Annotated in this window: 101 protein-coding genes, 1 tRNA gene and 1 pseudogene (1 of these 103 running past the window's edge); 59 read left to right on the top strand and 44 right to left on the bottom strand. The window is 68.1% G+C overall.

Annotation, left to right across the window (positions count from 1 at the left end; genetic code table 11):
* The first annotated feature begins 155 nt into the window (after nt 1-155).
* Nucleotides 156-887 carry a class I SAM-dependent methyltransferase gene (locus ACIP5Y_RS45775; RefSeq protein WP_400360099.1) on the top strand — a complete coding sequence of 244 codons (732 nt, stop codon included), beginning with the start codon at nt 156-158 and terminating at the stop codon, nt 885-887.
* On the opposite strand, the gene ACIP5Y_RS45780 is transcribed toward ACIP5Y_RS45775, so the two are convergent.
* Nucleotides 884-1,486 carry an alpha/beta family hydrolase gene (locus ACIP5Y_RS45780; protein WP_400360100.1) on the bottom strand — a complete coding sequence of 201 codons (603 nt, stop codon included), beginning with the start codon at nt 1,484-1,486 and terminating at the stop codon, nt 884-886. The two genes, ACIP5Y_RS45775 and ACIP5Y_RS45780, sit on opposite strands and share 4 nt — an antisense overlap.
* A 250-nt stretch (nt 1,487-1,736) precedes the next feature.
* Between ACIP5Y_RS45780 and ACIP5Y_RS45785 the strand changes: the two genes are divergently transcribed.
* Nucleotides 1,737-3,563 (top strand): acyl-CoA dehydrogenase, encoded by a 1,827-nt coding sequence (locus ACIP5Y_RS45785; RefSeq protein ID WP_400360288.1) that lies wholly within the window; start codon nt 1,737-1,739, stop codon nt 3,561-3,563.
* 87 nt (nt 3,564-3,650) lie between these two features.
* Here the strand turns inward: ACIP5Y_RS45785 and ACIP5Y_RS45790 are convergent, their stop codons facing one another.
* Together ACIP5Y_RS45790 and ACIP5Y_RS45795 are read right to left on the bottom strand one after the other, a co-directional pair.
* Entirely contained in the window at nt 3,651-4,745 is a 1,095-nt protein-coding gene (locus tag ACIP5Y_RS45790) for a diguanylate cyclase (RefSeq protein WP_400360101.1), read from the bottom strand.
* Nucleotides 4,746-4,935: 190 nt separating this feature from the next.
* On the bottom strand, nt 4,936-6,627 hold the full coding sequence (locus tag ACIP5Y_RS45795; protein ID WP_400360102.1) for a VanW family protein: 1,692 nt from the start codon (nt 6,625-6,627) through the stop codon (nt 4,936-4,938).
* 275 nt (nt 6,628-6,902) lie between these two features.
* On the opposite strand from ACIP5Y_RS45795, the gene gnd reads away from it, so the two are divergent.
* The 5 genes from gnd (at nt 6,903) to ACIP5Y_RS45820 (ending at nt 13,418) form a co-directional block, all read left to right on the top strand.
* Nucleotides 6,903-7,931, top strand: a complete 1,029-nt coding sequence (gene gnd, locus ACIP5Y_RS45800; protein WP_400360103.1) for a phosphogluconate dehydrogenase (NAD(+)-dependent, decarboxylating) — start codon at nt 6,903-6,905, stop codon at nt 7,929-7,931.
* A gap of 101 nt (nt 7,932-8,032) precedes the next feature.
* Nucleotides 8,033-9,202: a glycoside hydrolase family 3 N-terminal domain-containing protein gene (locus tag ACIP5Y_RS45805; protein ID WP_400360104.1), complete on the top strand. Its 1,170-nt coding sequence runs from the start codon at nt 8,033-8,035 to the stop codon at nt 9,200-9,202.
* Between the two features lie 108 nt (nt 9,203-9,310).
* Complete coding sequence (locus ACIP5Y_RS45810) at nt 9,311-9,910, top strand: TetR/AcrR family transcriptional regulator (RefSeq protein ID WP_400360105.1); 600 nt, start codon at nt 9,311-9,313, stop codon at nt 9,908-9,910.
* 111 nt (nt 9,911-10,021) lie between these two features.
* Nucleotides 10,022-11,710, top strand: a complete 1,689-nt coding sequence (locus ACIP5Y_RS45815) for a DUF5685 family protein (RefSeq protein WP_400360106.1) — start codon at nt 10,022-10,024, stop codon at nt 11,708-11,710.
* Nucleotides 11,711-11,771: 61 nt separating this feature from the next.
* Nucleotides 11,772-13,418 carry an FAD-dependent monooxygenase gene (locus ACIP5Y_RS45820; RefSeq protein ID WP_400360107.1) on the top strand — a complete coding sequence of 549 codons (1,647 nt, stop codon included), beginning with the start codon at nt 11,772-11,774 and terminating at the stop codon, nt 13,416-13,418.
* 334 nt (nt 13,419-13,752) lie between these two features.
* Here ACIP5Y_RS45820 and ACIP5Y_RS45825 read toward each other — a convergent pair whose 3' ends face one another.
* Complete coding sequence (locus ACIP5Y_RS45825; protein ID WP_400360108.1) at nt 13,753-14,622, bottom strand: MaoC family dehydratase; 870 nt, start codon at nt 14,620-14,622, stop codon at nt 13,753-13,755.
* Complete coding sequence (locus tag ACIP5Y_RS45830; RefSeq protein WP_400360109.1) at nt 14,619-15,977, bottom strand: 3-oxoacyl-ACP reductase; 1,359 nt, start codon at nt 15,975-15,977, stop codon at nt 14,619-14,621. The genes ACIP5Y_RS45825 and ACIP5Y_RS45830 overlap by 4 nt, the downstream gene beginning before the upstream one ends.
* A gap of 188 nt (nt 15,978-16,165) precedes the next feature.
* Here ACIP5Y_RS45830 and ACIP5Y_RS45835 point away from each other — a divergent pair, with 188 nt between their 5' ends.
* Nucleotides 16,166-17,488 (top strand): acetyl-CoA C-acetyltransferase, encoded by a 1,323-nt coding sequence (locus ACIP5Y_RS45835; protein WP_400360110.1) that lies wholly within the window; start codon nt 16,166-16,168, stop codon nt 17,486-17,488.
* Nucleotides 17,489-17,602: 114 nt separating this feature from the next.
* Nucleotides 17,603-17,675 (top strand) — tRNA-Ala (locus tag ACIP5Y_RS45840).
* A 1-nt stretch (nt 17,676) separates the two neighbouring features.
* Here ACIP5Y_RS45840 and ACIP5Y_RS45845 read toward each other — a convergent pair.
* Complete coding sequence (locus ACIP5Y_RS45845) at nt 17,677-19,032, bottom strand: ADP-ribosylglycohydrolase family protein (RefSeq protein WP_400360289.1); 1,356 nt, start codon at nt 19,030-19,032, stop codon at nt 17,677-17,679.
* A 5-nt stretch (nt 19,033-19,037) separates the two neighbouring features.
* Nucleotides 19,038-19,484, bottom strand: coding sequence for a hypothetical protein (locus ACIP5Y_RS45850; RefSeq protein WP_400360111.1), 447 nt, complete (start codon nt 19,482-19,484; stop codon nt 19,038-19,040).
* A gap of 227 nt (nt 19,485-19,711) precedes the next feature.
* Between ACIP5Y_RS45850 and ACIP5Y_RS45855 the strand changes: the two genes are divergently transcribed.
* The 4 genes from ACIP5Y_RS45855 to ACIP5Y_RS45870 all read left to right on the top strand — a co-directional run bounded on the left by ACIP5Y_RS45855 (nt 19,712) and on the right by ACIP5Y_RS45870 (nt 26,407).
* Nucleotides 19,712-20,197 carry a universal stress protein gene (locus ACIP5Y_RS45855; protein WP_400360112.1) on the top strand — a complete coding sequence of 162 codons (486 nt, stop codon included), beginning with the start codon at nt 19,712-19,714 and terminating at the stop codon, nt 20,195-20,197.
* 82 nt (nt 20,198-20,279) lie between these two features.
* Nucleotides 20,280-21,371 carry an isochorismate synthase MenF gene (locus ACIP5Y_RS45860; RefSeq protein WP_400360113.1) on the top strand — a complete coding sequence of 364 codons (1,092 nt, stop codon included), beginning with the start codon at nt 20,280-20,282 and terminating at the stop codon, nt 21,369-21,371.
* Nucleotides 21,372-21,465: 94 nt separating this feature from the next.
* Nucleotides 21,466-21,636 carry a DUF2613 domain-containing protein gene (locus ACIP5Y_RS45865; RefSeq protein WP_400360114.1) on the top strand — a complete coding sequence of 57 codons (171 nt, stop codon included), beginning with the start codon at nt 21,466-21,468 and terminating at the stop codon, nt 21,634-21,636.
* Nucleotides 21,637-21,640: 4 nt separating this feature from the next.
* Nucleotides 21,641-26,407 (top strand): alpha-(1->3)-arabinofuranosyltransferase family protein, encoded by a 4,767-nt coding sequence (locus tag ACIP5Y_RS45870; protein WP_400360290.1) that lies wholly within the window; start codon nt 21,641-21,643, stop codon nt 26,405-26,407.
* Here the strand turns inward: ACIP5Y_RS45870 and ACIP5Y_RS45875 are convergent, their stop codons facing one another.
* Nucleotides 26,408-27,631 carry an acyltransferase family protein gene (locus tag ACIP5Y_RS45875; protein ID WP_400360115.1) on the bottom strand — a complete coding sequence of 408 codons (1,224 nt, stop codon included), beginning with the start codon at nt 27,629-27,631 and terminating at the stop codon, nt 26,408-26,410.
* A 188-nt stretch (nt 27,632-27,819) separates the two neighbouring features.
* Here ACIP5Y_RS45875 and ACIP5Y_RS45880 point away from each other — a divergent pair, with 188 nt between their 5' ends.
* The 3 genes from ACIP5Y_RS45880 to ACIP5Y_RS45890 all read left to right on the top strand — a co-directional run bounded on the left by ACIP5Y_RS45880 (nt 27,820) and on the right by ACIP5Y_RS45890 (nt 32,441).
* On the top strand, nt 27,820-28,980 hold the full coding sequence (locus ACIP5Y_RS45880) for a DUF3068 domain-containing protein (RefSeq protein ID WP_400360116.1): 1,161 nt from the start codon (nt 27,820-27,822) through the stop codon (nt 28,978-28,980).
* 128 nt (nt 28,981-29,108) lie between these two features.
* Nucleotides 29,109-30,560: a polysaccharide biosynthesis protein gene (locus tag ACIP5Y_RS45885; RefSeq protein WP_400360117.1), complete on the top strand. Its 1,452-nt coding sequence runs from the start codon at nt 29,109-29,111 to the stop codon at nt 30,558-30,560.
* Nucleotides 30,561-30,677: 117 nt separating this feature from the next.
* Entirely contained in the window at nt 30,678-32,441 is a 1,764-nt protein-coding gene (locus ACIP5Y_RS45890) for a hypothetical protein (protein ID WP_400360291.1), read from the top strand.
* A gap of 90 nt (nt 32,442-32,531) precedes the next feature.
* On the opposite strand, the gene ACIP5Y_RS45895 is transcribed toward ACIP5Y_RS45890, so the two are convergent.
* The gene (locus ACIP5Y_RS45895) at nt 32,532-33,710 is read right to left on the bottom strand and encodes a glycosyltransferase family 4 protein (protein WP_400360118.1); all 1,179 of its coding nucleotides are present in this window, start codon (nt 33,708-33,710) and stop codon (nt 32,532-32,534) included.
* Between the two features lie 181 nt (nt 33,711-33,891).
* Here ACIP5Y_RS45895 and ACIP5Y_RS45900 point away from each other — a divergent pair, with 181 nt between their 5' ends.
* A complete protein-coding gene (locus ACIP5Y_RS45900) occupies nt 33,892-34,797 on the top strand; it encodes a methyltransferase domain-containing protein (RefSeq protein WP_400360119.1) in 906 nt (301 codons plus the stop codon).
* On the opposite strand, the gene ACIP5Y_RS45905 is transcribed toward ACIP5Y_RS45900, so the two are convergent.
* Nucleotides 34,741-35,043 carry a hypothetical protein gene (locus tag ACIP5Y_RS45905; protein WP_397007532.1) on the bottom strand — a complete coding sequence of 101 codons (303 nt, stop codon included), beginning with the start codon at nt 35,041-35,043 and terminating at the stop codon, nt 34,741-34,743. The genes ACIP5Y_RS45900 and ACIP5Y_RS45905 overlap by 57 nt on opposite strands.
* Nucleotides 35,044-35,244: 201 nt before the next feature.
* Complete coding sequence (locus ACIP5Y_RS45910) at nt 35,245-35,448, bottom strand: hypothetical protein (protein ID WP_400360120.1); 204 nt, start codon at nt 35,446-35,448, stop codon at nt 35,245-35,247.
* A gap of 239 nt (nt 35,449-35,687) precedes the next feature.
* Between ACIP5Y_RS45910 and ACIP5Y_RS45915 the strand changes: the two genes are divergently transcribed.
* The gene (locus ACIP5Y_RS45915) at nt 35,688-37,121 is read left to right on the top strand and encodes an aldehyde dehydrogenase (protein ID WP_400360121.1); all 1,434 of its coding nucleotides are present in this window, start codon (nt 35,688-35,690) and stop codon (nt 37,119-37,121) included.
* A gap of 118 nt (nt 37,122-37,239) precedes the next feature.
* Here ACIP5Y_RS45915 and ACIP5Y_RS45920 read toward each other — a convergent pair whose 3' ends face one another.
* From ACIP5Y_RS45920 to ACIP5Y_RS45935, 4 genes are all read right to left on the bottom strand, one after another.
* Nucleotides 37,240-37,857 (bottom strand): methyltransferase family protein, encoded by a 618-nt coding sequence (locus ACIP5Y_RS45920; RefSeq protein ID WP_400360122.1) that lies wholly within the window; start codon nt 37,855-37,857, stop codon nt 37,240-37,242.
* 205 nt (nt 37,858-38,062) lie between these two features.
* A complete protein-coding gene (locus ACIP5Y_RS45925) occupies nt 38,063-39,889 on the bottom strand; it encodes a phosphoenolpyruvate carboxykinase (GTP) (protein WP_400360123.1) in 1,827 nt (608 codons plus the stop codon).
* A gap of 243 nt (nt 39,890-40,132) precedes the next feature.
* Nucleotides 40,133-41,635: a hypothetical protein gene (locus ACIP5Y_RS45930; RefSeq protein ID WP_400360124.1), complete on the bottom strand. Its 1,503-nt coding sequence runs from the start codon at nt 41,633-41,635 to the stop codon at nt 40,133-40,135.
* A gap of 700 nt (nt 41,636-42,335) precedes the next feature.
* Nucleotides 42,336-43,004: a hypothetical protein gene (locus tag ACIP5Y_RS45935; protein WP_400360125.1), complete on the bottom strand. Its 669-nt coding sequence runs from the start codon at nt 43,002-43,004 to the stop codon at nt 42,336-42,338.
* A 251-nt stretch (nt 43,005-43,255) separates the two neighbouring features.
* Between ACIP5Y_RS45935 and ACIP5Y_RS45940 the strand changes: the two genes are divergently transcribed.
* Genes ACIP5Y_RS45940 through ACIP5Y_RS45955 form a run of 4 tightly spaced genes read left to right on the top strand, consistent with a single transcriptional unit; the run spans nt 43,256 to nt 49,738 of the window.
* Nucleotides 43,256-44,593, top strand: coding sequence for a lipase family protein (locus tag ACIP5Y_RS45940; RefSeq protein ID WP_400360126.1), 1,338 nt, complete (start codon nt 43,256-43,258; stop codon nt 44,591-44,593).
* A gap of 59 nt (nt 44,594-44,652) precedes the next feature.
* Nucleotides 44,653-45,486: a tRNA (guanosine(46)-N7)-methyltransferase TrmB gene (trmB, locus tag ACIP5Y_RS45945; RefSeq protein WP_400360127.1), complete on the top strand. Its 834-nt coding sequence runs from the start codon at nt 44,653-44,655 to the stop codon at nt 45,484-45,486.
* Complete coding sequence (locus tag ACIP5Y_RS45950) at nt 45,483-46,229, top strand: NYN domain-containing protein (protein WP_400360128.1); 747 nt, start codon at nt 45,483-45,485, stop codon at nt 46,227-46,229. Before trmB ends, ACIP5Y_RS45950 begins: the two co-directional genes overlap by 4 nt.
* Nucleotides 46,229-49,738, top strand: a complete 3,510-nt coding sequence (locus ACIP5Y_RS45955; protein ID WP_400360129.1) for an MMPL family transporter — start codon at nt 46,229-46,231, stop codon at nt 49,736-49,738. Before ACIP5Y_RS45950 ends, ACIP5Y_RS45955 begins: the two co-directional genes overlap by 1 nt.
* A gap of 142 nt (nt 49,739-49,880) precedes the next feature.
* On the opposite strand, the gene ACIP5Y_RS45960 is transcribed toward ACIP5Y_RS45955, so the two are convergent.
* The 6 genes from ACIP5Y_RS45960 to ACIP5Y_RS45985 form a co-directional block, all read right to left on the bottom strand.
* Entirely contained in the window at nt 49,881-51,506 is a 1,626-nt protein-coding gene (locus ACIP5Y_RS45960) for a DUF2339 domain-containing protein (protein WP_400360130.1), read from the bottom strand.
* 731 nt (nt 51,507-52,237) lie between these two features.
* Nucleotides 52,238-53,059: an alpha/beta fold hydrolase gene (locus ACIP5Y_RS45965; RefSeq protein ID WP_400360131.1), complete on the bottom strand. Its 822-nt coding sequence runs from the start codon at nt 53,057-53,059 to the stop codon at nt 52,238-52,240.
* Between the two features lie 59 nt (nt 53,060-53,118).
* The gene (locus ACIP5Y_RS45970) at nt 53,119-53,742 is read right to left on the bottom strand and encodes a DUF1707 domain-containing protein (protein WP_400360292.1); all 624 of its coding nucleotides are present in this window, start codon (nt 53,740-53,742) and stop codon (nt 53,119-53,121) included.
* Between the two features lie 124 nt (nt 53,743-53,866).
* Nucleotides 53,867-54,535 (bottom strand): response regulator, encoded by a 669-nt coding sequence (locus ACIP5Y_RS45975; RefSeq protein ID WP_397007560.1) that lies wholly within the window; start codon nt 54,533-54,535, stop codon nt 53,867-53,869.
* Between the two features lie 51 nt (nt 54,536-54,586).
* Nucleotides 54,587-55,795, bottom strand: coding sequence for a MacS family sensor histidine kinase (gene macS / locus ACIP5Y_RS45980; RefSeq protein ID WP_400360132.1), 1,209 nt, complete (start codon nt 55,793-55,795; stop codon nt 54,587-54,589).
* The gene (locus ACIP5Y_RS45985) at nt 55,779-56,993 is read right to left on the bottom strand and encodes an AI-2E family transporter (protein WP_400360293.1); all 1,215 of its coding nucleotides are present in this window, start codon (nt 56,991-56,993) and stop codon (nt 55,779-55,781) included. Before ACIP5Y_RS45985 ends, macS begins: the two co-directional genes overlap by 17 nt.
* A 222-nt stretch (nt 56,994-57,215) precedes the next feature.
* Between ACIP5Y_RS45985 and ACIP5Y_RS45990 the strand changes: the two genes are divergently transcribed.
* Nucleotides 57,216-58,733 (top strand): adenylate/guanylate cyclase domain-containing protein, encoded by a 1,518-nt coding sequence (locus ACIP5Y_RS45990; protein WP_400360294.1) that lies wholly within the window; start codon nt 57,216-57,218, stop codon nt 58,731-58,733.
* Between the two features lie 4 nt (nt 58,734-58,737).
* A complete protein-coding gene (locus ACIP5Y_RS45995) occupies nt 58,738-59,880 on the top strand; it encodes a YbhN family protein (protein WP_400360133.1) in 1,143 nt (380 codons plus the stop codon).
* Nucleotides 59,881-59,884: 4 nt separating this feature from the next.
* Here the strand turns inward: ACIP5Y_RS45995 and ACIP5Y_RS46000 are convergent, their stop codons facing one another.
* Together ACIP5Y_RS46000 and ACIP5Y_RS46005 are read right to left on the bottom strand one after the other, a co-directional pair.
* Complete coding sequence (locus ACIP5Y_RS46000; protein WP_397007566.1) at nt 59,885-60,262, bottom strand: DUF3054 domain-containing protein; 378 nt, start codon at nt 60,260-60,262, stop codon at nt 59,885-59,887.
* 244 nt (nt 60,263-60,506) lie between these two features.
* Nucleotides 60,507-62,192, bottom strand: coding sequence for an NTF2-like N-terminal transpeptidase domain-containing protein (locus tag ACIP5Y_RS46005; RefSeq protein ID WP_400360134.1), 1,686 nt, complete (start codon nt 62,190-62,192; stop codon nt 60,507-60,509).
* A gap of 338 nt (nt 62,193-62,530) precedes the next feature.
* Here ACIP5Y_RS46005 and ACIP5Y_RS46010 point away from each other — a divergent pair, with 338 nt between their 5' ends.
* The 5 genes from ACIP5Y_RS46010 (at nt 62,531) to ACIP5Y_RS46030 (ending at nt 65,770) form a co-directional block, all read left to right on the top strand.
* Complete coding sequence (locus ACIP5Y_RS46010; protein WP_400360135.1) at nt 62,531-63,139, top strand: hypothetical protein; 609 nt, start codon at nt 62,531-62,533, stop codon at nt 63,137-63,139.
* Nucleotides 63,140-63,155: 16 nt separating this feature from the next.
* Nucleotides 63,156-63,593 carry a type II 3-dehydroquinate dehydratase gene (gene aroQ / locus ACIP5Y_RS46015; protein ID WP_400360136.1) on the top strand — a complete coding sequence of 146 codons (438 nt, stop codon included), beginning with the start codon at nt 63,156-63,158 and terminating at the stop codon, nt 63,591-63,593.
* Nucleotides 63,594-63,721: 128 nt separating this feature from the next.
* Entirely contained in the window at nt 63,722-64,648 is a 927-nt protein-coding gene (locus ACIP5Y_RS46020) for an ABC transporter ATP-binding protein (protein WP_400360137.1), read from the top strand.
* A complete protein-coding gene (locus ACIP5Y_RS46025) occupies nt 64,645-65,520 on the top strand; it encodes an ABC transporter permease (protein WP_400360138.1) in 876 nt (291 codons plus the stop codon). The genes ACIP5Y_RS46020 and ACIP5Y_RS46025 overlap by 4 nt, the downstream gene beginning before the upstream one ends.
* Nucleotides 65,510-65,770, top strand: coding sequence for a helix-turn-helix transcriptional regulator (locus tag ACIP5Y_RS46030; RefSeq protein ID WP_400360139.1), 261 nt, complete (start codon nt 65,510-65,512; stop codon nt 65,768-65,770). The genes ACIP5Y_RS46025 and ACIP5Y_RS46030 overlap by 11 nt, the downstream gene beginning before the upstream one ends.
* Here ACIP5Y_RS46030 and ACIP5Y_RS46035 read toward each other — a convergent pair.
* Entirely contained in the window at nt 65,767-66,633 is an 867-nt protein-coding gene (locus ACIP5Y_RS46035) for an NAD(P)-dependent oxidoreductase (protein WP_400360140.1), read from the bottom strand. The genes ACIP5Y_RS46030 and ACIP5Y_RS46035 overlap by 4 nt on opposite strands.
* A 96-nt stretch (nt 66,634-66,729) precedes the next feature.
* Here ACIP5Y_RS46035 and ACIP5Y_RS46040 point away from each other — a divergent pair, with 96 nt between their 5' ends.
* Nucleotides 66,730-67,086 (top strand): winged helix-turn-helix transcriptional regulator, encoded by a 357-nt coding sequence (locus ACIP5Y_RS46040; protein WP_400360141.1) that lies wholly within the window; start codon nt 66,730-66,732, stop codon nt 67,084-67,086.
* Here the strand turns inward: ACIP5Y_RS46040 and ACIP5Y_RS46045 are convergent.
* Entirely contained in the window at nt 67,070-68,209 is a 1,140-nt protein-coding gene (locus ACIP5Y_RS46045) for a glycerate kinase (RefSeq protein WP_400360142.1), read from the bottom strand. The genes ACIP5Y_RS46040 and ACIP5Y_RS46045 overlap by 17 nt on opposite strands.
* 98 nt (nt 68,210-68,307) lie before the next feature.
* Here ACIP5Y_RS46045 and ACIP5Y_RS46050 point away from each other — a divergent pair, with 98 nt between their 5' ends.
* Entirely contained in the window at nt 68,308-68,640 is a 333-nt protein-coding gene (locus ACIP5Y_RS46050; RefSeq protein WP_400360143.1) for a GNAT family N-acetyltransferase, read from the top strand.
* An 11-nt stretch (nt 68,641-68,651) separates the two neighbouring features.
* On the opposite strand, the gene ACIP5Y_RS46055 is transcribed toward ACIP5Y_RS46050, so the two are convergent.
* On the bottom strand, nt 68,652-69,413 hold the full coding sequence (locus tag ACIP5Y_RS46055) for a lysophospholipid acyltransferase family protein (protein ID WP_400360144.1): 762 nt from the start codon (nt 69,411-69,413) through the stop codon (nt 68,652-68,654).
* 127 nt (nt 69,414-69,540) lie between these two features.
* On the opposite strand from ACIP5Y_RS46055, the gene ACIP5Y_RS46060 reads away from it, so the two are divergent.
* From ACIP5Y_RS46060 to ACIP5Y_RS46070, 3 genes are read left to right on the top strand one after another with little or no spacing between them, the layout of a single operon-like run.
* Nucleotides 69,541-70,155, top strand: a complete 615-nt coding sequence (locus tag ACIP5Y_RS46060; RefSeq protein WP_397007590.1) for a YqgE/AlgH family protein — start codon at nt 69,541-69,543, stop codon at nt 70,153-70,155.
* Nucleotides 70,156-70,198: 43 nt separating this feature from the next.
* Nucleotides 70,199-70,705 carry a sigma-70 family RNA polymerase sigma factor gene (locus tag ACIP5Y_RS46065; protein ID WP_400360145.1) on the top strand — a complete coding sequence of 169 codons (507 nt, stop codon included), beginning with the start codon at nt 70,199-70,201 and terminating at the stop codon, nt 70,703-70,705.
* Nucleotides 70,702-71,421, top strand: a complete 720-nt coding sequence (locus ACIP5Y_RS46070) for a zf-HC2 domain-containing protein (protein ID WP_400360146.1) — start codon at nt 70,702-70,704, stop codon at nt 71,419-71,421. The genes ACIP5Y_RS46065 and ACIP5Y_RS46070 overlap by 4 nt, the downstream gene beginning before the upstream one ends.
* Before the next feature lie 58 nt (nt 71,422-71,479).
* Here ACIP5Y_RS46070 and ACIP5Y_RS46075 read toward each other — a convergent pair whose 3' ends face one another.
* The 3 genes from ACIP5Y_RS46075 to ACIP5Y_RS46085 form a co-directional block, all read right to left on the bottom strand.
* Nucleotides 71,480-72,280, bottom strand: a complete 801-nt coding sequence (locus tag ACIP5Y_RS46075) for an ABC transporter permease (RefSeq protein WP_400360147.1) — start codon at nt 72,278-72,280, stop codon at nt 71,480-71,482.
* Nucleotides 72,277-73,233, bottom strand: coding sequence for an ATP-binding cassette domain-containing protein (locus tag ACIP5Y_RS46080; RefSeq protein WP_400360148.1), 957 nt, complete (start codon nt 73,231-73,233; stop codon nt 72,277-72,279). The genes ACIP5Y_RS46075 and ACIP5Y_RS46080 overlap by 4 nt, the downstream gene beginning before the upstream one ends.
* Before the next feature lie 117 nt (nt 73,234-73,350).
* Complete coding sequence (locus tag ACIP5Y_RS46085) at nt 73,351-73,866, bottom strand: EXLDI protein (RefSeq protein WP_400360149.1); 516 nt, start codon at nt 73,864-73,866, stop codon at nt 73,351-73,353.
* 170 nt (nt 73,867-74,036) lie between these two features.
* Between ACIP5Y_RS46085 and ACIP5Y_RS46090 the strand changes: the two genes are divergently transcribed.
* Genes ACIP5Y_RS46090 through ACIP5Y_RS46105 form a run of 4 tightly spaced genes read left to right on the top strand, consistent with a single transcriptional unit; the run spans nt 74,037 to nt 78,600 of the window.
* Nucleotides 74,037-75,737: a thiamine pyrophosphate-binding protein gene (locus ACIP5Y_RS46090; protein ID WP_400360150.1), complete on the top strand. Its 1,701-nt coding sequence runs from the start codon at nt 74,037-74,039 to the stop codon at nt 75,735-75,737.
* A gap of 4 nt (nt 75,738-75,741) precedes the next feature.
* The gene (locus ACIP5Y_RS46095; protein WP_400360151.1) at nt 75,742-76,401 is read left to right on the top strand and encodes an SRPBCC family protein; all 660 of its coding nucleotides are present in this window, start codon (nt 75,742-75,744) and stop codon (nt 76,399-76,401) included.
* A 37-nt stretch (nt 76,402-76,438) separates the two neighbouring features.
* Nucleotides 76,439-77,452, top strand: a complete 1,014-nt coding sequence (locus tag ACIP5Y_RS46100; protein ID WP_400360295.1) for a 3-oxoacyl-ACP synthase III family protein — start codon at nt 76,439-76,441, stop codon at nt 77,450-77,452.
* Complete coding sequence (locus tag ACIP5Y_RS46105; RefSeq protein WP_400360152.1) at nt 77,449-78,600, top strand: aminotransferase class I/II-fold pyridoxal phosphate-dependent enzyme; 1,152 nt, start codon at nt 77,449-77,451, stop codon at nt 78,598-78,600. The genes ACIP5Y_RS46100 and ACIP5Y_RS46105 overlap by 4 nt, the downstream gene beginning before the upstream one ends.
* Here the strand turns inward: ACIP5Y_RS46105 and ACIP5Y_RS46110 are convergent.
* On the bottom strand, nt 78,587-79,576 hold the full coding sequence (locus ACIP5Y_RS46110; RefSeq protein ID WP_400360153.1) for a bile acid:sodium symporter family protein: 990 nt from the start codon (nt 79,574-79,576) through the stop codon (nt 78,587-78,589). The two genes, ACIP5Y_RS46105 and ACIP5Y_RS46110, sit on opposite strands and share 14 nt — an antisense overlap.
* A 123-nt stretch (nt 79,577-79,699) precedes the next feature.
* On the opposite strand from ACIP5Y_RS46110, the gene ACIP5Y_RS46115 reads away from it, so the two are divergent.
* From ACIP5Y_RS46115 to ACIP5Y_RS46135, 5 genes and pseudogenes are all read left to right on the top strand, one after another.
* Nucleotides 79,700-80,653 (top strand): TIGR04222 domain-containing membrane protein, encoded by a 954-nt coding sequence (locus ACIP5Y_RS46115; RefSeq protein WP_400360154.1) that lies wholly within the window; start codon nt 79,700-79,702, stop codon nt 80,651-80,653.
* Nucleotides 80,650-81,510, top strand: a pseudogene (locus tag ACIP5Y_RS46120) (DUF692 domain-containing protein); the annotation flags it as partial. The gene ACIP5Y_RS46115 and the pseudogene ACIP5Y_RS46120, both read left to right, overlap by 4 nt.
* 428 nt (nt 81,511-81,938) lie before the next feature.
* Entirely contained in the window at nt 81,939-82,235 is a 297-nt protein-coding gene (locus ACIP5Y_RS46125; RefSeq protein WP_400360155.1) for a hypothetical protein, read from the top strand.
* Nucleotides 82,236-82,257: 22 nt separating this feature from the next.
* Nucleotides 82,258-82,665 carry a hypothetical protein gene (locus ACIP5Y_RS46130; protein WP_400360156.1) on the top strand — a complete coding sequence of 136 codons (408 nt, stop codon included), beginning with the start codon at nt 82,258-82,260 and terminating at the stop codon, nt 82,663-82,665.
* Nucleotides 82,666-82,725: 60 nt separating this feature from the next.
* Nucleotides 82,726-83,157, top strand: a complete 432-nt coding sequence (locus ACIP5Y_RS46135) for a GNAT family N-acetyltransferase (protein WP_400360157.1) — start codon at nt 82,726-82,728, stop codon at nt 83,155-83,157.
* A 1-nt stretch (nt 83,158) separates the two neighbouring features.
* Here ACIP5Y_RS46135 and ACIP5Y_RS46140 read toward each other — a convergent pair whose 3' ends face one another.
* Complete coding sequence (locus tag ACIP5Y_RS46140) at nt 83,159-83,587, bottom strand: SdpI family protein (protein WP_400360158.1); 429 nt, start codon at nt 83,585-83,587, stop codon at nt 83,159-83,161.
* 152 nt (nt 83,588-83,739) lie between these two features.
* Here ACIP5Y_RS46140 and leuS point away from each other — a divergent pair, with 152 nt between their 5' ends.
* Complete coding sequence (gene leuS, locus ACIP5Y_RS46145) at nt 83,740-86,613, top strand: leucine--tRNA ligase (protein WP_400360159.1); 2,874 nt, start codon at nt 83,740-83,742, stop codon at nt 86,611-86,613.
* Between the two features lie 98 nt (nt 86,614-86,711).
* Here leuS and ACIP5Y_RS46150 read toward each other — a convergent pair whose 3' ends face one another.
* The 4 genes from ACIP5Y_RS46150 to ACIP5Y_RS46165 all read right to left on the bottom strand — a co-directional run bounded on the left by ACIP5Y_RS46150 (nt 86,712) and on the right by ACIP5Y_RS46165 (nt 89,620).
* The gene (locus ACIP5Y_RS46150; protein WP_400360160.1) at nt 86,712-87,056 is read right to left on the bottom strand and encodes a hypothetical protein; all 345 of its coding nucleotides are present in this window, start codon (nt 87,054-87,056) and stop codon (nt 86,712-86,714) included.
* A gap of 135 nt (nt 87,057-87,191) precedes the next feature.
* Nucleotides 87,192-87,965, bottom strand: a complete 774-nt coding sequence (locus ACIP5Y_RS46155) for a polysaccharide deacetylase family protein (RefSeq protein ID WP_400360161.1) — start codon at nt 87,963-87,965, stop codon at nt 87,192-87,194.
* 23 nt (nt 87,966-87,988) lie between these two features.
* Nucleotides 87,989-88,783: a polysaccharide deacetylase family protein gene (locus ACIP5Y_RS46160; RefSeq protein WP_400360162.1), complete on the bottom strand. Its 795-nt coding sequence runs from the start codon at nt 88,781-88,783 to the stop codon at nt 87,989-87,991.
* A 132-nt stretch (nt 88,784-88,915) separates the two neighbouring features.
* Nucleotides 88,916-89,620 carry an SDR family oxidoreductase gene (locus ACIP5Y_RS46165; protein WP_400360163.1) on the bottom strand — a complete coding sequence of 235 codons (705 nt, stop codon included), beginning with the start codon at nt 89,618-89,620 and terminating at the stop codon, nt 88,916-88,918.
* Between the two features lie 176 nt (nt 89,621-89,796).
* Between ACIP5Y_RS46165 and ACIP5Y_RS46170 the strand changes: the two genes are divergently transcribed.
* Nucleotides 89,797-91,137, top strand: a complete 1,341-nt coding sequence (locus ACIP5Y_RS46170; RefSeq protein ID WP_400360164.1) for an MGH1-like glycoside hydrolase domain-containing protein — start codon at nt 89,797-89,799, stop codon at nt 91,135-91,137.
* 237 nt (nt 91,138-91,374) lie between these two features.
* Nucleotides 91,375-92,109 (top strand): glycoside hydrolase family 25 protein, encoded by a 735-nt coding sequence (locus tag ACIP5Y_RS46175; RefSeq protein ID WP_400360165.1) that lies wholly within the window; start codon nt 91,375-91,377, stop codon nt 92,107-92,109.
* Between the two features lie 29 nt (nt 92,110-92,138).
* Here ACIP5Y_RS46175 and ACIP5Y_RS46180 read toward each other — a convergent pair whose 3' ends face one another.
* The 3 genes from ACIP5Y_RS46180 to ACIP5Y_RS46190 form a co-directional block, all read right to left on the bottom strand.
* On the bottom strand, nt 92,139-92,864 hold the full coding sequence (locus tag ACIP5Y_RS46180) for an amino acid ABC transporter ATP-binding protein (protein ID WP_400360166.1): 726 nt from the start codon (nt 92,862-92,864) through the stop codon (nt 92,139-92,141).
* Nucleotides 92,861-94,615 carry an ABC transporter substrate-binding protein/permease gene (locus tag ACIP5Y_RS46185; protein WP_400360296.1) on the bottom strand — a complete coding sequence of 585 codons (1,755 nt, stop codon included), beginning with the start codon at nt 94,613-94,615 and terminating at the stop codon, nt 92,861-92,863. The genes ACIP5Y_RS46180 and ACIP5Y_RS46185 overlap by 4 nt, the downstream gene beginning before the upstream one ends.
* A gap of 152 nt (nt 94,616-94,767) precedes the next feature.
* Complete coding sequence (locus tag ACIP5Y_RS46190; protein WP_400360167.1) at nt 94,768-95,562, bottom strand: LLM class F420-dependent oxidoreductase; 795 nt, start codon at nt 95,560-95,562, stop codon at nt 94,768-94,770.
* Nucleotides 95,563-95,682: 120 nt separating this feature from the next.
* Here ACIP5Y_RS46190 and ACIP5Y_RS46195 point away from each other — a divergent pair, with 120 nt between their 5' ends.
* Nucleotides 95,683-96,756, top strand: coding sequence for an ABC transporter ATP-binding protein (locus ACIP5Y_RS46195; RefSeq protein WP_400360168.1), 1,074 nt, complete (start codon nt 95,683-95,685; stop codon nt 96,754-96,756).
* Nucleotides 96,757-96,780: 24 nt separating this feature from the next.
* Here the strand turns inward: ACIP5Y_RS46195 and ACIP5Y_RS46200 are convergent, their stop codons facing one another.
* A complete protein-coding gene (locus ACIP5Y_RS46200; protein ID WP_400360169.1) occupies nt 96,781-97,272 on the bottom strand; it encodes a winged helix-turn-helix transcriptional regulator in 492 nt (163 codons plus the stop codon).
* Between the two features lie 159 nt (nt 97,273-97,431).
* Between ACIP5Y_RS46200 and ACIP5Y_RS46205 the strand changes: the two genes are divergently transcribed.
* The 5 genes from ACIP5Y_RS46205 (at nt 97,432) to ACIP5Y_RS46225 (ending at nt 102,608) form a co-directional block, all read left to right on the top strand.
* The gene (locus ACIP5Y_RS46205) at nt 97,432-98,601 is read left to right on the top strand and encodes a thiolase family protein (protein WP_400360170.1); all 1,170 of its coding nucleotides are present in this window, start codon (nt 97,432-97,434) and stop codon (nt 98,599-98,601) included.
* Between the two features lie 81 nt (nt 98,602-98,682).
* Nucleotides 98,683-99,258, top strand: coding sequence for a TetR/AcrR family transcriptional regulator (locus tag ACIP5Y_RS46210; protein WP_400360171.1), 576 nt, complete (start codon nt 98,683-98,685; stop codon nt 99,256-99,258).
* Nucleotides 99,255-100,289 carry an FAD-dependent monooxygenase gene (locus tag ACIP5Y_RS46215; RefSeq protein WP_400360172.1) on the top strand — a complete coding sequence of 345 codons (1,035 nt, stop codon included), beginning with the start codon at nt 99,255-99,257 and terminating at the stop codon, nt 100,287-100,289. Before ACIP5Y_RS46210 ends, ACIP5Y_RS46215 begins: the two co-directional genes overlap by 4 nt.
* Before the next feature lie 2 nt (nt 100,290-100,291).
* Complete coding sequence (locus ACIP5Y_RS46220) at nt 100,292-101,113, top strand: alpha/beta fold hydrolase (protein WP_400360173.1); 822 nt, start codon at nt 100,292-100,294, stop codon at nt 101,111-101,113.
* A gap of 70 nt (nt 101,114-101,183) precedes the next feature.
* Nucleotides 101,184-102,608: an MFS transporter gene (locus ACIP5Y_RS46225; RefSeq protein ID WP_400360174.1), complete on the top strand. Its 1,425-nt coding sequence runs from the start codon at nt 101,184-101,186 to the stop codon at nt 102,606-102,608.
* Here ACIP5Y_RS46225 and ACIP5Y_RS46230 read toward each other — a convergent pair.
* Together ACIP5Y_RS46230 and ACIP5Y_RS46235 are read right to left on the bottom strand one after the other, a co-directional pair.
* A complete protein-coding gene (locus tag ACIP5Y_RS46230; RefSeq protein WP_400360175.1) occupies nt 102,592-102,933 on the bottom strand; it encodes a hypothetical protein in 342 nt (113 codons plus the stop codon). The two genes, ACIP5Y_RS46225 and ACIP5Y_RS46230, sit on opposite strands and share 17 nt — an antisense overlap.
* A gap of 90 nt (nt 102,934-103,023) precedes the next feature.
* Entirely contained in the window at nt 103,024-103,416 is a 393-nt protein-coding gene (locus ACIP5Y_RS46235; RefSeq protein WP_400360176.1) for a hypothetical protein, read from the bottom strand.
* Nucleotides 103,417-104,514: 1,098 nt separating this feature from the next.
* Between ACIP5Y_RS46235 and ACIP5Y_RS46240 the strand changes: the two genes are divergently transcribed.
* On the top strand, nt 104,515-105,495 hold the full coding sequence (locus ACIP5Y_RS46240) for an o-succinylbenzoate synthase (protein WP_400360177.1): 981 nt from the start codon (nt 104,515-104,517) through the stop codon (nt 105,493-105,495).
* A gap of 7 nt (nt 105,496-105,502) precedes the next feature.
* Here ACIP5Y_RS46240 and ACIP5Y_RS46245 read toward each other — a convergent pair whose 3' ends face one another.
* Together ACIP5Y_RS46245 and ACIP5Y_RS46250 are read right to left on the bottom strand one after the other, a co-directional pair.
* Nucleotides 105,503-106,015: a TIGR04338 family metallohydrolase gene (locus ACIP5Y_RS46245; protein WP_400360178.1), complete on the bottom strand. Its 513-nt coding sequence runs from the start codon at nt 106,013-106,015 to the stop codon at nt 105,503-105,505.
* A 17-nt stretch (nt 106,016-106,032) separates the two neighbouring features.
* Nucleotides 106,033-106,872, bottom strand: coding sequence for a DUF2786 domain-containing protein (locus ACIP5Y_RS46250; RefSeq protein WP_400360179.1), 840 nt, complete (start codon nt 106,870-106,872; stop codon nt 106,033-106,035).
* Nucleotides 106,873-107,019: 147 nt separating this feature from the next.
* On the opposite strand from ACIP5Y_RS46250, the gene ACIP5Y_RS46255 reads away from it, so the two are divergent.
* From ACIP5Y_RS46255 to ACIP5Y_RS46280, 6 genes are all read left to right on the top strand, one after another.
* A complete protein-coding gene (locus ACIP5Y_RS46255; protein WP_400360180.1) occupies nt 107,020-108,324 on the top strand; it encodes an ABC transporter substrate-binding protein in 1,305 nt (434 codons plus the stop codon).
* Nucleotides 108,325-108,421: 97 nt separating this feature from the next.
* Nucleotides 108,422-109,399 carry a carbohydrate ABC transporter permease gene (locus ACIP5Y_RS46260; protein WP_400360297.1) on the top strand — a complete coding sequence of 326 codons (978 nt, stop codon included), beginning with the start codon at nt 108,422-108,424 and terminating at the stop codon, nt 109,397-109,399.
* Nucleotides 109,399-110,289, top strand: a complete 891-nt coding sequence (locus tag ACIP5Y_RS46265; RefSeq protein ID WP_400360181.1) for a carbohydrate ABC transporter permease — start codon at nt 109,399-109,401, stop codon at nt 110,287-110,289. The genes ACIP5Y_RS46260 and ACIP5Y_RS46265 overlap by 1 nt, the downstream gene beginning before the upstream one ends.
* A gap of 150 nt (nt 110,290-110,439) precedes the next feature.
* Entirely contained in the window at nt 110,440-112,659 is a 2,220-nt protein-coding gene (locus ACIP5Y_RS46270; protein WP_400360182.1) for a transglycosylase domain-containing protein, read from the top strand.
* Between the two features lie 277 nt (nt 112,660-112,936).
* Nucleotides 112,937-113,392 carry a GyrI-like domain-containing protein gene (locus ACIP5Y_RS46275; protein WP_397007660.1) on the top strand — a complete coding sequence of 152 codons (456 nt, stop codon included), beginning with the start codon at nt 112,937-112,939 and terminating at the stop codon, nt 113,390-113,392.
* Nucleotides 113,393-113,397: 5 nt separating this feature from the next.
* Nucleotides 113,398-113,823, top strand: a complete 426-nt coding sequence (locus ACIP5Y_RS46280; protein WP_400360183.1) for a GyrI-like domain-containing protein — start codon at nt 113,398-113,400, stop codon at nt 113,821-113,823.
* A gap of 98 nt (nt 113,824-113,921) precedes the next feature.
* On the opposite strand, the gene ACIP5Y_RS46285 is transcribed toward ACIP5Y_RS46280, so the two are convergent.
* A protein-coding gene (locus ACIP5Y_RS46285) for an inositol-3-phosphate synthase (protein ID WP_400360184.1) crosses the window boundary here: on the bottom strand, nt 113,922-114,421 show its 3' portion. The gene runs 610 nt beyond the window's last position; 500 of the gene's 1,110 nt are visible here — the last part of the coding sequence; its start codon lies beyond the right edge, outside the window; the stop codon is at nt 113,922-113,924.

Consider the following 114,421-nt stretch of genomic DNA (forward strand, 5'->3'; position numbering starts at 1 on the left):
GAACAAGTGTATCCCCACCCACACCACGCTCTATCGATCCCCAACCCGGGGGGCCTCGCCGGGCCAAGCCCCGAACCCCCCTCAAGGGCGGGCCACAACAGCGGGGGGTTTTCGCGCCCGTCCCTTTTCCGGGCCGGATCAATAGACTCTGCCGTATGGATGCCGAGGCTTGGGACGAGTACTACACCAGCACCGATCTGGTCTTCGGAGCACCGCCCAGCGACACCGTCGTCGAACTGGTATTCGGCCTCGAACGGCGAGTGCCGCTGGGCCCCTTCGCGGTTGGCGAGCCGCGGCCGGAGCTGCCACGCGTGCTCGATCTCGGTTGCGGAGAAGGCCGTAATGCGCTGTGGCTCGCCACCCACGGCTGGCAGGTGGACGCGGTCGACTTCTCACAGACCGGCATCGACAAGGGGCGCACCGTGGCCTCGCGGCTGTCGCGGTCGGTGCGCAGCCGGATCGATTGGCACCACGCCGAAGTCACCGAACTGGCTACGGCGGGGCTGAACGGTCCCTACGAGCTCGTGCTCATGGCCTTCCTGCACCTGGTTCCCGAGGATCGGAAAGCCTTGCTGCTGAAGGCGGTCGAGCTGTTGTCGCCCGAGGGGACGCTGATCGTGCTCGGCAACGACACCCTGAACATCACGGAAGGATATGGCGGCGAGACGAATCCGCTGCTCACCTTCACGCCGAATGACATCGTCACCGAGCTGGGCCCGGCCGGGGAAGAGATCCGCATCCGCATCGCGGACCGCATCCAGCGGCCCACCGAGGAGCGCGACGCCATCGACGCCCTGGTGGTCGCCACCAAACCGGCCCCGGCGGTACCCGAGCCGGACCCGCTCGCGCTGGAGATCCCGCAGCCGCCCGCGCTGGACTCGCTCTAGCTCGCCCACCGTTCCAGCCACGGCAGCACGGCCGCCACGATCTCGTCGAATCCGGCCCGGTAGGAATGCGCCTGCCCGGGGATCACCCGTACCTCGGCGGCGTCGGCGGCGTCCGGAATCCCGAACGGGTCGCGCGCGCCGTTGACCACCACCACCGGAATATCGCCCGCCGCCAGCAGCTCCTCGCGCCGCGATTTCTCCGGCTTCCCCGGCGGATGCAGCGGGAACGACAGCGCCAGCACCCCGCGCGCCCCGGCCTCCTGCGCGGTCCGGCACGCGACCCGCGCGCCATTGCTGCGCCCGCCCTGGATCAGCGGTACGCCCTTCACCTTCTTCCGCAGCGCGGCGATGATCTCCAGCCACGCCGCGTCCTGCACGTCGGCCTTGCCCGGCGCCCGGCGCCCGGCGACCCGGTACGGCTGGGTCACCAGCGCGACCGCGCCACCCAGCTGCACCGCCGAATCCCGTACCGCGAGAATATCTTTCGCATCCACCCCGCCCCCGGATCCGTGCGTCAGCACCAGCAGGAACGCGGGCTTCGCCTGCCCGGGCCTGTCGATCTCCACCTCCGCCGGACCGGCACTCGTCTCGATGCGCATACCCGCACGTTATATCGCTCTACCTGGGATTACGGGATCCCCTCGGGCTCAAGGGATCACCGGCGCGGCGGAACGCGCGTGCTTTCGATCACATTCGGCCCGGATCACCTTGGCGGGGTCACTACCGGTCGGTAACATGGCACGTAAGTTACCCGTCAGTAGCGCGGCTTTACAGTGTCTACCTGGTGGACCTAACGGGCGGGAACGGCGAAAACCGAACCGCACCCCTCAATGGAGAGTGAGTACGACCATGGGTCACTACAAGTCGAACGTTCGCGACCTCGAGTTCAATCTCTTCGAGGTCCTCGGCATTCAGCAGCTCCTGGACAGCGGCGCCTACGGCGACCTGGACAGCGAGACCGCCAAGGAGATGCTGAACGAGGTCCGGCGCCTGGCCGAGGGCCCGCTGGCCGACTCGTTCGTCGACGGTGACCGCAACCCGCCGACCTTCGACCCGGAGACCCACTCCGTCACCCTCCCCGAATCCTTCAAGAAGTCCTACCGCGCCCTCGAAGACGCCGGCTGGGCCAAGGTCGGCGTCCGCGAGGAGCTCGGCGGCCTCGGCGCCCCCAGCGCCCTCACCTGGGCGCTCGGCGAGATGATCCTCGGCGCCAACCCGCCGGCCCAGATGTACGCCGCCGGTGCGGGTTTCGCACAGGTCTTCTACAACAACGGCACCGATGAGCAGAAGCAGTGGGCTCAGATCATCGCCGACCGCAACTGGGGCGCCACCATGGTGCTGACCGAGCCCGACGCGGGCTCCGACGTCGGCGCCGGCCGCACCAAGGCGATCCAGCAGGAAGACGGCACCTGGCACATCGAGGGTGTGAAGCGCTTCATCACCTCGGGTGACTCCGACGACCTGTTCGAGAACATCATGCACCTGGTGCTGGCCCGCCCCGAGGGCGCCGGACCGGGCACCAAGGGCCTGTCGCTGTTCTACGTGCCGAAGTTCCACTTCGACTTCGACACCCAGACCCTGGGTGAGCGCAACGGCGTGTTCGTCACCAATGTCGAGCACAAGATGGGCATCAAGGTCTCGGCCACCTGTGAGGTCACCTTCGGCGGCCACGGCGTGCCCGCCAAGGGCTGGCTGGTCGGCGAGGTGCACAACGGCATCGCGCAGATGTTCGACGTCATCGAGAACGCTCGAATGATGGTGGGCACCAAGGCCATCGCCACCCTGTCGACCGGTTACCTGAACGCGCTCGAGTACGCCAAGACTCGTGTGCAGGGCGCCGACCTGACCCAGATGACCGATAAGGCCGCCCCGCGCGTCACCATCACCCACCACCCGGACGTGCGGCGTTCGCTGGCCATGCAGAAGGCGTACGCCGAGGGCCTGCGCGCCGTGTACCTGTACACCGCCGCGCACCAGAACGCCGATGTGGCCGAACTGGTTTCGGGCGCCGACAAGGACACCGCGTTCCGCGTCAACGATCTGTTGCTGCCGATCGTCAAGGGTGTCGGTTCCGAGCGCGCCTACCAGTACCTGACCGAATCGCTGCAGACCTTCGGTGGGTCGGGCTTCCTGCAGGACTACCCGATCGAGCAGTACATCCGCGACGCCAAGATCGACTCCCTCTACGAGGGCACCACCGCCATCCAGGCACAGGACTTCTTCTTCCGCAAGATCGCCCGCGACCGCGGCGTGGCCCTGGCCCACGTGGCCGGCCAGATCCAGCAGTTCATCGAGCGGGAGGCCGGCAACGGCCGCCTGAAGGCCGAGCGCAAGCTGCTCGCCACCGCCCTCGAGGACGTGCAGGGCATGGCCGCCACCCTGACCGGGCATCTGATGGGCGCCCAGCAGGACCCGAAGGAGCTCTACAAGGTCGGCCTGGGTTCGGTCCGCTTCCTGCTCGCCGTCGGCGACCTGATCATCGGCTGGCAGCTGCTGCACCACGCCGAAATCGCCATCAATGCCCTGGACAACGGCTCGAACGAGGCGTTCTACCACGGCAAGGTGGCCACCGCGCAGTTCTTCGCCCGCAACGTGCTCCCCGAGCTGACCTCGGTCCGCACCGTCCTGTCGAACCTCGACAACGACATCATGGAGCTGGACGAAGCCGCGTTCTGATGAAGGTGAGGGGCTTCGGCTCCTCGACCGGCACCACCGAATAGCGATGCGGCCCGGAGCGATCCGGGCCGCATCGTCGTTTCCGGATCAGTTCGTGCCCGGTTCGATACGCACTCCCGCATCACGTCGCTCCGAGACGGTGGCCGCCAGCACGACCGTGTTGCCGCCCAGCTGCTTCGCGCGGTACATGGCCGAATCCGAGTTGTGCAGCAACCGCTCCGGGCAGCGGTCACCGGAATCGCCTTCCGCGACAGCCACTCCGATGCTCGCGGTCACCGGGGTGCTGGACTGCGCGGCCGCCTCGATGGCGTGGCACAGTCTTTCCGCCTCGGCTATCGCCTCGTGCGTGGTCAGATGCGCGATCACGACGAATTCCTCACCGCCGCTGCGGGCCACGATGGCCCCGGGCGCGACCGACGAGCGCAGGCAGGCCGCGATCTCGACCAGCACCTGATCCCCGGCGGAATGCCCGTAGGTATCGTTCACCGCCTTGAACCGGTCGAGGTCGACGGTCATCACACAGATGGGTGTGCCGTCCTCGGAGCGGAACCAGCCCGACAGGTAGTAGTCCAGCCCGCGCCGATTCAGCAGTGTGGTCAGCGGATCCGAGAGCGCGTCGACTCGCAGCACCCAGTAGCAGAAGTGCAGCGCCGGCAGCACGACCACGGTCGCCGCCGCCATGGTCAGGATGATGGCGATCGCCAGCGCGATATCACCGTCGTGGTCGGCGACCATCAGGGCCGACAGCGCCAGCACCGACAGCAGCGACCACACCGCGTGCAGGGCCAGGATCCGCGGACCGTGGAAGAAGGTCAGATAGCCGCCGGTGACGACCAGCAGCATGACGCCCAGCGACCCGTACACCCGATCGCTGTCGAAGGTGGAACCCAGCAGGACCAGCACGTCCGCGACCGCCATCAGGATCAGCGATCTGCGCTCGTCCGGCCATGGCGCGGTCCACCAGTACAGCGCCCACAGTATTCCGGCGATCACATTGACCGCGTCGACGATCACTCCCACTCCGGTCGGCCCGGCCGTCGAAGCCCAGGTCAGCGCCGTGATGACGGCCATCACCGCACCGCCGGCGCCCACCACGTTCTTGATGATGCCGAGCGCCCAGCGCGCCTCCAAGGTCCGCACCAGCCATCGATAGTCGACCGGGTCGCGCCACCAGGCCCGCACGACCGCGCGCCTGTCACTTCCGATTCGACCACGACCAGCACTCGACAAAAGCGGATCCTCTTTCAGTCTTGCGAACTGCTCGAACATCCGGAACGGGGATTGCGGTGTGAAAGAACCCAGTGTAGGCATTTCACGGTTTCGGGCGAATGACATCTTTCGCCAGGGCAGACGAACTCACGCCCGGCCAGGCTCATTCACATCGGACGATGGGGATCGGGTCGTATTTCACGGTGCGGGTGTGGCGCGAAAGTTCCTTGCCGGTCCTCGCGTCCCGGATGACCCGGGTATCCGAGGTGGTGAAGCCGGGCGCGCCGCCGGAGGCGATGCAGTTCTTGCCCTTCGGCAGGGTCACCGTGTTCGGCTGGGTGGTCTTGCCGCGATCGCCGGTGATCGACTCGACCTCGACGGTTTTCGTACTCCACATCCGCACCGTGACCTCGGAATCGTCGGCCAGCGCCTGGATCACCACACCGTAGGGGGTGTTGTTCTTGAACTTCAGATCGATGGCGCCGTCGAAGACGGTGGCCTCGCGGGCCGCCGGATAGCGCGAGATGTAGTAGCTGTGCTCGGTGTGGCCCGCGTCCTCGAGACCCGCGAAGTAGGCGGCGTTGTAGAGCGTGGTCGCGAACTGGGAGATGCCGCCGCCGACCGCGACCGCGGGGCGGCCGTTGTTGATGATGCCGGATTCGACGTAACCCTGTTCGACACCGCGGGTGCCGGTGAAGTCGTTGAGCGAGAACGTTTCTCCGGGCCGCACCACCGCACCGTTCACCTTGCGCGCTACCGTGCGGATGTTCACGCCGGACGGACCGCTGAAGCCGCCGGTGGTGAAGGAGGCGATCGGCTCGGCCACGCCGAGCTTGTCCGCGTCCGCGGTGCTCAGCGCGGGCTGCCGCTGCTGGTACACAACGGCCTGGGCACGTTCACCGCGCGAAACCAGTACGGCCGGAAGGCCATCCAGCGTCTTGGTCCAGTCGATGGTGTCCCCGACCACCGCCGGCACCACGGTGGGACGGCCGCTGCTCAGGTCGAAACTCGCGTCGCGCGGTTCCACCTCGGTGCCGCGCAGCTGCGGTTCCAGCGCGGTGACCAAGGCCTCGGTGTTGTACGAAAGGGCAAGTCCGCCACGGCCGTCCGGGTGGAAGGACAGCGCGTTCGCGAGTTGCGCGGGGTCCAGGGTGGCGGCGCCGTCCTTGCCGGTGAAGGTGACCGGCGCGGCGACGGCGGGTTCCGCGAGCGTCCGCAGCGCGGTGTCCACCGCGTCGGCCCGCACCTGCGGCTGGGTCTCGACCACCGGTAGTTCGAGGGTCCCGCCCATGGCCCAGTTGTCCGCGAGGGCGGTCCGCGCCGGGACCGCGTCGAGTACCCGGCCGGGCGCCGGGCGCACCGCCACCGGGCGGGCGTCCTCGAAAACGACACCCCCCTCGACAGGTTCGTGGTCGTGAGCGCTCAGCGTCCGCAGTTGCCGTTCCATGGCGGCGTCGTCGATGGTGGTGGCGGGTGCGACGTTCCGGGTGCCGGTGAACGACCGGAGCCGGGTGAAGGGGTTCACGGGCTGTCCGCCGACGCGGTCCCAGGTGCCGTCCCAGTCCACGGCGAGTCCGGCGTCACGGGCCACCACCTGTTCCGTGGCGTCACCGATGCGCACCGCGAACGGTTGCGTGACACGCCGGCCGAGCGCGGATTCCAGCCGGGCCCGGGCCGCTGTCCGATCCAGGCCACCGATATCGATGCCCGCGACCTGCACGCCACGCGCGATCTGCCCGGATGTCAAGGACAGATCCACCGCGTACGCCACCCCTCCGGCGGCAATCAGCACACCGGCAGCGATTGCGGTGCGACGGGCGGTCGCGGATCTCATCAAATGCATGCGCGAGGTCACGGGGCCACGATAGTGGCCGATATCGAAACCTTCTCAATGCGGAGCAATCACGAGGCTACCCACAAGTGATCGCCGTATTCGGAGACGAAAGAAGCTCCGTGCGGTTGCCGGGTCGGGGGTCTGGCAACAGCACGGAGCCACTCTCTTTATCGAGGACGATCACCGGGCGTTACACACTTGTGCCATCGGACCGGAAGAATTTTCCCGGACACTCGACTGGGACAATCGAGGCAGCTCGGAACCACCGGAGCGCAGGACGACCCGAGGAGACGGATATGCAGCTCGGAATGATCGGACTCGGCCGGATGGGCGCCAATATCGTGCGCCGCATCGTCAAGGACGGGCACACCGCGGTCGGCTATGAACGGGGTTCCGCGCACATCGACCAGTTGGCCGGCGAACTCGGCGACAGCTTCCAGGGCAGTACCGATCTGACCAAGTTCGTGGCCATGCTCGAGACGCCCCGTGTCGCCTGGGTGATGATCCCGGCCGGCGCCACCGGCGCGGTCATCGATCAGCTCGCCGAGTTGCTGGAACCGGGCGACATCATCATCGACGGCGGTAACAGCCGCTATCACGAGGACATCAAACGGTCGGCGGCCTTGCGGCCCAAGGGCATTCACTATGTGGACATCGGCACCTCGGGTGGCGTGTTCGGTCTGCAGCGCGGTTTCTGTCTGATGGTCGGCGGCGAGAACGAGACGGTGGCGCATCTGGAGCCGCTTTTGAAGTCCATCGCGCCCGGCGTGGAGGCCGCGCCGCGTACGCCCGGTCGCACCGGGGAACCGTCCACGGCCGAGCAGGGCTATCTGCACTGCGGTCCGGCGGGTGCGGGTCACTTCGTGAAGATGGTGCACAACGGCATCGAGTACGGCGCCATGGCCGCCTATGCCGAGGGCATGAACATCCTGCACAAGGCGAATGTCGGCAACGAGACCGACACCGAGCACTCCGCCGAGGTGACGCCGCTGGAGCATCCCGAGTACTACCGCTACGACATCGACATTCCCGAGGTCACCGAGGTGTGGCGGCGTGGTTCGGTGGTGGCGTCCTGGCTGCTCGATCTCACCGCCGCCGAGTTGTACGGGGATCCGAATCTGGATTCGTTCGGCGGCCGGGTGTCCGATTCGGGTGAGGGCCGCTGGACGCTGGACGCGGCGATCGACGAGGGTGTGCCCGCGCCCGTGTTGTCGGCGGCCCTGTTCCAGCGGTTCTCCTCGCGCGGTGAATCGTTGTACGCGGACAAGGTGCTGTCGGCCATGCGGCAGGCGTTCGGCGGCCATCACGAGCTACCCGCACAGTGAGGGACGCGAATTACCTTGGCGTAAGCGGCAAATCGCCCAGGTAGGGGTGCGAGGCCGGTGTCGTTGTGGGCTGCACCGGCCGCGCCCGCTACGGTCGATTCATGCGCCTTGCTCCGGGGATCGTCCTCGCCATGACCGCCGTAGTGCTGACCGCTTGCTCGGGCAGCGGCAGCGGGCCGTCGAAAGATTCGGCCTCGAGCACCACGCAGGCGGGTACCAGCAGCACCGTGGCGCCGTCGACGACCGTTCCGGGACCACAGGATTGCGCGGCCGGCTATCTGGCGCAGTTCACGCTGCGGCAGAAGCTGGCGCAGTTGCTCACGGTGGGTGTCACCGGGGAGGACGATGCCGAGAACGCGGTGAAGACCGAGCAGGTCGGCGGCATCTTCATCGGCAGCTGGACCGATAAGTCCATGCTGGCCCAGCATCTGGTCGACAAGGTCAAGGCCGCTTCCCGCACGCCGCTCATGGTCACCACCGACGAGGAGGGCGGCCGGGTCTCGCGGACGAAGGATCTGATCGGGGTGGCGCCCGCGGCGCGCGTGGTGGCGCAGACCATGACCCCGGACGAGTTCTACCAGTTCAGCCTGGACCGGGGTAAGAAGCTGAAGGCCCTGGGCGTGACCGTGGACTTCGCGCCGGATGTGGATGTGAGCAGCCAGGCGGATGACGATGTGATCGGCGACCGGTCCTTCTCGGACGATCCGAATGTGGTGGTGCAGTACGCGGGCGCGTTCATCCGGGCGATGAACGATGCCGGGGTCGGCACGGTCATGAAGCATTTCCCCGGTCACGGTTCCGGTTCCGGCGACTCGCATACCGGTGTGGTGCACACGCCGCCGCTGGATCAGCTGCAGGACAAGGATCTGGTGCCGTTCCGGCAGTTGATCGGCCAGGGGTCGGCGGTCATGGTCGGGCATCTGGATGTGCCGGGGCTCACCACGCCGAATGTGCCGGCGAGCATCAGCCCGGAGGCGATGAAACTGCTGCGGAATGGCACCGGTTACAACGCGGCACCCTTCGACGGTGTGATCTTCACCGATGATCTGAGCGGTATGAAGGCCATCACCAGCCGCCTGGATATCGAGGATGCGGTGGAAGCTGCCCTGGTCGCGGGCGCGGACAATGCCCTGTGGATCACCACCAACGACCTGTCGAAGGTGCTCGATCAGCTCGAGCAGGCGGTCAAGAGTGGCCACCTACCGGAAAGCCAAGTGGATGCTTCGGTGCTGCGCATGGCAAAGTTGAAAGGTTCCGCGCCGCACTGCTGAGCTACGAGTCCCAGCTCAGCACACACTTGGCGAATCACCGGCAATTCACGATCGCGGAACTTACCTTGGAGTAAGATAGGGACTTCGAACATGTCCCTAGGAGAGTGAATGGCTGGCGGAACGAAACGGCTTCCTCGCGCGGTGCGCGAGCAGCAGATGCTCGACGCCGCCGTGGAGGTCTTCTCCCGCAAGGGCTATCACGACACCTCGATGGATGCCATCGCGGCGGAGGCGAAGATCTCCAAGCCGATGCTGTACCTGTACTACGGCTCCAAGGACGAGCTGTTCCGGGCCTGCATCCACCGGGAGAGCATGCGGTTCATCGAGGCGGTCGCGGTGGCGGGCAATCCCAAGCTGACCCCGCACGAGCAATTGCGCGCGGGCCTGGAGGCGTTCCTGTCCTACGTCGACCAGAACCGCCTGTCCTGGCAGGTGCTCTACCGGCAGGCGCTCAGCCAGCAGCCCTTCGCCTCGGAAATCTCCAACAGCCGCGACCGGGTCATCGAACTCACCGCGAAGCTGCTGGAATCGAGCGCCAAGTACGCCGGGCCGGGCACCAATTTCGAAGTGGTTTCGGTGGCGGTGATCGGCGCCGGCGAGGCCATCGCCGACCGGGTCGCCAGCGGCCAGGTCGATATGTCCCAGGCCGTGGACCTGCTCGACGACCTCGCCTGGCGCGGTCTGGCCGGCCGCAAGAAAGAGGCGTAGCCCCGAATCACCCGGCTTGCCATCCCGGCTCTGTAATGCCACAGTCCAGACGGATCGCATTGCAGGAGCGGCTGTTCGATTCGGCCGGGGATGGGGATATCGGTGTTCGGGTTGCTGAAACCTTGCGCGCGCGGCGCGGCGAAGTACGGATTGACGGCAACCGACTGGCAGACCCATATGTGCGGCCTCTGCCTCGGTCTGCGCGACACCCACGGCCAATTGGCCCGCGCCGCAACCAATACCGACGCCATCCTCCTCGAAGTACTCACCGAGGCGCAGCAGCCCGCCCCCGCCGCCCGCGTGACGGCGGGCCCCTGCCCCCTCCGCGGCATGCGCCGCGCCCCGGTCGTCACCGCGACGGCCCCCGGCATCCAACTGGCCGCCACCGCCTCACTCCTGTTGGGCGCGGCCAAGATCCGCGACCACATCGACGACAGCGACACCCGCCCCCTCACCCGCCGCCCCCTCGGCCGCACCTCCGACAGCTGGCGCGCCAAGGCCCGCGCCGCCGCGGCCCCCCTCGGCCTCGACATCGAACCCCTCATCGCCGCAATCGAATCCCAGGCCGACCTGGAACGCGCCGTCGCCGCCGGCATACAACCGACGCGCATCGGCGGATCCGCGCCGAGTACGGAAATCCCCCTGGACAGTGCGGAATCCGATCGAGCCCCAGACGATCGCACCGACGAGACTCCGGCGCTGACCGACGCGGCCGCCGAGACTCCGGCTCTCCGGGACGGGGTCACCAAGACTTCGGCACCGCATCACGAGGGTGCCGCGACCTCGGCGCTCCTCGATGCGCTGACCGGGCCGACGCAGCTGTGCGCGGCGGAACTGTTCGCGCACACCGCGATTCTGGCCGGGCGCCCCGAGAACGCCGACGCGCTCCGCGAGGCGGGCCGCCACTTCGGCCGCATCGCACATCTGGCCGACGCCATCGAAGACCTCCACGACGACCGCGCCCACGGCCGCTTCAACCCTTTGCTCGCCACCGGCGCCACCACCGAGCAGGCGCATGCGCTACTGCGCGAATCGAATTCACTGCTGCGCGCCGCACTGACCCGGGTCGCCCTGGACCGGGCGGCGACCATCCGCTGGCTGCTCCTCGACCCGCTCGCCGGCGTGGTCCGCCGCCTCGGCCGCGTCGCGGGCCTCGCCCACACCTGCACCGCGCGCGCGTGCGGCACACATCCCACAACGACCGCGCACACGGTCACCGACCTCGTGGAAACCCGGCCCGGCGTCTTCGAAAGCGGCATCGCCACACCGGCCACGCGGCACGTGCCGGCCGAGCGCGGATCGGTCCGGGCCGCGCCGGCCACGCCGGAGATGCCATTGAATCGCGGATCCGGTTGGCGCGCAAACGATCCATGGCTACCGGCAACAGCACGGCACAGCGCTCCGCCGCCGCAAGGCCCCGGACCGTACTATCCGCAGCAACCGGGTCCCGGACCGCAGTTCCAGCCGCCGTGGCCGCCGGGTGGCGAGCCGTATCCGCCGCAGCCCTATGACGTGCCCGGGTATCAGCCCGGGCCGCCGCCGCCACCCGAGCGGCCCAGTCTGCTCGGGGGTCTGGGGATCATCTGCACGCAGTACTGCACCGGATATGCGTGCTGCGCCACGCATACTCGGCCGTGCAGCGGGGATCGCAAGGAGGGCTGGGTCCAGCGCTGCGATGATTGCGATCCGGGATGTGGGGATTGCTGCGATTGCTGTAACTGCTGCAGCGGATGTTCCGACAACTGCGATTGCGGTGGATGTGATTGCGACTGCTGCGGTTGCTGCGACTGCAGTTGCTGATACCAGTGGGGTGTCACCGCAATGCAAGGGGTGTGCAAGGGGGCGCGCACAAGCTGGGCGCATGAAATCCGAAGCGCGTGTTCCCGTTCTGATTGTCGGCGGTGGCCTGGTGGGGCTCTCGACTGCGTTGTTCCTCGAATATCAGGACATCCCTTATGTTCTCGTCGAGCGGCGGGTCACGCGTTCGGCGCTGCCCCGGGCGCGGGGGATGCATACTCGGGCCGCGGAGATGTTCCGGCAGGTCGGCCTCCAGGGTCGGATCCAGGAGGTCGCGGCGACCGTGTTGAAGAGCGGGCAGTTCGGCGGCGCCTGCCGGGGCCGTTCGGTGCGCGAGGCCGCGGCGCTCCATATCGCCGTGCAGCCCGCTGCGGCCGGAAAGCCCGGCGGGCCGATGGGTTTCACCAATGATCCGAGTCCGGCGAATTTCGTTTTCGTGCCGCAGGTACTGCTGGAGCCGGTCCTCGAAGCGGCCGCCCGGGAGCGTGGCGGCGAGCTGCGGTTCGGAACCGAACTGGTGCAGTTCGATTCGGACGACGACGGTGTCACCGCCACGCTGCGCGATCAGGAGGGCCGCGTCTCGACCCTGCGCGCCGATTACGTGGTCGCGGCGGACGGGGCGGGCAGCCCGATCCGGCAGGCGCTCGGCATCACCGGGTGGGAGGTGGCGCCGACCCGCTACTACATCAATGTGTTCGCTCGCGTCGATCTGACCGAACTGCTCGGCGGTCGCAGTTTCAGTCAGTGCGACATTGCCGGCGACGAGGTCCGCGGCGTGGTGCTGTCGAAGAACAACACCGACGAATGGTCCTTCCACATCGAATACGATCCGGCCCGCGAAACTCTCGCCGATTACCCGCCGGAGCGTTGTGTGGCGGCCGTGCGCGAAATGGTCGGCGATCCCGATATCGCCGTCGCGGTGCTGGCGCAGAGTGCCTGGGACACCGGTTCTTTCGTGGCCGACGAGTACCGGCGCGGCCGGGTCTTCCTGGCCGGCGATGCGGCGCACCGGCATATGCCGTGGGGCGGCTTCGGCGGTAATTCCGGAGTGGCCGACGCCCACAATCTGGTGTGGAAGCTGGCCATGGTGCTGCGCGGTGAGGCCGGTCCCGCCCTGCTGGATTCCTATACGGCCGAACGCCGTCCGTGTGCGGTGGTCGGGGCGGAGCAGTCGGCGCTGGGCGACGACTTCCTCACCCGCTACGGCGTGCAAACCTCCTACAACGCCGACCTGCTGGCCCGCAGACTGGACACGGCGGCCGTGATGAGCCGCTACCGCTACGCCTCGACCGCCGTGCTCGGCGAACCCGCGACCGCTCCCCGCGTCCCCGAACTGCGCGGCCAGACCGGAACCCGCGTCCCGCACTGGTGGATCGACCCCGCGGAGACCACCTCCACCCTCGACCTGTGCGGCCCGGGTTTCGCGCTGCTGGTCTCGGGATCGGCCGACGAATGGCGGGCAGCCGCCGGAAAAGCCGGCCGCGACACCGGCATCGAGATCGCCGTCCACGCCCTCCCGGCCGGCGATTGCACCGAGCACCTGGACCTCCCCGACGGCGGCGCACTCCTGCTCCGCCCGGACATGCACGTGGCGGCCCGCTCCGACGAGGGCCTCACCCCCGCCTGGCTCGACGAATCCCTCCGCCTACTGGCCGATTCCGCCAATGCGCCCTCGCCAGCATGGTTCGCGGCCGGCTCGATTCTGGACTGAGTGGAGCGGGGGAGCGAAGCGGAGGGCAGAAAACACAGAGCCGCGCCTCGATTCGGTGCCGGATGTCGAAACCCCTGCGTGGCGACATACGGTGGTGAATCGGTGCGCGGCTCTCGTCCCGCCCCGGTGGGGCCGAAGCTGCCGACACTACCTGTCTGAGTCGGTCTGGCGCAGTGGTTCGATGACCACCGCGGATGTTCGGTCCCGGGTCTCGGATGGTGTCCTGGAAACTGCATCCGGCGCTGGATGCTGGACTGCCATGTGTGCATGCACAATACACGCTCGACACGAACAGCCGGGCCCGATCAGTGGGATCGGACCCGGCCCCGCGGGTCTAGCGGATGGTGCCGGTGAGGTGCGGGTAGCCCTTCTTGGGGTTCTTCAGGGCCAGGTCCCAGCCGCCCGCGACCTGGTCCGCGTACACATTCACGGTGGACGGGAGCAGGATCGGCTTGCCGAATTTGACCGCGTAAGTGGCCTTTTCGGGAATGCGGCCCTCGATGGTGCCGAGAATGGCCGCGGCCGACCACATGCCGTGCGCGATCGGCTTCGGGAATCCGAAGGCCTTGGCGCCCAGTGCGGAGGTGTGGATCGGGTTGTGGTCACCGGAGGCCGCGGCGTACCGGTTGATCGTCTGCTGATCGACCCGCAGGGTGCGCAGCGGGGGCGGCGGCACCTCGTCCGGCTTGGGTTCCGGCTTGGGGCCGCCCGAGAGCGAGGTGCGCTGCTGGTGCAGGAAGGTGGTGACCTGCCGCCACACCAGTTCGCGGCCCACGCTCACCTCGGTGATGGCGTCCACGAGCAGGCCCTTCGGGTGCTCGCGCAGGTTCTCGATGTGGGTGTCGAAATCCAGTGGCTCGGACACCGAGATGTCGCGGGTGCGCTCGATGACGTTCTCCGCGTGCACCGCGCCGACCGCCACGAACGGGAAGTCGCGGGCGACGACCAGCTGCATGGCCAGCGGGAAGCTGAGCACGAACGGGTAGGTCAGCGGCAGGGCGTCACCGAAACGCAGGCCGGTGGCGCGGCAGTAGGCCGCCAGGTGGTCGGGATCGACCTTGAAGCCCTCGAGGCGGACGGTGCGGTCCGGCACGGTGGATTTGCGGGCCGACAGGCCCGGTACCGGCAGGGCGCCGATAGCGGCCTTGACGAAAAGGTTGGTGTTCTTGGGCGGCTCGGTGAGCTTGATGGTCTGGCTCATCATGCTCCGATCAGGGCCTGGCCGCAGACGCGAACGATATTGCCGCTCACCGCGTTCGACGCCGGGGAGGCGAAGTAGGCGATGGTCTCGGCGACGTCGATGGTCTGCCCACCCTGCAGCAGGGAGGACAGCAGGCGGCCGGCCTCACGGGTGGTCAGCGGGATGGCGGCGGTCATGGCGGTCTCGATGAAGCCCGGCGCCACCGCATTGATGGTGATGCCGTGCTCGGCCAGCTTCGGCGCTTCGGCGTTCACCATGCCGATGACACCGGCCTTGGAGGCGCCGTAGTTGGTCTGGCCGCGGTTGCCGGCGATACCGGCGATGGAGGACACATCGATGACGCGGCCACCGGTCTTCAGTGCACCCGCGGCAACCAGGCCCGAGGTAATGCGGTGCGGCGCAGCCAGGTTGACGTTGAGCACCGAGTTCCAGCGGCCGTCGTCCATATTGGCGAGCAGCTTGTCGCGGGTGATGCCGGCATTGTGCACGACGATGTCGATGCCGCCGAAGCGCTCGGTGGCGAAGGCGGCCAGCTTCTCGGCGGCGTCGGCGGCGGTGACGTCGAGGGCGAGCGCGGTGGCGCCGACCTTGTTGGCGGTGGCGGACAACGCCTCACCGGCGGCCGGGATGTCGGCGACGATGACGGTCGCGCCGTCGCGTGCGAAGACCTCGGCGATGGTGGCGCCGATGCCGCGGGCGGCGCCGGTGACGACGGCGACCTTGCCGGCGAGCGGCTTGTCCCAGCTGGCGGGGGCGGTGGAGTCGTCCTTGCCGACGCGGAAGACCTGGCCGTCGACGAAGGCCGACTTGCCGGACAGGATGAAGCGCAGGGTGGATTCCAGACCCGTTGCGGCAGCGGCGGCTTCGGGGTGGACGTACACGAGGTTGGCGGTGGCGCCGCGCAGCAGCTCCTTGCCGACCGAGCGGCTGAAGCCCTCGAGCGCGCGCTGTGCGATCTGCTCGTCGACGGAGGCCGACAGTTCCGGGGTGGTGCCGATGACGAGCACGCGGCCGGAGGGGGCGATGCTGCGCATGGCGGGCTGGAAGAACTCGAACAGCTGCTGCAGCTCTTCGATGGTCTTGATGCCGGTGGCGTCGAATACCAGCGCACCGAACTTCACACCCTGGGTGACGCCGTCGACGAAGGTGTAGTCGCTCAACAGGTTCCGCACGGCGTCGGCGACGCGGCCCTTACCACCGACCAGCACGGGGCCGGGAAGAGCGGGCTCGCCGGCCTTGTAGCGGCGCAGGTTCTCCGGCTGCGGCAGGCCCAGCTTGCCGGCCAGGAACGCGCCCGGAGCGGAGTGAACGAAAGATCCGTACAGGTTGGGAGCGCCCTTGCTCTTGCTGGCAGCCACAGTTCCTACCTTCTCTTGGTCTCGGAGGGTCCGACTCTCGGGACTCTCGAAGCGGTATTGCGCACATGTGCGGGGTACGGTGTCGACAAAACAACTTACTCCAGAGTAAGTTTAATGTAAACCGACTGCAGCGCGTCCCGCGGGATCGCGTACACCGGAATTCCACCGACGAGACACTGGAGACTCGAGTGACCACCAAAGCCCGTTCGGCCAAGCCCGCGGCCAAGAACACGAAGCAGGCCCGCCCGGTTGCGATCCTCGGCGGTAACCGCATCCCGTTCGCCCGCTCCGACGGCAAGTACGCGCACGCTTCGAACCAGGACATGTTCACCGCCGCGCTGAACGGCCTGGTCGCCCGCTTCGGCCTGCAGGGCGAACGGCTCGGCATGGTCGTCGGCGGCGCCGTCCTCAAGCGCGTCGGCGAGCACGGCATGATCCGCGAGAGCGTGCTCGGCTCGACCCTCTCCCCCTACACTCCGGCCCACGACCTGCAGCTGGCCTGCGGCACCGGCCTGCAGTCCATCGTCACCGTGGCCGACGGCATCGCGCTGGGCCGGCTGGAGAACGGTGTCGGCGGCGGCACGGACACCACCTCGGACGCGCCGATCGGCGTCAGCGAGGGCATGCGCGAGTGGATGCTGGACGCCAACCGCGCCAAGAAGAACTCCGACTACGTGAAGCTGGTCGGCCGCCTGCGTCCGTCGATGGTCGGCATCGAGATCCCGCGCAATGCCGAACCGCGCACCGGTCTTTCGATGGGCGAGCACGCCGCCATCACCGCGAAGGAATTCGGCGTCTCCCGGGAGGCGCAGGACGAGCTGGCCTACCTGTCGCACCGGAACATGGCCGCCGCCTACGACCGCGGCTTCATGGACGACCTCATCACCCCGTTCCTGGGCCTGACCCGCGACGACAACCTGCGTCCCGGCTCGACCATCGAGAAGCTGTCCACCCTGAAGCCGGTCTTCGGCGTCAAGGCCGGTGGCGCCACCATGACCGCCGGTAACTCCACCCCGCTGACCGACGGCGCCTCCGCGGTGCTGCTCGGCTCCGAGGAATGGGCGGCCTCGCGCAACCTGCAGCCGCTGGCCTACCTGGTGGACTCCGAGGTCGCCGCGGTCGATTACATCCACGGCCCGGACGGCCTGCTCATGGCCCCCACCTACGCGGTGCCGCGCCTGCTGGCCCGAAACGGCCTGACACTGCAGGACTTCGACTACTACGAGATCCACGAGGCCTTCGCCTCCGTGGTGCTCGCCACCCTGCAGGGGTGGGAGTCGGACCAGTACTGCAAGGAGCGGCTGGGCCTGGACGGGGCGCTCGGCTCGATCGACCGCTCGAAGCTGAACGTGAACGGTTCCTCGCTCGCCGCGGGCCACCCGTTCGCCGCCACCGGCGGACGCATCATCGCCCAGACCGCGAAGCAGCTCGCCGAGAAGGGTGGCGGCCGCGCCCTCGTCTCCATCTGTGCCGCGGGCGGCCAGGGCGTCGTCGCGATCGTGGAGCGCTAGCCACACCCCGCGTGAAAGGCGGTGTCGCGGTTCATGAACCGCGACACCGCCTTTCGGCTTTCCGGACGATTCGGCGGAATGACCTGAACACGGCCGCCGCGCTGGAGCACGGGGCGCGAAGTGGATCAGCCGGTAGATCACCCGTCGCCGGGGGAGGACGCGGGTTCGATTCCAGCCTTCGCGGCCACCTATTCGATCAACCGGATCGTGCGCTGGGCGAGGTCGGAGATGCGGCTGCCGTCGTAGCCGGTGACCGAGCTGTGCAGGGTGTCGTGGAAGGGGCCGGTCCAGTGGGCCGGGATGCCGGAGGCGCCGGTGAGGATGCCGGCGACGGAACCGGCGGTGGCGGTATTGGAGTCGGTGTCCCAGCCGCCCTGGGTGGTGAGGCCGAGGGTGGTGGTGAAATCGCCTTCACCCCACAGCAATCCGGCGGCGATCAGGCAGGCGTTACCGATGGCGTGCACCCAGTTGTAGTGCGCGTGCCGGGCGTGGATCGCGGCGACGGCGTCCTCCCACGACAGGGCGCCGCGGTGATCCTCCACCACCTCGGCGACCGCCACCGCCAGGCGGGACCGAGCCGGAATCACGGTGTGCGCCACCGTCAGGATCTCCTGCGGCGTGGTCGCGGTGAAGGCCGTGGACACCAGCGCCGCCGACCACATGGCGGCCCATAATCCATTGCCCACGTGCGAGATCGACGCATCCCGGGCCGCCGACGCCGCGGCGCGGAAGGGATCGCCCGGATTGATGTAGCCGTGGATGTCGGCGCGGATGAGGCCACCTATCCACTCCCGGTAGGGATTCCGGAAGGTGGCGGTGTCCGGGGGCAGGAAGCCGTCGATGAGATTGCGGTAGGCCACACGCTCCGCCGTGTACGTCTGCAGGAACGGCAGCCGCTCCAGCCACAGCGCCGCCACCTCCTCGGCGGTGAAGTCGCGGCCCCGCTGTTCGAGCAGGTGCAGGCCGAGGATCGTGTAGTCGATATCGTCGTCGCGCGGGCTGCCGTCGATGCGGCCGAGGGTGGATCGCCGCCAGGATCGGCGGGATTCGAGCTCGGGCGGCAGGGTGTCGAGGATCGGCACGTAATCGCGTAATGGGTAGGCGTGGACGGATTCCAGGTATTCGCGGATCCGCCGCGGCGTCCACACGAAGCCGTTCTCCAGGGGTTTGCCGAGCGTGCAGCCCGCGCAGCGGCCCAGCCAGCCGCCGTACACGCGGTCCAGCAACTCCGCGGCGGAGAACTCGGCGACCGGCAACGGTGGATGCGATTCCGCTTGGACGGCAGCGGTATTCGCGTCCACCCAGCCGGGCTCCCGGGTGTCCACCCATTCGAGGTACGGCCAGTCCGGTACGCGTGGCGCTGATTCCACCTTGTCCAGCAGGCGCCGGCAGGCGCCCGCCAGCGGCTGGTCGGTGTGCGTGAGTTCGTGCACTTCCTCGGTGAAATCGTCTACCGCGTAACCGGATTCGTCGCGCTGGCACCATTCGTAGTAGAGCAGGGCGCGCGGGTCCGCCTCGTGATGCCCGAAGAACACCGCTTCCATGGAGGTCACAGCACGGCCTGCGTGGCGTCCACCACCTCCGACAGCAGGGGTAGCGATTGGTCGCGCCGGGGTTCGCGGGCCCACCAGCGCCCCTCATGGGTGCGGCGGCCGAAACCGGTGGGCAGGATGACATTGCTGCGATGGGGTCCGATGTCCACGCTGTTGCGCTCCAAGCGTTCTATGCATTCGGCAGGGGGATAACCGTCGAAGACGACCAGGAAGGTGCGCCGCGGTGGCTTGTCGCGCACCAGCACCGGACCGGGCACGCCGCGCACGATCAGTTCGTCGAGTATCAAGGCGCCCAACGGTTCCGGGGTGTTCAAGGCGGCGATGGTGTCGATCAGCGGCAGTACCACGAACCCGGGTGTGGTCACGTGCACGTACGGCAGGCCGAACAGGGAGCGGTAGACCTGCGCCCACTCCTGCGGCGTCGTCAGCTCGTCCAACCGCACAGTCCACCCCTCGTCCGGGCCCAGCTCCAACGACGGCGATGTCGATAGTCGGCGACAGCCGACGAATTCAGTGAAAACCCGGCTCGCGTATCCCACCACTGGTTTGGGTGAATCGTGTGCAAACTGTGGAGAACCTGCGACGCGGCGGGGTTGTCCGGGTCCGCTTCGCAATCCGGATCGGGGGTAGTCTCACAGCAGAGTCATGCGTACCTACCAGGAGGTTCGTCATGCCGTGCGATTTGATGCTCATTGCCTACGACGGGTCCGAGAATGCGCGGCGGGCCGTCGAATACGCGGGTCGGTTCCTGGCCGCGAACAGAGCCGTGGTGCTCACCGCCTGGGAACCCATGGTGCGGCAGGCAGCCCGATTGTCGGGACTGTCCGGGGTGATGCAGCCGGAGTGGCAGCCGGACGACGAGATCGAGGACATCGCGCTCGTGGACGCGCGCAATATCAATGCCGAGGGCGTACGCCTCGCCAAACTGGCCGGTCTCAATGCCGAGGCGCGGACGGCCGAATGCACCACCACCATCTGGAACGCCATCGTCGAGGTGGCCGACGACCTGGATGTGGACATCATCGTGGCCGGTACCCGCGGCGCCACCGGCATCCGCGCCCTCATGCATTCGAGCGTCGCCGACGCCGTCCTCAAGCACTGTCACCGGCCGGTACTCATGGTGCCGCCGGGACGCGAACCCGCGGAGAAACATTGACCGGCGGCCCCGCCGGAGCACGCTGAGAGATGCGTCGCTCCCCCGTTCCGCCCTCGCGCGCGAGGACTATGTTCGAGACATCATGGACGGATTCCTGCTCGCCACGCCCGACGGTGTAGTCCGCGCGACCGGCGCCCGCGCCGCGTTCGACGACGCGCACACCGCCGCGCAGGCGTTGCACGATTGCAAGGCCGAACTGATCGTCGGCGCGCTGCCGTTCGACCCGCGCCGGCCCGCCGCCCTGGTCATCCCCGAGCAGGCCGTCCACACCGCCGGGCCCTGGCGGCCCGCCGCCCTGCCGGAACTGCCTGCGGTGCAGGTGATCTCCGAACTACCCAGTGCCGCAGAACATGTCGCACGCGTCGCGAAGCTGGTGGAACAACTCGCGGATCCGCGATCCCCGCTGCGCAAAGTGGTGGCGGCCCGCTCGCTGCTCGCCGAGGCCGAGACCCCGCTCGATCCCGAAGTAGTGGCCGCGCACCTGGTGACCAGGCATCCGCGCGCCAATGTGTTCGCCGTCGACCTCGGCGCGGCGGGGCGGCCCGGTGACACGCTGCTCGGCGCGACCCCTGAGGTGCTGGTCGCACGGCACGGGCACACCATCACCCTGCACCCCCTGGCCGGCACCGTCCGGCGACTCCCCGATCCGGACGCGGACGCCGCGCAGGCGCGAGAACTGCTGGCCAGCACCAAGAATCAGGACGAGCACGCCTTCGTCATCGACTGGATCCGCGAGCAGCTCGCACCCGTCTGCATCGAACTCGAGATCCCGGACGGGCCCGAACTGCTGCAGACCCCCGAGGTCTGGCATCTGGCCACCCCCATCCGCGGCCGCCTGCGCGACCACCGCACTACCGCCCTCGACCTGGCCCTACTGCTGCACCCCACCCCCGCCGTCTGCGGCACCCCCACCCATCTCGCCCTGGACACCATCGTCGGCACCGAAGAGGATCGCGGCTTCTACGGCGGTGCCGTCGGCTGGTGCGACGACCGCGGCGACGGCGAATGGGTGGTAGCCATCCGCTGCGCCGAACTCTCCGCCAACGGCCGCGCCCTCCGCGCCTTCGGCGGCGGCGGCATCGTCGCCGCCTCCGACCCCCTCGCCGAACTCGACGAAACCACCGCCAAACTCCGCACCTTCCTAGGCGGCCTGTCCTGCAGCGTCCCCGAATAACGGCTGAGAGTTCGTCGTCCCTGTCGGCCACCGGGGAATCAACCTGCTAGGTTGGCTCGAAGTTACGCATGCATCGATGTATGGGAGTCCCGCGATGAAGTTTGCCGTTCCTGGTGCAGCGAGTGCTGTCGGTGGCGCCCTGGTCGGGCTGGCGGCGGTGCTGGTCATCACGATGGCGGGCTCGCAGGACAAGCGGCCCGACATCGACCGCAGCAACCAGCAGGGCTCCTCGCTGCTGAACAACGTTGAGTACGGCCAGCGCTGACCGGCTGACCTCCTCGTTCCCCGCGGCCGGACCGTCCGAGGACCGGTCGCCCGACACCGCGCCACTGGGTCGCCGCTGGCTGCTCGGCACCGTCATCGCCGCCTTCCTGCTGACCTTCCTGCAGGCGCCCGGTTTCACCGTCGCCGACACCAAATACGATCTGGCGCAGAATCCGCTCGGTTTCCTGGCCCGCGCCTCCCATCTGTGGAGCAGTCAGGCGCCCATGGGTCAGGTGCAGAACCAGGCCTACGGCTACTTCTTCCCACACGGCGCGTTCTTCTCCCTCGGGCACGTCCTCGGACTGCCCGGCTGGGTCACCCAGCGCATCTGGTGGGCGCTGCTGCTACTGGCCGGCTTCTGGGGCATCATCCGCCTCTGCGAAATCCTCGGCATCGGCAGCCGCGGCTCCCGCATCATCGCGGCCCTCGCCTTCGCGCTCTCGCCGCGCGTGCTCACCACGCTCGGCTCGATCTCCTCCGAGACCGCGCCGATGATGCTCGCCCCGTGGGTACTGCTCGCACCGGCCGCACTCGGCGTAGTGATGCACAGGCGCGGCGCCGACGCCGCATCCGAAGTGGCCACCGCCGATGCGGATCTCACGTCCGCGGCAGCCGTACCACCGGCACGGGCTGGGCTTCGCGGGCTTTCGGCGATGTGGCCACGCCATGGATTCGGTGGCGGAAATCGCACCAGGGCAACCACATCCGGCTCGCGACGAGTATGGCTCGGAGCCGCCACCCCCGCCGGAAGCGCGCTGGCGCTCGCTCTCATGGGTTCCGTCAATGCGGTGGCCACGGCCGCCGCGTTCCTGCCCGCGGCGCTGTGGTGGATCTCCTTCAGACCGAATCGGGCCTGGTGGCGGTTCACGCGGGCGTGGATTCCCTTGCTGGCGCTGGGGACCTGCTGGTGGGTGCTGCCGCTGTTGTTGCTGGGCAAGGTGAGTCCGCCGTTCCTGGACTTCATCGAGTCGTCGGGGGTGACCACGCAGTGGGCGTCGCTCGGGGAAGTGTTGCGCGGCACCGACAGCTGGACGCCGTTCGTCTCACCGGAGCGGATCGCGGGCGCGGTGCTGGTCACGCAACCGGCCGCGGTGCTGGCCACCGGCATGCTGGCGGCGGCCGGCATGGCCGGACTCGCCATGCGTTCCATGCCCGCCCGGGGCCGGCTGACGCTGATCCTGTGCGTCGGGCTGGTCGGCATCTGCGCGGGCTATGCGGGCGACCTCGGCGGGCCGTTCGCGGAATCGGTGCGCACCTTCCTGGATTCGGGAGGTGCGCCGCTGCGCAATGTGCACAAACTGGAACCGCTCATCCGGTTGCCGCTGGTATTGGGACTGGCGCAACTGCTGAGCCGGGTACCGCTACCCGCCTCGGTGCCGATGCGGGTGTGGCGCAGCGCCTTCGCGCATCCGGAACGCAATCGGATGGTGGCGGTGGCCGGGCTCATCCTGACCGCGCTGGCCCTGTCCACCTCGCTCGCGTGGACCGGCAAGCTCGCACCCCGCGGCGCGTATGACGAGGTGCCCGGATATTGGCATCAGACGGCGGATTGGCTGGCGCACAATGCCGCCGATACCCGCGCACTGGTGGTGCCGGGCGCGCCCTTCGGCACCCAGACCTGGGGCCTCACCCGCGACGAACCATTGCAGGCGCTCGCGAGCACACCGTGGGCGGTGCGGGATTCGGTGCCGCTCGTGCCGCCCGGCGCCATTCGCGCCATGGATTCGGTGCAGCGGCTCATCGCCGACGGCAGACCCTCGGCCAGCCTCGCGCCCACCCTCGCCGGGCAGGGCATCGGAATCCTGGTGTTGCGCAACGATCTCGACCCGGAGACCTCCCGCTCCACCCGGCCCCTGCTGGCGCACGAAGCCATCGAAGGATCGCCGGGAATACGGAAGGTCGCCCAATTCGGGGACCCGATCGAAACGGGGCAGGTGCAGGGACTCGTCGCCGACGAGGATCTGCGGCCCGCCTATCCCGCCGTCGAGATCTACCGGGTCGAAACCGGCGCACACACCGACGGCTCGGCCGCCGGCGCACACACCGACGGCTCGGCCGCCGGCGCACACACCGACGGCTCGGCCGCCGGCGCACACACGGACGGCTCGGCCGCCGGTGCCGCCGCGCTCGCCGATAGTGGCGGGGTCGGTCTGCCCGCCGATATTCGCAGCGGCACAGGGGCTCCCGGATCGTTCCCCGGCGCGTTCACGGCGCCACTGGACGGTGTGCCCGTGGTGCAGGGTGGCCCGGAAGTGGTGGAGCGGCTGCGCCGCGATCCATCGACGCCGCCCGGGCCGATCCTGCTGGACTCGGACGCGAAACAGGCCGGGCTGCCGGTGAATACGGTCACCATCACCGACACTCCCATGGATCGGGAAGCCGACTTCGGGCGCGTCGACAACCACAATTCGGCGCTGCGCGCACCCGGCGACCCGCGCCGCACCCACAATCTGGTCCCCGACTATCCGGTGCCCGGCGCGAAATCGGTGGAGGGTGAATGGTCCGGAGCCACCGTCACCGTCTCCAGTGCGGCGGGGGATGCCACCCAGCTGGGTGGCGCGGCGCCCGGTAGTTCCAGCGCCGCGGCGGTGGACGGGGATCCCTCCACCGCGTGGATCAGCAATGGCGCGGAACATGCGGTGGGGCAATGGCTTCGGCTCGACCTGCAGCAACCGGTGAGCAGTGCCGTACTGCGGCTGACGACCAGCGCCGCCGCCATCGGCAGCCCGGTGAAGTGGGTGGAGGTCGCCACCGCCAAGGGCACCGTTTCGGCGCGGATCACCGCGCCCGGTGAGCCCGTGGCGATTTCGCTGCCGCCGGGCAACACCAGCTGGATCAAGGTCACGGCGGCGCATACCGAAGACGGCAGCGGCGGTGGGCAATTCGGTATCAGCGAACTGTCCGTCGACGACTACGCCAACCGGGACAACCCGGTCACCATCGATATCCGGCACCGCACGGTGCTGCCGCTCGCACCCGCCGGGGCGCAGGTGCGGGGCTGGGACCTCGGACAGGAATTCCCCGGGCGCAGCGCCTGTTTCGACGCCCCCGATCGGGTGCGGTGCAGCAAGGGACTGGCCTTGGCGGCGGAGGAACCCGGACTGTTCGAACGCACCCTCGACGTGCCGCAACCGCTCGGCGTCACCCCCGGGCTCACCGTGCACACTCGCCCCGGACCGGCGCTGGAAGCCCTGCTCACCGACCCGGACCGGCCCGTGGCGCGCGGTCGGGCCGATGTCGCCGACCCGCGCGGCTCCGCCTTCGCCGCCACCGACGGCGACCCGCGCACCGCGTGGATCGCGCCCGAGACCACCGTGCGGAATCCGACCGGCGCGAAACCCACACTCACCATCGAACTACCCGCGCCCACGCTGGTCACCGGGCTGGAAGTGACGCCCGCACAGGGCGATCTGCCCGCCCACCCGACCTCCGTCGCAGTGAACCTCGGGGATGGACCGCAGGTCCGGGACGTCGACCCGAAGTCCGGCGCCCCCACCCGCATCGACCTGCACCCGCGCGTCACCGACCGCATCGAGCTCAGCATCCAGACCTGGGATTCGGTACTCGACCAGACCGCACTGGGTTTCGCGCAGGAACAGCCGCCCGGCCTCGCCGACGTGAACGTGCTCGGCCCCGACTATCCGGCCCCGGCCCCCGCCGACCGCCTCCTCACCGTCGACTGCGCGCACGGCCCCACCATTGCCGCCGCCGGTCGCACCCTGCACACCACCATCACCGCCACCGCCGCCCAATTGATCTCCGGCGCACCACTTCCCGCCCGGGTCTGCGACACCGGCGACGCCACCACCCCACCCGGTATCACCACCTTCGACCTCCCCACCGGCAAGATCGACGTCACCGTCGCCCCCGGCGACCTCTTCACCGTCGACGACCTGCGTCTCGACCGCACCCCGGCAGCCGGGCAGCCCGCGGCCGATCGAACGGCAGACCTGCGAGAGCACAAGCAACAGCCGGCTGATCAGCCGTCACCAGGCCAACCGGCTACAGGACAGTCGGATCCGGCGGCGCAAGGGGGCTCCGCAGGGCAGGAAGATCCCGGCGTGCCCGGCGGCGCGCAACCGGCGGCCACCGATCCGGCGCAGGCGAACAAGACCGAGCCTGCCATCGGTGCGCCTGCGGGCACACGACTGCTGGTGTTGCCATTGAGTACGAATGTCGGCTGGGAAGCGAAAACTGCTGGTGGGCAGGCGCTCGAGCCGGTCGTTATCAACGGTTGGCAGCAGGCGTGGCTGTTGCCGCCCGGGACGCAGGGGCCGATCACGGTGTCGTTCCCGGTCGATCGCTGGTATCGCGTCTCCATCTTCGGCGGTCTGCTGCTGTTGATTCCGCTGCTGGTGTTCGCCGTCCGTGCGGCGCGCGCACCGGTGCGCGAGGACGGTCCGGCCCCGCGCGCCTGGCGGAGCCGCACTGTCGCCGCGATCGGATTGACCGCTGCCGCGGGCTTGATCGCCGGGCCGACTGGAATCGTGCTCGCCGCACTCGGTGTCGTGGCCTACTGGTACCGGCCGCCCACGTGGCCGCGGGTACTGGTCTGGATTGCCTTTGCGGGAACGGCGATTTCGGCCGCGGCACTCTCCACCGGGCCGTGGCGGTCGCCGGATGGCTACCTGGGTGGATCACTGTGGGTGCAGTTCCCGGCGCTTGTCGCGGTGGTCGCCGTCGGCTTGGCGGCGCTACCCGACCAGCGCGGGCAAGCACTGCCCGACCAGCGCGAACAACCCTCTCGCACAGCTGAATCAGCCGAGCGGTGATCAGCCGAAGCGGCGGCGCGTCCACACCCGGATCGGCTCCTCGACCAGTGCGAAGCTGGCCGCGGCCAAGGGCAGGGTGAAGGCGACCGTCAGCAGATAGACCAGCACGAAATGCCCCCGGAACGGGATGATGCCGAACACCGGGAACACGATCGACAGTACGGCCAAGTGCCAGATGAAGATTCCGTACGACCAGCGGCCGAGCATCGCCGCCACCCGGCTCTCCAGCCAGCGGTGCCGGCGCTCCGGCCGCAGTACCAGCGGCGCCAGCAATCCGAACCCGATGACGGCGCCGAGCGCCATCTTCGCCGCGTACTGCCAGGGCTGACCGTGCGTGAGCCCCCGCGGCCCGGCCAGTTCGGTGGTGGCCAGCAGGAAGGCCGCCAGCGCCAGCGGCCACATGATCCGGCGGTTGCCCGCGATCCGCCGCCAACGGGGCGCCTCGGTATCGGCGAGCTCGGCCAGCAGCATGCCCACCGCGAACCAGGGCAGATATCCGGGCAGCCAGTTGTCGGCGTGAATCCCGACCGGGGTGGGGACGGGCAGGAAATTCCAGCCCAGGCACAACCCGCCCAGCCCGAGCAGGACCGGCACCCGCCACCGCGCCCGCCGCCCGCGCATCCACATCAGCGCGAACGCCAGCAGCGGAAGCACAAGATAGAAGGCCACTTCCACCGACAGGCTCCACATCTGCGTGAGCCCGTCGGTGAGGGTGAAGGGCACGAACACCTGCAGCAGACCGAGATTCGCGACCCAGACCCGGAACCCCGCGGTGTGCGCGGCATTCGGCAGCAGAATGAGGACCGTGCACACGACGATCCAGTAGGCGGGCAGGATACGGGCCGCGCGATGCAGCAGGTACCGTCCGGCCCGCGGTGACGTCCCCAGCCCGCGCGCGGCGGCGGCGTGCGGCCGCCACAGCAGGAATCCGGACAGTGCGAAGAACACGGCGACGGCCATATCGAACCGCTCCCACACCCGTCCGAGCAGCGGATGTCCGGTCGCGCCGGTCTGGAAGGCCACGTGCGTCAACATGACTCCGAGTGCGGCCAGCGCGCGCATGCCCTCGAGCGCGGGCACGAAGACATCGGTCCGCCGGATCTTGCTCGCATCGAGCGTGGTCTCGGTGATGGTGCCGGGCGGACCGGGGTCCGGGCCGTCGCTCGTGGCACTCGGCCGGACCGGTCGGGCCGGTTCGGGAGCAGAGTGCACGGTCGCGGTCATAGGCGTTCAGTCTGCCCTGCCGTTCAGCCGGGTGCTCATCCCATGTTTGACTCGGCCGTATTTCGCGATGTTTTCCTGCCTCGGCGAGACCCAGGACGGCTTCGGACTGTTAGTGTCGGGGCTCACGAGCGCTGTGCGGCGACCACAGCGCTTGCCGAAACACGTGTTCGACGACGAGGAGAACCTGCATGGCACTCAGTGCCGGTACCAGAAGGACGGTGGCCTGCCTGCTCGTAGGGCTCGGTGCGATGCTGCTCGTCGCCGCGATCATGATCCCCACCTATACGGTGAGCCGGCTCGCGAAGACCCCGCTGGACCTGGAGATCACGACCGTCGCGACCAACCCGCCCAATACCCCGAGCGAAGTGCTGGACGCCAAGTCCCTGACAGCACCCACCGGCGCGGCCAAGGTCGATGAGAACGTTCCGCTCGTCTCGCAGCGCTTCCTCACCGTCGAAGACCCCTCGAACGCCTCGGAAATGACCATCCAGGCCGGTCAGACCCTCCGTCGTATCGACAAGCAGGGCGACACCGGCCTGCTCACCGCCACCGTCGACCGCGTCACCATCGACCGCAAGACCGGTATGCCGGTCGACGCCGTCGACGGCGGCCCGAACGGCGCCATCGCCGTCACGGTCAACAGCAAGGGCGAAGGCGTGCTGGATCCGGTGCAGCACACCGGCCTGCAGTACCGCTTCCCGATCGGCACGGACAAGAAGACCTACCCGTACTTCGATCTCAACGCGCGCAAGACCTTCGACATCAACTACGTCGACGAGTCCGAGATCAACAACCTGAAGGTCTACCACTTCCAGCAGACCATCCCCGCCGTCGATCTCTCCACCGTCGCGAACTCGCCGACCAACAAGCTGAGCCTGCCCGCCGAGAAGTGGGGCGTGGACGGCGACGGCACGGTCACCATGGATCGCTTCTACACCAATGTGCGCGACCTGTGGGTCGAGCCGCAGACCGGCACGGTCATCAAGGGCCAGGAGCAGATTCACCTCTACTACGCCCGCAGCGGCGACAAGCCCGAGGTGACGGCCCTCAAGTCGACCCTGGTCTTCGACGAGAACACCATCGAGTCGCAGATCAACGTGGCCAAGGACAATATGGACAAGCTGTCCCTGTACGGCCGCGTGCTGCCGATCTCGCTGGGCATCGCCGGCGCGATCGTGCTGATCGCCGGTCTCGTCCTCGGCCTGCTCGGCCGGAACGGCAACGGCCAGACCCCGGCCCGCCGCGCCAAGCCCGCAGGCCCGGCGCCCCAGCCGCCCGGCAACGACGCACCCACCCAGCAGTTCGACATCGGCCGGACCCAGCAGATCGATATGGGCAAGAACCCCTGATCCGCAATGGTTCTCCCGCGGCCCCGCACCCGACCGGTGCGGGGCCGCGCCCGTTCCGGCCCTCTGATGCGCCGACCGGCCCGGCCCGCGGTCGCCCTGCCGAGGCGGCCCGGCCGGTGAATGGGAGGATGGCAGGCGTGTCCGTTGTCCGCCGTCTGCCCGTAGTCGCGGACCTCACGCTGGTGACAGCGGGCGCGATGACTGCGAACATCGCCGGATACCTGCTGCAATTGCTCGCCGGCCGATGGCTCGGCGTCAGCGGCTACAGCCCCTTCGCCAGCCTGCTGGCCGTCCAGCTGCTGTGCGCCGTACCCGCGCTCGCCCTGCAGAACGTGGTCGCCCGCGAGATAGTCCGCGGCGCACCCCTATCCGCCGCCCGCCGCCTGGCCACCCGCTGCGCCGCGCTGGTCGCACTGGCCGCAATCTTCCTGGTACCGGTCGTCGCGACGGTACTGAAAGTCGGATATCTCGCGGCCGCCGGAGCGCTGGTGGCCGCGCCCGCGCTGGTCCTGCTCTCCGGCGAACAGGGAATCCTGCAGGGCCGCAGCCACTTCCGCGAGCTGGCCAAGGTCCTCGGCGGCGCGGGCATCGCCCGCGTCACCCCCGCGGTGATCGCACTCGCACTCGGCGGCGGTACGGCCGCTGCGCTCTGGGCCGCCGCGTTCGGCATCACCGCAGCCGCGGTCGCGGCCCGCCACACCGCCGATTCCGCGGCGACAGCAAGCACCCGACCCGGGGATCCCGCCGGAGCGCCGGGCAGTGCCCGAGCCTCGGATTCGACCGGCTACCAGGACTCTTCGACGCCGGACACATATCTCGATCCTGCGGTGGCTGAGGAAGCCGCCGATCTCGCGGGCCTGGCGCACACCGCAACTCAGGTGACGGAGACTTCGGAGGCGCGGCGGGGCGAGTCGCAATCGGACGAGACCATCGGCCGTGTCCGCGCGTATGCCGCGAGCGTGCTACCGGTTTTCCGGGCCGCGCAGGTGCAGGCCGCACTGATGGCCTTATCGTCCGCGGATCTGATCGTGTCCCGAATCGTGCTGGGCGAGAACGACGCCGGCCGATACGCGCTCGGAGCCATAGCCGCCAAGATCGCCTTCTGGCTACCCCAAGCCGTCGGCGTAGTGCTCTATCCCCGGATGGCCCAACCACAGCACTCGGCGCGCGCAGTGCGTTCGGCCCTTGCCGTCTTGGTGGGTGTCGGCGCGGTAGCGGTAGCGGGCGCCGCCCTCGCCGCGCCCCTCGCCTCCCTGTTCGCAGGCCGCGACTACGCCCCTATCGAAAACCTGCTCTGGCTCTTCGCCCTCGACGGCGCCCTATTGGCCGTCCTGCAAGGCGCACTCCTCTCCGCCATCGCAACGGACCGCACCGCCCCGGCCGCCATCACCTGGCTCGGCCTCGCAACAGGCGTAGCCATCATGCTGACCTGCGCCCACTCCGTCACTTCCCTCATCACCATCGCGACAATCACCGTCGCCGTCACCACCTCGGTGATCACCGCCATCGCCCTGCGCACCGCCCGCTCCGCCCGCGAAAGCGCCTCGAGCATCCCCGATTTCGACGCGAGCGGAACATAGGGTGCCCGTGTGAACGCGGAACCCCGCCCACCGGACGCCCCGGTGTCCCCTCAGCCCGAGCCTGGCGCGAAGTCGGCCCCGACGGGCGGGGCTGCCGGCCGCGGCTGGGCCCGGGTAGTGCCGGCCGCGTACAGCCTGGTGCTGGCGTTGATCGTCGTCGGGCCGCTGTTGGGGCGGGGGTATCTGTTGTTGCGGGATGCGGTGAGTACGCCGCGGTCGTATCTCACCGATTCGGCGCTCGGGCTGGGGGATGCGGCGCCGCGGGCGGTGCCGCAGGATGCGTTGATTGCGATGTTGTCGCCGGTTGTCGATGGCGGAGTGATCGTGAAAGCGATTCTGGTGGGGGCGATCTGGCTGGCGGGGTGGGGGGCGGCCGTCCTCGTGCGGGAGATGCTGGGGGTTTCGCTGGGGCCGCAACTGGTGGCGGCGACCGTCGGGATCTGGAATCCGTATGTGGCGGAACGGCTCCTGCAGGGGCATTGGAGTTTGATCACCGGTTATGCGGCGCTGCCTTGGATTGCGGTGGGGTCGAATCGTTTACGGGTCGGGCCGCGGTCCTGGACGGACTGGGGGATGCTGGCGGGGTGGCTGGCCGCGGCAGGGCTGACGCCGACCGGTTCACTGCTCGCCGGATGTGTGGCGCTGCTGCTGGCTTCGCGGCGGACCGTGCTGGGTACCGCGGTGCTGTGGATCGCGACCTCGGCGCCTTGGCTGGCGGCCACCGTACTGTCGGGCGCGGGTGCGGAGCCCTCCGATCCGGCGGGCGTCGCCGCCTTCGCGGCGCGCGCCGAACCCTGGCTCGGGACGCTGGGCAGTCTGGCCGGACTGGGCGGAATCTGGAACGGCACGGCGGTACCCGACTCCCGCACAACGCCGTTCGCCCTCTTCGGCACGGTCCTGTTGCTCGCGCTGGTGGCTACGGGGATTCGCGCTGTCAGCTCTCGCCTGCCCTCGGACTACACCGCGGCTACTCGGACACGTCGGATTCTCCTGGGACTGGCCGTGATCGCGGTGCTGCTGCCCGCACTCGGCGCGACCGGATGGGGATTGTCGGCGGGCGAATTCCTGGTCTCGAAGGCACCAGGGGCGGGACTGCTCCGGGACACGCAGAAGTATGTGGCGTTGGCGATGCCCGCCTATGTGTTGTGCGCGGCGGCCGGGTGCCGCGTCCTGGCCGGGTGGTTCGCGTCGATCCGGGACCGGGACGATGTGGCCCGGGATCGGGTGGCCCGGACCGGCGGTGTGGCGGCGCTTTTCATTGTGCTGACAGTGATCTCGTTGCCGGATCTGGCGTGGGGTGTGGGCGGGGCGTTGCGGCCTGTGCACTATCCGGCCAGCTGGGGGCGGGTGGCGACGGCGGTGGATGCGCCGGGGGACGTGGCCGTACTGCCGGGTGGGATGTTCCGCAAGTTCCGGTATTCGGGAAGCGCGCCGGTACTGGATCCCGCACCGCGCATGCTGCCCGATGATGTGCTGCAGACCGGGGAATTGCCGGTGCACGGCGCCGTGGTCGCGGGTGAGGGTGTCCGGGCCACGCGGGTGGAACAGTTACTGCTGCACGGGGGTTCCGCGGGTGAGCTCGGACGGCTCGGCGTGGGCTGGGTGCTGGTCGAGCGGGATACTCCGGGACCCGTGGGCGACTCGAAAACAACGCTGGAACAGCTGGATTCGATCTACTCGGATGCTCATCTGCAGTTGTATCGCGTGCCCGGCCCTATTACCGAGCATGCGGCATCATCGGGCGCTCGCCGCGCGGCGGGGGCCGCACATCTGCTCTGGGCGGGATTACTGTGTGCCGGAACGATAGTCAGTCTTTGGGGAAGCCGACGGCGAATCCGATCCCGATCACGAACACGCTCACAATCGCGATCACCAGAATGATCCACATGAATTCGAGACTACGCACGGTAGTAGAAATTCATCGGCGATGAACCGAAATTCCCTCATTACAAACAGGATTCGCGGCTGAAGTCAGCCCTGCACCGCGGGCGCTAGGGCGACCAGCCCGGATACCCGTTCCCCGCGCGCCACCGCCGACAGCACCTCATATACGCCGTTACCCGTTTGCTCCCAGGAGAATTCCCGCGCCCGCGCCCGCGCCTTCTCACCGAGCACGGTTCGGGCCTCGTGATTGCCGAGCAGATCACCGGCCGCCGCCGTCAACTGCGTGACATCGTCGACGAGGATTCCGGTGACGCCGTCCACGATGGAATCGGTGAGCCCGCGCGAACTCCGGTAGCCGATGGTGGGCACGCCGTGCTGTGCCGCCTCGATGACCGCCAGCCCCCACCCTTCTTTCCGTGAGGGCAGGACGTGCACCCAGGCGCGGGCCAGCAGTTCGTGTTTGCGGTCCTCGCCGACATGGCCGTGGAAGGTGACGGCATCGGCAATGCCCAGGCCATGAGCGTGAGTACGCAGGTTATCGGCCCACCAGCCGTCGCCGATGACATCGAGGTGCAGGCCGGGAATGCGGGCGCGGAGTCCGGCGACGGCGGCCATCGCGTCCTCGATCTGCTTGTGCGGCACCAGCCGGGACAGGACCACGATGCTCGGATGCGGGGTGCGGGTGGTGTCGTCGCCGGCGGCCAGGTGCGCGGGCACGGGTTCGGCGCCGTTGCGCACCACCGCGATTCGGGTTCCGGTCACGCCGAGCCCGGTGAGTTCCTCGGCGGACGGCAAGGAGACGGTCAGGTATTGGTTGCGGCGATGCAGGCGCGGTGACAACCGGGATTCGATCCACCAGCCGATCCGGCCGACCAGTCTGCCTGCCACCGGCCACTGTTCCCGATGCCCGTGATGCACCAGCACCACGGTCGGCGCCGCCGTCGCCATCCGCGCGAAGAAGGGAATGCCGTTCTGGGTGTCGATGACGGCATCCGGCCGCACTCCGCGCAGCGGCCCGATCCCGATCCGCCCCAAAGCCATGGCCGCCAGGGCCCGCGGATATACGGTGAACCGGCCGCCGCCGCGACTGATCTCGATCCCGTCGATCCGCTCGCGCCGCGCGGCCCCCCGATACCCGGCGGTCCGCAGGTGCACCTTCACCCCGCGCGCCGCCAGCTGGGCGCCGACCTGCTCGAGATATCGCTCGCTGCCGCCGCCTTGCGGATGCCCGGTGTCGCGCCAGCACAGCAGCAGCACTTCACGCACGGGCGGATCTCCAGGTCATCGATTCAGGGACGGACAGACAATGGGCTCCACCATATAGCCCGGACCCGATCTCGCGCCGGAGAGTGGTCACCCGACCTGCATCGGGTCGGACCCTTGTCCGGGGGTGCGAGGTGGCGGGGAGGCGAGATTGCGGTGCGGTTGTTGTGCCAGACTGGCCGCCATGCTTCGAGCCGAGGACACGGGATTGCGTCGTGCGGTACGCCGCCCGCGTTTCGCCCGCCGGGCGACACTGCGCCGGTCGTTACGGTTGCTCGGCAGTTTCCGGTTCGAGCAGACGGATCCGGCCCTGTTCTACGGCGGGGTGGCCGCGGATACGGCCGCGCTGGTGAGCGACTTCTACCGGGATCTGACCGGGCGGTCGCTACGCGGGACCATCGTGCTGGATGTGGGCGGCGGGCCCGGCTACTTCGCCGACGAGTTCGGGCGGTCCGGGACGCGGTATCTGCCGGTCGAACCGGATCCGTCGGAGATGCACGCCGCGGGCCTGCGGGTGGCGGGCGCGGTGCGCGGGTCCGGGATGGCGCTGCCGTTCCGGGACAATGCGGTCGAGGTGTGCATCTCCTCGAATGTGGCCGAGCATGTGCCGCACCCGTGGGTGATGGCCGACGAGATGCTGCGCGTGACGAAACCGGGCGGGCTCATGGTGTTCTCGTACACCGTCTGGCACGGCCCGTTCGGCGGCCACGAGACCGGCCCGTGGCATTACCTCGGCGGCGAGTACGCGGCCCGGCGCTACCGCCGCAAGCACGGGCGCGAGCCGAAGAACCGTTTCGGCAGTTCACTTTTCGAGGTGACGGCCGCCGACGGCATGCGCTGGGCGCGCACGCGACCGGCGAATGTGGAAGTGCTCGCGGTCTTTCCCCGCTACCACCCGCGCTGGGCGTGGTGGCTGGTGCACGTTCCGGTGCTGCGCGAGTTCCTGGTCAGCAACCTGGTCATCGTCGCCACCGAACGGGCGGCCGCGGACGACACGGCTACCGCCGCGAATACGACTGCGGAGGAAGCGAAGTCAGCGTTCCAGGCGGCCGCGCCGCCAGAAGCGGCGGACCCCGCTCGAGCAGTCTGATTCGCCCCAGGGTGACTCTTGGGTAGCCAACCCGACGGTCTCCATGGCTGTCAGTCCGACCTGTCCGGCGAGGGCATTCACCGCAGCAACCGCTTCCGCTGCCTGTAATGCGGCGGCGGCCTGTTCGGTGGTGAGCGTGCGCCCGGGTAGAAAGGACACCACCCATCCCCCGATGCCGACGCTCTTCGCCTGATGAGGGGTCAGATCACTGGTCATCAACGACCGACCGATCACTTGCACCGCCATGACTCGGACTCCCTGTGCGGTAACGGTTCATGTTTCGAGCGAGCTATCCACGGTAGCTATAAAGCATGCTCGCTACGGGTGCCGAATGCAATAGTGCGTTCAGCGAAAAGCGAACCGACAGGTCGGAATTCGGCTTGGCAGAGTGCCCAGTGTTTGCCCGGGAATCGCGGAACCGCTTGCGGCGCCGCGGATTCGGCGCGTTCAGTCCTCCGGCATGACCAAACGCAAGGCGGGCTGCCCCTTCCGGGCGGTCGGATAGGTGGCCTCGGCGACCTCCACCTTCCAGCCCGGCGGCAGCACTCGCGCCAATTGACTCGCAGCCCGCTGCATCGGCGTACTGATCGGCACGGAGTCCAGCTCGGTCAACTCCGGGAGAAGCAAATCGTCGATGTCCACATTGGTCATTCGCGAGATCTACCTTTCGAAGCTAATTGATAGCAATCGACCAGATCGGTGGAGAAAGGTGCGCTACGCCGAGCATAAGCCACCATCGGGCAAACCGAAATCAGACGCTCGATTCGCGGCGGGCGTTTCATCCGAAATTTACGAACCGGGAAGTCGAATTCAGGGATATGTCCCGCTCAGCGAGACGGCTGTGCGGCATGCTCCGGACAGCGGGAGGGGCAAAACTGTAACGTGTTCTCATGGAGTACCCGAGTCTGTTCATCGGCGGCCGCTGGGCCGCCCCCGCCGGCACCGACACCCTCCCCGTCGTCTCCCCCGCTACCCTCGAAACCGTCGGTAGCGTGCCCGTTGTCACCAATGCCGACGTGGATGCCGCGGTCGCCGCGGCCCGGCGCGCCTTCGACCACGGCCCCTGGCCGGCCACCCCGCCGGAGGAGCGCGCCGAACTCCTCGCCCGCGCCTCCCAGCTGCTCGACCAGAAGGCGGGCGAACTCAGCGCCGCCCTGTCCGCGGAAATGGGCGCGCCCGCCGGGACCGCGACCACCCTCAACTACTTTCCGGCAAAGGCGACACTCGACTTCTATGCCGGACTCGGAAAAGCCTTCCCATGGACCGAAACTCGGACCGGAATGTTCGGCACCTCGCGAGTTTCCCGCGAACCGGTCGGTGTGGTCGCCGCGGTAATCGCCTGGAATGTCCCGCTGTTCCTTGCCATCAACAAACTCGCACCCGCATTGCTGGCCGGTTGCACCGTCGTACTGAAGCCCGCGCCATTGACGCCATTGGCCGCCAATATCGTCGCCGACCTGTTCGCCGAAGCCGGTCTGCCCGAAGGCGTGCTCTCGGTACTGCCCGCCGACGCCGAAGCCTCCGAATACCTCATCTCGCACCCCGGCGTCGACAAGATCACCTTCACCGGCAGCACCGCCGTCGGCCGCAAGATCGCCGCCATCGCCGGCAGCCAGCTGAAACGCTGCTCCCTCGAACTCGGCGGGAAGTCCGCGGCGATCCTGTTGCCGGACATGGATATCGCCGACATCCCGAAACTCGCCTTCAGCGGCCTCATGAACAGCGGCCAGGCCTGCGTGGCCCAAACCCGCATCCTCGCCCCGCGCAACCGCTACGACGAAATCCTCGACGCCCTCACCGAATCCGTGCGCGCCATGCCCCTCGGCCTGCCCAGCGACCCGGCCGCGCAACTCGGGCCGCTCATCTCCGAGAAGCAGCGCGAACGCGTCGAAGGCTATATCGCCAAGGGCAAGGCCGAAGGGGGCCGCCTGCTCACCGGCGGCGGGCGACCGAGCGACCTGCCCGGCTGGTTCGTCGAACCCACCGTCTTCGCCGACATCACCAACACCATGACCATCGCCCGCGAAGAGATCTTCGGTCCCGTCCTGTCCGTCCTCCCCTACGACACCGAGGACGAGGCCGTCGGCATCGCCAACGACAGCGACTACGGCCTCGCCGGCTCCGTCTGGACCACCGATATCGAACACGGCGCCGCCATCGCCGCCAAGGTCCGCACCGGCACCTACGCCATCAACTGGTACGCCTTCGACCCCTGCGCTCCCTTCGGCGGCTACAAGACCTCCGGCATCGGGCGCGAGAACGGCCCCGAAGGTCTGGACGCCTACTGCGAGCAGAAATCCCTCCTCATGCCCATGGGCAGCTGACCCGCGAAAACAGCTGCCGCGCAGCTCCGTAGAGCTACGCGGCAGCTGAAGCCGGACCGTTCACGCGGCTGCGGCAGCGCGAAGGGCCGGCCCGCACGGGCACGCGGCGGCGGGGAAGCTACACCAGCTCGCGTGCGCGCGGCGGCGCGAAGGGCACCAACGCGGGCACCTGATGCCGGTAATCCTCATAGTTCGACCCGAAGGTGCCGACCAGCATCCGGTCCTCCACCCGCACCCGGCGCAACAGCCACCCGAGCACGAACGCGAACACCACGAACGACGACCCACCGGCCATCACCACGGCGCCGCCCACGATCGCCAGAATCCCCGTGTAAATGGGATGCCGCACAACCTGATACGGCCCACCCGTCCGTAATTCGTGCTCCTGCTGGATCATCGGCCGCCCCGCCCACATGGCGCCCAGCGCGAGCCGCGCCCACACCATCAGCGCCGACCCCGCGATCACCAGCACCGAGCCGACCGCCACCAGCACCCGCACCTGCCAGGTGATCGGATCCCACATCCCGTGCGGCAGCAGATGCAGCGCCACGATGATCACCACGATCCCGACGATCATCCACGGCTCCGGCAACAGCGTCCCGAAGAAATGCCGAATCTTCCCCCCGGCACTGTCCCGCCTGACCGCGGCAAACCACGCCGCGGTCACCAGCCACACAATCCCGACCAGCTCCGTACTCCACGCGGCCAGCCGCACCAAGAGATCGACAGCGTTCATACCTAGAGCCTCCCCCGAACCCCACCCGCCGACCACCACCCCCGGACCACACCCGCTCCACCCCTGGGTGGAGTTCCATGAACACGCAGAACGGCCCGCCCGCACCGTTCAGGTGCGGGCGGGCCGTTGGCTTTTCGGGGTGCGGGGGTTTACCCCCGCGAACCCCTTACCGCGGGTGTGGGGGCGTAGCCCCCACGACCGGCTGTCACACCAGGCGCTGCTTCAGGGCCTCGAACTCGTCGCGGACGCCCGAGGGGAGCTTGTCGCCGATGAACTCGAACCACTCTTCGATGAGCGGGATTTCGCGCTTCCACTCGTCGAGGTTGACCGCGAGGGCCTCGTCGACGTCGGTGAGGCGGACGTCCAGACCCTCGAGGTCGAGGTTGGCGGCGGTGGGGACATTGCCGATCGGGGTGGCCTCGGCCTCGGCGCGACCCTCGATGCGGTTGACGATCCACTCCAGCACGCGGGAGTTCTCACCGAATCCGGGCCACAGGAAGCGGCCGTCGTCGCCGCGGCGGAACCAGTTGACGTAGAAGATCTTCGGCAGCTTCTGGGCGTCGGCGTTCTTGCCGACATTGATCCAGTGGCCCAGGTAGTCGCCGACGTGGTAGCCGATGAACGGGATCATGGCCATCGGGTCGCGGCGCACGGTGCCGACCTTGCCCTCGGCGGCGGCGGTCTGCTCCGACGACAGGGTGGCGCCCATGAACACGCCGTGCTGCCAGTCGAAGGACTCGGTCACCAGCGGAACGGTGGTCTTGCGGCGACCGCCGAACAGGATGGCCGAGATCGGCACGCCCTGCGGGTCGTCCCATTCGGGGGCCAGGATCGGGCACTGCGACATCGGCGTGCAGTAGCGCGAGTTCGGGTGCGCGGCAAGCGTTTCCGACTCCCTCTCGTACCAGTCGTTGCCCTTCCAGTCGATGAGGTGGTCGGGGGTGCCTTCCAGGCCCTCCCACCACACATCGTTGTCGTCGGTGAGCGCGACATTGGTGTAGACGGTGTTGCCGCCCTCCATGGTGGCCATGGCGTTCGGGTTCGAGCTGTGGTTGGTGCCGGGCGCGACACCGAAGAAGCCGAACTCCGGGTTGACCGCGTACAGGCGGCCGTCCTCGCCGAAACGCATCCACGCGATGTCGTCACCGAGGGTTTCGGCGCGCCAGCCCGGGATGGTCGGCTGCAGCATGGCGAGGTTGGTCTTGCCACAGGCGGACGGGAACGCGGCCGCGATGTAGTAGGCCTTGTTCTCCGGCGAGATCAGCTTGAGGATGAGCATGTGCTCGGCCAGCCAGCCCTCGTCGTGCGCCATGGCGGAGGCGATACGCAGCGAGTAGCACTTCTTGCCCAGCAGCGCGTTGCCGCCGTAACCCGAACCGTAGGACCAGATTTCGCGGTCCTCGGGGAAGTGGGTGATGTACTTGGTGTCGTTGCACGGCCACGGCACGTCGGCCTGGCCCTCGGCCAGCGGCGCGCCCAGCGAGTGCAGCGCCTTCACGAACGGCTTGTCGGTGCCGAGCTTCTCGTAGACGGCGGTGCCCATGCGGGTCATGACGCGCATCGAGGCGACCACGTACTCGGAGTCGGTGAGCTCGACGCCCAGCTTGGGGTCGGCGGCGCCGAGCGGGCCCATGCAGAAGGGCACCACGTACAGGGTGCGGCCCTTCATCGAGCCGCGGTACAGCTCGGTCATGGTGGCGCGCATCTCGGCGGGGTCGACCCAGTTGTTGGTCGGCCCGGCGTCTTCCTTGGTGCGCGAGCAGATGTAGGTGCGCGATTCGACGCGGGCGACGTCGGAGGGGTCGGAGAGTGCGAGGAACGAGTTCGGCTTCTTCTGCTCGTTGAGCTTCTTGAAGGTGCCGGCAGCGACCAGTTGGGTGGTGACGCGGTCCCATTCCTCGTCGGAACCATCCGCCCAGACCACACGGTCGGGCTGGGTGAGTTCTGCGACCTCCTGCACCCAGGCAAGCAGTTCCTTGTGCTCGGTGGGCGCGGTGCCATCGTGAAGACCAGGAATGGTCGCTGAGGTCATGAAAACTCTCCTGAGATGGGCGGACTCCATGCCTGCCGAGCCCGGCAGAGGCTCCGCGACACCGAGTGCCACCATTGTGTGGCAGGGCCCCCGTCCGTCTTTGCCGGTAGCCCGTCCCGGCTGGACGCGCGTACAAGGACGAAGCGGACGCCCAGGTTCCTGCCATAGAGGTTAACGCCAGATATCCCGGCGTATGGAATCGGGTTGTCCACTCGGTACCGGGTCGAAACCTCGGACCAGCGGCTATACGAATTCGAGTGCGGCGAGGTCACGTTCGCATGCAGTGCGGAGAGCGGGCCGGAGCTGGGCGGCCTGCCGCAGTTGCGCCTCCAATTCCCCTACCCGACGGTCTGTTTCGATGCGGTGCGCGGTGGTCGTGGCGAGCACCGCATCGGTGAGCCGCTCCTCCGCCTCGATCAAGGCCGTCGCAACCCGTTGCTCCACTTGCGCCTTCACGTTGACCAGGGCATCTGCCACCCACTGTTGTAAATGAGCACGCTCAGCGAGCTGCCCGCGCGCCCGCACCACCCACCCCGCCGCCGCGGCACCGAGAAGAAGACTGACCGGCACCACGGCATAATCCACCGCCTGGACCAGCGCCAACGGCGCCACCACCAACCGGCCCAAGCCGAACCCCGCCGACGCCCCGAAAGCCAGCATCAAATGGTCTTCCACACCGCCACAACGCGGTTCGGGCCCCGGACCGACCCGCGGCCAGGCCGGCAACCGACCAACGATGCGTGAATCACGTTCCGGAACAACACATTTCGCCCGATTCTCCGTATCGATCTCCACCCGGCCGATCACTTCCCCGAGCTGGCCGGCGACGTCCACCAGCCGTGCCCGCATCACGCGATCCATCTCATATGTGACTTTGTCCACACCGTGCTGCAGACGGCCCGGAAAATCCGCGTACTCGGCCTTGGACACCCGCTCGATATCGGCGCGCATCCCGGAATTCAGTGCGCGCATCCGCACCCCCACTTCATGCAGCAGATCCAGCCGCGCCAGATGCAGGCGATTCCGCAACATCGCCATGGCCGGCCCCCGGCCACCATCGTTCACCGCCAGCAGCGCGGCCCGTTCCTCCCGCAGCGCGGCCACATCCCCGCCATTACGCAGCGACGCGATCTGCTGCTCGATCCGCCGCCGGGTCTCGGCCAGCATCCGCTCCCGCACGATCACCTCCTGATCGGCCACCGCCCCCGCACCGGCCGCCGCCACCAACCGCGCATGCAACAGGGCCAGCCCGGACCGATCCAGCAGCGCCGCATCACCGTTCACCCGCGCCACCGCCGCCATCCGCGCCGACACCGGCACGATCTCCACCTCGCCACCCGACTCCCCCGCCAGCAGCTCCGAATCCCGCTGCCGCACCACCCGCCATTCCTCATGCACATGAATCCCCTCCAACGCGAACACGATCCGCGTCCCATCCGCCCGCAACCCCCGCACCACCCGCACCAACTCACCCCCGATCAGCGCCCCCGCATCCAGCACCACCAAAGCCACCGGCACCGGCCCCACCCCACCGCCGGACACCCCACCCGCGAAAACCTCCTCGCCGGCAGTACACAACTCGACCCGAGGCCGAAGGCGAGCCAACTCGGCCCGCAACGCCGCCGCCCACATCTCACCCCCACCGACCAAAGTCACCGCCGCAGATTCACGCCCACCCAGCCCCCGCATGGTCCGCCACAGCGCCAGCCCATGCGGATTCCACCGCGCCACAACCCGTTCCGCCACCCCAGAAATCCCGGCAACAGCCGATTCGCGGCTCACCACATCCCGCATAGCTACCCCCGATACCGGATCCGAGCGATCGACCGCGCAATCCGCACCGGACGCCGCATGAGCTGCGGCCACACCGGGCTCGCCGCCGGACCTGGCGGGGCCGGCGGCGATCCATCCGCGGCGCACGTCATCCGGCGCCGCCTCGCCTAGTGCCGGCTCCGAGCGATGGAGCGTGCAATCCGCACCGGGCACTGAAGGGACCACGGCTGCAGCAGGACCGGCGTCAAAGCGGTCGGAACGCTGCGTTGTCATCGCTGTCTCCGGCGCGGACGTGATGATCGCGTCCGGCGGCACGGACGTGGATATGGCGTCCGACGGCGCGGATGTCGACGCTGGCGGCGGCGGTGAAACAGCTTCTCCGGCGCAGGGTGCGGTGATTCCCGCGTCGACCTCGGACTGCGTCGGTCGAGGCGGCGGAACGGGGTCCGGCGCGGTGATGTTGTTCGGCGGCGGCAGTATGAGGCTGGGATGCGCTGCCGGGCAATGCGATGAGATATCGGAGGCCGGACCGGTGGGCGGGGGCAGGTGGAGGGACTCCGGCACGGGCGAGGCGGGCCGGGTCGGAGGCTGCGGATCGGCGGGGCGGGGTTCGGGCATCAACACCGCTGATTCGTTCCCGGTGGTGGGTGCGGCTTGGCCGGTTCCGAATCGGTCAGGTGCCGAGGCGGGTGGCGGCTTGTTCGTAGCGGTGGTGGAGGTCGGTGTGGAGGGGGTCTATGCCGCTGGCGGAGTGGAGGATTTGGAGGAGGGTGACGGCAGGGAGGGTGGGGGCGTGGCGGAGGGCGATGAGGGCACAGGAGATTCCGTAGAGGGGCCAGCGGGCGAGGAGGCGTTGGCGGTCGGCGGTGTCGGTGGCGATGGCCGGGGCCGTGAAGAGGTCGGGGGCGAGGGTGAAGGCCGGGTCGGGGTGGTCGCGGTGGCGGTGCAGGGTGCGCAGGTCGGCGTCGGTGACGGTGCCGGAGCGGGTGCGGGCGGCGAGGGTGGCGATCACCGGGTGGACGGTGAGTTGGAGTGCGGCGCTGTGATTTTCGGCGGCCGCGGCGGCGTCGGCCCAGCGGAGGCCGATGGCATCGGCCTTGTTGAGGACGACAAGGGTGCGATCGGGCGGCAGGGTCGCCAGGATGCGGCGGTCCGTGGCATTCGACGCACCGGGGAGGACATAGATAAGGAGGTCGGCGTCGAGTACCGGATCGGGTCGGCCGGGGTCATCTACGGCGCTGGTCTCCTCCGCCGAAATCAGTGACAGCGCATGTCGGACGGTGGTTTTGCCGGCACGGGCGCGGCCGGTGACCTGGATGCGCGGAGCGGGACCGGCCGGCACGCAGGCAGCGTAGCCAACCTCCACGGGCTATGCGGAGGAATCCGCGAAAGCGTCTCTCACATAGGGAGATCTACTGATGCGAGTGGTGCAGGTCACGGGTATATCTGTGCGACAGCACAATCCGGTGCGACGCCTCTTCACAGATACCTTGCGGGTCCTTTACGGTTTTCATTCGGTCGGCGTATCAGCCGATGCGCGCCGTCGACGGACCCTCCAGGTCCCGCTCGCCGGGATCGAACGAGGAGGTTGCGATGACCGTCACCGCCGACGTCATCGGTGTATCCGATACGCCCGCCCCGCCGGGCCGGCCGGTTCCGCCCAGCCGGGATCCGTTCTACCGGGCGCCCGCCGGTTTCGCCCGGCACGCGCCGGGCACCGTACTGCGCAGCCGCCCGGTCGAGATCGCACTGCTCGGCATCGTCCCGCAGCAGGTCACGGCCTGGCAGTTGCTGTATCGCAGCACCGATCTGCACGGCAGCCCCGAGGTCGCGGTCACCACCGTCCTGCTGCCGAGCGGCGCCCGCCCCGATCCACAGCGCCCGCTGCTGGCCTTCCAGACGGCCATGGACGCGGTCACCGATCGCTGCGCGCCCTCGTACGCCTTGCGGCTGGGCGCGCTCTCGCCCGGTTCGATCACGCAACTGGAGTGGATGCTGGTCGCGAACGCGCTGCGCCGCGGCTGGGCGGTGACCATCGCGGATCACGAAGGCCCGCACGGCAATTTCGGGGCGGCCCGGGAGCCTGGTTATCGCACGCTCGACGGTGTCCGTGCCGCACAGCGTTTCGCGCCGCTGGGCCTGCGCCCGGACACCAAGGTCGCGGTGTGGGGCTATTCCGGTGGCGGCATGGCCAGTTCGTGGGCGGTGGAGATGGCGCCGCGGTACGCGCCGGAGCTGAATATCGTCGGCGCGGTACTGGGTGCGCCGGTGGGTGATCCGCGGCAGGTGTTCCTGAGTTTGAACGGCGGCCTGTTCGCCGGTTTCCCGGCGATCGTCATCGCGGCACTGCAGCGGGTGTATCCGGCGCTGGCCGAGGTGGTGCGCAAGGATTTCACGCCGGAGGGCCGCAAGGTGCTGGAGCGGGCCGAGGGACTGGGCCCGATCGCGGTGCTGCCGCTGCTGGTGGGCCGCCGCATGGACGACTATCTGCATCGCCCGCTGGTGGAGATCCTGCCGGAGCTGGAGGACATGTTCGACGACCTGCGCCTGGGCAATTCGGCGCCGGCCTGTCCGGTGCTGGTGGTGCAGCCGGTGCACGATCAGGTCATCGGTGCGTCGGGCATCGACGGTCAGGTGGCCCGGTATCGGGAGCGCGGGGCGTCGGTCTGGTACGTGCGCGATCGTTTGAGTGAGCATTTCTCGCTGCTGCCGCTGGCGACTCCGCTGAGCCTGGATTGGCTGGCCGATCGCCTCGCCGGCAGAAGTCTCACAGAACCCACAACCAAGACCGTCTGGTCGGTCGCGCTGTCGCCGGCGCACTGGCGGAGCATGGTGGAAATGGCAACTACCGCAATGCGAGTCGCGCTGGGCCGGCCCCTCGGACCGGAGCCGGAGCAGGCCGCGGCGGAGGTGTCGGGCCTGGCAGCCTGATTGCGGGCAGCCGCCTCATCCCCTGGTCGATTGCTGCGCTAATCATCCAATACTGGACAATGGACGCCGTGAACGACGCCGCGAACCATACTGCCGAGCCAGGTCCCGGGCCGCGGTCCGACGACTACGCCGGTGACGCCGATCACCCGGACAACCCCATCGGTCAGCCGGGCCGCTTCGGCGGGCACCGTCTCTACCCCCGGGTCACCAGCTTCCGCGCGCGCCGCGGCGCGGTGCCGCCGGCCCGGCAGGAGTCCTGGGATCGGATGTGGCCGCATATCGGCCGGGACGTCTCCGACGAAAAGCTGGACGCCGACGCCTGGTTCGGGCGGTCGGCGCCGCTGATCATCGAGATCGGCTGCGGCACCGGCACGGCCACGGCCGCCATGGCGCAGCTCGAGCCGCAGTTCAATCTGATCGGCATCGAGGTCTACAAGCCGGGTCTGGCGCAGCTGGTGCAGCGCGTGGAGCGCGAGCAGATCGACAACATCCGAGTGCTGCGCGGCGATGCCGTGGATGTGCTCGAGCACATGATTGCTCCCGAGTCGCTGACGGGGGTTCGCGTGTTCTTTCCGGATCCGTGGCCGAAGGCGCGGCATCACAAGCGGCGGCTCCTGCAGCCGGCCACGCTCACCCTTATCGCGAATCGCCTGATTCCCGGCGGCGTCTTGCATGTCGCCACGGATCATGCAGACTACGCGGAGTGGATCGCGGCGGTCGGTGCGGGAGAACCGCAGCTCATCGGCATGAACGAAGCGACGGGCGGCAATCCGGATGACTACCGGACCAAGGCACCGATCGGTTTCGAACGTCCGATTACCAAGTTCGAAAGCAAAGGACTCCGCGCGGGTAGCGCCATCACCGAGTTCATCTGGGGGAAGATCGAATCATGAGCGTCAGTGAGATGGCCCCCGAGGTCTCGGAAGTTGCCGACATAATGCACGGCACTCCCTCGGCAGAGCTAACCAGCACGCCTGGCGCAGGCGGCGTCAACTCCGATGTGCGCCGCGTCCTCTTGGTCTGGGACGCACCGAACCTCGATATGGGGCTCGGCGCCATCCTCGGCGGCCGGCCCACCGCGGCCTACCGCCCCCGCTTCGATGCCCTCGGCCGCTGGCTGCTGGCCCGCACCGCGGAACTGTCCGTGGGCAGCCGCACCCGGGTGGAACCCGAGGCGACCGTCTTCACCAATATCGCCCCCGGCACCGCGGATGTCGTGCGACCCTGGGTCGAAGCGCTGCGCAATGTCGGCTACGCGGTCTTCGCCAAACCCAAGATCGACGAGGACTCGGACGTCGACAGCGACATGCTCGGGCACATCGAGCTACGCCGACGCGGCGCGGGGCTGGCCGGCATCATGGTCGCCTCCGCCGATGGGCAGGCATTCCGCGCGCCCCTCGAGGAGATCGCTGCCACCGGTGTCCCCGTTCAGGTGCTCGGTTTTCGCGAGCACGCGAGTTGGGCCGTCACGTCGGATATTCTCGAGTTCATCGACCTCGAGGACATCCCGGGCGTGTTCCGTGAACCGCTGCCCCGGGTCAGCCTCGACTCGCTGCCCGACGAGGGAGCATGGCTGCAGCCCTTCCGGCCGCTGTCCGCACTGCTCACCTCCCGCCCCGCTCAAGGAGTCGCTTAGTGTTCACCCGCTGGGGCGACCTGGTCTTCAAGCTCCGCTATGCCGTACTCGGAATAGTGGTGGCTGCACTGCTCTCGCTCGGCGCATTCGGGCTCGGGCTGAACGACCATCTCAGCTCCAGCGGATGGTTCGCGCCGAACTCGCAGTCGTCCCAGGCTTCGGTGATCCTGGACAACGTCTACGGGCGCGACCACAACAGTGACGTGCTGCTGTACTACACCGCACCCGATGGCGAGACCATCGACAGCCCGGATGTGGCGCAGGCGGTCACGAATCAGCTGAACAACCTGCCCAAGCAGTACCCGGAGATCACCAAGATCAACGGCGCCTACTGGAAAACCGATACCGGACAGTACATTCCGAGCGTCGCGGGCAGCGCGGACAAGAAGCACGCGTTCGCGGCACTCGCCATCAAGGGCGACAACGACACCGATCAGGCGCGGAACTTCCGCGCGGTCAAGAACGTCTTCGGGCTGCCCGGCACCGGCATCAAGGTCGAGGTCGCCGGTCTGCAGCCGGTGGCCGGCGCGCTGAACGACACCATGACCGACGACCAGAAGCGGATGGAGATCATCGCCATTCCGGTGGTCGCGGTCCTGCTGTTCTTCATCTTCGGCGGCATCGTCGCGGCGGCGCTGCCGCTGATCATCGGTGGACTCACCGTTATCGGCGCCAACGGCATCGTCATGGGGATCACCAAGTTCACCGAGGTGAATTCGTTCGTCGGCCCGGTGGTTTCGATGATCGGCCTCGGGTTGGCCATCGACTACGGCCTTTTCATAGTCAGCCGGTTCCGTGAAGAGATCGCGGAAGGCTACGACACGCGCGCGGCGGTCCGGCGCTCGGTGATGACCGCGGGACGCACCGTGGTGTTCTCGGCGACCATGATCATCGCGGCCAGCGCCGGCATGCTGCTGTTCCCGCAGGGCTTCCTCAAATCGGTCGCCTACGGCACCATGGCGACGGTGCTGCTCGCCGCATTGTCGGCGCTCACCATCCTGCCCGCCATGCTCGCCATCCTGGGCCGGCGCGTGGACGCGCTGGGGCTCAAGTGGTTCCGCAAGACCAAGACCGCCGAGGAAGTCGAGCACGGCCTCTGGGGACGCACCACCGCATGGGTGATGAAGCACCCGCTGAAGGTGGCGATCCCGCTCACCATCGGCCTGCTGCTGCTCATCATCCCGGTCAAGAACCTGGAATTCGGCGGCATCAGCGAGACCTATCTGCCGCCCGACAATCCGACTCGCCTGGCGCAGCAGCACTTCGACGAGACCTTCCCGCTGCGCAAGACGAATCCGGTGCAGTTGGTGATCATCACCGACAACACCAAGGAAATCGGGCCGATCCTGAATCAGGCCAATACCGATCCGAAGATCGCGCCGCTGCTCGCCAAGGGCGGACAGTTCGGAATTCCGTCCAAGCCGCCGAACAACTCCAACGTGTGGAAATCGGAGGCGACTCCGGTCAGCGACTCGGCCGCGGACGAGGCGGTCACGCTCCTGCGTGAGATGAAGGTGCCCTCGGACGCCCAGGTCATGGTAACCGGTCAGGGTGCGCTGCAGAAGGATTCGATCGACGCGCTCATCGACAAGATGCCGCTGATGATCGGGCTCGTGGTGCTGGTGACCACCATCCTGATGTTCCTCACCTTCGGATCACTGGTGCTGCCGATCAAGGCGGCCTTGATGAGCGCGCTGGGATTGGGGTCCACACTCGGCATCCTGACCTGGATCTTCGTCGACGGTCACGGGTCCGGACTGCTGAATTTCACGCCACAGCCGATCATGTCGCCGGTGCTGGTGCTGATCATCTCGGTGGTCTACGGCTTGTCCATCGACTACGAGGTGTTCCTGCTATCCCGCATGGTGGAGGCGCGCGCCCAGGGCGCGAGCACCACCGAGGCGGTGCGCGCGGGCACCGCGCAGACGGGCCGCATCATCACCGCGGCCGCATTGATCCTGCTGGTCGTGACGGGCGCGTTCGCGTTCTCCGACATGGTGATGATGAAGTACATCGCCTACGGCATGGTGTCGGCGCTGTTCATCGACGCCACCGTGCTGCGCATGCTGCTGGTGCCGGCCATCATGAAGCTGCTCGGCGACGACTGCTGGTGGGCGCCCAAGTGGATGAAGCGGATTCAGCAGAAGATCGGCCTGGGCGAACCCATCCTGGATGACGAGCGCCCCGGCGGCGGTGAAGTGGTCGACCTGGTCAAGACCACCCCCATCACCGATCCGGTCACCATGCAGATCCCCGCCCTCCCGGACGGAACCGCCAAGCCCGCCCGTAAGCCGCGCCCCGCCCGCATGGTCGAGTCGCCGATGGAGGCCCCCACCGAGCGCATAGTCGACGCGGCCCCGGCGACCCCCGAAGCTCCGGCGACTCCGGCGCCCAACCCGCCTGCCCCCGAGCCCAATCCGCTCGCCGGGCTGGTCTCCCTCCCGCCGCGGCCCGGCCACGGCATCACCCCCTCCACCTCGACCGGCCCCACCTTCGGCAAGCCCGCGCCCAGCGCGGACCCCGCCGACGGCGGCAACCCACCGTCCGACGCCGCTCCCGGCTCGGCCACCGGGCAGCCGGGCACGAGCGGCGGTGGCCCTGGCTCGGCTCCGGATATCGCCTTCCGGCCGAACCCGCCCGTTTCGGGTGGCGCGGCAGGTGGGATCGGGTCGGCGCATCGTCCGATCGGTGACTTCGGTTCGCCCGCAGCCACATCCGGCGTGTTCGGTCTGAAGCCGCCGCTTTCGCGCGGTTCGGCTACGGGCAGCGCGGGTACCGAGGCCGGGGCTGCCACGCCCGCCGTGAGTGGGATCGATACATCGGCCGCAGGCGGGGTCGGCAAACCCGCCGCGGGCGGGATCAAGCCCTCGGTCAGTGGAGCTATGCCACCTGCGGGTGAGCCGGCCGTGAAGTTCGGTGGGGCGCAGGACGGTTCCGATCGTCCGGGCTCGGACGAGGACGCTGTGCGTGGGCGCGACGGTTCGTTCGCGCAACGGGGCGACTCGATTGCGCCGAGCGGCATCCCGTCTGTCTCGCAGCCCGGTGTGGCGCAAGCGGATTCGCAGTCGGCGCCCGCGGGCTCGGATCGGGTGCTGCCGCCGCCGTCGATGAAGTTGCCACCGCACCCCGCGACTCGCGCGCAGCTCTACCAGCCGCATCCGCCCGAACCGCGGCAGCCCGAAGCACGGCAGCCCGAAGCGGCGCGACCAGCCGAGCCGCGACAGCCGGAACGGCAACGACCGCCGGAGCCGCCGCGACCGATCGAATCGCAGCAGCAGGCCGCAACGCAGCCGTCGCCGGATTCGGCCGCCACGGTCGAGCAGCCCGCTCAGGCTGAGGGCGAGCAGGATTCGAAGGGCGGCCGCAGCAATATCGAACAGTGGATGTCGGATCTGCGTTCCTCCCGCCGCCGCCCACCGGTCAAGGACGACGATGAGGGCAAGCACCGTGGCGGCGAAGGCCGCCAGGTGAGCGTGAACGAACTCCTCCGCCGCCAGAAACGCGACTGATCAGTGAAACGGGGACGCCCGGCCGGACTTCCGGCCGGGCGTTCCCGTTTCTCGGCGACTTTCCCTCAGCGGTAGGGCTTTCCGTGCATCCGGCCGGGCAGTGATCCCGTGCACTCGTCCGGCCTGCTCGGCCCGTACAGGCTCAGTGGGTGGGAGCGCCCCGCTCGGCCGTCTCGGCGAAGACTCGGGCGTAGCGGGTGCCGACCACCAATAGCAGGACACCCACCACCAGGAACGCCGCCGCCCGCACCAACCCGTCGAGGGTGGCGAGGTCGAAGAGGAACAGCTTCGCCAGCGCCGCGGCCGTCAGCAGCAGCCCGGCGGCGAGCGCCACCTTCGCCGATTGCGGTGTGCGAGTGAGCCGCCGGAGACCGAAGAGCAGCGCCGCGGTGGCGGCCGCCATCCACACCATGGTGGCAATGCCGTGCCCGGCGAGGAACCCGTCCCGCCCACCGGCCGCGACACCGAGCGATACGGTCAACGCCGTCACCGCGTACAGCCCGAAGAATCCGGCGATCACCACGACAGCCGTGGCCTCGCCTTCTTTCTCCATGAACCCGAGCCGGCGCGCATCCCACACCGCCACGGCGACCACGGCCAGCCCGGCGACCGCGGCGAGGGCCGTCGAAATACCCAGGTGCGCAGCGGCAGCCCCTTCGTCGGCGAGAGTCGCCGGCGCCGCATTCACGGCGAAGGCCAGCGCACCGATCGCCGCGAACACCCCGCCGATACCCGCCGCCATCCGCGACCGCTGCTGCCCGCCGACCGCCAGGAATCCCAGCGCCACCAGGAACAACGCGATCGGCAGCGTCTGCACCCGCGTGGCGGCGACGCACGCCTCCAAGAGCGCGCACGCTCCGGCGACGGCGGTCACCACCGCGAGATGCGCGGGAATACGCGCCCGCGCACCGAGTTTCGGCAACCACGGCACGACCGCGACCCCCAGCAGCACCGCCGCGAACACGGCATTGATGAACACCGCCGGACCCCGCCCGAACATGACCGGTGCGGCGAGCAGCGGGACGGTGGCCGCACCGCAGACCACGCTCGCGACCACATCCCCCGCCCGCTGCCGCACCACCAGCACCGCACCCGAGAGCCCAACCACCGCAACGACGATCGCCGCGGCCAGTACCTGATACCTATGCCCGTCCGACGCCGCCAGCGCGGTCCCCGCCACCGCGGCCAAGGTCGCCAGCACCGCCGGAACCGTCCGCACCACATGCAGATACGGCCAGTCCCGCCCCAATTGCACAGGCAGAGCCGCGATCTGCAACACGATCAGGAACCCGAGCAACACCACATCGACAGTCACCACCGGCGCGAGCAATGCCGCCCCCAGCAGCACGAGCACCGCCAGTGCCTGCGACCGCCACCGCAACGCCAGCGCCACCCCGCCCGCCGCGATCCCCAACGCCACCCCGTACCCCACCACCGGCGGCAGCCACCCGTACACAGTGGTCACCGCAACGACATCCAGATATCCCCCAGCGATACCCGTAGCCGCCAGCGCGATGGCCCCCACCCGTCCTCCGACCCGCCCGTGCACCCGTGCACCGGCACCCACCAGCCCAGCCGAGAACACGGCCCCCGCAACAACTCTCGGCACCGCCCCGAACAACCCCGCCTGCGCCGCCAGCACCAGCAACATCACCACCCCGATGAGCGTCACCCCCACCCCGGCCACCGCCAGCACCCGGCTGATCACCCCTTCCCGCTGCCACCACGGCACCCGCGGCCCCCGCCGCTGCACCGGCAAAGCCGGCATGCTCGCATACCCCGGACCTCCAGCCATCCACCCCGACCGCACATCACCGACCCCCAGAACCCCATACCCCACACCCTGAGTCGGCCCGAACCGCCCTTGAACCCCGGCGCCGGACAGCACTGCACCCGCAGGCGGCGGGACAACACCCGCACCAACAGCAGCCTCCGCTTCCCCTCCGAGCGGAGCCGGCTTCACCTCCGCCGCAGGCATTCCCGGCACCGGCGGCTGCATGCCCGCAGCGGACTGCGCCGCTCCTCCGCCGTACTGCACGGCTCCCGCAGCAGGCCACACAGGTTGCCCCGTATGAGGAACGGCCTGTGCACTACCGGCAGCGGGTGGCACGAGAGGCGCGTTCCCACCAGTGGCCGCCTCCGCTTCCCCTCCGCGCGGAGCCGGCTCCACCTTTGCCGCAGGCATTCCCGGCGTGGGTTGTTGCCACTGGGCGACCGGCATGCCACCGCCCGCCATCGGATAACCCATGGCGGGCGGTGTGGTCGGAGGCGGTGGCTGTGCGGCGACGACCTGGCGGCGCAGGGCTTCGAGGTCGTGGCCGAGGATGCCCATCTGCTCGCTGAGCGAGCCGAATTCATTCGACAGTCTGGCGATCAGCCGAGGATCGATGGCGAGATTCATACCCGCCATCCTTTCGGCGGGGCCGGTCGCCGGTCATGAGTAGAAACCCCCGCCGCGGCGGCGATTCCTACCCGAGTCGGCCGGTGCGAACCACGTGGTCAGGCCGTTCGGGAGGCGTCGGCACGGGCGATGGTGGCGCGGATGGCGGTGGTGATGGGGGCGGGGGCCTCGAGCATCGGGATGTGGCCCGTGTCGGGGAGGGCGTGGATTTCTATGAGGGGGGTGGGGGTGAGGGGGGCGTAGATGTGGGGTGGGAGTACGCGGTCGTGGCCGGGGAGCAGGATGGTGGTGGGCACGTCGAGGGTGGTGAGGTCGAAACCTGTTGGGAGGAAAGGGTCTTCGGCCAGGTCGTCGGTGACGGTGCAGTAGCTGACGGCGGCGGCCATGGCCTTCGCCAGCTGGTTGGGTACCGCGGCGGGGCGGTGGGCCAGCAGCGGGAGGAGGAGGCTGCGCAGCATGCCGGGGACGGCGGGCGTGCGGTCCGCGCCGAGCCCGAGGAGCGGGCCGAAGGTGCGGAACTTGCGGAGCAGGGCGCCCGCCGAGTCGGGGGTGCGCCAAAGGCCGGCGGGGGCGATGGCGGTGACCGACCGGGCGCGACCGCGGGCCGCGAGTTCGAAGGCCACCCAGCCGCCGATCGAGTTGCCCGCGATATGGGCGGTGGGCCAATCGGATTCGTCGAGGAGACGCTCACAGTGATCGACGAGGCTGGTGAATACGGCAGGCCGCTGCTCGGGTTCGGGCCCGCCCCGGTGACCGGGGAAGGTGGGCGCGAGAATGCTGTAATCAGCGGCCAGGTCATCGAGGACGGGAATCCAGGATTCCCAGGTCAGCAGGGCGCCGTGCAGCAGCAGGAGGGGTTCGCCACGGCCGGTGCGGAACAGTGATTCCGGAATCGTGTCTGCCGCGCCGTCAACCGCCATGCCGTGACGATACCGGCTGAAACCGATTGACGCCGGTGCCGTTTCACTTCCGTGTACGGTCACGCACCGTTGAGGAAGCGCCGCCAGTGCGTGCCGAAGGGGTGCTTGGCGGTGACCGAACTGAATCGGAGATTACCGAGCAGGACCAGGTGCAGCGGTCCGATGGGCGGGCCGGTGCGGACCTTGTTGTCGATGCTGGATCCGATCAGGTCCAGGCCGTTCATATCGACGGTGGCCTCGGCGGGCACGATCAGTTCGATATGACTGAACTTGTCCTCCACTCGCAGCTCGACCACCTGTGTCGACATGATGGCCTGGGTGAAGTCCAGCTCCACATGAGCCATCCGATTGTCGAGGTACAGCGTCGGCGGCACCTGCCAACTGCCCTTACGGGTGATGCTCGACATGCGGGCGCGGATGAGATTGCCGGGCCCGGGCTGCACCGGCACCCGCTGCGCATGCACATACCGCGCCGGCGGCGGCGCGGGCTGTCCGGCGAGCCGGATACCGGGCAGGTCGACCAGGACCGAATTCAGTTCCCCGCGCGTCTTGGACGCCAGCGCGGTGTCCATGCGTTCGGTGAATTCGCCCAGCGACAACATGCCGAGCCCCACAGCGCGCTGCAGCAGCCGGCCGACGTGTTCGCGTTCCACATCCGATACCCGCAGATCGCGGTCGCCGATCACGGCAGGCGCACCGGTCTCGACCGCGGGAATGGCTTCAGGTCCTCCCATACATCGAGGCTAACCAGCCGATCCCCCCGCGCACATCAGGGCAATCCCTGATCCACCCCGATATTCACGGCGACTATTCGAGGCCCTGCTCGATCGCATAGCGGGTCAGTTCGACACGGTTGGCGAGCTGTAGTTTGCGCAGCGTGGACTGCACGTGGTTCTCCACGGTGCGATGGCTGAGCTGGAGGCGGGTGGCGATCTGCTTGGCGGACAGGCCCTTCGCGACCATGCGCAGCACCTCGGTCTCCCGGTCGGTGAGCGCCGGGCGGTGGGGTTCGTCCTGGTCGGGCGGCGTGTTGGCGATGCGACGGTATTCGCCGAGAACCAGACCCGCCAGACCCGGGGTGAAGACGGCTTGACCGGCGGCGGTGGCGCGGACGGCATCGGCGAGTTCGGTGGCCGAGGCGCTCTTCACCAGATATCCGGTGGCGCCGGCCTTGATGGCGTCGAGCACGTCGTCGCGTTCGGCGGAGGCGGAGAGCACCAGCACCCGGGTGCGCGGTGAGACGCGCAGCACCTCCGCGGTGGCATCGGCGCCATTGCCGTCGGGCAGCTGCATATCCATGAGGACGACCGCGGGTTGCACGGCCGCGGCGCGGCGACCGGCGGCGCCGACGCCGTCGGCGGTGGCCACCACCTCGAAGCCGGCCTCGGCCAGATCGCGGGCGACGCCGTCCCGCCAGATCGGGTGATCGTCGACCACCATGATCGAAATCCGCTGCTCCGCTCCGGTTTCGGACATCTCGGCCTCCTTCCGTTCGGTCATTCCGTGTCGGTCATTCCATTGTCGGGTCTAGTGGCGTGGCGGCCGCGGCACCCGGAATTCCCACTCCGCGCCGAGCCCTTCCCCGGTACTGTCGCCGTGCGCCTCGAACAGCAGCTGAGCCGTCCCGCCGAGGGCGGCGATGCGGCCGACGATGGAGCGCGAAACACCCATGCGCCCTTGGCCTTCAGCCTCGGCGAGCCGTCCGGGGGCGATGCCGGGGCCGTCATCGCGGACGCTGACGATCAGTTCGTCTCCGGTGTCCTCCAGCAGCACATAGGCTTTCGCGCCCGGACCGGCGTGCTGGACGACATTGGCGAGCGCGGCGGCGACGGCGGCCGACAGTTCGCGGGCCTCCCAATGGCCGAGCGGCACCGGATCACCCGGCGTGGCGATGAAGACGACGGGGGTGGCCTGCGCGGTCAGCAGTGGCCGCAGGTCCTGTTCGGGCCCGCCGACGTCGGCGCGTTCACCCTGTTCGGAGATGAGGACGCGCAACGCGACCTCCTGTTCGCCCGCTTGTTGCGCGAGTTCGGCCGTGGGTCCGCCGATTTCGGTGCCGCGCCGCTTGATGTAGCTGAGTACCTGCAGCACTCCGTCGTGCACTTCGCGCGCCAGGCGCTCCCGTTCCCGCGCGGCGGCGGTGAGCCGCACCGCGCGCTGCAATTGCTGCTGGGCGCGGCGCGCGGTATTCGCGGCCAGCCCCAGCGCCAGGCCGACCGAGATCAGCACGGGCGCGGTGGCGTCGCGCCACACATCCAGGTCCCATTGTTCGCGGGCGGTGACGACGGCCGCGGCAATGAGCAGACCCGAGCAGACACCGCCCAGCGGCCCCCACAGAATCGCCGCCGAGACAACGGCATTGGCCGCCCACAGCGTGGTCGGCAGGGTCTGATGCCCGTGATACCAGTCGTAGTTCGCGATCAGCCGGGTCGCGAAGATCAGCGCGATGACCACCACGTGATCGCCGAGCACCACCGCGGTGCGGATGCGGGGCGAATGCTGGATCCGCCACTGCGACAACAACACCGCCGATACCCCGGACCACACGGCCATGAGCGCGATCAGCACCCAGCTGAGCCGCTGATCGGTGTAATGCGGTACCGACGCGACCTGCTGGCCCACCGCGTACAGCAGGGTGACCAGCCGGAACGCCTGGACGGCCCGCCACAGCGGCGCGGTGGCCGCGGCGTCCGGGTCGGGTTCGGCGGGCGGGCCGGGTTCAGTCCGCGGCGTCACCGGACGGCTTCGGCGGCTCGGCCCGGTGGTTTCCGGCTACGGGCGCGTTATTGGTCCGGCCCGCGGGGTCGGGTGCGTCGAAGCGGCCGGGACTCGGGTCGGCGTCGGGTTCGGCCGCGTACATGGGTTCGTCCGGATGCCCGGTATGCAGTTCCTGGTACCGCTCCTGGGGTGAGTCGGCGATCAGCGACCGGACGGCGGTATTGATCACGGCCACGAACGGCACGGCCAGCAGCCCGCCGACCAGCCCGGCCAGCACGATGCCGGTGGCGATGGCCAGCACCACGGCCAGCGGATGGATCCGCACCGCGCGGCCCATCAGCAGTGGTTGCAGCACATGGCCTTCCAGCTGCATGACCGCGATGGTGATGCCCAGCACGATCAGCGCGGTCACCAGACCCTTGGTCATGAGCGCGATGAACACGGCCACCGAACCGGCGATGAAGGAACCGATGATCGGGATGAAGGCGCCGATGAACACCAGTGAGGCCAGTGGAAGGGCCAGCGGCACATTGAGAATGGCCAGGCCCGCGCCGATGCCGATGGCGTCCACCCCGGCCACCATGACGGTGGCGCGCACGAACCCGGTGAGCGTTCCGAAGCCGAGACGCCCCGCGGTGCGGACGCGTTCCCGCTCCTTATTGGGGATGATCTTGGTGATGAAGTTCCAGATCTGATCCCCGCCGTAGAGGAAGAAGATCAGGATGAACAGGGTCAGGAAGGCGCCGGTGAAGAATTCGCCGATGACCGTGGCGGTGGTGAGCGCGCCGCTGGTCAGCGAGTCCTGATTCTTCTCGATGGTCTTGACGATGGTGTCGCCCGCATTGCGGATCTGCTCGTTGCTGAGATGCAGCGGGCCGTTGATCAGCCAGTTCTGGATCTTGGTGATCGAGGTCTTGAACTCGTCCGACAGCTGCGGCACACCGTTCACGAACTGCTCGATGACGAAGGTCATGATCCCGGCGAGCAGGCCCAGCGAACCCACCAGCGCCACGAACACGCCGATCGCCCGCGGCACCCCCAGCCGCTGCAGGAAGTCCACCAGCGGTGACAGCAGCGCCGCACCCAGCAGCGCGATCGAAATCGGAATGGTGACGGTGGCGAGCTTCTCCGCCAGATAGGCCAGCGCCAGGCCCGCGGCCAGGATGAGCAGCAGTCGCCACGACCATTCGGCGGTCTGCCGCACCAGTGGAGTCACGGCCGCGGCATCCTGATTTCGCGTCCAGCCGGCCTTGCCGCCGGGGCCGGGCCCGGCCTGTCCCTCGCTCACGCCAGCGAGCCTACTGGGTCACATGTGTCCGGGGCGGCGCCCGCGCGCGTGCCCCGCTCGCGGGTGACCCAAACCTCATCGAGTCGAATGCGTGATCGAAACGCTAGATTGGTGAGCGTGTCAGCGCCTCTGGAAGCGGTCAAACAGACCATGCAAACCCGCTGGCCGCTGTACCTGGCTTCGATGCTCGCGGCCAACGCGTTCGGCGCTGTCCTGGTGTGGGCGTTCATCCAATACGGGCTGCCGGTGCCGGAGGGCAGTTCCAGCGCGAGCCGCCAGACCGGGCTGCTGATTCCGTTCCTGATCTTCTTCATCGGCGGCCTGATGAGCGTGAGCTCGTCGGCGCTGATGCTGCGCCCGGTCATGCGCTGGCAGGTGCGCGGCGGCCCGCCGAGCCGGCAGGAGCAGATGGCCGCCCTGCACGCACCGTTGCGGCAGTCCATCGTGCACCTGGTGCTGTGGCTGATCGGCGGCGCGGTGATGGCCTCGCTCATCATCGCCCGAGCCCGCGAACTGGCGGCCGCGGTGATCGTCACCGAATGCATGGCCGCCACCATCGTTTTCGGCTTCACCTACATGCTGGGTGAACGAATCCTGCGCCCGGTGGCAGCGGAGGCGCTGACCACGGGCGCTTTCGACCACACCCTGACCGCGGGTGTCGGCACCCGGATGGCGATGACCTGGGGCATGGGCACTTTCGCGCCGACGATTGCCATCGTGCTGCTGTGCGTCACCCAGATTTCCTCGCGCGTACAGTTTTCCGCTCAGTCGCTGGCGGTATCGATTCTGCTGCTGTGCGGTGTGGTGATCATGCAGGCGCTGGCGCTTTCCATGCTCACGGGTTCTTCTATTTCCGATCCGATCCGCCAGCTCAGCCAGGCCATCGATCGGGTGCAGGAAGGCGCCCGGGATGTGCAGGTCGAAGTATTCGACGGTTCGGAAATCGGGCTGCTGCAGGTTGGCTTCAACCGAATGATGGGCGAAGCGGCCAAACGCCGTGAACTGCAGGAATTATTCGGCCAGCATGTCGGTGAAGAGGTGGCACGGCGGGCCCTCGAGTACGGCACCGAACTCGGCGGGGAAACCCGATTCGTGGCGGTCTTGTTCGTCGATATGGTCGGTTCCACCGCGACCGCGGCGGAACGCCCGCCGACCGAAGTCGTCAGCCTGCTCAACGAGTTCTTCCGCGTGGTGGTCGACGTGGTGGACCGGCATCACGGGCTCATCAACAAATTCATGGGTGATGCCGCACTGGCCATCTTCGGCGCACCCCTGGACCGCCCGGATGCCCCGACCGCGGCCCTCGCCGCAGCCCGTGAGCTGCGGGAAGCCCTGCGGGAGGTGCCCGGCCTGGATATCGGCATCGGGGTGTCCGCGGGCCTGGCGGTGGCGGGAAATATCGGTGGGGCAAATCGATTCGAGTACACCGTCATCGGCGACCCGGTGAACGAGGCGTCGCGCCTCACCGAACTAGCGAAAGACCGGCCGGAACGCACCCTCACCTCCAGTAGCGCGCTGTTTTTCGCCGACGAGGAAGAGCAGCGGCATTGGCAGACCGGAGAAGATGTACAGCTGCGTGGACGCCGCCGGAAAACCCGGCTGGCCTGGCCCCGGGAAACCACCGGCCCGACGGATGCAGACGAGGCCGTTGCGAGTTCGTTAGGCTGACCTCGTGACGGCTCATGAGCTCGCCGGTGAACCTGCGCCGGCCGCGGAGAACTCACGCCGTGGCAGGTTCTGGTGGGCCAAATGGGTTCTCGGCGCCGCGCTGCTGGCGCTCTTGATTTCCGAAGGCGTTTATCTATATCCCCGGCTGCACGAATCCTGGAAGAACCTGACGGAAATCCATTGGGGCTGGGTCGCCGCCTGCATCGCCATGCAGGTGGTTTCCATGAGCGGATTCGGGCAGATCCAGAAACAGCTGCTGCATGCCGGCGGCGTCGACGTGAGCCCGCGGAAATCGCTGGCCGTCGTGTACGGCTCCACCGGAATGTCATTGACGCTGCCGGCCGGGCAGGTGTTCTCGACCGCCTTCACCTACCGGCACATGCGGCGCTGGGGCGCGAGCCCGATCGTGGCGTCGTGGCAGCTGGTCATGTCCGGCGTGGTGGCGGCGACCGGGCTGGTGCTGCTCGGCCTGTTCGGCACCGTGCTGGCCGGCGGGCGGGTCGGCATCACCAAGGTGATCCTGACGTTGGGCGCGGTCGCGCTGCTGATCTGGGGTTTCAACTACATTTCCCGGCATCCGGGCGGTGTCGAGGCGGTGGTGCGGCGAATCCTGGGCTGGATCAACAAGATTCGGCACAAGCCCGCGGACACCGGCATGTCGAAGGTCGCCGAGATCCTGGACCAGCTGGAGTCCGTGGACCTGGGCCGCCGCGACGGCGCGTGGGTGACGCTGTGGGCGCTGATCCACCGGATCGCGGACGTGGCCTGCCTGGGCGCGGCCTGCTACGCGGTCGGCGGCGATCCGCGCTGGGCGGGACTGATGCTGGCGTTCGCGGCCGGTAAGGCGGTCGGCACCATTCCGCTGGCGCCGGGCGGCATCGTCTACGTGGATGCGACGCTGATCTATTCGCTGAGCGCCGCCGCGGGGCTGCCGGCCGCGCAAGCGGTGGCGGCGGCGTTCCTCTACCGCCTGGTCAGCTTCATTCTGGTGGCCATCATGGGCTGGATCGTCTTCCTCTTCCTGTTCCGCAAGCCGCAGGCGGGCGATGACGAGTTCGAGAAGGAATTCGAGGAACGCGGCACGCCACTGGTCGCCGAGCGCCGCCGCCCGGCGCCGCCGCCCGCCGAGGGCGGGGCCACGGCCTGACCGGTCAGCGCAGCGCCTTGACGGCGGCCCGCCAGCCGAGCAGGAACAGGGCCAGCGCGGTGGCCGCGACCAGCACGAAGCTGAACGCGATGCCCTGACCGCTGACCACGCGCAGCAGCATGCCGCCGATCAGGGTGCTCAGCCATACGATGACACCGGTCGGGTACACCGCGCGCGCATCGAAACGCTTTGCCGCGCTTACCCCTTCACGCCCGGATGCGACCGCGATGGCGATCACCCAGCCCAGCAGCAACCCGGTGCCGAACGGCCATACCGTGCGTAGCAGCCCGGCAGCCACCGCTTCGTCGTGGCTGCGGCGCCCGATCACACAGAACAGCACCACGAGCACGACATCGACGGCGAACGGCACCAGTTTCTTCACGGGCCAAAGGTTAACGGCCCCCGGCCACCCCACTGTGCAAAGACACCCGACTCTCGAGATGCACCCACCTTCCTCGGAGCTACCGCCCCGAAACCTCCCAGGGCCGCGAGGCACCGGCCAGAGAGCGGCACACCCGCGCACCTGCGGTGCGCGGGTACGGGCCGGCGGCCGGGTACCGCCCCAGAACAGCCCTGGCCCCGTCCTTTTGGACGGGGCCAGGGCTTCGTGTGTATGGGTCGATCGGTCAGGCGCCGTCCGGGCTGGCGAGGGACTGCAGGAGGCGGGCGGCCATGCGGGCGGGGGCGTCGCCCGCGTCGGGGGAGTCGATGTGGATGGCGAAGGCCAGGTCGCCCATGGTGGCGATGAGCCAGCCGTTGGCGCCGGAGGTGGCCGAGTAGGCCTGCACGCCTTGGTAGCGGGCGAGGCTGACGTTCTCGGGGGCGCCCGCGCCGTCGTGCAGCATGCCGCGGAGGCGGTCGGTGACGTCGCCGGGCAGCGCGGCGAGATCGGCTTCGGTGGTGGCGGGCTGGCCGATGGTGATCATCGGCTTGGGCACCTGACCGTTGGCGACGGCGGCCGCGGCGATGGCCATACCCCAGGGGCTGGCCAGCAGCGAATCCGCGGCATTGCCGCGGCCCACGTTCTCGGCGGCGTTCTGCCCGGTGGGCAGGCGGCCGGTGGTCTCGTCCAGGCCGGGGATCTTGAAGTCGATGCCGACGCCGAGCATGCTCGCGGCATCGGCGGCGTCACCCACCGATACGTCCTGCGGCGCTTTCTTTTTGGTCACCGCGGCGACGTTCTTGAACAGCTCGATCATGCCGCCCACCGGATAGGTGCCGGTGAAGGCCACATTGTCGCCGATCTGGCTGGCGTAATTGTTCTGCGCGGCCGCCACGACCGCACCGGAGGACGGCTGGATGGCCACGATGGAGGCGGCCGTGCCCACGCTCACCACGGCGTCCTCGGCCGCGCGCTGCAGCCGCTGGTCCATGGTGGCGGCGATATCCGGTCCGGGCGGGCCCTGTTCGCCGGCGAGCTGGGTGACGAATTTGCCGTCGGGTTCGAAGAGCTGCACACCCCAGCCGGCGTGCTGGTCCCGGTTGGTCTGCCAGACATTGGTGAGCGCGTCCAGCAGCGGCGACCAGACGCGCCGGTCGGCGGCGACGAGCTTGGGCTGCTGCAGCATGACCACGCCGGGGATGTTCGCCATGCGCGGTTGCAGAATGGCGAAGTCGCCGTCGCGCAGGTCCACCGCGACAACGGGTTTGCCCTTGGAGGCCGAGAGCTGCTGCAGCAGAGACGGTCCGGTGATGAGCGGCGCCACCGGGGAGATGGCGTCGGCGAGGGCGTTGCTGGAGGCGACGGGGTCGTTGGTCTTGGCCGGGTCCAGCTCGATGACATTGATGTTCTGCTCGGTCAGCAGCGGCGCGCCGACGATGTCGTTGACCTTGGGCGGGGGCAGGGCCTCGGTGCTGACGAGTTTGACCGTGCGCTTCGAGTCCAGCTGCGGCATGACGACGGTCGGATCCCATGAGATGCGCCAGCCGACACTGAGTTTGCGGACGGTGCCCTGGAGATCGTATTTCCAGTTCCGGTTCTCACCGAAGTTCCAGGTGCCGGTCATGCTGAACAGGCCGGTGGTGTTGTCCAGCCCGATGTACTGGGTCACGTGATAGTCGGGCTTGCCCGGGTCGAGTCCGGCGAAGACTTGCTTCAGCGTTGCCGAAGCTCCGCTCGGGTACGACGTGAGCTGTGCCGCGCCGTCGTAATCCCTCTTGTCGATGGCTGTGGTGAAGTCCTCGACCACGGCCTCCGCACCGGTCTTCCGGTCGCGAACCGCACACGACCCCATCCCGATCGCCACAGCCGCCACGGCCGCGAGTGCGATTGCTCCCCGGACCCGGAAGCGGCGGGATCCCCACACATCCATATCGCCCACTCTTCACTCTTGCCACATCAGCAACAGGACCACGGTACCGCGTTTCGACTGCTCGCCGCGTCCCCTTTCCATCAGGCGTGCTTGCACTGAGCTCCACCATAGTGCCGAAATCGGTCACCAGTGACCACTTACATGATCACCGGTCGGTTACAGACCGTGGCGTGTTCGTGCCATCACCGACCGCCCGGTTCGCGCAGGTGACAGCCTCGGGCGCCGATTCCGGCCCGGCGGCCGAACCACGTTCTCCCAGAGCGGAACCCAGGCATCAGGAATCGACGTAACGTTGTAATCAGCATTACAACTCCATGCAGTAAGTGAGAGTGATCGAGATGAGACACGGACATCGCGGACACGGCTTCGGACGTCCCGGCGGCTGGCAGCAAGCCGACCTGCCGGACGCCGCAGATGCGGCCGACTGGTTCGCTGGCCGATTGCCAGCCGACTGGTTCACCGGGCCCGCCACCCTCGAGACCGATCGCGACGAGATCGTCGTGATCGGCGAACTACCCCTTCCCACAGCCGAACCCGCGGCCGCGGAAACCGGCGACACCCCGCAGGACACGCCGCCCGCCGAGGTACCCAAGGCCACCGTCGAGGGCCTCGTCTCCCGATTCCGGGAGTCCACCCGCCCGGCGCGCATGCAGATCGCCCAGGAGGCGCAGGCCCGCTACGGCCGCAATGTGGCCTGGGGCATCACCGTCGACGGCGAGCGAATCATGTTCACCCATCTGGCGGTTCCGGTCATGACGCGATTGCGCCAGCCCGAACGCAAGGTGCTCGACACGCTGGTCGATTCGGGCGTGGCGCGATCCCGCTCCGATGCCCTCGCCTGGACGGTCCGGCTGGCGGGCAAGCATGCGGAGGAATGGCTGGAGGAACTCCGTTCCGCCATGCGAAAAGTCGACGACCTGCGCTCCGAAGGCCCGCAGGGCCTGTAGGACTAGGGTGTCCAGCATGGCTGATTCCGGTCCGATCCTGGTGCTCAACGGCCCGAACCTGAACATGCTGGGCACCCGCCAGCCCGAGGTGTACGGCGCCGACACCCTCGCCGATGTGGTGGAACTGTGCCGCAAGACCGCGGCGCGGTTCGGGCGCGAGGTGGAGGACTTCCAGTCCAATCACGAAGGCGCCCTGATCGACCGGATCCACGCGGCGCGCGGGTTCGTCTCGGGGCTGGTCATCAACCCCGGCGGCCTGACCCACACCTCGGTGGCCTTACGCGACGCCCTGGTGATCCCTGAGGTGCCGATCGTGGAGGTGCACATCAGCAATGTGCATGCCCGCGAGGAGTTCCGGCACCACTCCTATGTCTCCCCCATCGCGACCGCGGTGATCGCGGGCATGGGCATCCAGGGCTACGCCGCCGCCATCGAATTCCTCTGCACCCGCTGACCTCGGCTTACGCCGGGCCCGGCTCCTCGGAGCCGGGCCTTTTTCGTGCCCGGGTAAATAGCTTGTCGACTGCAAAATGTAGTAGATATGCTACATCCGATCGGATTTCCGTTACGGAGGGGTAGTTGATGACGGTCGGTGAAGACGTCGCGCTCGACGTCGAAGGCCTGCGAATGCGCTACGGCACCCGAGATGTACTGCACGACGTCACCTTTCAGGCCCGCAAGGGCGAAGTACTGGTCCTGCTCGGTCCGAACGGCGCGGGCAAGACGACGACGATCGAAATCCTCGAGAGCTTCCGTATGCGTTCCGCGGGACGGGTCGAGGTGCTGGGCACGGACCCCGCGCACGGCGACGAGGCCTGGCGAGCGCGCCTCGGCGTGGTCCTGCAATCCTGGCGCGACCACGGCAAATGGCGCGTCCGCGAACTGCTCGACTACCTGGGCATGTTCTATGCGCCGTACTCCACCGAGGCCATCGAGAGGCCGTGGGACACGGACGAACTCATTGCCGCGGTCGGCTTGACGGAGCACGCGAACGCCAAGGCCATGACCCTGTCCGGCGGCCAGCGCCGCCGCCTGGACGTGGCCATCGGTATTGTCGGCCGCCCCGAGCTGCTGTTCCTGGACGAGCCCACCGCCGGCTTCGATCCGCAGGCCCGCCGCGAATTCCACGATCTGGTGCACCGCCTCGCAGACGACGACGCGACCACCATTCTGCTCACCACCCATGATCTGGACGAGGCGGAGAAACTGGCCGACCGCATCCTGATCCTGGCCGGCGGCCGCATCATCGCGGACGGTTCGGCCGATCAGCTCTCACGCCGCATCGCCGGTGAGGCCGAGGTGAAGTGGACGCGGGACGGTCAGCGTTTCGTGCACACGACCACCGAATCCACCAAGTTCGTCTACGAGCTGTTCCAGCAGTACGGGGAACAGATCGAGGAGCTGGAGGTGCGGCGCGCCTCGCTGGAGGACACCTATATGACCCTGGTGCAGCGCTTCGAGTCCGGTACGGGCGACTCCGAGCTCCGCAGTCTGGAGGAGGTTCGATGAATTCGACGGGGGTATCGAATCCGCTCCCGATCACGATGGCGGTGCGCGCCGGTTTCCGCCGCGGCCGGATCGAGCTGATGCAGACGCTCACCAGTGGTATGGACATCTTCACCCAGTTCTTCTGGCCGGTGGCCAGCTTGGTCGCGGTGTTCTTCCTGCGCAACAGCCATTTCCAGGGCACCGGCGTGGGTCTGGGTTCGCTGGCGCTGCCGAGCCTGCTCGGCATGCTGGTGGCGTTCACCGGCATGTTCGGTGTGGCGCAGGCCCTGGCGGTGGATCGTGAGGACGGAACCCTGTTGCGCGCCAAGGCGACTCCCAACGGCATGCTGGGCTACCTGATCGGCAAGATCGTCGCGGTGTCGGGCATGACGCTGGTTCAGGTGGTGGTGGTTCTGGTGTTCGGTGTGGTCGCCATCGGCGGGGTGGCGCTGGACACGGTCGGCGCGTGGGTGACGCTGATCGGGATGCTGCTGCTGGGTCTGCTGGCGACGTTGCCGATCGGTGCGATCATCGGTTCGGTGTTCAGCAACCCGCGCAGCATCGGGTTCGTCTCGTTCCCCATCATGGGTCTCGTGGCGATCTCCGGAATCTTCTATCCGATCACCGGCCTGGCCGGCTGGCTGCAGGCGATAGCGCAGGTGTTCCCGATCTACTGGCTGGGCCTGGGCATGCGTTCGGCGCTGCTGCCGGACAGTGCCTCGGTGGTGGAGCTGACCCATTCGTGGCGGCAGCTCGAGACCGTCGCGGTGCTGGGCGCGTGGGCGGTGCTGGGTCTGCTGCTGGCCCCGGCGCTGTTGCGCCGCATGGCTCGCCGCGAATCCGGATCGGTCGTGGCGGCCCGCCGCGAGAAGGCCATGCAGCGTGCCTACTGAGGTCATCTACAACCGGATCGCGATGCTGCGCGCCGAGCGCGGCATCTCGCGGCGGCAACTGGCCGAGGCTCTGGGCGTGCACTATCAGACTGTCGGCTATCTGGAGCGTGGCGAATACAGTCCGAGCCTGCACCTGGCCTTGCGCCTGGCCCAGTACTTCGAAGTGACGGTGGAGGTGATCTTCTCGATCGCCCCCTTCCCGCGCATCGGTTCGGAGGCGGCGCCGCGCGTCGATTCGGCGACCGCTTAACCACGCATGAGTTCGTACGTGGACACCGCCCTGCCCGCATCCGCGCTGGCGGCAACGGCCTTGCGCCAGAACGCCTGCGCGGTGTGCGACAGGGTGGCATCCACGCCGACCTCCTCGCTGGCTTCGATGATGTGCTGCGCGCCCGCGTCCATCATCCGTAGCCCGGGGACGTCGGCCCAGCCGCCCTGCTGGTTCTCGAGTGCGAACTGCTCCATGAAGTAGGGGAAGGCGGCATTGGACCGCACCGCGAACGGAACGAACTGCGCGATATCGTGTCCCGACCGTTCGATCATGGCGGTGGCCTGGTCGAAGGCGAGCAGCCAGGGATGGAAGATGGTGAGCAGGCCCTGGTAGAACACTTGCGCCAGGCCGTCATCCGCGCCCAGGTACTCCTGCGGGCTCAGCGGTAGCAGCAGTTCCGCGTGGGCGTCGAATGCCTCGCGCGGACCGCTGTAGAAGATGTACGAGGCCGGGTGCTCGATATTGTCGCCCGCGGACATGACTCCGCCGGAAAGGAATTCGGCGCCGTGCGCGCGCACCCAGGCCGCACCCCGGCGAGCGTGCTCCGGCGAATCGGAGGACAGGTTCGCGATGACCTTGCCGCGCAGGTGATCCGCGGCCGGCTCGAGCACGGTGTACATGGCGTCGTAGTGGGTGAGGCTGAGCACCACCAGCTCGTTCGCATCCAGCGCCGCGGCCGCGGTGGCGGCCCGGGTGGCGCCGAGTTCGGCCATGGCTTCGGCCTTTTCGGGGCTGCGGTTCCAGACGGTGACGGCGACTCCGGCCTTCAGGAAGGCCCGGACCATGGCCTGCCCCATGGGGCCGAGACCGAGGACGGTGACTGATCGCTGCGTTGCTGACATGGGTAGATCGTCGGTGCCGATCGGTAGCCTCGGGAAGACCGCACGTTCGAGTGGGGTTGCTTACCTGAAGGTTCGGAATCTGGTCAGGAGGTCGCGATGAGTATCGACAGTGACACAGCTCACCAGGTGTGCGGCATGTCCGTGGCCATCGACGCCGTGGGCGGCAAGTGGAAGTTGCACCTGATGTGGGTGCTGGGTGACGGTCCGCGGCGTTTCGGGCAGATCCGCCGTCTACTAACCGGCGTCAGCGAGAAGGTCCTGGCCGAGAATCTGCGGCAGCTGGAGGCGAGCGGCATCGTGCACCGCGAGATCTACCCGGAAATCCCGCCGCGCGTGGAGTATTCGCTCACCGCGATCGGCCGGGAGCTGAACGCGGCGCTACGCCCCCTGGAGCAGTGGGGTGAGCAGCACCGCGATCGGCTCGCGGCCGGAACTCTCATACCGGCGGTCTGATCGAATTGTCCGGTGCGGCAATGATTTCCCCGATACGTTCCAGCAGCGCACCGGCATTGGCGATGCTGCGGGCCGGATCCGGTTCGAGGTCGGACAGGGCGTAAGCGGCGGTGAAGCCCGCGGCGGTCACCTGTTCGGGGGTGAGCCGGATCCGCCCGGCGACGGCGATCACCGGCACGCCCGCCGCCTGTGCGGCCTGGCAGACGCCGAGCGGGGCCTTCCCGGCCAGACTCTGGTCGTCGAGCGAGCCCTCACCGGTGATCACCAGGCCCGCGTGGGCGAGTTCGTCGCGGAAACCGATGAGGTCCAGCACCACATCGATGCCGGAACGCACCCGCGCGCCGAGCACGGCCATGGCGCCGAACCCCGCGCCGCCGGCCGCGCCCGCGCCGGGTTTGTCGGCCCATTCGGGTCCCAGTACGGCGGCCCAATTCTTCAGTGCCGCTTCCAGGGTCGCGATCTGTTCCGGGTCCGCGCCCTTCTGTGGCGCGTACACGGCCGCGGCCCCGTTCGGGCCGAGCAGCGGATTGTCGACATCACTGGCGAGCGTGATCTTTGCGTCGGCGAGACCGGGATGCAGCCCGGAGCGGTCCACCCGGACCGCGCGGGCGAGTGCCGCCCCGCCGCAGGGTAATTCGTTCCCGTCGGCATCGAGGATGCGCAGCCCGAGCGCCTGCAGCAGTCCGGCTCCGCCGTCGGTGGAGGCGCTGCCGCCGAGGCCGAGCACGATGTGCCGGGCGCCGCGGTCCAGGGCGTCGCCGATCACGTCGCCGACGCCGTAGGTGCTGGCATGCAGTGGATCCGCTTGTCCGCCGGGCAGTTCCGCCAGTCCGCTGACCGCGGCGAGTTCGACGACCGCGTCGATGCCGCGGACCGCGTAGCCGGTGTCGACCGGCGCGAGGGTGGGCCCGAAGGAGTCCACCGGCACGCGTTCCCAGCCGGCGGCGAGGAAGGCGTCCACGGTGCCGTCGCCACCGTCCGCCACCGGGAGTTGCCGCAGCTCGGTGCCGGGTGCGGTGCGGTGGATACCGGCGGCCAGGGCGGCGACCGCCTGGGCGGCCGTGAGTGATCCCTTGAATTTGTCCGGGGCCAGAATCACCCGGCGCGTTCGCGCTTCGGTCACCTCTCCAGTGTGATCAACTTCCGAAGCGGCGACACGCCCGGGGTGAAGTGCGCCCCAAACGGACAAATAGCTGGGCGCGCCGAGCTAGCGTCGAACCCATGTCGAGCGAGTCGAGCGAGTCGATAGCGGTCCGCAAGAATTCCGAGCTGGATCGCTTCGAGCTGTACGTCGACGGAAATCTCGCCGGTGTCGCCGCGTACCAGGACACCGCCAACGAGCGTGCCTTCGTGCACACCGAGATCTATCCCCGTTACGAGGGCCGGGGCTACGGTCGCAAGATCGTCCAGGGCGCGCTGGATCAGACCCGTGACGAAGGCTTCGGCATCCTGCCGCTGTGCCCGATGGTGCACCATTTCGTGGAGTCCCGGCCCGAGTATCTGGAGCTGGTCCCGCACTGGTCCAGACAGCGGCTGGGCCTGCCGCAGCAGTAGGCCGCCCCTGCTCAATACGCTTTCACGGCCCCGTCCAGCGCCGTCTGCAGTTCGTCGCGCACGATGCGCGTGATCTCGGCGGGTTTGGTCGGCAGCGCCGGCACGGGCACCCCGAAGTAGAAGCTCGCCGAGCGGGCTTCCTCCTTGGTGGGCTCCACCTTCGGGTCGGGGCGCGGTCCGTAGCTCAGGCCCAGGCTCACCAGCACCGGATCCGCGCCGAGCCTCTCGGCCCGGAAGGCGATGTGGCCGATGCCCGTTCCGACGGCCTGCACCTGGGCCGGATCCACGTCGTTGCAGGTTCCCTCGGGGAACACCGCCATACCGTCCCCGCGTGCCATGCGTTCGGCGCAGATGTCGATCATGCGCTGCCCGGCGGCATTCACCGCGCGGAGGCCGTGGTCCTTCCCGCGGAAGACGGGTATCCCGCCCATCATGTCGATGCGCTCGCGCAGCTTCGGTTCGATGAAGAGTTCGTCCTTGGCGAGGACCCGGGTCCGCCCGATGACGGGCCGTAGCCCGCTGCGCCAGGCCGCCGCCGCGACCGTGTACGGATCCAGCTGTGAGAGATGGTTGATGGCGATGAGCAGCGGCCGCCGCTGGGAGATGAGTTCCCGCAGCCGTTCCCGCGCCCCCGGCGCATAGGACACCCGAGGCCGGTACCGCCGCCCGAGCAACCAGTACGCGGCCTTCGCCTGCACCAGGTTCTGCTGATGATCGCGATAGAAGTCGTAGACGGCGTCGCTGTTCTCGAGGATCACCTCGGGGCGTTCCATAGCCGCCACCATAGCGACCAACCGCAAGGTATGCGGGACAACTATTCCGGGCCCCCGGGACGGCGCAATTGCGCAGCAAAACAAATTAAGCAACGCAATTACCGTGTCGCAGTGCGATGATGACTCCGTGGCACGCGCAGAAGAACACGGTGACCGTTCTCGACGCGAATTCCGGCACGAGGACCAGGTGGTACGCCCTGGGACCTTGCTGGTGTCCGCAACTGATCTTGTCGAGCCGTCCTTCCGGCGCACCGTCGTGTACATCATCGAGCACAATGACGCGGGCAGCCTGGGCGTGATCCTGAACAGACCCAGCGATACCCCCGTGCACGACGTGCTACCCAATTGGGCCGATCTGGCCGCCCCGCCGCGCTCCCTGTTCCTCGGCGGGCCCGTGAAACGCGATGCCGCCCTGTGCCTGGCCACGGTGAAGGTGGGCACTTCCTTCGCGGGTATCCCGGGGCTGCGGCGGGTGGACGGCCGGGTGGCGCTGGTGGACCTGGATTCCGATCCGGACCGGATCGCCCCGCTGGTGGAGGGCATCCGCGTCTTCGCGGGTTACGCGGGCTGGACCTTCGGTCAGCTGGAAGGCGAGATGGACCGCGGCGATTGGATCGTGCTGTCCGCGCTGCCCACCGATCCGCTGGCGGGCCGTATCGATCTGTGGGCGCAGGTGCTGCGGCGTCAGCCGCTCCCGCTGTCCCTGCTCGCCACGCATCCGATCGAGCTCGAGCGCAACTGAACCAGCGGTAGCGCTGTGTCGTGATCGTTGCGGAGGTGCGCACATGCCGGATGATCAGGCCGCTCTGCTCCGCGCGCTCTACACCGAGCATGCGGCGGCGCTGTGGCGCTATACCTTCGGGCTGGTAGGCGATCCGGGCCGGGCCGAGGACATCGTGCAGGAGACGCTGCTGCGCGCGTGGCAGCGGCCGCACATTCTGGATCAGAGCACGACCTCGGCGCGGGCCTGGCTGTTCACGGTCGCCCGTAATCTGGCCGTGGACGAACACCGCAGTGCGCGCAGCCGCCGCGAGTTCGGCACCGATCGGCCGCCCGAGGTGCCGGAACCCGATCAGGCGGACCGGGCGCTGGACGGCTGGCTGGTCGCGGATGCGCTGGCGCGGTTGAGCATCGATCACCGCGAGGTGATCGTCCGTTCCTACTATCGGGGTCTGTCCACCCACCAGATCTCCGAGGAGCTGGAGATCCCGGAGGGAACGGTGAAGTCCCGGATGCATTACGGCATGCGGGCATTGCGCTTGGTGTTGCAGGAGATGGGGGTGACGAGATGACCGAGGGCCACGACCTCTGCGACGGCTACACGACGTGGGACGGCGCCTACATGCTCGGCGCTCTCTCCCGCGAGGATCGCAGGGAGTACGAGGAGCATCTGGCCGGCTGCGAGCACTGCCGCGCGGCGGTGGCCAAGCTGGCCGGGCTGCCCGGACTGCTCGCGCTGGTGGATGCGGATACGGCGCTTTCCCTTGCGGCGCAGGAGGATCCGCCCTCGACGGTGCCGCCGATTCCGGAGCGGCTGCTGCCGGCATTGGCCGGCAGGGCGGAGAAGCGCCGGCGACGGGGCCGCTGGTGGTCGATCGGCGGCACGCTGGCGGCGGCCGCCGCCGCGGTGGCGATCGCGGTGCCGGTCACCGCGTCGGTGACCGGGCATCAGCAAGCACCGGCGGCCGTGCAGGTGGTGGCGCAGGGGCCGCTGCGGGCGCAGACCACCGATATGCCGATCGTGGCCACCTTCAAGGTGCAGACGGTGGACGGGCAGACCCGGGTCGAAATGTGGTGCAACTACCCGCAATCCGGTGAGGTCTATACGTGGAATCTGTCGCTGTGGGTGGTCCGTGCGGACGGTACGGGCTCCAAACTCGCCGAGTGGACGGCGAAGCCGGGTCAGGTCTACACCCCGGACGGCACCACCGCGGTGGCCGCGGACCAGTTGAAGACGGTGCAGATCCGCAACGGCCAGGGCAAGATCCTGATGGCGGCCGATATCTGAACGCACGAGGACGGCGCACCCGGGATCGGGTACGCCGTCTTCGCTTCGCGCAGTGTGATCAGGCCGTCTTCCGCCGGAAAAGCGTGGTGGACCAGAAGTATCCGCCCAGGCCGAGTACCAGGATCCAGCCGACGGCCCAGAAGCCGTTGTGCCCGATCGGGGTTCCCATCAGCAGCCCGCGCACGGTTTCGGCGATGGGGCTGAAGGGCTGGTATTCGGCGAACTGCTTCACACCGGTGGGCATGGTGGCGGTCGGCACCAGTCCGCTGCCGAGGAAGGGCAGCATGACGATCGGGAAGGGCAGGTTGCTCGCGCTCTCCGGGGTCTTGGCGACCAGCCCGAAGGCGACGCCGAGCCAGTTGAGCGCGTAGATCAGGGCGGCGACCACCGCGATGGCCAGCAGCCACTTCCCGATACCGGCGTCATGGCTGCGGAAGCCGCAGGCCACGGCCACCAGCGTCATCAGGGTCACGCCGATCATGCCCTGAATCCAGGTGCCGACGACCTGACCGGTCAGCATGGCCGAGCGCGAGATGTGCATGGTGCGGAATCGGTTGACGATGCCCTTGGTCATGTCCGTGGCGACCGAAACCGCCACGCCGACAAGCATGTACGCCGGGATCATCAGCATCATGCCGGGGGTCAGATAGTCGATGTAGTGCGCATTGCCGGTCGAGGTCTTGAGGGCCCCGCCGAAGATGTAGTTGAACATCAGCATGAGGACCACGGGCATGAAGATCACGCCGAAGGTCATGCCGGGATATCGCTTGGCGCGCACCAGGTTCCGGCGCAGCATGGTCATCGAGTCGGCGAACACGTGGTTCGCGGCCACGGGCGGCGCGTAGGTGGCGGTGGTCATCGGATGGCTTCCTTCTCGGAGGTCCCGCCGGTGAGGGCGAGGAAGACGTCGTCCAGGTCGGGCGTGTGCACGGACAGTCCTGCGGGTTCGATGTGGACGGCGTCGAGGCGGTCGATCAGTTCGCGGACCGAGCGCACCCCGCCGTCGCTCGGGACCGCGAGGGTGAGGTCGCCGTTGATCTGCGCCGCATTGCCCAATGCCCGTGCGGCGTCGGCGAGTTCGGTGCGGTCGCTGAAGTCGAGACGGATGTAGCTGCCCGGCACCATGCGCTTGAGCTGGTCCGGTGTGCCCTCGGCGACGAGCCGGCCCTGGTGCAGTACCGCGATGCGGTCGGCCAGCTGGTCGGCTTCTTCCAGGTACTGGGTGGTGAGGAAGACGGTGACGCCACCCGCGACGAGCTGCCGGATGATGTCCCACATGGTGCGGCGGCTGCGCGGGTCGAGCCCGGTGGTGGGTTCGTCGAGGAAGATGATGCGCGGTTCGCCGACCAGGGTCATGGCCAGGTCGAGGCGGCGGGTCATGCCACCGGAGTAGCTGCTCGCGATCTTGTCGGCGGCGTCGACCAGATCGAATTTCTCGAGCAGCTCGACGGCGATGCGTTTGCTCTCGCCGCGCGGCAGGTGGTGCAGGTCGCCCATGAGGATGAGGTTCTCGCGGCCGGTGAGCAGTTCGTCGACGGCCGAGAACTGGCCGGTGACGCCGATGATCGAGCGGATGCCGTCGGGCTGGGTTTCGCGGTCGTAGCCGCCGACCTGGATTTCGCCGCCGTCGGCGTGGATCAGCGTCGAAAGTATCTGCACCGTGGTGGTTTTGCCGGCGCCGTTGGGTCCGAGCAGCGAGAAGATGCTGCCTTCCGGGACGGTGAAGTCGATGCGGTCGAGCACGATCTGCTCGCCGAAGGATTTGCACAGTCCGGAGACCGATATGGCTGCCGGATGCCGTCCGGAGTTCATTGTTCCCCTCTCATAAATTGGTATGCATGAATGCATGCGTCAGCTGTGCCGTGATCTCCGAGGCTGAGATCAAAGTTCTTTCTGCCGGGAATTCAGTTGTGCTTCAGGGGTTTCGGATCAGATGTCGAGGTCCTCGACATTCGGGTGTTCGGTCGCGTCGAGCACCTTGGCGTAGAGCCGGTCCGGGATCTTGCCGGCCAGCTCGGTGACGGACTCGAACACCTCCAGGTCGAAATCTCCCCAGTTCTGCTCACCGATGCCGAGGAACCGCCGCCACTGGCGCCAGTCCTTGAGCAGATTGGTGTCGGTCGGGAACTCCGACCAGTACGAGAAATGGCTGTGCAGCGCGAACGCGCCTTTGCGTGTGCGATACACCCGGATGTCCTCGATACGCTCGTTGGCCACCTGGTGCCATTCGGCCAGCAGCTGACCGGAGAAGCGGACCTGCCGCAACCCGTCCTTGCCGACCTTGAGGACCACTTCGTCGTAGCCCTGCTGGCGGCCCTCCTCGAGCTCGATGAAGCGCCGCAGTGCCGTCACGATCGCGCCCGACAGATTTCCCCCCACCAGTTCCTGTGCGCGCTGGAAGAGTTTGAGGTCGTCATCGGATACGTAGATCGTCTTGTTCGGCATGACCCAACTATACGTAGACGTATACATACATGGCAAGAGTGGGCCCGAATCTCGGATTTCACCCCGAATCCCCGGAGATCGACACCCCGCATTGAACCGGCGGTAGCTCACCTTCGTATCCCGGGTAGAGCCTCGGGCAGCTGGTGTCAGGCGGTAGTAGGAGCCACCCTATGCACAGCGGTACAAGGGTGGTAGACCACCTGGTCAGAGCAGTTTCCGCATTGGGCGTGACACATATCTTCGGTGTGGACGGCGCCAACATAGAGGATCTCTACGACGCGGCCTTCGATCATCGGGACCTGATCACCGCCGTCGTCGCCAAACACGAATTCTCGGCGGCCACCATGGCCGACGGATACGCGCGCTCGACCTCCGGCCTCGGGGTCGTCTGCGCCACCTCGGGCGGCGGCGCCATGAATCTGGTCGCGGGACTCGCCGAAGCGTATGCCTCGCGGGTCCCCGTGCTGGCCCTCGTCGGCCAGCCGCCCACCGTCCTGGAAGGCAAGGGCGCCTTCCAGGATTCGAGCGGGCTGGCCGGCAGCCTCGACGCGGTCGCGCTGTTCGGGCCGATCTCGCACTACTGTGCCCGCGTCGAATCCCCCGCCGACCTGCCCGCTCACCTCACCCGCGCCGTCACCGCGGCGCGGCGTGGCGGACCGGCGGTCCTGTTGCTGCCCAAGGATATTCAGCAGGCCGACCTGGTGGCGCCCGCCTTCGTGCCGCCGACCCGCGCCTACCGCCGGGAGATCGAGGCGCTGTGGCGGGTGCGGGAGGAGATCCGGGCCGCCCGCGCCATCGGCAAGATCGTGATCATCGCCGGCGATCAGGTGGCCCGCGACGACGCCCGCGACGAACTGGCCCGGTTCGCGGCCGTCCTGGATGCGGCGGTCGGCGTGGCGCCGGACGCGAAAGACGTGTACCACCACGGCGATCCGGGATTCAGCGGAGTATCGGGCAGCATGGGCCACCCCGAGCTGCCGGCCGCCCTGCAGAACGCGGCCCTGTGCCTGCTGGTCGGCACGCGGATGCCGGTCACGGCGCGCGCGGGCCTGGAGGACACGCTGGCGGCGGTGCCCACCGCCGCAGTCGGTCTCGAGCCACCGTTCCTGCCCGGCAGCGTGTACGCCCGCAGCAACGACCTGGCCCGCACGCTCACCGAACTGTGCGGCGAATTGGATTCCGGCACGGCCCGGAGCACCGTGATCCCGCTCCGCCGGCGGGTACCGCGCGACGACACCGTCACGGCTCTCGACGTGCCGTCCGCAGCAGGCCCCGGGCTGCGTTATCGCGAGGTGGTCGAGACCATCAATGCCGAATTGCCCTACGGCTCCGATGTTTTCGCGGATGCGGGGAATACGGGCGCGGCGGTGGTGCATCATCTGCGGCTGCCGCGCGACGGCCGCTTCACGGTCGCCCTGGGCATGGGCGGCATGGGGTACGCCTTCGGCGCGGGCATCGGATCGGCCTTCGCTCGGCAGTATCGCGACGACGGCGACCTCCGCCGCACCTTCGTGATCGCGGGCGACGGTGCGTTCTTCATGCACGGCATGGAGATCCACACCGCCGTCGAGCACGACCTGCCCGTCACCTTCATCGTGCTCAACAACAACGCGCACGCCATGTGCATCACGCGCGAACAGCTGTATTACGGGGATCGGTACAGCTTCAACAGATTCCGGCCGGCGTATCCGGGCGCCGGGATCGCGGCCATGTTCCCGGATATGTGCGCGTATTCACCCCGCACGCTGTCCGAACTCGCCGCCGCGGTGCGGCTCTGCGTCGGCAGTCCCGGACCGTCGTTCATCGCCGTCGATTGCGACCCGGACGAAATCCCGCCCTTCACACCGTTCTTGACGGCACCGAGGAGATAGCCCCATGACCACCAGCTCCCTGCCCGCCCTCAGCGATATTCCGGAAACCGCCATCCCGGGCATGCTGCGCATCGAGAATTCCGACCGCGATGCGACCACCCCGATCATTCTCGACATGCTCCGGTCGGTGTATCCGCACGATCAGATCTTCGGCGACTTCTGCCCGGTGCAGGGCTATATCGCCGCACCGCCGCGCGAGCTCTACGACTATCTCGCCGATCCCCGGTGCCTGGAGGAATGGACCTACAGCCTGCGCGGATTCACCGAGACCGAGACGCCCGGACTGTGGGTTTCCTACGACCGGCTCGGCGACAGCACCAAGATCTACACCCGCACCGTCGCCAACCCGGATGCCATGACCGTGGACTACCACTGTGCCTGGGACCAGGGCGACCACCTGTGGATGGTGTACCTGATGCGGGTCGTCGACGCCCAGGTGGTGTTCGACAAGCCGGGTTCGGTGGTGCTGTGGACGAACTGCCACCACCCCTTCTACGACAAGAATCCCTACCAGGACACCGCACCCGACAAACGCAAGGTGTGGGTGGGCGACTTCTGGGAAATGTTCTCCGCCGGACATCAATTGGAACTCGACAACCTGAAGGCCATCGCCGAATACCGCGCCGCACACGGGCTGCCGATCAAGCCCGAGTGGATGGACTGAGGAGAACGTCATGGACTTCACCGACCCCGACCTCGGGATGCCGCCTGTCAGCCTGGTCGACGTGGCCGGCTATCTGCCCGGAAACCCGGTGGGCACCGAGTATTTCACGCAATTCTCGCGATCCGACCGCATGGCGAAGAACGTCATGTTCCGAGCGCCCAAGGCCCGCCACCACGTGGCCCGCGACGAAACCGCGGTGGACATGGTCGAGCGCGCCGTCGCGCCGCTCATCGAACGGCACGGCGCCGCGGAGATCCGCGATATCGACATCCTGCTGACCCACACCCAGCTGCCGGACAATCCGGTGCTCGGCGCCGGGCCGGAGGTGGCACGCCGCCTGGATATGAAGCCGCGCTGGGTTTTCGATGTGCACAATGGCGGCTGCGCGGCCTTCATCCACATGATGTGGCTGGCCCGGATGATCATGCGGTCCACCGATGCGCGCACCGCGCTCATCGCCTGCTCGCAGAACTGTGCCGGACCGGTGTTCACCCAGTCCGATATCCGCGGGCTGGCGCAGGCGCCCGTGCCCGGTGACGGTTGCGGGGTCGGGCTGCTGGTGAAGAACAACAGCGCACCGATTCTCGACATCGAATGCCGCACGTATCCGGAGTTCGCCGGGGACATGGAATTCAGCACCAACAGCGACCGCAAATACTGGGAGCCCGGCGAGGGTCAGGGCTGCGTGAGCTTCACCGAATCCAAGGTGGCCAAGGTGATGGCGCGCGGCAACCGGCTGGTGCCCGAGGTGGCGCAGGAGGTGTGCAAGCGCATCGGCGTGAAGTCCCGCGATATCGACACCTTCGTCACCAATCAGCCGAACCGGCTGTTCCTGCGCAACTGGAACGAGGCCCTCGAACTGCCGCCCGAACGGCATCCGGACACCTTCGACCACTGCGGAAACCTGTTCGCGGCAGGCATTCCCGTCACCCTCGACGCCGAGAACCGGGCGGGGCGGCTGCGCAACGACTCGGTGGTGCTGATGGCCGCGTTCGCGCATGCCGGGGACTTCGCCGGGGCCGCGGCCGTGCGCTGGGGCGCGGCGCGATGACCACGCCGGTGCCGTGGCCGAGCGGGCTCAACGGCAAGGAAGTCGCCGCGGCACAGGATGCTTCGGCTCCCGGCCGGCGCCGGGAACCCGTCCGCTACGACCTGAGTCTCAGCGAGAATCCGTTCCCGCCGCTGCCTTCGGTGCTGGACGCGCTGGGCGACTGCCTCGGCGAGGCGAACAGGTATCCGGAATTCCTGCCGCATCGGCTGCCGCAACTGATCGCCGGGCATGTGGGTGTCGGCCCCGATCAGGTGGTGGTGGGGTCCGGTGCGACCGGGGTGGCCATGCAGATCATGCAGACCCTGCCCGCACCGGGATCCCGGTTCGTCTACGCCACACCGACCTTCGACGGCTATCCGATCATGGCGAACATGATCGGCCTGCGGGCGCTGGGGATACCGCTCGATTCCGGTGGCCGCCAGGATCTCTGGGGCATGGCGCGGGTGGTGGGCGAACACACGGGGCTGATCGCCGTCTGCCGCCCGCACAATCCGACCGGCACCGTGGTCTCGGCCAGCGAGCTGAAGGCCTTCCTGTTCTCGATTCCGGCGCAGGTGCCGGTGATCCTGGACGAGGCGTATGTCGAATTCCTCGGTGCGGCAGACGCTCTCGACACCGTCGAACTGGTGCGACGGCATCCGAACGTGCTGGTGCTGCGCACCTTCTCCAAGGCATACGGGCTGGCGGGACTGCGCATCGGCTACGCCTTCGGATCGCCGGAGCTGGTGCGCCGGGTGCAGCGGCTACAACTGCCGTTCGGGGTGCCCGGCACCGCGGTGGCCGCGGTGCGGGCCTCCTATGCGGCGGAAGCCGAACTGGGCGAACGGATTCTGCGCATCACCACCGCGCGCGAACTGCTGCGCACGGAATTGCGGCTCGGCGGTATCCGGGTGCCCCGCAGCAGCGCCAACTTCCTGTACCTGCCGGGCCGCGATATCGTGCCCGCGCTGTCCCGCGCCGGCATTGTGGCCAAACGCTATCCGGACGGTAGCGCCCGCATCGCGGTCGGTGATCCCGCCGCGGATCGGGCGGTGGTGCACGCGCTGGCGGCGCGGCCCGCCGGTCCCGGCCGGCCGCTGCGCCGCGATGACAGCCGGCTGCTGTCGGTCACCGTCCGATCGGAGCCGTCGGTCGCTACTCGCTCATGACCGCCGGTTGTTCCGCGCTCCGGGCCCAGCGCTGAGCGAGCGCCGCACAGGTGATCAGCTGCACCTGATGGAAGATCATGAGCGGCAACACGATCAACCCCACCGGCGCACCCGCGAACAGCACGGTCGCCATCGGCAGCCCGGTCGCCAGGCTCTTCTTGGAACCGCAGAACACCACCACGATCCGATCCCCGCGATCGAAGTGCCGGGCCCGCCCGATCACCGAGGTCACCCCCAGCACGATCGCGAGCATCGTGCAGCACACCACGACCAGCACCAGAATCCGCCACGGCGACATGGAATGCCAGATCCCCTCCACCATGCCCGCACTGAACGCGCTGTACACCACCAGCAGGATGGATCCCCGATCCACCAGCTTGGTGGGTTGCGCGTACTTCTGCAGGAATCCCTTCACCTTCGGCCGGATGAGCTGACCGAGGAAGAACGGCACCAGCAACTGCAACACGATGTCCACCACCGCGGACGGATCCACTTTCGCCTGCCCGGTGGTGTTCATGAGCAGAATGACCAGTGCGGGAGTCAGGAAGACCCCCAGCAGATTCGACACGGTGGCGCTCACGATCGCGCCCGCCACATTGCCTCTCGCGATGGAGGTGAACGCGATCGACGACTGCACCGTCGACGGCACCAGGCACAGGAACAACAGCCCGGTATACAGATCCTTGGTCAGCACATGCGGCACCAGTACCCGCGCCGCCAACCCGATGATCGGGAACAACACGAACGTGCAAGCCAGCACGGTCAGATGCAACCGCCAATGCTTGAGCCCCGCCAGCGCCTCGTCCGGCGCCAGCCGAGCGCCATAGAGCAGGAACAGCAACCCGATGGCCACCTTGGTGGCCCAGTCCACCCCCGTAGCCGCCTCGCCCCGCGCCGGAAAGACGCTCGCGATCGCGATGACGGCGAAAATCGACAGGATGAACCCGTCGATATAGAACCTGCTCAGAAATCGCACTTAGCCAGGCTAATCACCCCGGTTCCAGGGTATTAACACCGCACCCATGACAGCGCGATACTGGGGATGCTCCACAAGGCTTGCGGCGAACCGCAAGTCGGCACGACTCCCGAGGGGGGAGACATGGTCCCCTGGACCATTGCGGACGGGGCCTCGGAATCGGCTGTCGCGGCCGATACCTGGGGGATATCGGGTCCGGATTTCATCCGCGTCTATCTCGTGGCCGCGCTCGCGGCCACCGTCATCGGCCTCGTCTGGCGCGTCATCACGATCCGGTCGGCCCGCGGGCCGACCGACCCGGCGCTCACACCGGTGCAGGCCGCCCTGCTCGTCGACGACCGCAGGCCCGTGCTCGCCGGACTGGCGGTGCTGCGTGAGCGGCAGCTCATCGACTCCGGCGGCGAACCGATCCGCACGCCCTCCGATGCGGAATACGGCGAGCTGGATCCGGTGTCGCGCGCCCTGCTCGCGCACCTCGGCAGTTCGGCGAAGCGGCACGTGACGGAACTCGGTCTGGCCGTGTGGAATCCGCGCGAACAAATGAGCCATGAGCTCCGCGGTCGCGGCCTCATGATGAGTTCCGCCCGGGAGGATTCACTACTGCTCGCTTCGATCCCGCTCGACGCCGTATTCGTGCTGGGTGTGGTGCGGTTGGTCGCGGGCCTGCTCGGCCATCGGCCGGTCGGCAATCTCATCGGGTCGATGGTCGGGGTGGCGATCTGTATCTACCTGGTGGTCCGCCCGGTTCGCCTCACCGGCTACGGGCGCGCCACCCTCCGGAATTACCGGCGGCGGAATGCGCACCTGCGGCCGGCGAACGACCCCGCATACCACGCCTACGGCATCGGCAGCGCCGCCCTCGCCACCGCCCTGTTCGGCGGCCCGGCCCTCTGGTCCCTGGATCCCGGGCTCGCCGGCACCACCCAGGTCCTCGCTACGAACCCGGGCATCTGGGGCGCCAGTTGCAGTACCAGTGGCGGTGGCGGTCACGTGCACTGCAGCACCGGAAGCGGCGGCGGGAGTTGCGGGGGCGGCGGCGGAGGGTGCGGCGGCGGAGGTGGAGGGTGCGGCGGATGATCACCTCGCCTCTGCCCGGCGGCGCGATCGGGATCGGCTGGCGCCGCGAAATCTGCGGCATCATCGCGGATCTGGACGGCCTCGGCTTCTGCGAGGTGATCGCCGAATCACTCGGCCCGCAGCACGGCCTGCGCGGCCGGGCGGGGAAATCGCGCGAGCTCGTCGTGCCCGAAGAACTGATCGCTCTCATCGAACGCGGCATACCGGCGGTGCCGCACGGTGTTTCGCTGTCGCTGGGCGGCGCGGAGGCGGTGGACGAACACCGGGTCGCGCACCTGGCGAAGTGCGCGCAGGCGCTCGGGGCGCCGCTGGTCAGTGAGCACATCGCCTTCGTGCGGGCAGGCGGGATGGAGGCCGGGCATCTCTTGCCGGTGCCGCGCACCCGCGAGGCGCTGGATGCGCTGGAGCGCAACATTCTTCGCACGCGACGGGAATTGGAGGTGCCGCTGGCGGTGGAGAACATCGCCGCGCTGTTCGAATGGCCGGACGCGGAATACTCCGAGGCGGAGTTTCTGCAGGAACTGACCGAGCGCACCGGCGTGTACCTGCTGCTCGATATCGCGAACATCTATGCCAACGCGCGCAATCGATCTCGTGATCCGCTGACCGAACTGCTGCGGTTGCCCACCGAACGGCTGGCCTACTGCCACGTCGCGGGCGGGCACGTATCCGGCGGCCGCTATCACGACACGCACAGCGACCGGGTCCCTCCGGAGGTGCTGGCACTGGTCAGCGAGTTCACGAACGGGCGCGAGGTTCCCCTCATGCTGGAACGCGACGGAAACTATCCGGCCGCAACAGAACTCGCCGCCGAGCTCGGCGCAATCGCCGCCGCGGCCGGCCGACCGCCGATCACCCTTCGCGGCGCGCGGCCGCCGAACGCTACGGACCGGCTCGCGGCGCGGCAGGTGGCGCTGGTGCGCGCGCTGACCGCCGGGGAACAGCTGGAACCCGGCTTCGATGCGGGCGATGTGTCGGCCGCGGCCCACGCCTTGCTGCACAAGCGGGCCGACGAAGTGGCGGGGCGGTTTCCGCTGCTGGCGCATGCGTGCGGGCCGGATTTCCGGGCGCGCTATGTGGAGTGGGCGCGGGGCCGTCCGAAGACCGGCACGGTCGCCGATGCCGCGGCCTTCGCGCGGGACGCCGGGTTGCCCGAGCCGGGGTCGCGGACGACTCGGTGGTCGTTAGTGCGGCGGTTCGCTGGGCGGCGGGCGCAGTAATGCGCGAATGCTAATGTGACGATTGGTTTGCTGGATCGTTCCGTCCATCTCGGAAAGGAAGTTCCATGACGGCCCCTCATGCCGCTCATACCGGTCACGACCATGAACACGGCGCTAGTTGCGGACACGTTGCTGTTCCGCATGGCGATCATGTGGACTATGTGCACGACGGGCATTTGCACCGGGCGCACGACGGTCACTTCGACGAGTGCGAGCCCAGCGGGCACGCCGCGCACGACAGCCATACGCATCAGCACGGCGATGGGTGCGGGCATGTCTCGGTGCCGCACGGTGACCACGTCGATTACATCCACGACGGTCATCGGCATGCCGCCCATGACGGGCATTACGACGAGCACTGATCGTATTCGGGAGAATACGGGCGTGCCCTCCTCCGAATACGCTGCCGCGCACGGCTTCCGGCCCAATCCGGCGCCGGCGGTCGGCACCGTGAGCCGGGTACTGGCCCGGGTGTCGATCGCCGGCTGGGAGTTCGTGCTGCGGCAGACCGTGCTCGAGCCGGGCGGGCACAGCGGCTGGCATTATCACGACGGCACCCTGTTCGTGCTGGTCACGGGTGGGCCGCTGGATCATCCGGGGCTGGACTGCGCGGCGGCGATCAAGCGGCCGTGGCGGATCTTCCGGGAGCTGCGCGGGCGGGCGCATGCGCATCTGGCCCGGAATTCCGGGCCCGATCCGGTAATGCTGACCGTCTTCTACATCAATCCGGCGAACAGTCCGCTCTCGCGCAGTGTGCCGCCGCCACCGTGCGCGAGTAATCCGGAGCACTGAGACATGCCGACCACGAGCACTGAGGCATACCGATCTCGAGCGCTGAGGCATGCTGACCTCATGATCGAGGTCGTCACCGTCAGCAGTGAAGCGGAATTAGCCGAGGCCTATGCCATCCGCCTGCGAGTGTTCGTAGATGAGCAGGGCGTACCCGAGGACATCGAGATCGATGAACTCGACGAGACCGCCGATCACTTCCTGGCCCGGCTCGACGGGAAACCGGTCGGCGCGGGACGGCTGATCGTGCAGGACGGGGTAGGCGTGCTCGGCCGCCTGGCCGTGCTGTCGGAGACTCGCGGCACCGGGCTCGGCGTGGCACTGGTCCGGGCCATCGAGGATCGGGTCCGGGACCGCGGGCTCAGCGGTATCGAGCTGCATGCGCAGACCCAGGCCACCGGCTTCTACGAGAAGCTGGGCTACCAGGCGTACGGAGATATCGAGATGGATGCGGGCATCCCGCACATCTGGATGCGCCGCGACCTCCGGAACTGAATCAGCCGGCGGGCTGGCAGGCGTCGCGCAGCGAGCAGGATCCGCAGGCGCTGCCGCAGCCGCCGACCTTCTCCTCCGGGAATCGCACGGCCAGCGCCTTTTCCGCCGCTGCCGCGCCCGCACCCAGGGTGAAGACGGAAACTACGAGGGCCACGGCCGCGATGATCAGGGCGGGGACGGCGCCAGCGACCAGTGCGACGGCACCCGCGGCGGCGAGCAGTACGCCTGCGACGATGGAGGTCGGCGCGGCCACCTTGTTGGCGTACTTGAAGGCTTCTTCGGTGCGGACAGCGGCTTCACTGTGCACGCCGAAGTACCGGTTCCCGGGCAGCGTGCCCGTGAGTCCGAGCAGCCCGGTGACCACGGCCACAGCCGCGAGGACGAAGAGGATCAGCGCTACCACGAACACCCGGTCGAGGCTACTCGGCACGGAGACAGCGTGGTTCACGCCCCTCGTGCCCGGCGCGTCCGGCGGGTGTCGGGGGTGCGAGGTTCCGACCCTTTTTGGGGCTGAGGGTGCGGGCGCTTTACCCTGGTGAGCGACCTTATCGGGGATCAGCTCGGACAACAGAAGGCAGGACCGTGCAGGACACTCGTGCAACCGATACACCCACCGCGACGGCGGGTGGGGGCAGCGAAGTGCCCGCACACCGCTACAACGCCGAGCTGGCGGGCCGTGTAGAGCAGAAGTGGCAGGGCGCCTGGCAGGAGCGCGGCACCTTCTACGCACCCAATCCGGTCGGCCCGCTGCACGGTGACGTGCCCGCCGACAAGCTGTTCATCCAGGACATGTTCCCGTACCCGTCGGGCGCGGGCCTGCACGTCGGCCACCCGCTGGGCTACATCGCCACCGATGTGTTCGCCCGCTTCCACCGCATGCACGGCCGGAATGTGCTGCACGCCCTGGGCTATGACGCCTTCGGCCTGCCCGCCGAGCAGTACGCCGTGCAGACCGGCGCGCATCCGCGGGTGACCACCGAGTCGAATATCGCGACCATGCAGCGGCAGCTGGATCGGCTGGGCCTGGGCCACGATCGCCGCCGTTCGTTCGCGACCACCGATCCCGAGTATTACAAGTGGACGCAGTGGATCTTCCTGCGCATCTACAACGCCTGGTACGACGAGGGCCTGGGCAAGGCCCGCCCGATCGCGGAGCTGATCGCCGAATTCGAGGACGGCAAGCGCAATCCGGTGGAGGGCCGCTCCTGGGCGGACCGCACCCGGGCCGAGCGCAATGCGCTGATCGATTCGTATCGCCTGGTCTACCAGACGGATTCGATGGTCAACTGGTGCCCCGGACTGGGCACCGTGCTGTCCAACGAGGAGGTCACCGCCGACGGCCGCAGTGAGCGCGGCAATTTCCCGGTGTTCCGGAAGCGGCTGTGGCAGTGGATGATGCGCATCACTGCCTACTCCGATCGCCTGGTCGATGATCTGGGCGAGCTGAACTGGCCGGAGAACGTGAAGGCCATGCAGCGCAACTGGATCGGCCGCTCGCGGGGCGCGCAGGTCAAGTTCGAGGCGGGCTCGGACGTCATCGAGGTCTTCACCACCCGGCCCGACACGCTGTTCGGCGCGACCTATGTGGTGCTGGCCCCCGAGCACGAGCTGGTCGACCGCCTGACCGGCGCGTCCTGGCCGTCCGGCACCGAGGCCCGCTGGACCTTCGGCGGCGTCGACACCCCGGCGGAAGCCGTTGCGGCGTACCGCAAGTCGATCGCGGCCAAATCGGATCTGGAGCGCCAGGAGAACAAGGAGAAGACCGGCGTCTTCCTGGGCACCTACGCCACCAATCCGGTGAACGGCGCCCGCGTCCCGATCTTCATCGCCGACTACGTGCTGAGCGGTTACGGCACCGGCGCGATCATGGCCGTCCCCGGCCACGATCCGCGCGACTGGGATTTCGCCACCTCCTTCGGCCTGCCCATCGTGGAAGTCGTTGCGGGCGGGGATGTCACGGCGGCCGCGTACACCGGTGAGGGCGCCCTGGTGAACTCCGGTTACGTGGACGGCCTGGACATCGAGTCCGCCAAGGCCAAGGTGATCGCGGAACTGGAGGCCAACGGCCACGGCCACGGCACCGTGCAGTACAAGCTGCGCGACTGGCTGTTCGCCCGCCAGCGCTACTGGGGTGAGCCGTTCCCGATCGTGTACGACGAGGACGGTGCGCCGCACGCGCTGCCGGATTCCATGCTGCCGGTCACGCTGCCGGAGATGGAAGACTTCGCCCCGGTCACCTTCGATGCCGACGATGCCGATTCCGAGCCGTCCCCGCCGCTGGCCAAGGCCACCGACTGGGTGCACGTGGAGCTGGATCTGGGTGACGGCCCGAAGCGGTACCGCCGCGACACCAATGTCATGCCCAACTGGGCGGGCAGTTCCTGGTACCAGCTGCGCTACGCGGATCCGACCAATGCCGAGCAGTTCTGCGCACCGGAGAACGAGAAGTACTGGCTGGGCCCGCGCACCGCGGAGCACGGTCCGAAGGATCCGGGTGGCGTGGACCTGTATGTCGGCGGTGTCGAGCATGCGGTGCTGCACCTGCTGTACGCCCGCTTCTGGCAGAAGGTCCTGTTCGATCTGGGTGACGTGTCGGGTTCCGAGCCGTACCGCCGCCTGTTCAACCAGGGCTATATCCAGGACTACGCCTACAAAGATGCGCGTGGTACGTACGTGCCGGCCGCGGAGATCGTGGAGCGGGACGGAAAGTTCTTCTGGACCAATGCCTCCGGTGTGGAGGAGGAGGTCTTCCAGGAGTACGGCAAGATCGGCAAGTCGCTGAAGAACGCCATCTCCCCCGACGAGATGTGCGATATGTACGGCGCGGACACCTTCCGCTTCTACGAGATGTCGATGGGCCCGCTGGACACCTCGCGGCCGTGGGCGACCAAGGATGTCGTGGGCGCGCACCGCTTCCTGCAGCGGGTGTGGCGACTGGTGGTGGACGAGGAGACGGGCGCCGTCAAGGCCACCGACGCCGAGCCGACGCCGGAGTCACTGCGCCTGCTGCACAAGACGATCGCCGGGGTCGACGACGACTTCGCCAACCTGCGCGACAATACGGCGGGCGCGAAGCTGATCGAGCTGACCAACTACCTGACCAAGAACTATCCGGACGGCGCGCCGCGCTCGGTGGTGGAGCCGCTGGTCCTGATGCTGGCACCGATGTCCCCGCATATCGCGGAGGAGCTGTGGGAACGCCTGGGCCACACGGTGTCCCTGGCGCACGGCCCGTTCCCGGTGGCGGATCCGGCGCTGCTGGTGGCGGATTCGGTGGAATATCCGATTCAGGTCAATGGCAAGGTCCGCAGTCGCGTCAGCGTGCCCGCCGATGCCGATCAGGCGGCGGTGCAGGCCGCGGCCCTGGCCGACGAGAAGATCGCGGAACTGCTGGGCGGCAAGGATCCTCGCAAGATCATCGTGGTGCCCGGGCGACTGGTGAACATCGTCGCCTGAGCGGGGCTGCCCGGCCCGCAATAGTTTTCGGGCCCGGTACGCCGCGCGCGTATCGGGCCCGACTACTGCGATCTCTGCCGCATGCTCGTCCGGGCGGACTACGGCGCCAGCGAGGCCATGGCGTTGATATCGCCCGACGGAGCGGTCGCGCCGGCGCACTGGAACTGCAGGTCCTCGGTGGAGTGCGCGTCGATGCGGCCGCTGACGGTGCCGAAGTTGTAGCTGGCGTCGTCCTTGCAGGTGACCGTGCCGCTCACCAGGTAGGCGCTGTCCGAGTTGTTCGTGCAGGTGACGCCCGAACAGCTGAGGCCCGGCGCGCCGGGGACATTGCCGCCGTTGCCGAGAATGCTGGGGATGGCGGAAGCCTGTCCGGCGGTCAGCCCGATAGTGGCGGTGAACAGTGCGGACGCCACACCGACTCCGAGTGCCAAACGATGACCCATGTATCTATCTCCTGTCGTGGATCCGACCCAATCCAAGAGGATAGTGATCGCCCGGCCTGGATGCATAGGCGACATCTCTTATTTCGCAACGAAACTCGGAAAACGCTGCATTTGACCGATTTGCGCCAGGTGTCGCTATCGCGGCGGGATCAGTACGTCGTTGAGCGTCACCAGCTGCAGGTTCCGCTGCCGGAGCAGGTCCGTGAACTGATCGTAGAGATGGGTGACGGTGGGGCGGTTGGCATGTCCGATCACGATGGCCTGCGCCCGGAACCACTGCCGGGCGGCGTCCATGAGCATGCCGTCGTCGATGGTCTTGTTCGTATCGTTCAGCGTTCCATACCACATGGTCGGCACGGTGTACCCGCAGTCAGCGGCAACGGAATCCACCGCGCCGTTGTGATAGCCGAAGGGCGGACGGTAGTACGGCGTGCCGTCGGTGCCGTAGGTGTTCCACAGGAACTGCTTGCACCGGTTCAGCTGATCGGCGACCGCGCCGGCGGACAGTTTGGTGAGGTCCGGATGGTCCCAGGTGTGATTGCCCAGCTGGATCTGCCCGGAATCCACCAGCGGCCGCAGCGTATCCAGGTGATCCCGCCAGCCCGGATAGTAGGCGGTCACGAAGAAGGTGAACCGCGCCCCGGTATTGCGCGCGAAATCGATGAACGCACCCACGGTTTCGGAGCTCGCACCGTCATCGATGGTGAGCGCCATATGGTTTCCGGCGCCCGGCAGCGCGGTGAGGGTACCCCGCCCGATCGGGGTCCTGGGCCCGAAATCCGGCGGCAGCACCTGGGGCGCTCCGCCCGATCCGGCGCCGATCGGAGAATCCGCCTGCGCGGCGGCCGGTCCGAGCAGGGTCGCCGCGGTGCCCGCCGTGAGCAACGTCAGCAGCCGTCTTCTATCCATTTGTAAACCTTCTTCAATTCACACTATTTCGGCGGCGCCAGTACATCGTTCAACGTCACCATGCTGAGATTGCGTTCCCGGATGATGGCGACCAGCTGGTCGTAGCAGTGGGTCACCGCGGGATGATTCGCGTGCCCGATGACGATGGCCTGCGCATTGAAATACTTACGCGCGCACTCGATCAGGTAGTCCTCGGTGATCACGCCCGAATCCGACAGGGAGCCGTACCACATGATCGGAACGGTGTAACCGAGATCGGCCGCCACACCGTCGACCGTAGCATTGTGCCGGCCGTACGGCGGGCGATAATAGGGGGTGCCGTCCACCCCGAAGGTGTTGTGCAGGAAGGTCTTTGCCCGATCCAGCTGGGAGCGGACCGCGCTCGCGGACAGCTTGGTGAGATCCGGATGGTCCCAGGTGTGATTGCCCAGCTGAATCTGGCCGGAATCCACCAGCGGGCGTAGCTCGTCCTTGTGGACGGTCCAGGAGTCGTAATTGGCGGTCACGAAGAACGTGAACCGCGCCCCGGTATCGCGCGCGAACTTGATATACGCGCCCACCACATCCGCGCTCGCGCCGTCATCGACGGTCAGGGCCAGATTCGTGCCCTGGCCCGGTAGCGCGGTGAGGGTACCCGCCGGAATGGTGGCCCTGGGCCCGGCGGGCGGTGGTAGGAGTGGGCGCGCGGTGGCCGCGGTGGCGGGGACGGCGCGTTTCCCGGTGGCCGGATCGAGGACCTCCGTCCGCGCTCGGGAGCAGCCGGTCAGCGCCGCCGCGGTACCCGCGGCCAGCACGGCCAGCAATCGCCGTCGATCCATCTCCAACGCCCACTCCGAAATTGCCGAGGCCACGCCTCATCGGCACAGCCATTGTTTATATCGACTCACAGTGAACCGAGCACCAATTCTGAGCGTACCGATCGAAATTCAGTTGGAACGTTAGGTTTTTTCTTACCTCGGAATGGGGCGCAGCACGATTTCCGTGGGATGCGCGTCGCGCGGCGTCTCCACCGCATTGCGTACCGCCCGCGCCACCGTGGTCGCCTCCAGGAACTCCCGCGGCTGATATTCGCGGCCCTCGTCCGCGACGATCTCGCGCTGCATATCGGTATCGATGCGGCCGGGGTGCACGGAGGTCACCCGCAGCGCCGGCTCCTCCAGTCGCACAGCGTCCGCGAAGGCCCGCAATCCGAACTTGCTCGCGGCGTACACGCCCCAGCCGGCGTTGGCGCGCAATCCCGCACCCGAATTGATCAGCACCACATGGCCGTTGGCGGCCCGCAACGCGGGGAGCAACACGCGGGTGAGTTCCGACACGGCGATCAGGTTGGCTTCCAACGTATTCCGCCACTGGGCAACAGACGAATCGGCTATCGTTCCCAAGTCGGCGATACCGGCGTTGTGCACCAGCACATCCAGCCGTTCGATCGGCTGCACCGCGCGGGCGACCGCCGGGTAGTCGGTCAGCTCGACCGGGAAGCCGGCCGAGTCCGGCAACTCGCTCAGGATCGGGCCCAGGGCCTCCGGTGTGCGCGCTCCGAGGAGCAACCGGTGCGTGGGCGCGAGTTCCCGCGCGATGGCGGCGCCGAGCCCTCGGCTGGCCCCGGTGATCAGCGCGGTGGGCCGGTCGGTGCCGGGCTTCGCGGAATTCGCCATGCGATCACCGTAACCGGGCGTGCCCGGCCGCCGATGCTCCGCATGCACGTGGTTACCGAGCAGCTGATCATGAAGAGGCGAACAGAGTGCAATCCGGCGAGCGGGAGCCGACTCCCAGCCACCCCGTGCGTGCGGCCCAGCGCGCATACCTGCGGGTCCCAGCGCAGAATAGGGCGATGACACACCCGGGGTTCACGCCCACCCAGCTCGCGGCCCGCGCGGCCTACCTGCTGCGCGGCAACGACCTGGGCACCATGACCAGCGCCGCGCCCAGACTGTATCCGCACATGTGGAGCTGGGATGCCGCCTTCGTGGCGGTCGGCCTGGCCCCGCTCAGTGTGGAGCGCGCCGTGCTGGAACTGGACACCTTGCTGTCGGCGCAGTGGCGCAACGGCATGATCCCGCACATCGTCTTCGCCAATGGCATGGACGGATACTTCCCGGGTCCGTCCCGCTGGGAGTGCCGCCGGCTGGCCGCCGATGCGCCGGACGGGCCCGATACCTCCGGCATCACGCAGCCGCCGGTGCATGCCATTGCGGTGCAACGCATTCTGGATCACTCCCGCCGGCACGGGCGCAGTACCCGCGCGGTGGCGGAGGAGTTCCTGCAGCGGCGCTGGCCGGACCTCATGCGCTGGCATCGCTGGCTGGCGTATGCGCGAGATCCCAAGCAGCACGGGCGGATCACGCTCTATCACGGCTGGGAATCCGGCATGGACAATTCCCCGCGCTGGGATCGCGCCTACGAGAACGTGATTCCCGGCCCGGACCTGCCGCCCTACGTGCGCGAGGATCTGCACGTGGTCGGCGATCCCACGCAGCGGCCCTCCGACCGCGAATACGACCGCTACATGTGGCTGGTCGAGCAGATGCGCCGGGCCGGCTACGACGACTATCAGCTCGCCTCCACCATGAGCTTCGCCGTGGAGGACGTGTTCGTCACCGCGATCTTCGCGCTGGCCTGCGATGTGCTGGCCAATATCGGCGAGGACTACCGGCAGCCGCACGCGGACGTGCGCGAGCTGTACGAATGGGCCGATTACTTCCGGTCCGGGGTGGTGGCCACCAGCGATCCCCGCACGGGCGCGGCCCGTGACTTCGATGTGCGCGCGGACAAGTGGATCGATACCGAGACCCTCGCGATCTTCGCACCGCTGCTGTCGGGTGGGCTGTCGCGGGATGCCGAGCGCCGGCTGCTGCGCCTGTTCGAAGGGCCACGCTGGTGCGGTCATCCGGATCTGCGCTACGCGCTGCCGCCGTCGACCTCGCCGGTGTCCCGGGACTTCCGATCGCGCGAGTATTGGCGTGGCCCGGTGTGGCCGGTGATGAGCTGGCTGTTCTCCTGGGTGTTCGCGCGCCGCGGCTGGGCCGAACGGTCCTTCATGCTGCGCGCGGAGGGGTTGCGGCAGGCCAGTGACGGGACCTTCGCCGAGTACTACGAACCGTTCACGGGCGAGCCGCTGGGCAGCATGCAGCAATCCTGGACAGCCGCTTCGGTTCTGGACTGGCTCGGTTGAGCTGTATTTTTGGCCCTCCGCTTCGCTACGGGCGGGTTCGCGGCCCTGAAGTCTCGATTCTTCCCTCCCTCCGCTCCTCCGCTTCGCTCCCCCGCTCCACTCAGTCCAGAACCGAGCCGGCCGCGAACCATGAGAGTGGTCTGAGATCGGATTCACAGCTGAGATACAGCTAACACTTGGACAACACGCCGCCGGGTCGCTGGTCAAAGCTGTTCAGCCCACATACCGTGCGGTTGCATGGTCAGCCGAAACCGTCTGGTTCTGGTCAGTTTTGCGGCCGCCAGCGTCCTCACAGCAATGTCCGCCGCACCCGCGGCGGCCGATATCAACGGTCCGGACGTCTCGTCCTGGCAGCACATCGACGGCCGCGGCATCAACTGGTTCGCGGTCCGCGGCTCCGGCAATAACTTCGCCATGCTCAAGGCCACCGAGGGCCTGAACTACGTCAACCCGTACTTCGTCCAGGACAGCCTGCTCATGCGCGCGGCGGGCGTGGCGCGCGGGACGTATCACTTCGCCCGCCCCGCCGAATCCCCGGAACTCCAAGGGGCGCTGTACGCGGCGATCGTGCTGGGCCAGAACGGGATGCTGGACCTGCCACCCGTCCTCGACATGGAGGACTCCGGCGGCCTGCCACCCGGCGCGCTCATCGACTGGACGCACCGGTACCTGAATACGGTGCAGGCGTTGACCGGTCGCCTGCCGATCATCTACACCTATCCGAACTTCTGGAAGTCGGCCATGGCCGACTCCAACGAGTTCACCAGGTATCCGCTCTGGATCGCCGATTACCGCGGCAACGACAATCCCGAAGTACCGGGCGGCTGGCCGAACTGGACATTCTGGCAATACACCGATTCCGGCAATGTTCCAGGCATTGCCGGCGGCACCGATATGAACGCTTACAGCGGCGCCCAAGGGGATTTCGGCCGATTCGCCAATATGCCGTTTTCCGGAAGCTCCGGAAGTTAGGCGGGTGTGGGGCTGAACCCCACACCCCCTCAGAGAACCTGGGACAGAAACTGCCGGAGCCGCGGGGTTTCGGCATTGTCGAACAATGCGTCGGGCGAGCCCGTTTCGACGACCAGGCCGTGATCCATGAACACCACCTGATCGGAAACCGAACGGGCGAAACCCATCTCGTGCGTCACCACGATCATGGTCATGCCGCCCTGCGCCAGCTCGGACATGAGCGCCAGCACGCCCTTGACCAGTTCCGGGTCCAGCGCCGAGGTGGCCTCGTCGAAGAACATGATGTCCGGCTTCATGGCCAGCGCCCGCGCGATCGCCACCCGCTGCTGCTGACCACCGGACAGATTCGCCGGGCGCACATCGGCTTTCCCGGCCAGCCCGACCGCCTCCAGCTGCTGCAGCGCCAGCGTGCGCGCCTGCTCCTTCGACAACCCGTGCAGCTTGCGCGGCCCCAGCTCGATATTCTCCGCGACCGTCTTGTGCGGGAACAGATTGAAATGCTGGAACACCATGCCGATGCGCTGCCGCAGCGCGTCCGGATTCTCCTTCAGCACCGACTTGCCGCCGAGCAGGATGTCGCCCTGATCCGGCTCGTACAACCGGTTCAGCACGCGCAGCAGGGTCGACTTGCCGGAGCCCGACGGGCCGATCACCGTGGTCGCCTTACCGGCGTCCACGTGAATGTCCACGCCGCGCAGAATTTCGTTGCGGCCCAGCGTCAGACGCAGGCCGGTGCCGGTCAGGGAGGCGCTCATGCCCCACGTCCTTCCGTGATCACGGCCTGCTCCACCGGTTCCGCCGGGGCCGCGGCCTCCGGGCGGCCGGTCCGCATCCGATTGTCGATGTAGTTCACCAGATGCGTGAGCGGCACCGTCAGCAGCAGATACACCAGACCCGCCGCCACCAGCGGCGACAGATTCCCGGTCTGCGCGTTCAGATCCCGGCCCACCGCGAACAGCTCACGCTGCGTCGCCAGCAGACCCAGGAAGTAGATCAGCGACGAATCCTTGATGAGCGCGATGAACTGGTTCATGAGCGCGGGCAGCACCCGCCGCACGCCCTGCGGGATCACCACCAGCGTCATGGCCTGCCGGTAACCGAACCCGATGGCGCGCGCGGCCTCCAGCTGCCCGGCCTCCACCGACTGGATACCGGAACGGAAGATCTCACCGATATAGGCGGACGCCAGCAGCGCCAGCGCCACCGCGCCCAGCCAGTACGGATTGTTGCCGGTGATGTTCTTGACCACCGGGCCCACACCGAGGCCGATCAGCAGAATGATCACCACCGCGGGCAGGCCGCGGAAGATATCCGTGTAAACCCTTGCCGGCCAGCGCAACCAGCGCGTGCGGGAAATACCCGCCACCGCCAGCAGCATGCCCAGCACGGTGCCCAGCGCACCCGAGACCAGCGCCAGGATCAAAGTATTCGGCAGACCGGTCTTGAAGAGATCCGGGAAGGCCTTGCGGTACAAGGACCAGTCGAAGAACGTGTCCTTCAACTGCGACAGCGTGGACTTCGGCCGCAACCCGCTGGTGTCCGGCTTGTTCGCGGCATTCTCGGCGGCAATGGCCGCGAAATCCGGGAACTGCGGTGCGGGAGCCGCTTTCGAGCCCGGCTTCCAGCCCGGCGGCAGCTGCCGCGGCTCCCACTGCTCGTACAGCTTCGCGTAGGTGCCGTCCGCGATCACCGCGTCCAGGCCCGCGTTCAAGGCGTCGGTGAGCGCCTGATTGTCCTTGCGCACCGCGTAGGCGACGAAGTTGTTGACGCTGTAGGTGTTCTGCACGATCGAGGTCGCGTCACCCGGTTTGAGCGCGCCCTCGGCCTGCGCGGACGGCGCGATCCAGGCATCGATCTGCCCGGTCTTCAAGTTGGCGTAGGCGGTGTTGTAGTCGGGGAACTTCACCGGATCCAGGTGCAATTCGTTGACCACGTACTCGTCCTGCACCGTGCCCTGCACCACGCCGATGCGATTGCCCTTGTGCAGATCCGCGAAACCCTTGATGGGACTGCCGTTCTGCACCACCAGCGAGAAGTAGCCGAAGTCGTAACCATTGGTGAAACCGACCAGCTTCCGGCGCTCATCGGTGGTCGTGATGCTCGACGAGCCGACATCGAAACGACCGTTGGCCACCTGCGCCAGCAAACCCGAGAACTCGGTGCCGGTGAACTCCACCTGCAGGCCGAGCCTGGCGCCGATGGCGCGCAGCAACTCGTTGTCCATGCCGGTGAAGACGCCCTTGGAATTCAGGCAGATGCTGGGCGGCGCGTCCGAGAGGGTACCGACACTGAGCTTGCCCGGGGTGAGAAGCCCGAGCTTGCTCTTGTCGATCGAGTCCAGCGGTTCCGTGGTCGCGGTGGTGAAACGGTCCGTCGACGGGCCCGAATCACCGCTCGCCAGATTGGTGGGCGCCGCGGCGGACGCCGACAGTCCGGGCGGCGAACACAGGTCACCGTTGTCGGGTGCGGCGGAACCGGACCCCGCCCCGATCGTGGCGGTGCCCATGAGCGTGACGAGCAACACCCCCGCGATCGACAGCAGGCGAGGTCGCCGCCCCTGTCGTCGGGGGGTGGTCGTGCGCAAGCAAACCATGACAAAGCACCCTAATGGGTGTGCGCCGGGAGCGAGCGCGGCCCGCTACCGACTCCGGGTCTCGATCAGGCGATATCCGCCACCGACTCCGGATTGAACGAGTCCCGCCAGCGCACCGCCTCCGCGACCCTGGTCAGGTCGTAGTTCGGGCCGCCCTCGCCGACCGTGAACAGCGTGGCGCCCGCCGCCACGAACTCCGGCGCCCGCTCCGCACCCGGCCAGTCCACCGACTTCTCGATGCGCGACGCATCCGTGCCGACCTCCGCGCAGTGCTCGGCCAGAATCCCCGACTTGCGCGTCAGGTCGTCGAGCTTGGCGAAGCTGTGCCAGATGTGCGCGTACTGGGCCACCAGGCGCAGCGTCTTCTGCTCGCCGCCACCGCCGATGAGGATCGGAATCTCTCGCACGGGTTGCGGATTCAGCTTGGCCAGGCGATCGGCGATGCGCGCCATCGACTCCTTCAACAGGGCGAGACGGCTTCCCGCAGTGCCGAATTCGTACCCGTACCGGTCGTAGTCCTTCTCGAACCAGCCCGCGCCGATACCCAGAATCAGGCGCCCGTCACTGATGTGATCGACCGTCCGGGCCATGTCCGCCAACAGATCCGGGTTCCGGTACCCACCGCCGGTGACCAGTGCGCCGAGCTCCACCCGCTCCGTCTGCTCGGCGATCGCGCCGAGCATGGTCCAGCACTCGAAGTGCGCACCCTCCGGGTCTCCGTACAGCGGATAGAAGTGGTCCCAGTTGAAGACGATGTCCACCCCGATGTCCTCGGCCCGCCGCACCGCATCCCGGATCAAGCCATAGTTCGGGGCGTGTTGCGGTTGCAGCTGGACTCCGATACGAACCGGTCGGCTCATGAAAGCGCTCCTAGGTTTCGGTGATCGCTGCGGCCCATTCTGCCCTTCCGATAGAGTCTTCGCCGACCCTCTACTTCGGATCGTCCGGCACGTTCCTGCCGGTGAAGGGATGTGTTCATCGTGGCTACGGTGACCTTCGACCAGGCCTCCCGGCTGTACCCGGGCTCGGCAAAACCCGCAGTCGACGCGCTCGAACTGGAGATCGCCGATGGCGAATTCCTCGTTCTCGTCGGTCCTTCCGGATGCGGGAAATCCACTTCCCTGCGCATGCTCGCCGGCCTCGAGGAGGTGAGCGCGGGCCGCATCCTCATCGGCGAGAAGGACGTCACCAACGCCGAACCCAAGGAACGCGATATCGCCATGGTGTTCCAGAACTACGCGCTCTACCCCCACATGAGCGTCGCCGAGAACATGGGCTTCGCCCTCAAAATGGCGAAGGTCTCCAAAGACGAACGCCAGCAACGCGTCCTCGAGGCCGCCAAACTCCTCGACCTCGAGCCCTACCTGGACCGCAAACCCAAGGCGCTGTCCGGTGGCCAGCGCCAGCGCGTCGCCATGGGCCGCGCCATCGTGCGCCAGCCGCAGGTGTTCCTCATGGACGAGCCGCTGTCCAACCTGGACGCCAAACTGCGCGTGCAGACCCGCACCCAGATCGCCCAGCTGCAACGCCGCCTCGGCACCACCACCGTCTACGTCACCCACGACCAGGTCGAGGCCATGACCATGGGCGACCGCGTCGCCGTGCTCAAAGACGGCTTGCTGCAACAGTGCGCCGCACCGCGCGACCTGTACCGCGATCCGGCCAACCTGTTCGTCGCCGGGTTCATGGGCTCACCCGCCATGAACCTGTTCACCCTCCCGGTACAGACCGGCGGCAGCGTCACCCTCGGCGGCTGCCCGCTGCCGCTGCCCCGTTCGGTGGCCGCGGCCACCGGGGACGAGGTCGTGGTCGGCATCCGGCCCGAGCACCTCGAGGTGGTCGGCAACGGGGCGGGCATCGCCATGGAGGTGGACGTGGTGGAGGAACTCGGCTCCGACGCCTACATCTACGGCCGCACCCTCGGCGACGGGGAAACCATTGTGGCGCGCGCGGATTGGCGCAATCCGCCGGCCAAGGGAGACACGCTCACCCTGACCGCCGATGCGGAGCACACCTACTTCTTCGCACCCGAGGACGGGCGCCGCCTGAACTGAGCCCGGCGCACGACCGGCGTCGCCCTACTGCGTGGGGCGGCGCCAGTTCTTGTTCAACCGGATGCGCAGTTCGTCCACGGACAGTTCGTTTCCCGCCGCGCCGCGGACCTCCACCCGGACGGGTTCACCGGTCGCGTCCTCGAGCCGTTCGAGCGGGGGCGTGCCGCCCTGCAGGTACTTGTCACCCCACTGCCACAGCGACATCACCACGGGCAGCAGATCCAAACCCATCGGGGTGAGGATGTATTCGCTCCGCGTGCGCTTGCCCTCCTCCTGATACGGCCGCTTCTCCAGCACGCCGGCCTCGGTGAGCTTCTTCAGTGCGCTCGACGCGGCGGCATCGGTGATGCCCACGCGGGTGGCGAACCCGTCGAAGCGGGTGACGCCGTAGTAGGCCTCGCGCAGGATGAGGATCGCCGACCGGGTGCCGACGATGTCCAGCGCCTTGGCCACCGAGCATTCCTCGGGTTTCCATGCGCTCAGGTCACTGAGCTTTCCTTCCAGCACGATCGACATGGCGTACATCATACCTCCTCTGACTTGCGTGAACTATGGCCAGGTGTAATCTGACTATAGAGCAAAGAAGCTAGCCGCTTACCGGTTCCAGTGGGGGCTCCGGGGGATACCCCCGGAACACTCCTCGGTCCGGCGCGGCACGCGCTGAAGGGATCAGCCATGAGAGACGCAGTCATCGTCGAAGCCGTACGTACGCCGATCGGCAAGGGGAAGGCGAACGGCGCGCTGCACGGAGTGCATCCGTCCGACCTGTTCGCGCACAGCCTGCGAGAGATCGTGCGGCGCACCGAGATCGACCCCGTATTGATCGACGATGTGATCGGTGGGATCGTCACCGCCGTCGGTGAGCAGGGCTCCAACCTCACCCGCCGTGCGGCACTCGCCGCGGGATATCCCGAATCCGTGCCCGCTACCACCGTCGATCGGCAGTGTGGCAGCAGCCAGCAGGCCATCCACTTCGCCGCCCAGGGCGTCATCTCCGGGGCCTACGACATCGTGGTCGCCGGCGGCGTGGAATCCATGAGCCGGGTTCCCATGGGCGCCAACCTGATCGGCGCGGAAGACATCGCGGGCGTCGGCTTCGCCGAACGCTACCCCGAAGGACTCGTACCCCAGGGCATCAGCGCCGAACTCATCGCCGCCAAATGGGGGCTGACCCGCACCCAGCTCGACGAGTTCTCCCTCGCCAGCCACGAAAAAGCCGCCGCCGCAACCAAGAACGGCTCCTTCGAAGCCCAGCTGGCGCCGCTCGCGGGACTGGACGCCGACGAAGGCATCCGGCTCGGCAGCACCCTGGAAACCCTCGGCAAGCTGCGCCCCGCGTTCTACAGCGACGAGATGGCCGCCCGCTTCCCGCAGATCGGCTGGCACATCACCGCCGCCAACTCCAGCCAGGTCAATGACGGCAGCTCCGCGGTCCTCATCATGACCAGCGAACGCGCCGCCCAGCTCGGCCTGCGCCCGCTCGCCCGGCTGCACAGCTTCGCCGTCGCCGGCGACGATCCCCTGCTGATGCTGACCGCGGTCATCCCGGCAACGCGGAAGGTGTTGCAGAAGGCCGGTTTACAGCTGTCCGACATCGACCTGTTCGAGGTGAACGAGGCGTTCGCGTCGGTGGTACTGGCCTGGGCCGCCGACACCGGCGCAGACCTGAGCAAGGTCAATGTCAACGGCGGGGCAATTGCCCTGGGCCACCCGCTCGGCGCCAGCGGATCGCGCCTGACCACCACGCTCGTCCACGCCATGCACGAACGCGGCGCCCGCTACGGCCTCCAAACCATGTGCGAGGCGGGCGGCCTGTCCAACGCCATGATCCTGGAAAGCCTCTGAACTCCCTGCTTGCGAAACGGAAGATGTTGACACGCAACCCTTCCTACTGAACGATACTGTATCGTACAGAAGGGAGGGCCCGTGGCCCGAGGCAAAGAACGTGAGGATGCGATCCTTGCGGCAACCGTGGAACTGGTCGGCCGGGTCGGCTACGACGCCTTGACCATGGACGCGATCGCCACGCATGCCAAAGCCAGCAAGATGACGATCTACCGCCGCTGGCGCAACAAGCCGGAACTGGTCAAGGCCGCCCTCGACGCCCATGACGCCGAACACAACTCGACCGTTCCGGACACCGGCACCCTGCGCGGGGACCTGATCGCCGTCATGCGAGCGCAGCGTGACCTGGCCACCGAACCGTATATCGCGATGATCAGCGGGTTGATCGCCGCGGCGCGGCACGACCAGGATCTGGCCGCCGCACTGCGTGAGCACGTCGAGAACCAGGAACTGTCGCCGTTTCTGGCGACATTGCGCCGCGCTGTCGCCCGCGGCGACCTGCCCACCGACACCGACACCGAACTGGTGCACGACGTGGCGGAGGCAATGATCCAGCGCCAGTTCCAGATCGGCGCCGCGTTCGATGAGCACTTCATCGTCCGCGTCGTCGACGACGTGCTCCTGGTACTGCTCGGACAGGGGCGAAGCCGATCATGACCGTGCTCATCGCCGGCGCCGGACCGACCGGATCGACCCTGGCCTGCGAGCTCGCCCGCCGGAACATCCCTTGCCGGGTCATCGACAAGGCGTCGCGACTGTTCCCCGGTTCCCGCGGCAAGGGACTGACACCGCGCACCCAGGAGGTGTTCGAGGACCTCGGCGTACTCGGGGCCGTGCGCGCCGCGGGCATACCCTTCCCCGAATTCCGGATGTACTCCGGACACGAAATCGTCTCCGAGCGCACCCTTTCCGAGATGCTCGGCATCGAGCCACCGGTACCGACGGAGGCCACGCCGTACCCGGATCTGTGGCTGCTCCCGCAGTGGCAGACCGACCGGATTCTGCACGACCGGTTCACCGAACTCGGGGGCAGCGTCGAGTTCGACACCGAACTGACCGGATTCACCCAGCACGACGACGCGGTGACCGCCGCCCTCGTACACCACGATCGGATCGAACACTTCCGGGCGGGCTACCTTGTCGGCGCCGACGGCGGGCGCAGCACGGTCCGCAAGGCCCTGGACGTCGGATTCGCGGGCGAGGCCTTCGACACCGAACGCACCCTCATCGGCGACGTCCGCGCCGACGGTCTGGACGGCGAGTTCTGGGGCCAGGGCCTGAACACCAGCGTGCAGGACGCCTACAACCTCGGCTGGAAAATGGCCGCCGTACTGGCAGGCGCACCGGACGCACTCCTCGACACGTACCAGGACGAGCGGCTACCGGTCGCTGCACACGTCTTGGGCATCACCACCGCCACCCATCGAGCGAACTTCCGGACGCCCGTCGAGCAGGCGCCGGCGATCCATCAACTCGACATCAATTACCGCAGTGGACCATTGGCGGTCGACGATCGCCCCGTACCCGGCCGGCTACAAGCGGGCGACCGAGCGCCCGACGCCTACGACATCGATGACGGCAGTTACGTATTGGTCCGGCCGGACGGCTACATCGGCGTCATCACACCATCCGTCGCGAGGCTCGCACACTACCTCGACCGGTTCTCCACGCTACGAGCTTCGAGGTAATCGTGCAGACACAAACCGCTGTTTCGCCGGATGGCACAGCAATCAGCTATACGAGTCGCGGCGGTGGCCCCGGACTTGTCATCGTGCCCGGCCTGGGGCGAATGGCGCACCACTACAACGACTTGGCCGATCTCCTGGCAATCGACTTCACCACCTACGTCATCGAGCGGCGCGGTCGTGGCGAAAGCGGCGGCCAAGGCGAAAACTATTGTATCGAGCGAGAAGCCGAGGATGTCCGGTCGCTGCTGCGAGAGACAGGAACGACGCGCCTGTTCGGGCACAGCTATGGCGGTCTGATCGGTCTTCATGCCGTACTCGAGGGGTGCTCACTCGAGCAGCTCGCCGTCTACGACCCCGGCGTCTCCGTCAACGGCTCAATTCCGGAGGAGTGGTGGCCGGGCTTCGAAAAGGCGTACAGACACGGCGATTCGGTCACCGCACAGGCGCTGATGCTGCGCGGCCTGCGATTGAATGCATTGTGCACCTTGCCTTTACCGCTCGTAAAGCTGCTGGCGCGCTTGATTCTGACCGGCAAGGACGGCGCGGAGAACACCGCCGTCATGACCACTTTCAGCGCGGAATTGCGAGAAATATTCCGCCTCGACTCAACAGGCGAGAGATACAAAAGCGTCACAGTGCCCACGCTGCTGACGGGAGGAGCGAAGAGCCCCGACTACTTCCGAACCGCATTGGACGCGTTGCAGAGCTACCTCCCCGACGCACAGCGGGTATCGATTCCGAAGCTCGAGCACAACGCTCCCGACCTCAATGCTCCACGAGTGATCGCCGAACATCTCAGGAGCTTTTTCCTGGCGACACCATGACGATTGCCCGGTCTCGTCCTGTAACACACTTCGGCGGGCGCCGAAGGGTTATCGGACGAGACTGAGGAACATGACCGCACCGGCGCTCCCACTGGACAGCCCCCACCGCACCCGACCCGGCCGAGTACTCACGGTGATGTGCGCCGGCATGTTCCTGGTGCTGCTGGACGTCACCATCGTCAATGTCGCGCTGCCGAGCATCGGCCACGATCTGCGCGCCGACGTGTCCATGCTGCAGTGGGTGGTCGACGGGTACGCCGTGGCCATCGCGAGCATGCTGCTGGCGGGCGGCGCCATCGGTGACCGGATCGGGCACCGGCGGGTGCTGCTCGCCGGATTCGCGATCTTCGGTATCGCCTCACTGCTGTGCGCGATCGCGCCGGCGATCGGTGTGCTCATCGGTGCGCGGATCGCACAGGGCGTCGGCGGCGCGCTCCTGCTGCCGAGCACGATGGCGGTCATCGTCGACGTGTTTCCGACCCGCGCGGAGCAGGCGCGCGCACTCGGCACCTGGGCCGCGTTCTCCTCGCTGGCGCTACCCGCCGGCCCCCTGCTGGGCGGGTTGCTGACCGACTCGCTCGGCTGGCGGTTCGTGTTCTGGATCAATGTGCCGCTGACCGTGATCGCGGTGATCGCCGCGCTGATCGTGGTGCCCGCGCAGACCGTCCACGTGCGCGGCGGCAGGTTCGATGCGGCCGGACTCGCCGGCTTCGTCATCGGTCTGGGCGCGCTGGTGTTCACCATCATCTCGATCGGCCATCATGCGGGCCTGCCCACCATCGCGGCGGCGGCCGTCGTCACCGTCCTGGCGCTCGCCGGCACGGTGTATGCCGAAGTGCGCCACCCGCATCCGATCCTGCCGCTGGACCTGTTGCGCCACCGCGCATTCCTCAGCCCCAATGTCGTCGCCCTGACGATGAACATGATCTTCAACGGCTCACTGTTCGTCGTCATGCTGTATCTGCAGGACATGCGGCACTTTTCGGCACTCGTCTCCGGGCTCATGGTGCTGCCGCTCGCGATTCCGCTCATCGCGCTCGCACCGGTGTCCGGACGACTCACCGCGCATTACGGCCCGCGGGTTTCCGTGGCCTGCGGCTGCGTCATCGCCGCGATCGGTGCGCTGGCACTGACACAACTCGGCGCGCACAGCGGAATCGGCTGGCTCATCGCCGGATTCCTGCTGCTCGGCTGCGGCGCGGGCCTGATCACCGCCTCGGTGGTGGCCGCCGTCGTGCGGGCGACCCCGGAGGATCGCTCCGGGCTCGCGACCGGGGTGTCCAACACCGCACGTCAGATCGGAACCGCAAGTGGCGTGGCCATATTCGGCGCCATCGCGGGCACGCCGGCCTCGAGCCACTTCATCGGCGGCATCCATCTGCTCGCGATCATCGCCGCGGCACTGTGGGCCGGCGCGCTCATCGTCACGCTGACCGGCATCGAAATGCGGCCGGCGGCCCGAGCCCGGAAGCCGCTCGTCAAATCGACACCATGATGATCGCCGCCAGCAACCCCACCACCCAGGCCTCCGCCAGCATCGGGAACGCCAGCAACGCAGTGCGCCAAGCCCGCTGCCGCCAATGCACCGCCCGCAGCACCCACATCGGCACCAGCAACAGCGTCACCGCGATCCCTACCCATGCCACCGCATAAGCGAACGGCAGATACCGCGGATCCCCACTGCTCCCCTGCACCAACCCCCGATACTCCGGCACAATCCCCGCCACCACCCAGGCAGCCGCCACCGCCACCAGGTAAATCACCCCGGCCACAATGACATCCGCCCAGTCCACCGGCGGTTTCCACCACTCCTCCGCCACCTCCCCAGAATGCCCGCCCCACCACCACCCGACACGTCACGAATGAGACCACCTGCGGCACAAGCCCACCGCACCCGTGGCCGGAGCAGATCAGCCGGCGGCGTTGCCGATCAGGAGATGCCCTACCCCGCCGCAGATCAGGACGACCGGAATCGCCAGGGCGGGCCAGACCCAGGCGCGACGCCCCGTCATGGCCGCCACCGACGCGATCACCAGGGCGGACATCAGCGCCAAAGCCATTCCGCCGCCGCCGATCAGCAGACCCCACAGCGCGGAGGCAGCCGGTTTGATCGCCTCGCACTGCACGGTGAAATCACGCTTCGCCGAACAACGGTTGTGCACCAGCCCGAATGCCTTACCGAACAGGTCATACGCAAACCCCGCCGTCGCCGCGACAGCGACCACATACAGCACCGCCGACAGCAGAACATCATTCCGCCGCACCGACTTCTTCGCGACCTGCGCCGCACCTCCCCGGCTCACCCCGCCACCGTCAGCGCCGTCCGCCGGCCCCGACAGCGAGCGCCGCACAGTCTCTTCCGCATCGTCGGAAGCGACGCCGTAGGCCGACTCCCCCTGTTGCTGCACGGCTGCCGGCCACTCCGGAGCCGACTGCCCCAGCGCCTGCCCGCCATACCCACCCGCAGCACCTTGGCCACCTGCACCACCCGGTCCACTCGAACCGACCGGTCGCGGCGGACGCACCTCCCCACCCGAATGCGGTGACTGCCCCGCCGGCGGAAACCCCTGCCCGGTCGAATACCCCTGCGGCCCAGGACCGGACGGCCGCCCGGCACCATCCGCGGGCGACTGCCCGCCACCACCGGATCCCGGCCCGAAGCCCGGCCCCGGACCACGCCGATCGACCGGACCGCCCACAGCCTGCGCGCCCCCGCCACCCGGATTGCGCTGCGGCGCAGGGCCGGACGATCGCCCCGGGCCCCCCGGTAGCCGTCCCGGCGCACCTGGACCCGGGACAAAGCCCTGGCCGGAGGGGTACGGATCAGATCCTGGACCGGGCGCAAACGCCGGGCCGGAGCCACGCCGATCAGGCGGACCACCCATAGCCTGAGCGCCCCCGCCACCCGGGCCGCGCCGATCGAACTGGCCGCCCGGAGCGGGCGGCAGGCCATCCGGTCCTGGATTCTGTTGCTGTGGCGGACCACCAGGACGCGGTGGGCCGGGCGGGAGGCCTGGGCCGCCCTGCCGAGCGGGTCCGCCGGGTGGTTGTGGGGCCGGGCCGCCCGGGAATGGGGGCCTGGCGGGATTGCGCGCTTGTAGCGGATCCTCCGGCACGCCCTGATCGCCCGGTGGCGGGGCGACGGGCTGGGGTGGGGTGGCGGGGGGTGGGGAATTGTCCGGACCGGTGCGGCGCGCTTCGTTCGGCGGGTTCATGACTGGCCTGGCTCCCCCATGTAGATCCAACTCTCACCGAAAGTCTGACCGTGTCCACCGCTGCCCGCCACCCCATTCGGCACTTCGAGGTCGCCTGGCGCTCATGGTGGGGCTTCCCGGCGAATGCTTCGGTGCGAGCCCGGCGACCTTCGAAGCCGGCCTCGGGCGGGGCGTAGGGTCCGGGGCATGAGCGGGAACTCGGAGGGTCCGGATTTCGAGCGGGCCGTCGTCTACGCCATTCCCCTGCGGACTCGGTTTCGCGGAATCATGGTGCGGGAGGGGATGTTGATTCCCGGGCCGCTCGGGTGGGGAGAGTTCTGCGCCTTCCCCGAGTACGACGATCGGGAAGCGGCGGCCTGGCTGGCGACCGCGGTGGAACAGGCGACGGTGGGATGGCCGGAGCCGGTGCGGGATCGGATACCGGTGAACTGCATCGTGCCCGCCGTGGGACCGGAACGGGCATACGAGATCGTGGCGGCATCGGGATGCCGTACGGCCAAGGTCAAGGTCGCCGACCATCTCGGCTCGCTGCACGAAGACCTGGACCGGGTGGCGGCGGCCCGCGCTGCCCTCGGGCCCGGTGGCGCGGTGCGCATCGACGCCAATGCGGTGTGGGATGTCGAGACGGCCGTGGATCGGATCAAGCAGATCGACCGGGCCGCAGGCGGTTTGGAATACGTCGAGCAACCCTGCCGCACCGTCGAGGAGCTGGCGGCCGTGCGGCGGCGCGTGGAGGTGCGGATCGCCGCGGACGAATCCATCCGCCGGGCCGAGGATCCCCTGCGCGTCGCGGTGGCCGGTGCGGCCGATGTGGCGGTCCTGAAGTGCACTCCGCTGGGCGGCGTCCGCCGCGCGCTCCGGGTCGCCGCGGCTGCCGGACTGCCCTGCCTGGTCTCCTCCGCGCTGGAGACCAGCGTCGGCCTGTCCGCGCAGATCGCCTTGGCCGCAAGCCTTCCCGAGCTCGACTTCGCCTGCGGCCTGGACACCCTGTCCCTGCTCACCGGGGATGTGGTCACCGAGCCGCTGCGCCCGGTCGACGGCTTCCTCCCGGTGTCCCGCACCGCCCCAACACCCGATCCGGAGCTACTGGACCGCTACCGCCATCCCGACCCGGAACGCACCGATTGGTGGCGGCAGCGACTGGCCCGCGTCCGCGAGCTCCTCTAGCCGGCGGTCAGGCGATGCGCACGCCGCAGGAGTACATGGTGGTGCGGAGCAGCAGGGCTGCCTCGGGGCCGATGATGCCGTCCGCCAATTCCAGGTAGCGGGAACAGAATTCGGGGCCGTGCGGGGCGTGATCGGAGTGGTCCGAGTCGAGATGGTGGGCCAATTCGTGCAGGATCACCAATTCGCGCAGCGCCCAGGCTTTCCCGTGCGCGTGCAGCGGGACCGCGAGCGTCGCCCCGTCGTGCTCGTAGTGGGCGGCCGTGGCCCCGGCGCGGGGGCGGACGTGCACCGGTAGCGCGGCCCGCTCCCACTGCCCGCACACCCAGTTCAGGGCGAGCACCCGATCCGCGTACGTCTGCACCGATGCCACCGAGGCGAACTTCCGCTCCACCGGCAGCGTCAGCTGGGACCCGTGCAATTCCACGGTGCGGGCCCCGTATTCGTCGGCCCGGTCGAACATGCCGCGCACCAGGATCTCCGCGTCGTAGACCCGCGAACGCTGCGTATCGCGCGGACTCATCGCGACTTCACGCGAATTCACTCGGCGCCACGCGCGAGTTGGCCGCGCGCCGCACCCAATTCGGGTGAGTTGCCCAGGCGCGCCGCCCGGCCCGCCCGATCCCCCGCCCGGCGCGCGGCCGCCGAGTACCCGGCCGAGGCCTGCGGCCCGCGCCAGGTGCCGCGCGCCTCGGACGTGCGGCCGTAGAAGTCGGTGAGTTCGAGTTCCTTGTTGCGCAGGGCGAGCGCGGTGCCGGTGGGCACGATGCCCTCGCTCTCGGAGCGCACGGCCTCGGTTTCCACCTCCGCCTTCACCTCGGCCAGCCGCTGACCCACCCGGGCCGCGAACGCCATCTGGAAGTTCAGGCGCGCCGTCACCGCCGCGACCGGAGCATTCACCTTGCGCTGCACCGGACGCCCCCAGCGGGTTTCGGTGACCAGCTTCTCGGTGGTGGCCGACCGATAGGACCCCGACTTGATGTACTGGTCGGAGGCCCGGACCATCTGGATCAGCAGGCTGGTGTACAGCGCCTCGCAGGTGTCGATATCGGTGTCGAAACCGTAGGCGTACACGGTCGTCGAGGTGCGCGCGACATCGCAGCGCACATCATTGGCCGAGGCGATGGCCACGAACAATTGCACATAGGTGCGCAGCCCCTTCTTCCCCGGCTCCCCGATCGGAATGACCCGCTGCACCGGCGTCGGCCGGCGCTCCCGATGCGCGATATGCGCACGCGCCACCGCCAGGTCGATGGAGGACCGCGTCGCCAGCTTCTGTGCGGCCGCCAGGAACGCTTCCGCCTCATGCTCGTTATCGGTGGATTCGGCCTGGCGCAGCAGTCCGCCGATTCTCGTCAGCATCTTGTCCTGAGAAGACATCGGCACCCAGCCTAGCTGGGCCGATGCCCGCGGTCACGAGCGTGAAGACCGAGGTAGTCACGGCAAGGGGTGGATCCACCATGTATCTTCCCTTGTGCAACCGGCTGGGTGTGCTGCCTCTCACGTCTCGACCCTGGAGTATCCGCGATGGCTTTGAAGAAGGTGTCGTCCCTACGATCGTCGCTCGTACCGCGCGCCGCTGTTGCGGTGTCCGCCGCTGCGCTGCTGACCGCGGGCTTCGCCGCCGGCTGCTCGAGCAGCAGCAGCGGAAGCAATGCGATCTCGCAGGGCCTGACCGGCCGCGGGCCGATCACCTACGTCGAGGGCAAGGACACCACCGAAACCGGTGCGGTCAAACAGCTGATCGACCGCTGGAACTCCTCGCACCCGAACGAGAAGGTGACGTTCAAGGAGCAGTCGAACGACGCCTCCCAGCAGTACGACGATCTCAAGCAGCACATGCAGGCCAAGTCCGCCGACTACGACGTGGTCGCCCTGGACGTGCCGTGGACCGCCGAGTTCGCCGCCAAGGGCTGGATCCAGCCGCTGAAGGACTCCTTCGCGCTGGACACCTCCACCCTGCTGTCGCCGCCGGTCGCGTCCGCCACCTACAACGGCACCCTCTACGCGGCGCCCCGTAACACCAACGGCGGCCTGCTGTTCTACCGCAAGGACCTGGTTCCCGAACCCCCGAAGACCTGGGCCGAACTGATGGCCGACTGCCCGAAGGCCAAGGACGCCGGAATCGGCTGCTACGCCGGGCAATTCGCCCCCTACGAGGGTCTGACCGTGAACACCGCCGAGGCCATCAACGCCTTCGGCGGCAGCTTCGTCGGCCCCGACGGCAAGACCCCCACCGTGAACAGCGCCCAGGCGCGGCAGGGCCTGCAGACCCTGGTCGACGCCTACAAGGACGGCGACATCCCGAAGGAAGCCATCTCCTTCAAGGAGCCCGAGGCGCAGAACGCCTTCGAGACCGGCAAGCTGCTGTTCATGCGGAACTGGCCGTCCGCCTTCGGTGACGTCGGCTCCGACGCCTCCGCGGTGAAGGACAAGTTCGGTGTCGCCCCGCTGCCCGGCAAGGACGGCATCGGCGCCTCCACCCTCGGTGGCTACAACGCCGCCATCAGCGCCTTCTCCAAGAACAAGGCCACCGGCCTGGACTTCCTGCGCTACCTGATCAGCGAGGACGCCCAGCACATCGTCGCCTCCGGCGCGCTGCCCTCGGTCCGCGCCTCGGTCTACGACGATCCGGCCCTGATCGCGAAGATGCCGTACCTGCCCGCGCTGAAGGACTCCATCGCCTCCGCCGTGCCGCGGCCGGTGACCCCCTTCTACCCCGCCGTGTCGAAGGCCATCCAGGACAACGCTTATGCTGCGATGACCGGAACCAAGTCCGTCGACGACGCCATCGTGGGCATGCAGAAGGGCATCGAAACCGCCGGTTCGTAGGAACGCTGTAAGCCGAGTCAGGCCCGTAGGAGAGAAAAAGGTGTCACGTCCTTCGGGAGCGACCGACGTCGCGCGGCCCGATCTGCCGGAGCCGCCCGTGAAATCCGAAGCATCACAATCGAAGACCCGATTCGGCCGGTTCGCCGGATCGGGGCGGGCCTGGCTCTTCGTCAGCCCGGTGCTGCTCGCTCTGGCCGTGGTCATCGGCTACCCGGTGATCCGCGCCATCTGGATGTCCTTCCAGAAGGATTCGGGCCTGGACCCGGCGACCGGCATGTTCGTGGACGGCGGCGGCGCCGGCATCGACAACTACAAGCACTGGCTGCTGCAGCAGTGCACCGACTCGCTCGGCCAGACCGTCAGCTGCCCCACCGGCAACCTGGGCTCCCAATTCTGGGGCGCCATCGGCGTCACCCTGCTGTTCACCGTGGTGACCGTGACGCTGGAGGCCACCATCGGCCTCGGCATGGCCGTCATCATGGGCAAGACCTTCAAGGGCCGCGCCCTGCTGCGCGCCGCCGTGCTCATCCCCTGGGCCATCCCCACCGCCGTCACGGCGCGACTGTGGGAGTTCATGTTCCAGTACGACGGCGTCGTCAACCGCGTGCTCGGCACCCACATCCTGTGGACCTCGGACGCCTGGCCCTCCCGCATCGCCATCGTGGTCGCCGACGTGTGGAAGACGACGCCGTTCATGGCATTGCTGATTCTCGCGGGCCTGCAAGTGATTCCGGCCGACGTGTACGAGGCCGCCCGGGTGGACGGCGCCTCCGCGTGGCAGCGCTTCTGGAACATCACCATGCCGCTGCTGAAACCCGCACTGCTGGTGGCCGTCCTGTTCCGCACCATGGACGCACTGCGCCTGTACGACCTGCCCGCCATCATGATGGGCGACAACCCGAACACCCGCACCATCTCCATGCTCGTGGTGGATCAGGTTCGGCAGGGCCCGAATTCGGCCTCGGCGCTGTCCACACTCACCTTCCTGATGACCTTCGCGATCGCGTTCCTGCTGGTGAAGGTGCTGGGCGCCAACGCGGTTCGCACCCAGGAAGCACAGCGGGAGGCGAAATAATGAGCGTGAACACCATCGTCGAGACCGGGCGGAAGCCTGTCCCGCAACCGATCTCGTGGACCAAGCGGCTCACCTCCGGGCGCGTGTACCTGGGTGCGCTGATCATCCTGCTCTGGGGCCTCGGGCCGTTCTACTGGATGGTCGTCACCGCCCTGCGCGACCCGTCGTACACCTTCGACAACACGCCCTGGCCGACGCACGTCACCTTCCAGAACTTCCACGACGCCTTCGACACCAGCCGCGGCAACAACTTCGGGCGGGCGCTCGGCAACAGCCTCATCATCGGCGCGGCCACCACGGTCATCGCGCTGCTGCTCGGCGTCATGGCGGCCTACGCGCTGGCGCGACTCACCTTCCGCGGCAAGTACGTGGTGTCCGGACTCATCCTGTCCGCCTCCATGTTCCCGGTCGTGGTGCTGGTGACGCCGCTGTTCCAGTTCTTCACCGATCTCGGCTGGATCGGCCACTACCAGGCCATGATCATCCCGAACATCTCGTTCGTGCTGCCGCTGACCGTGTACACGCTGTCCTCGTTCTTCAGCGAACTGCCCTGGGAGCTGGAGGAAGCCGCGCGCATCGACGGGGCCTCCCGGTTCCAGGCGTTCCGGCTGGTCATGCTGCCGCTGGCCGCGCCCGCCCTGTTCACCACCGCCATCCTGGCGTTCATCGCGGCGGTCAACGAATACCTGCTGTCCCGGCTGCTTTCCAGTGACAAGACCGAACCGGTGACGGTCGCCATCGCGCGCTTCTCCGGCAACAACCCGCTGGTGCAGCCCTACACCGCCATCATGGCCGCAGGCACCATCGTCAGCATTCCGCTGGTCATCATGGTGCTGCTCTTCCAGCGCCGCATCATCTCCGGCCTCACCGCCGGCGGTGTGAAGAGCTGACATTCCTTCCCTGCGAAGAGGGTCCGGAGGCCGAGCCTCGGACCCTCTGCTGCTGGGCCCCGAAAAGGACCGCGTGGACTAGCATTGGGCGCGCCGCGGGTTCGGACCGCGGCGTCCCCGATACAAGCTTGGTCGACACTCCGGAAGGAGATGCTCGTGAGCTCGTCCCGACAGCGGCGCCGTGGTGAGCCTCCGCCGTACGCCACCATGGCGGGCTGGAACGAGCTGGACGGAATCGACCCACGCCGGCGACCCGGGGCGCCCTCGCACAGCCGGCCCCGGCGCCGCGCCAAACCGCCCGAGCAGCCCAAGGATCCGCAAACCGAGCCACGACCGCGCCGCACCCGCGGACAGCGCATCCGGCGACTGCTGCTCGCCCTCTTCCTGATCCTGGTGATCATGCCGACCAGCCTGCTCGGGCTCGCGTACTGGAGCGCGGAAATTCCCGACCCGAGCAAGGTGCAGACCAACCAGATCGCCACCATCCTCACCGCCGACGGCAATACCGTCATCGCGAAGGTCGTTCCGCCGGAAGGCAATCGGGTCCCGGTACCGCTCAGCGACGTCCCCGAACCGGTGCGCCTGGCCATGCTCTCCGCCGAGGACCGCCACTTCTACACCAATCCGGGCTTCTCGGCCACCGCCTTCCTGCGCGCCGCCCGCGACAACCTGCTCGGCCGCGAAGACGCCGGCGGTGGCTCCACCATTACCCAGCAGTACGTGAAGAACGCCTTCCTCAGCTCCGAACGCACCCTGAGCCGGAAGATGCGCGAACTCATCATCTCCGCCAAGATGGCCCGCGAATGGAGCAAGGACGACATTCTCGCCGCCTACCTCAACACCATCTACTACGGTCGCGGCGCGTACGGCATCTCCGCGGCGGCCAAGGCCTACTTCGCCAAACCCGTCCCCGAGCTCACCCTCGCCGAGGGCGCGGTGCTGGCCGCCCTGGTGCGCACCCCGTCCATCCTGGACCCGGAAACCCATCTGGATCAGTTGAAGGCCCGCTGGAACTACGTGCTGGACGGCATGGTCGAAATGGGTGTGCTCGACCGGAACGCGCGCGCCACAACCCAATTCCCCACCATCGTCCCCGTCACCGAGGTCGACGACACCACCCCGCGCGGTCCCGAAGGCCTCATCCGCACCCAGGTGCTGCGCGAACTGCGCGCCTCCGGCATCAGCGAGCACGACCTGAACACCGGTGCGCTGCAGATCTTTACGACCATCGACGAAAAGGCCCAGAAGGCCGCGCTCGACGCCGTCGACGGCAACCTGAACGGGCAGCCCGGCGAACTCCGCACCGCGGTGGTATCCATCGACCCGCGCAGCGGGGCGGTCCGCGCCTACTACGGCGGCCCGGACGGCGTCGGCTTCGACTTCGCGCAGGCCCCGCTGCAAACCGGTTCGGCCTTCAAGACTTTCGCCGTCCTGGCCGCCATGGAGCAGGGCATCCCGCTGTCCTACCGGCTCGACAGTGAACCACTCACCGTGAACGGCGAGAAGATCCAGAACGTGGGCGGCGAATCCTGCGGCACCTGCTCACTGGCGGAGGCCTTCAAGCGTTCGCTCAACACCAGCTTCTACCGCCTCACCCAGAGCCTGTTCGAGGGGCCGGCGGCCATTGCCAAGGCCGCCCACCAGGCCGGCATCCCGGACCAGATCCCCGGCGTGCCCGGCAAGTCGCTCACCGAGGACGGCGGCGGCGCGCCCCTGCCGTCCATCGTGCTCGGCGCCTACTCGGTGCGGCCCATCGATATGGCCTCCGCGTACGCCACCCTGGCCGCCTCCGGTACGTACCACGCGCCCTACTTCGTCCAGAAGGTGGTGACCGGCGACGGCCGGGTGCTGCTGGACCGCAGCACCGATCCGCGCAAGGCCGAGCAGCGCATCAAATCCGATGTGGCCGATACCGTCGCGCAGGCCATGGAGCCCATCGCCGCCTACTCCAACGGCCACAATCTGGCCGGCCGCCCCTCCGCCGCCAAGACCGGCACCACGCAGCTCGGCGACACCAGCCAGAACAAGGACGCGTGGATGGTCGGCTTCACGCCGTCGCTGTCCACCGCGGTCTGGGTGGGAACCGAACAGTCCCAACCGATCCGGACCGCGCGCGGCGCCATCATCTACGGCGCCGGCCTGCCCGCCGATATCTGGAAGCAGACCATGGACGGCGCCCTCGACGGCAGCCCGGTCGAACAGTTCCCCAATGACCAGAATCCGAGCCTGGTGGGCAACAGCAACAACTACGACATCCTCAACCCCGGTCCCTCCGCACCGCCGGAAGGACCCGCGGTGATCATCCCGCCCGCACCCGAACCCAGACAGGTCGAGATCTTCCCCGGCCTCAGCATCCCGGTCCCGGGGTAACGAATGACGGGCATCGGACGAAGAAAACCCGGGTCGGGAATCGGATTCACCGCCGCGACGGGGGTTCGGAGACCGAGCCCGCGACACCCCGATTCCGGCGGTGTGGGGGAACAGACCACACAGATGATCATGAATCAACATGTCCGGACCCATCCGGGCGCGCCCGCGGATATTGTGGAACCCGCTACCGGTGCCAGCGACTCCGGACGTCGGTGGCAGGATGCGGGTTGGGAGCAGGGTGGGGTCGGAGACAGCACGAGACTTAGGGGCGACGCCGGTGGATTTCAATGTCGTTGAACGCCACGAGACGCTGGTGGCCGGAACGGTGCTACGCAGCCCGGCTCTCGCGGTCGAAGGACCGCGCCGCGCGAAGGTCGAGGAAGCCTGGAAGCGCAATCTTTCGCGCACGCTTCCCGGGCCACCGTCGACCGCGTATGTCGATCACGCACCGGAGATCGGGTCATATCTGACCCATATCGTCGGCTATCGCTGCGAGACCCTGGACGATTTGCAGCCGGGTGACGTCCTGGCGCGCATACCGGCCGGGCGGTTCGCATGCTTCACCCGGACCGGCGACAACCTCGGCGACACCATCGCCTCCGTCTGGCGCGCGGTATGGGACCTGGAGGCCGCCGGCACGCTGGTGCGGGCGTACACCGGGGATTTCGAACGGTATCCGGATTCCCGGACAGTGGAGGTTTTCGTCGCGCTGGATCCGAGCGCGGAGGGGTAGGGGCAGTGGACTTCGAAATCGTCACCCTGGATGCGTTCTTCGTCGGCGGGCTCACCATCCCGCTGGCCGGACGTGAGGTGACCGCACGCGACCTCGACCTGGTCAACTTCACCTGGGACCGCTACCTGGCCCGCGAGAAGAAGGTCGAACGCGTCGCCGCCTACATCGGCCAGAACGACCACGCCGTAGCCGTTCTCGGCTACGAGCTGAAAGGCCTCGACCACCTGGACATCGGCGACGTCCTCACCTGCATCCCCACCGGCCGCTACGCCAAATTCGTTGTCTCCGACAAGCCCTACGACCTTCTCCGCACCGCCTGGGCCAAGGTGGCCAAGGCCGAAAACGCCGGCACCATAACCCGCTCCCACACCGCGGAGGTCGAACGCTACACCGGCCCCACCTCCGTAGAGGTCTACGTCTCCCTCGACTGAAACAGTCGAAACCGAGAGGCGAAAAGCCAAGGGCGGCCCCGCGATTCGATCGCGGGGCCGCCCTTCTTGTTGGGGTTTCAGGGGTTTACCCCGGAGAGCTACTCGGCTCCGATGATGAAGGCTTCCAGCTGCTGGCGAGCCACGTCGTCGGCGAGCTGCTTCGGCGGGGACTTCATCAGGTAGGCCGAGGCCGGGAGGACGGGGCCGCCGATGCCGCGGTCCTTGGCGATCTTGGCGGCGCGCACGGCGTCGATGATGATGCCGGCCGAGTTCGGGGAGTCCCAGACCTCGAGCTTGTACTCCAGGTTCAGCGGCACGTCGCCGAAGGCGCGACCCTCGAGCCGGACGTAGGCCCACTTGCGGTCGTCGAGCCACTCGACGTAGTCCGACGGGCCGATGTGCACATTGCGGTCGTGCACCTTGCCGGCCAGCGGGCCCTCGAGGTTGGAGGTGACGGCCTGGGTCTTGGAGACCTTCTTGGACTCCAGCCGCTCCCGCTCGAGCATGTTCTTGAAGTCCATGTTGCCGCCGACGTTCAGCTGGTAGGTGCGGTCCAGCGTGACGCCGCGGTCCTCGAACAGCTTGGCCATGACGCGGT

The sequence above is a fragment of the Nocardia sp. NPDC088792 genome (assembly GCF_044750615.1).
GTDB lineage: Bacteria > Actinomycetota > Actinomycetes > Mycobacteriales > Mycobacteriaceae > Nocardia.

Coding starts and splice junctions, on each gene's coding strand:
- ACIP5Y_RS46040 (WP_400360141.1), top strand. CDS start 66,730: ATGAGTATCGACAGTGACACAGCTCACCAGGTGTGCGGCATGTCCGTG.
- ACIP5Y_RS46205 (WP_400360170.1), top strand. CDS start 97,432: ATGAGAGACGCAGTCATCGTCGAAGCCGTACGTACGCCGATCGGCAAG.
- ACIP5Y_RS45845 (WP_400360289.1), bottom strand. CDS start 19,032: ATGGAAGCGGTGTTCTTCGGGCATCACGAGGCGGACCCGCGCGCCCTG.
- ACIP5Y_RS46095 (WP_400360151.1), top strand. CDS start 75,742: ATGACCACCAGCTCCCTGCCCGCCCTCAGCGATATTCCGGAAACCGCC.
- ACIP5Y_RS46270 (WP_400360182.1), top strand. CDS start 110,440: ATGCTCGTGAGCTCGTCCCGACAGCGGCGCCGTGGTGAGCCTCCGCCG.
- ACIP5Y_RS45885 (WP_400360117.1), top strand. CDS start 29,109: ATGGCAGGCGTGTCCGTTGTCCGCCGTCTGCCCGTAGTCGCGGACCTC.
- ACIP5Y_RS46160 (WP_400360162.1), bottom strand. CDS start 88,783: ATGGATCGACGGCGATTGCTGGCCGTGCTGGCCGCGGGTACCGCGGCG.
- aroQ (WP_400360136.1), top strand. CDS start 63,156: ATGGCTGATTCCGGTCCGATCCTGGTGCTCAACGGCCCGAACCTGAAC.
- ACIP5Y_RS45950 (WP_400360128.1), top strand. CDS start 45,483: ATGAGCGTCAGTGAGATGGCCCCCGAGGTCTCGGAAGTTGCCGACATA.
- ACIP5Y_RS46185 (WP_400360296.1), bottom strand. CDS start 94,615: ATGGGCACCGCCACGATCGGGGCGGGGTCCGGTTCCGCCGCACCCGAC.
- ACIP5Y_RS46010 (WP_400360135.1), top strand. CDS start 62,531: ATGAGACACGGACATCGCGGACACGGCTTCGGACGTCCCGGCGGCTGG.
- ACIP5Y_RS45860 (WP_400360113.1), top strand. CDS start 20,280: ATGGACGGATTCCTGCTCGCCACGCCCGACGGTGTAGTCCGCGCGACC.
- ACIP5Y_RS45965 (WP_400360131.1), bottom strand. CDS start 53,059: ATGGCGGTTGACGGCGCGGCAGACACGATTCCGGAATCACTGTTCCGC.
- ACIP5Y_RS46075 (WP_400360147.1), bottom strand. CDS start 72,280: ATGACCACCGCCACCTACGCGCCGCCCGTGGCCGCGAACCACGTGTTC.
- ACIP5Y_RS46215 (WP_400360172.1), top strand. CDS start 99,255: ATGACCGTGCTCATCGCCGGCGCCGGACCGACCGGATCGACCCTGGCC.
- ACIP5Y_RS45905 (WP_397007532.1), bottom strand. CDS start 35,043: ATGGCGGTGCAAGTGATCGGTCGGTCGTTGATGACCAGTGATCTGACC.
- ACIP5Y_RS46165 (WP_400360163.1), bottom strand. CDS start 89,620: ATGGCGAATTCCGCGAAGCCCGGCACCGACCGGCCCACCGCGCTGATC.
- ACIP5Y_RS46155 (WP_400360161.1), bottom strand. CDS start 87,965: ATGGATAGAAGACGGCTGCTGACGTTGCTCACGGCGGGCACCGCGGCG.
- ACIP5Y_RS46035 (WP_400360140.1), bottom strand. CDS start 66,633: ATGTCAGCAACGCAGCGATCAGTCACCGTCCTCGGTCTCGGCCCCATG.
- ACIP5Y_RS45910 (WP_400360120.1), bottom strand. CDS start 35,448: ATGACCAATGTGGACATCGACGATTTGCTTCTCCCGGAGTTGACCGAG.
- ACIP5Y_RS46200 (WP_400360169.1), bottom strand. CDS start 97,272: ATGTCGATCGTGCTGGAAGGAAAGCTCAGTGACCTGAGCGCATGGAAA.
- ACIP5Y_RS45990 (WP_400360294.1), top strand. CDS start 57,216: ATGCAAACCCGCTGGCCGCTGTACCTGGCTTCGATGCTCGCGGCCAAC.
- ACIP5Y_RS46175 (WP_400360165.1), top strand. CDS start 91,375: ATGGTCAGCCGAAACCGTCTGGTTCTGGTCAGTTTTGCGGCCGCCAGC.
- ACIP5Y_RS46250 (WP_400360179.1), bottom strand. CDS start 106,872: ATGTCTTCTCAGGACAAGATGCTGACGAGAATCGGCGGACTGCTGCGC.
- ACIP5Y_RS46135 (WP_400360157.1), top strand. CDS start 82,726: ATGATCGAGGTCGTCACCGTCAGCAGTGAAGCGGAATTAGCCGAGGCC.
- ACIP5Y_RS46055 (WP_400360144.1), bottom strand. CDS start 69,413: ATGGAACGCCCCGAGGTGATCCTCGAGAACAGCGACGCCGTCTACGAC.
- ACIP5Y_RS46020 (WP_400360137.1), top strand. CDS start 63,722: ATGACGGTCGGTGAAGACGTCGCGCTCGACGTCGAAGGCCTGCGAATG.
- ACIP5Y_RS45855 (WP_400360112.1), top strand. CDS start 19,712: ATGCCGTGCGATTTGATGCTCATTGCCTACGACGGGTCCGAGAATGCG.
- ACIP5Y_RS46255 (WP_400360180.1), top strand. CDS start 107,020: ATGGCTTTGAAGAAGGTGTCGTCCCTACGATCGTCGCTCGTACCGCGC.
- ACIP5Y_RS46005 (WP_400360134.1), bottom strand. CDS start 62,192: ATGGATGTGTGGGGATCCCGCCGCTTCCGGGTCCGGGGAGCAATCGCA.
- ACIP5Y_RS45805 (WP_400360104.1), top strand. CDS start 8,033: ATGCGCCTTGCTCCGGGGATCGTCCTCGCCATGACCGCCGTAGTGCTG.
- ACIP5Y_RS45825 (WP_400360108.1), bottom strand. CDS start 14,622: ATGATGAGCCAGACCATCAAGCTCACCGAGCCGCCCAAGAACACCAAC.
- ACIP5Y_RS46100 (WP_400360295.1), top strand. CDS start 76,439: ATGCCGCCTGTCAGCCTGGTCGACGTGGCCGGCTATCTGCCCGGAAAC.
- ACIP5Y_RS45820 (WP_400360107.1), top strand. CDS start 11,772: ATGAAATCCGAAGCGCGTGTTCCCGTTCTGATTGTCGGCGGTGGCCTG.
- ACIP5Y_RS45865 (WP_400360114.1), top strand. CDS start 21,466: ATGAAGTTTGCCGTTCCTGGTGCAGCGAGTGCTGTCGGTGGCGCCCTG.
- ACIP5Y_RS45960 (WP_400360130.1), bottom strand. CDS start 51,506: ATGCCGGCTTTGCCGGTGCAGCGGCGGGGGCCGCGGGTGCCGTGGTGG.
- ACIP5Y_RS45810 (WP_400360105.1), top strand. CDS start 9,311: ATGGCTGGCGGAACGAAACGGCTTCCTCGCGCGGTGCGCGAGCAGCAG.
- ACIP5Y_RS46105 (WP_400360152.1), top strand. CDS start 77,449: ATGACCACGCCGGTGCCGTGGCCGAGCGGGCTCAACGGCAAGGAAGTC.
- ACIP5Y_RS46065 (WP_400360145.1), top strand. CDS start 70,199: ATGCCGGATGATCAGGCCGCTCTGCTCCGCGCGCTCTACACCGAGCAT.
- ACIP5Y_RS45940 (WP_400360126.1), top strand. CDS start 43,256: ATGACCGTCACCGCCGACGTCATCGGTGTATCCGATACGCCCGCCCCG.
- ACIP5Y_RS45880 (WP_400360116.1), top strand. CDS start 27,820: ATGGCACTCAGTGCCGGTACCAGAAGGACGGTGGCCTGCCTGCTCGTA.
- trmB (WP_400360127.1), top strand. CDS start 44,653: ATGGACGCCGTGAACGACGCCGCGAACCATACTGCCGAGCCAGGTCCC.
- ACIP5Y_RS46050 (WP_400360143.1), top strand. CDS start 68,308: ATGTCGAGCGAGTCGAGCGAGTCGATAGCGGTCCGCAAGAATTCCGAG.
- ACIP5Y_RS45925 (WP_400360123.1), bottom strand. CDS start 39,889: ATGACCTCAGCGACCATTCCTGGTCTTCACGATGGCACCGCGCCCACC.
- ACIP5Y_RS45785 (WP_400360288.1), top strand. CDS start 1,737: ATGGGTCACTACAAGTCGAACGTTCGCGACCTCGAGTTCAATCTCTTC.
- ACIP5Y_RS45920 (WP_400360122.1), bottom strand. CDS start 37,857: ATGAACGCTGTCGATCTCTTGGTGCGGCTGGCCGCGTGGAGTACGGAG.
- ACIP5Y_RS46115 (WP_400360154.1), top strand. CDS start 79,700: ATGGTCCCCTGGACCATTGCGGACGGGGCCTCGGAATCGGCTGTCGCG.
- ACIP5Y_RS46240 (WP_400360177.1), top strand. CDS start 104,515: ATGAGCGGGAACTCGGAGGGTCCGGATTTCGAGCGGGCCGTCGTCTAC.
- ACIP5Y_RS46085 (WP_400360149.1), bottom strand. CDS start 73,866: ATGCCGAACAAGACGATCTACGTATCCGATGACGACCTCAAACTCTTC.
- ACIP5Y_RS45900 (WP_400360119.1), top strand. CDS start 33,892: ATGCTTCGAGCCGAGGACACGGGATTGCGTCGTGCGGTACGCCGCCCG.
- ACIP5Y_RS46150 (WP_400360160.1), bottom strand. CDS start 87,056: ATGGGTCATCGTTTGGCACTCGGAGTCGGTGTGGCGTCCGCACTGTTC.
- ACIP5Y_RS46025 (WP_400360138.1), top strand. CDS start 64,645: ATGAATTCGACGGGGGTATCGAATCCGCTCCCGATCACGATGGCGGTG.
- ACIP5Y_RS46225 (WP_400360174.1), top strand. CDS start 101,184: ATGACCGCACCGGCGCTCCCACTGGACAGCCCCCACCGCACCCGACCC.
- ACIP5Y_RS45775 (WP_400360099.1), top strand. CDS start 156: ATGGATGCCGAGGCTTGGGACGAGTACTACACCAGCACCGATCTGGTC.
- gnd (WP_400360103.1), top strand. CDS start 6,903: ATGCAGCTCGGAATGATCGGACTCGGCCGGATGGGCGCCAATATCGTG.
- ACIP5Y_RS45915 (WP_400360121.1), top strand. CDS start 35,688: ATGGAGTACCCGAGTCTGTTCATCGGCGGCCGCTGGGCCGCCCCCGCC.
- ACIP5Y_RS46190 (WP_400360167.1), bottom strand. CDS start 95,562: ATGAGCCGACCGGTTCGTATCGGAGTCCAGCTGCAACCGCAACACGCC.
- ACIP5Y_RS46080 (WP_400360148.1), bottom strand. CDS start 73,233: ATGAACTCCGGACGGCATCCGGCAGCCATATCGGTCTCCGGACTGTGC.
- ACIP5Y_RS46090 (WP_400360150.1), top strand. CDS start 74,037: ATGCACAGCGGTACAAGGGTGGTAGACCACCTGGTCAGAGCAGTTTCC.
- ACIP5Y_RS46070 (WP_400360146.1), top strand. CDS start 70,702: ATGACCGAGGGCCACGACCTCTGCGACGGCTACACGACGTGGGACGGC.
- ACIP5Y_RS46170 (WP_400360164.1), top strand. CDS start 89,797: ATGACACACCCGGGGTTCACGCCCACCCAGCTCGCGGCCCGCGCGGCC.
- ACIP5Y_RS45975 (WP_397007560.1), bottom strand. CDS start 54,535: ATGTCCGAAACCGGAGCGGAGCAGCGGATTTCGATCATGGTGGTCGAC.
- ACIP5Y_RS46125 (WP_400360155.1), top strand. CDS start 81,939: ATGACGGCCCCTCATGCCGCTCATACCGGTCACGACCATGAACACGGC.
- ACIP5Y_RS45875 (WP_400360115.1), bottom strand. CDS start 27,631: ATGACCGCGACCGTGCACTCTGCTCCCGAACCGGCCCGACCGGTCCGG.
- ACIP5Y_RS46180 (WP_400360166.1), bottom strand. CDS start 92,864: ATGAGCGCCTCCCTGACCGGCACCGGCCTGCGTCTGACGCTGGGCCGC.
- ACIP5Y_RS46265 (WP_400360181.1), top strand. CDS start 109,399: ATGAGCGTGAACACCATCGTCGAGACCGGGCGGAAGCCTGTCCCGCAA.
- ACIP5Y_RS46245 (WP_400360178.1), bottom strand. CDS start 106,015: ATGAGTCCGCGCGATACGCAGCGTTCGCGGGTCTACGACGCGGAGATC.
- ACIP5Y_RS45780 (WP_400360100.1), bottom strand. CDS start 1,486: ATGCGCATCGAGACGAGTGCCGGTCCGGCGGAGGTGGAGATCGACAGG.